This is a genomic window from Brevibacillus sp. HB2.2, assembly GCF_013284275.1.
Classification (GTDB): Bacteria; Bacillota; Bacilli; order Brevibacillales; family Brevibacillaceae; genus Brevibacillus; species Brevibacillus brevis_D.
Window position 1 is genome coordinate 57,672 of the sequence record NZ_JABSUV010000013.1, and the last position, 95,762, is coordinate 153,433.

Here is a 95,762-nt window from a genome sequence, read left to right on the forward strand (position 1 = left end):
AGCTTCTCGCGTCTTTCTTGTCAGTGATCCGGGGGTGGCAAACGCAGGATGGGTCGAGCGGATCATCTCTTACTTGCAGCAGCAAAAGCTCGATTACCATCTATGGACCAACGTGACAGCCAATCCGAAAGATTACGAGATTCATGCCGGTATTGCTGAATATCGAGCCAAGGAGTGCAATGCCATTCTCGGTGTTGGCGGTGGCAGTGCCATCGATGCAGCCAAGGCAATTGCACTGTTGGCTACCAACGAGGGCAGTATCGTCCAATACGAAGGCGTCGATAATATCCAGCATCCTCTTCCTCCCATGGTGATGGTACCGACGACAGCCGGCTCCGGTTCAGAGGTTTCGCAATTTTCCATTATTGTGGATAGTACACGCAAGGTGAAAATGACGATTATCTCCAAATCGCTCATACCCGATATCGCTATCATCGACCCGCAAACCTTGATGACCAAGGACAAGCTGCTCACTGCCAATACAGGCATAGATGTGCTGACACATGCCATTGAATCGTATATTTCGCTCGCCGCAACACCGCTGACCGAGGTGCATTCGCTGCAAGCCATGCGTCTCATCGCCAAGCATTTGCGCCCATCTGTTGCCAGTCAATACAATACAGAGGCTAAGCAAGCGATGGCCATGGCGAGCCTTCAAGCCGGAATCGCTTTTTCCAACGCCATACTCGGTGCTGTGCACGCCATGTCCCATCAGTTAGGGGGATTCCTCGACGCTCCGCATGGCGAGGTGAATGCCATCCTGCTCCCCCATGTACTCGAGTACAACTACATCGCCGCACCGGAAAAGTACAGGCAAATCGCTGAATGCCTCGGTGAAAACACGGCGGGCTTAAGCACACATGCCGCCTCTCGTCTCACACTCAAAGCAGTCAAGGAGCTGGTAAGCGATCTGGATGTGCCCCAATCGTTGTCGGCCATCGGGTTGCATCCAGAGCAAATCGACCTGCTCAGTTCTCTCGCCGTACTCGACGTGTGCATGACGACCAATCCTCGCGACATGAACGTCCACGATGTCGCGACGCTGTTTCGCCAAGCCTTGTAGGAGGTTCGCGCCATGCATACCAAACAAGAGATTCTGGAAAAATTGACCGGGATTCAATCCTCGCGAAAAAGCTATTACAGCGAGCTCGTCTATCTGATCGAGGAGATGAAAAAGAAAAACAAGCAGCTCGCCGTCATTAACCAGCTGACACAAATCCAGATCAACGCCACTTGGCAACAAACAACCAGTTATATCGCCGCACAGCTCTCGCAAATTCTCATATTCGAGCATTTTGCTCTGACCATCGTGAAAGGAGGCATGCTCTCCTCCTATCTCGCCACGTGGAATGACGGAGATTGGCAATGCCATACGCTGACACAGAACATTGCAGTAGAAGCCCATGTGCTCACCGAGCAGGTTCATCTTACCATTGCCGAAGTGCTGCCTGAGCATTACGCCACCTCTGTTCCACTGCGCAGCCAGTTGAATCAGACCTTTGGATTTCTGACGCTTTTACGCCAATCAAAGCAGCCAGTCGATCGGGACGAAGCCGAATTGATCCAGCTTGTCGCCAGCCATATCGGTGTCGTCGTAGAAAACAGCCTGCTTTTTCAAGACGTGAATGAAAAGATCAAAATCGAAGCCCAACTGATTCAATCCGCAAAAATGGCTGCGATTGGCGAGATGGCTGCGGGCATTGCCCATGAGCTAAACAGTCCGCTCACGGCCATCCTCGGAAACTCTCAATTGCTCATGCGCGAGATGACAGATGCAGATGCACCAGAGGCTCCTCTGATGAAAGACATCTATCAATGCGGGGTTCGCTGCAAAAAGATCATTCAAAACCTGCTCACCTTCTCACGGCAGGAAGAGTACTTATTTTCCACTACCTCTATTGACGAGGTCGTAGAGGACGTACTGGGGCTAATTGGCTACCAGCTATCTGTTTCCGGCTTGACCATAACCCGGGAAATGCACGAGCCTCCTCTGCTGATTCATGGAAGTCGTCATCAGATTGAGCAAATTGTGATCAATCTCCTGTTAAATGCACGGGACGCTGTGGCAGGCAAGGAAGCTCCACACATCGTCATCCGTTCCTTCCTCGTACAAGAGGAGAATAGCTCTTACGTAGGCTTATCCGTGTACGATAACGGCACAGGCATTTGTGAAGAGCAGCTTTCGCAGATTTTTCAGCCCTTCTTCTCGACGAAGGAACGGACAAAAGGGACTGGTCTTGGACTTTCCGTCAGTCTTGGAATTGCAGAAGCTCACGGCGGGAAGCTGTTTGCCGAAAGCGTGGAGGGAGAGTACAGCAAGTTTACGATGCTTTTGCCACTGTTAGCTGACGAGGAGGACAACGATGGAGAAAAAACGGATTTTGATCGTAGATGATGAAACAGAAGTGACTACCTTTTTCACCTATTTTCTCAAGAAAAAAGACTGCGATATCGTCGTTGCCAACTCTGGTAAGGACGTGGAACGGCTGCTTCACTCGGATTCTGCCGGCTTTCACGCTGCACTCGTGGACCTGAAGCTGCCAGATGCCGACGGGTTGACGCTGCTCAAACAGATCAAAGCCGTATTCCCCGCCTGTGAAGTCTTGATCATGACGGGCTTCAGTACGATTAAATCGGCTGTGACAGCGATGCAATGGGGTGCTCGCGATTACTTGGAAAAGCCTTTCGACGATCTGGACAGTCTGGAGCAGGTCATCGACACGGTGCTCTCCCCTTCCAGCAAACACAGCGATCACCTATCCCAAGAAGCCGCCCAATATGGTATCGTGTATTCATCTGACAGTCCGATGGCTAATGTGACCGCAATTGCCAAAAAATTAGCAAAAAAGGCGATCCACGTCCTTATTGAGGGCGAAACGGGTACCGGCAAGGAGCTGATGGCCCGTTTTCTCCACGGAGCAAGCAATCGCGCACAGCAGCCTTTTGTCGCTTTTAACTGCGGGGCCGTGCCGGAATCCTTGCTGGAAAGTGAGCTGTTCGGCTATGAAAAGGGCGCTTTTACCGGAGCGCTCAAATCACGCAAAGGCTTGTTCGAGCTGGCACATAACGGAACACTGTTTCTCGATGAGATCGGGGAGGCTCCCCCTTCCATCCAAGTGAAGCTCTTGCGTACGCTGGAGACGGGAGAATTCATGAGGGTCGGTGGTGAGCAGATCGGTCAGAGCAATATTCGCTTTATTTCTGCTACGAACCGTGATTTGGAGCATGAAGTCGAAATGAATCGTTTCCGCAGTGATCTGTTGTATCGTCTGGAAGGGATCAAGCTGTCGATTCCACCTCTTCGCGAACGGATTCAGGATATCCCCACAATCGCGCGCTACTACTTGCAAAAGCGCAGTGGAGAGCCATGTGAAATCGAGCAAGATGCCATTGAGCTCTTGCAGCGCTACGATTGGCCAGGCAATGTCCGCCAACTGATCAACGTACTCAATCAAACCATCGCGTTGCACGAATGCGAACGACTGCGTGCCGAGCATTTGCCAGCGAATTTGCGGAGCCGCACGATACAGGTGCAGCCGCCCACTGTCCCCAAACGGATCGAGCAGATCATCGATCACGAATGCGAGCGCTTTGTCGATACGATCAGTCGCCTTGTCACCTCTGTAGACGGGATCGACTTCGATTATTTGATCAAGCGGATTAAACAGCTCGAAGGCGAGATCGGGCGAACGATTATCGAAAAGGGCTTGACCGAAACGAATGGAAACAGACAGCTTTTAAGCAAAAAATTAAACATCACCAAACGGACGATTCGCTACATTTTGAACGAAAAAGCATAACGTCTGCATTGGCGCATCTAGGAGGCATTCACGTCGTGGTTCCCGAAAAACCTTTCTCGACCCTAAAAAAAATCCCTGCTGACTTCTCTCTATCTGCCGTTATTGTAGGACTCATCGCCACGATGGTCTCCTATGCAGGACCATTGCTGATCGTCTTTCAAGCTGCCAAGGGTGCAGGACTCAGCGATGCTGTCCTCGCCTCTTGGATTTGGGCCATCTCGATTGGGAGCGGCTTGACGTGTATTGTGCTCAGCATCTGGTTTCGTACCCCGATCATTACGGCTTGGTCGACTCCGGGGGCCGTTCTGTTAGTCACCAGCTTGACGGTATACTCCTTTCCCGACGCGATTGGCGCGTATATTTTTTCGGCCGTGGTCATTACGCTCGTCGGTGTTTCCGGTTTATTTTCCGTCTTGATGAAATACGTCCCGCAGTCGATTACGACCGCCATGCTCGCGGGGATTCTCCTGTCTTTTGGCGTAGAAGTCTTTGTTTCCATGCAGCACCTGCCTGCATTGGCTCTGCCGATGATCTTTTGCTATTTGTTCGCCAAACGCTGGTCGCCACGATATGCTGTCGTGCTTACGCTTTTCGTCGGCTTGGGTGTCGCTTTTCTTTTGGGGCGCTTGCAAATGGACAATGTCCAGATGTCCCTCGTCCAGCCCGTCTTTACGATGCCGACGTTTTCTCTCGATGCGATCATCGGCTTGGGGATTCCATTGTGCATCGTCGCGCTTGCCTCGCAGAACGCTCCAGGAATTAGCGTTTTAAAAGCAGACGGGTACGATACACCTGCTGGACCGCTCGTAACGACAACTGGCATCGCGTCGCTCTTGCTCGCTCCTTTTGGTTCACCAGGAATCAATCTCGCAGCAATTACAGCGGCTATTTGCACGGGAAAAGAAGCTCATCCGGATCATACCAAGCGCTACATTGCCGGGATTGCCTGCGGGGGCTTTTACTTACTCTTCGGGATGTTTGGCGCTACGATGGCTTCGGTGTTCGCTGCTTTGCCCAAAGAATTGATTGCTGTCATTGCTGGTTTGGCTCTGTTTGCCTCGCTCAGTTCCAGCCTCGCACAGGCGATGAGCGAAGCGAAGGAACGGGAATGCGCCTTGGTTACGTTTCTCGTCACGATTTCCGGCATCTCCATTGGCGGAATCGGCGCTGCTTTCTGGGGCTTGATTGCGGGGGTGATCACCCATCTGATTTTGAATGGCAATGTGAAAAGCTGGTTTGGGAAAAAGAAGAATACGCAGCCGTTGGCATAGGTGCCTGAACGTGAGGAGAGAGTCCCGTGAAAAAATGGTTGGGTGTCATCACTCTTTCAGCTTTCCTTCTAGCGATCAGCGCTGCTTGCACGACGAAGGAGCCCACACACTCCTCAAGTGGTTTTGCGCTATCGAAAACTATTTCATCCACAGAAGAAATCACCTAATGGGTATGAAGTAGCCGTGGACAACATGTTTCAAAACCTCACCGATCACCAGATTAAGGCACCGAGTATAAGAACGTGTTTGTATCAGACGAGATTCCCTCTATTACGGAAGAGAAGGTACTGAATGCAATCTAAGAAACGGCTCCTCGAATGCATCTGAGGAGCCGTCTTATATGTTCCCTGAAAACTAGCGGTAAAACCCTTGTTCCTCTGCGTAATTTCCCCAATGCGGGCGGCTACCATCTCGATCCGTAAAAAAATACTCGTCCGACAAGCCCCATGTACTGAGCGTTTTCCCTGTTTTTTCTGCGACTGCCGGGTCCGAAGCCAGCGCAACCACTGCTCGACCGATGTACGTCGGTGTTTCCGACATGAGGAAGTGCTTGTCTTGCTTCGCTGCCTCTCTCCACGTCTCTTCTGTCACGCCAAATTGATCGAGCATCGCTTCTGAGCGCAGGAAGCCCGGTGTTAAAGCCAACGCGGTAACCCCGTGCGGGCGCAGGTCCTCTGCCATCGACACTGCTAGATGAATCGTCGAGATTTTTGCCAAGCTGTAGTACAGATTGCCGCGGTACCGATAGTCGATTCCGTCCGTGATCTCGATAATCAGCCCTTTTTTCTGTGCGACCATGAGTGGAACCGCATAGTGACTGGTAATCATATGCGTACGAATGGCGCGTTCTTGCATCAATAGCCCGTCTGCCAATGGCTGCTCCCAGAACGGCGTCCCCCAGTGAGTCAACGGATCTCCACCCCAGATGTCATTGACCAAAAGATCGAGTTGTCCATTTTGCTCCACCTTTACTCGCTCAAAGAATGCTTTTACCTCTTGTTCCTGCGTATGATCGACTCGCACAGCGATCCCGTTTCCGCCGCTTGCCGTCACGAGCTCTGCTGTCTCTTCAATTGTCTCCTGTCGTGCCATATCAGAGTGCTGACCACGCACCGTGCGTCCCGTCACATATACCGTCGCCCCTGCCTCTCCCAGACTGACCGCAATCCCCCGTCCTGCTCCTCTTGTACCGCCTGCTACCACCGCAACTTTGCCTTGTAATGGCTTCATTCGTCATGCCTCCTTATCGATTCATACATGAAGCATAACGAAGTAAATATGACAACTGCTGTCATATTCGTTACGATACAATCAAAGTAATGTTGTTTTTACTTCTAGGAGGGCTTTTTATGCGGGCAGATCGACTTCTTGCGATTTTGTTACTCTTGCAAAACCACGGTCGTATGACTTCCAAGCAATTAGCTGAAAGGCTGGAGGTGTCCGAGCGAACCGTTCATCGTGATATGGAGGCTTTGAGTGCGTCGGGCGTTCCCGTCTATGCGCTGCGCGGTGCAGATGGGGGCTGGGCATTGGCAGAAGGGTATCGCAGTAATTTGACCGGAATGAAAATAAATGAGCTGCAATCACTGCTCGTAGCGTCCCCTGCCGCCTTGTTGAATGATCTCGGGCTGCATGAAAACTATGAAGCTGCTTTTCTCAAGCTGCTATCCGCGCTGCCAAAAACGGTTCAGCAGGATGCCATCCACGTACGTCAGCTCCTTCATATCGATGGGGCTGGCTGGCATGAATCGACGGAGACGTTTTCTTTCTTATCGGTGGTTCAAGATGCCGTATGGCTCTCCCGCAAGCTGTTCATTCGTTACATGCGCGAAGAGGTGGCTGTAGAGCGCATTGTCTGCCCGCTCGGACTCGTCGCCAAGCGAAGCATTTGGTATTTGGTTGCAAAAGTGGACGAGGATATGCGGACGTACCGGATTTCACGACTATTGGATGCACAACTCCTGGATGATGGCTTCGTCCGCCCCAGTGATTTCGACCTCGCTTCTTATTGGGAACAATCCACAATGGACTTCAAATCCAGCCTCCCACGTTATCCTGCGCGGTTACTCGTTAAAAAAGGAACGTTACCTGCTGTAAAACAGGAGCGTTATATAAAAATAGCTTCCACCCAAGCCGCAACAGACGACTGGATGGAAGCAGAGGTTGAATTTCATACACTTGCATCAGCATGCTCGCTAGTGCTCAGCTTCGGCCCGCACATTCAAGTGCTGGAGCCACAAGAACTGAAACGTGAGGTCCTAGAGCAGGTGCGTGCTATACTTGGCCTGTACGAGGTCCCGAATTAGCAAGGACTTTTGTTTCTCGTCCGTATATGAGCAGGACGATTGCTCCCACGATCAGCACCGCGGTAAACATACTAAAAATGAACGTGTAGCTGTAATGATGCGACGAGTAGTAACCGACGAGATACGGCGCGATAATACTGCCGATTCTTCCGACACCGGATGCCATACCGGAACCGGTAGCGCGCAGCGGTGTCGGATAATTTTCCGGCGTGTACGCGTACAAAGCACCCCAAGCACCCAGATTGAAGAAAGACAAGAAGGCTCCCGTCACCAACAGTTCCATGGTGCCACTGCTTTGTCCAAAAGCGAACGCCATCACACCAGTCATAAACAAGAAGGTCGCCAGCGTCCATTTCCGTCCCCATTTTTCCACGAGATAGGCTGCCGCGAAATAACCTGGCAGTTGGGCCAACGTCATGACCAGTACGTACTGGAAGCTTTTGATCATTGTAAAGCCTTTGTCGACCAATACAGATGGCATCCATAGAAACATGCCGTAGTACGAGAACGCAATTGCAAACCAGACGACCCACAGCGTAATCGTCTCAGTGCGATGAGACGTCAACAGCTTTCCAACCGGAATCTTTTCGGCCTGCTTTTGAAACTGCGGAGATTCAGGAATACTCCTCCGAGCGAACCAGGCGTACACAATGGGCAACGCCCCGATCATGACAGCCACGCGCCAGCCATAGTCCGGAATGATGAAATACGATATGACGGCTGCCGCGATCCAACCGACCGCCCAAAAGCTCTCCAACAGCACAACCGTACTTCCTCGCTTCTCCGGTGGCGCAAACTCGTTTACCAGCGTTGAGGCTACTGGCAGCTCGGCACCCAGACCGAGTCCCATCAGGAAGCGGAACAGCAGCATGGTCGCAAAGCCTGTTGCGAAAGCGCTCGCAAAACTCGCCAAACCAAACAAGATCAGGGTTAACAAAAACACTGGCTTGCGGCCAATTCGGTCAGCCAAATAGCCACCTGCAATCGCTCCAATCGCCATCCCGACGAGATTGCCCGTCCCGAGCAACCCGGCCTCTTCCCCCGTCAAACCCCATTCCTGTCGTAATGCCACCATAATAAAAGATAAAAGTGCAACATCCATGGCATCGAACATCCAGCCAAAACCGGCTGCCCAAAAAACTTTTTTGTAAGGCTTTGACATTCTCTTTCCCTGCTTTCCTTTCTTTTGCGCATGATCTTCACGCCTAGTTATCATTTCACTTTTTCGTCCAATATCCTGCTCGTGGAAAGAAGTTCGACTATTGTGATAGTAGGTGCAGTCCCATGATTCGTACGACCGCCATTTTAAAATAAGGGATTCTTGTTCTCTTATTTAAGGAAGCCCCTGAATGAATCTATTCATGAGCAAAGAAAGAGAAATCAAGATGGGAGGGTCGTCCGGATGAGGCACATGAAGAGTAACCTGCTGATGAGGGACGATCGCAGTTGGTGTGACAATGATTGGTTTCTTGGAACGTGTGCGCAAGGTCTCGTACGGCAAGAGAAAATCCATCGCCTGCATGCCCCAGGCAACAGATGTCGCCATCAAGTAATACGTGCCCGGCTTGACATTGGTAAAACAAAAATCTCCTAACGAGGGCAGCAATGTTCCGTATAAAGGAAGACCTTCTGGAATCGGCTTGGCAAACAATCCAATCAAAATGACGCCTTGAAAAGGCTCTGTGGACTCGATTGTCCCTGCAATGGTCATCGGTCGCTCAGGGGCCGGATGTAACCGCCTCCACTCTGTCAACTGCTGCAAGGAACGAAGTCGGTCTTCCGCTAGCTGAGCCGTTTCTCGAAATTCGCTAGGCGATACCCCGACACGCTCCGTAAAACGGGTAGAGAACGTACCCAGACTCTGCTGACCAATTTCCAGACCAATGTCCCGAACACTCATGTTTGTGCGTAGCAGTAAATCCTTTGCTCTTTGGAGTCGCATAGTCGATACATAATAAAGAGGTGGGAGACCGATTCTTTCTTTAAAAATTCGCGCAAAATGATACTGACTATACGCAACATGATTCGCCAATCGAGAAAGTGGCAAAGGCTCGTCTAAATGCCGATGTATATAAGCAATCACTTCGTCAATTTCGGTATACCTGTCCATCAATCGAGCTACTCCCTCCCTCTTCTGCACAGCGAAATACAGAACGTTTGTTCTGAAATAAAATTTACCATATTTTTCTGAACAATGGAAGGAGTAAATTGCAGCAGTTACGCTTTCGCTTTTTGCAAACGGATTTCGTCCAGAAACGCTTGCATCGTGTTCGTTACAAATGAATCTTTTCTACGAATAAAAACGGTTGTCACCTCATGATAAGGCTCCGGGATGCGATGAATATGAACCGTTCCGCTCTCGACCAAGTGATGTACGGCCGACTTCGGCAAAATGGTAATACCGATCCCCGCTGCTACGCCCCCGATAATGGTCTCAAACGTTCCGAACTCCATCACTTTTTTCGGAATCAAGCCCTCTACCTTCATCCAGGTCTCTAACCGTTCTCGATACCCGCAGCCCTTTTTGTAGAGCAAAAGAGCTTTCCCTGTGATATCACTGGCGGTGAAGGAACTGTTTTTCGTTACCAACACCAGCTCCTCTTGAAATACTTGCTCCTGCTCGATCAAAGGATGGTTGATTGGTCCACTCACGAACGCTCCATCCAGCGCGAGATCCAATACTTTTTGTAGCAAATGCTCTGTCACGCCCGCCTTCAGTGAAAGATCCACATGCGGATACTGGCTGCAATACGAGGATAGCAACCTCGGAAGGGCATTGATCGTCTCGACCATCCCAACCTCCAGCACCCCGGACGGCTCGGAAGCCCGATGAAAGTACTTTTGCATTTCTTCGAATTTGGCGATGATCTCTCGTGAATATTCGAGCAGGCGCTTCCCTTCCGTATTCAAGGTCATGCCTCGCTTGTTGCGATAAAACAAAGGTGTCCCCAGCTCTTTTTCCAGCAGCTTAATCCGCGCCGTCACATTCGACTGAACGTAGCTCAGCTCGGCTGCGGTCTTGCTCACACTGCCCAATGTGGCGACCATCTGGAATATTTTCAAATCATTGATCTCCACGTTTCTCCCCCTCTTTTCATCCATCACTGAAAATGATAGATAAAGTTATTATCAATCATTATACTAACATATTTCTATCCAGTATGATGTGGTAAGTCAACATCTAAGCATCTAAGAGAAAGTTCAAAAAGACGTCTTTTTGAACACATAGGAAAAGGGAGAAATCGCATAATGAACAAGCAACTACTTTTGGGGTCTATTTTCTGCATGGTCGCCAGTATGTCATGGGGGGCGATGTTTCCAGTTGCGCACATCGCACTGCAAGAGATCGATCCATTTTACTTCTCATTTCTTCGCTATTTTTTCGTAACGGTCATTTTGTGCGGTTTGCTCTGGGCAAAAGAAGGCTTGTCTGCTTTTCGTTTTGAGGGGCGCGGGAAGTCTCTGCTGTTTTTTGGAACAATGGCGTTTACCGTCTACAATATGGGAGTATTTCTCGGGCAGGATTTGATGGGAGAGCCAGGCACGATTGCCGCGTCCATTATGGAAGTGCTCATGCCGATGATCTCGATTGTACTTTTGTCCATTACCACTAGAAAGCTGCCGCCGTCCTATACGTTGGCGACGATTCTCGTAGCCTTGGTCGGCGCTGTCCTTGTGATTACCAATGGCAATCTTACCTTCTTTACTACTGCAAGTGAGCATTTGATCCCGTTGGTCTTCATTTTCATCGGTGTCGTGGGTTGGGTTGTCTACTCGATCGGCGGCGGGCGTTTTAACACGTGGTCCACGCTTCGCTACTCCACGTTGACGTGTCTCTTGGGAACAGGAGTGAATTTCGTGATTGTCACGACTTCCTCACTCTTTCAATGGCTTCCGGTTCCTACAGTCGAAACGGTGATGTCCATCAAATACGAAATGGCGTTCATGGTTCTTTTACCCGGCTTTGTCGCTCTTTTGAGCTGGAATGCAGGCATTAAGCTGCTCTCTCCGCTCAACGGCATTTTGTTTATCAACCTGGTTCCGATCACGACCTTTGCCATGATGGCGTTTCAAGGATATGAGATCAGTCGTTACGAATTGTGCGGCACCTTGCTCGTGATCCTGGCCCTGATCGGGAACAACCACTTCCAGAGAAAACAGCTGCAATACCGTTCAGTCAAAAAGCAACAACCGAGTGGAAGAAAAGTTCCGTCCATGTAAGTAAGAACTACAAAGGTGAAGATTAACTACTGTCTTGCGTCCCACAAAATTTATGGATAGAAATTCAGCTAACCCTGGATCTCTATCCATTTTTTATTTAGTAGGAAAATTGGTTAAATTCGCCATGTTTCGACATAAACGAATTCAGGGTATCTATTAACTATCTAATATATTAACGCAGAGATGCAGACAATGGAGGAATTTTATGGCATGGCGTAACACTATCTCATTCAAAATGATTTTATCGCTGACATGCGTCATCCTCATTACCTTTTCTTTGTTGGGCTACTGGATTTATTCAGAAACACGCGCGTTAATTGTGAGCAATGTTGAAAAAAGTCTCCAGAAGAACAGCGAAAGTATTGTCGCAGATGTAGATGCTCTGTTAGAGGAGAAAGCGGTTCTGGTACGGCAAATGGCGACCAATCAACAGTTTCTCAAGCTGCTTGGTTCCGACCTAGACAGGGATACCGTTCAGACGGATACGCGTTATCAAGATGTGATGGCTTCTCTTGATGCGATAGCTGGCACAGACCCGCTGCTGTCGTTGGTATGGATTGCCCATGAACGAGGGAACTTTTTGTTGGGGAACGGGAAGACACTTTCCAAACCGGATTGGGATATCCAAACACGCCCATGGCATGAAAAGGCTGGAGCAAAGGACGACGTATGGTTTTCCGATCCTTATGTGGATGCGATGACTGGCAAGCTGGTTATCAGTGCCATTCTGCCTGTCAAAGACGGAGGAAAAGTCCTTGGATTTGTTGCAATTGACCTCCTGCTGGACAAGCTGCCGGAAATCATGAACGTCTATAAGCTGGGAGAATCGGGACACAACTTCCTGCTGTCCACAGACAGTACGGTCCTGTATCATCCGCAGACTGAATTGGTGATGAAAGCCAAGTTTACAGAGCAGGAAGGGGATCGTGCCCGTATCGCCACCAAAATGATTAAGGGCGAAAGCGGGATTGAGGAAGCCGACATCGATGGTGTAAAAAAATATGTTGCCTACTCTCCCATCCCTATAACCGGGTGGTCCGTTGGGGCAACCATTACCGTAAAAGAAGCGCTGGCAGAACTGGAGCAATACAACACGATCCTACTGGTGGGGATGGTTTTATCAGGCAGCGGACTTGTGCTTGTGGTCTATATCTTGACTCGCCGTCTTCTCAAGCGTTTGTTAGGCTTGACTACAGTCCTTCAGGTATTGTCCACGGGCGATTTGACTGTGAATTGGCGTGATTCTTCCCGGGACGAGCTGGGGGTCGCTGCGGATAGTCTGAATACGATGATCGATTCGTTCCGCACTACGATTCAGCAGGCGCATGACACAGTTGCGATTCTTGCAGGCTCTTCACAGCAATTGACGGCAGTCTCGACAGAAGCCGCACAGATGGGCAACCGAATCGATGCGGCGATGAGCAGTATCTTGCGAGGGACAGAATCTCAGCATGAAGGGGCGCAGCAGACGGCGCTCGCGATGAACGAAATGGCGGAAGGGGTCCAACGAGTAGCTACATCTGCAACTGAGGTCTCCGCCTTAACCCAGGACTCACAGGTAATCGCAGAACAAGGGAATCTTTTGTTGCAGCAGGTTGTCACCCATATGCACGGTATTCGCAAAACAGTAGGTCAATCCTCAGAAGACATGGACAAGCTGGAACAAATGACCAAACAAATCGGAACCATTGTGGCAGTCATCAATGAGATAGCCATGCAAACGCAATTGCTTTCATTAAACGCCTCGATTGAAGCGGCTCGCGCGGGCGAAAACGGCAGAGGTTTCTCTGTCGTGGCGAGCGAGGTGAAAAAGTTGGCGGAACAAACAACGAACTCCCTTGGGGATATCACCAGCATGATACATGATATTCAGTCCATGACCGACAAAGCTGCTGCAACTCTTTTATCAGGCGTAGAAGAAGTGGAGCAAGGCGTGCATCTGATCGAGCAAGCAGGAGAAATGGTTGGGGGCATCTACCGAAATATCGTTGAGATTACTGGACAGACCGAAGAGGTTTCTGCATCTACGGAAGAAATCTCGGCGGGAACGGAGGAAGTGGCTGCTTCCATGAACGAGATCGTTGCGATCAGTCGCTCCGCTTCCGAACATACGCGGGAAGTAAAACAATCAGTAACATCACAGCTGACAGCGATGAAAGAGATTGCGCAAGCAGCTGAGTCTCTCAGTAATACCGCTGAGCAGCTTCAAGAAAGTCTGTTCCACTTTTCGGTAGAAAATGAGGGCAAGGACCAGAATTCGCAAAAATAATACGAGATAAAACGGAAAAAGCTTCCTGCAAATACAGGAAGCTTTCCATCCATTTAGCACAGGTGATCTGCATATTGCCGTGCCAGCACCTTCGTCGTTTCAATCCAGAGCTTGCGGTGCAAAATCGTCGGCCCCAATCTTCTTTCCATAAACCGCAGCATGGGCTCGTTATCATGCTCGATAAAGCAAATGCCAAAAGGAAACGCTGGCTGCGCCTGTGCAATGGTTTTCATCAAAAGCGTAATTCCTCTTGCCTGCTTCTGATACTTTTCCTGGACAAACATCGTTTTGTATAAAAGCAGATTCCCAGCCATTCGCTGTACGATCACCCAGCCAATGACTTTCCCCTGATAACGCAAGCCTGTACTGTAATCGGGATCGAATTTTCCTTCTTCAAAAAATGGCGACAAAAGCGACGTGTACCATTGCCCTTCACCTTGCTCAATTTCTAGACGCTCTGCTGGGGTCAGGTCTTTCCACGGAAAGAGGGTAAAACCTTCAGGAAGAGACAGCCTCTCTACCCACTGGCACTCTCCCAGCCGCATCGAGCCGAGTGTGTACATAAAGGTTTTTACCTTTGGCAACTGCCAGCCTTCCCTGATCGCAATTTTGGAGAGCCACGGAAAATCCTGCGCTTTGATGAAGCCTGCAAACTGTCCGTCGCTGATGCCTTGTTCTCTCATTTTTTGCTCGGCGTGCCACAACAGCTTCATGCCCATTCCCCGCCGTTGATGCCCCTCTGCTACCACAAGCTCGATGATCTTGGCCTGTCCTTCGCTTACAGTAGATCGCCCCAAAACGATGCCCGCAGGCTGATTGTTGTTAGAAGCCCCGAATCCCCAAACAGATGAACTGTTGATCTGGTCCAGCCACTCCAGGTGCTTGGGGTGCACCAACGATTTATACGCCCGTGCAGTGCTAGCAGTCAGTTCTTCTAGTTGCAATGTTCGTACCTCCTCGATGGACTTTGGCTTACTCATTGCTTGGGTTTTACAGATGCTGTTGCTGTACCTTGTATGAGGTTCCCAGCCTTATCTCTTATGAAGCCTGGCTCAAAGGAAACCTTGCTCTGTTCTGTGATGAGAGACCCGAACATGTTGTAGAACGTATCCTGAAACGTTACGCGAATGGTGTTTCCTGATACCTGGAATCTGGCATACCCCGTCACTTCGCTCTTGTCGTCAAAATTCCCGGAAGGTGAGAATAACAACCGCAAATTTGGATTTGGATCATTACGTAGTGGCTCTGACGCCGACAATGTATAAGTTGTTCCCTCTTCGGTAACGTCTGGGGACAATTGTGGGTTTGTAGCATCAAACCCGACACCGATCTCCTCTGTATCCAGCAAATCTTGGCCGCGATACAGCTTGAACACTGCATAAGAGTTGTCATCTTCTGTAACCGCTGGTTTGGCCTTAAACGTCACTCCATATTCTCCATGGGTCATTTCCAGTAAAGACTCGTCGACCTCGACGGTGATGTACTCCTTTTCATTGATGACAAAACGATCCAACTGCTTGTCATAGTTGTACGAGAGAGGCTGGTTTTTTACAGATACCTCAAGATATTCGCTCAATGCCCTTTTGTCCATTGCTGGCTCCCATTTGTCGCCAATCGTAACTTGACGGTTCTGAGTCGGAGCAATTGGCAGCTCGATCTTTGCATCCGGCCAACGATCTACGCGTGGATTATTGAACAACATTTGTGCTTTTTCTACATAGGACATCCAGTGTGTTTTTTCTGGACCTTCACGCAGAAGCTCGACCTTGGAATAGGCTGCGTCGATCATTTCCTGAGTAACCTTGGGCCTTAGTTCGATCATATCATTCGTTGTAAAAAGTCCCTCAACTGCTCGCTTCACTTCCTCCGGGAGATTATTCCCTTGATCCAATAGCTCCTGTGCTTTTTGGATGTCTGCCAACAGCAATACCTTTGCCTCCGAACCATCCTTTAGCTTATCTACCTTTTCCTTCGCTGCATGGATCGTGCTTTGTATCACTTCCGGTTTTAGTGCTGACTGATTTGAATCGGTGAACAGGTCACGCACGGCTTTTTTAGCTTCAACGAGCAGCAAGTCGTCATACTGGTCCTGTGCCTTCTCGATATCGGCTAGCAGACCAGGCTTTTCCTGCACGCTATTATCCAGACCTTCGACCAGCTTCTTGGCATCATCGATCTGTTTCTGGGTCGTCCCTTCCCGCAGCTCCTCTTTCTTCCCATCCGTAAACAACTCTTCAACAGCTCTCTTCGCCTTTATCAGAGCCGGGATCGGTGGAGGATCGATTGGGGACGGAATCACAATGACGGGGTCTCTGAAACGGATGGAAAAACTGTCACTTTTGACATCTTTCTGTGCTCGTTTGATGTTTCGCTTGTCGATCGTGAAGCTGACCTCTTTTACAGTGTCCGCGACGGTATGCTTTTTGGCCTGTCCCGTGAACAAAATGATGAGCTCGTCGTCGCTCTCTTGGTTGACCTCAATACCCAGCCCATCAGGCAGATTATGTACTTCGATATCATCGGCTGATAGTTCACCAAGGAACTTGCCATTTGATAGCTTGAGCGTTTGTTTGGCTGTGATGCTACCATCATTTGCCCCTGCTTCTTCTATCACTGTCTCGCTGACAGAAAGCGCTGGCAAATCAGGCAGCTCGGCTCCATCTACGGCTATCTCAAAGACGGCTTCTGCATCGTCCATTTTTGCTGTAATTTCAACGAGTCCTTCGTTCTTGGCTGTTACCTTGCCCTCGATGTTGACGGACGCAATTCGTTTATTGCTAGAGCTCCAGAGCAACTCCCGTTTCATAACGATACGGTTATTTTCATCGAATGCAACGGCGACCAGCGGCAACGATTTATCCGTACGATCCTTGGTAGATAGCTGGGCATCCTCTGCGACCGCTACCAGCTCGATCCGCTCTGCTTTTGTCCCTTTTTCCGCGATCACGTATGGTTCAAATTCTTCTTCTTCACCGTCATACTGCAAGCGCAGGGAAACGGTCTGTTCTTTTTTCGTGGCACGAATCGGTGAAAAACTGAGCAATACAAGTTGCTCTTTCTCCAGCCAAATAAAATTTATGATTTTGATCCGTGTAGGATTTCGATCATCTATGGCGGCCGTCAAACGGAAATTCTTAGCAGCAGGTGCCTTGTCTGGAGCATTCTCCAATCGATAGGCAATAAATCCATTCGTCGCTGTGTGCCCCTCTGACTCTAGCAAGGACTCCCATGACTGGTTCTTTTCTACTACTACTTCCTCTGATGCCTCTCGTACTTCCCTATCCGTTTGCTCTTCTGCTACGGAAGCGCTGGCTGTCCCAATTGTCTGGATCTCTTTAATCGGATAGGAAACGGCTGCATAGGCATTGCCGACAAAAGAAAGCAAAAAACCCGTAGATACAACCGCTGTTAGGATTGTTTTGGCTTTTGGCTGCTGTTTGCCCATATGTAAATACCCCCTCTTTTTCTTTTGTATGACAAAATCATGCAAACTAATGCTATCAGAGGGGAAAGTGAAAAAAACCTAACAAAAGTTAGGTTTTTGACGTTCTTTTTTTAGACGAGTAACAGATCGATAAAAGATGCTTGATCCAGATTCCCGAAAAACTCCTGCAGATTGATGTCGGCGAGTCTCTCACTGATTGAGGAGCGATCGTACGGCGTATCTCGCAGCACGGCTTCCAGCTCCGCTATATCACGTACACCGAAGAAATCTCCGTATATCTTCGCTTCTTTCATTTTGCCCTTTTCAATATCAAGCTGGATCTCCACGGTACCGATATCGAAACGTTTGGATTGACGATAATTGCTTTTCGGTGACTTGCCGTAGTTCCACTCCCAAGTCTGGTAACGGGAACGGGAAAGCTCGTGAATGTTCTCCCAGTCCTTTTCAGTCAGCTTGTATTCTTCGATCTCTCCTTCTCCAAAAATCGAACGGAGAACCGCCAGACGGAACTCTTCAATGGTCATCTTCGTCTCCAAAAACTCTGAGATGTTGGCGACACGGCTGCGAATCGATTTGATCCCTTTGGACTGGATCTTCTCTGCGTTTACCTTGAGAGCAGACACGACGTTTTCCATCTCCGAATCAAAAAGCAGCGTGCCGTGGCTGAACATGCGTCCTTTGGTCGAATACTGTGCGTTGCCAGAAATTTTCCGTTCCCCGACCTGTATGTCATTTCGTCCTGTCAGCTCTGCTTCTACCCCTAATGTTTTCAAGGCTTGTACCACTGGAGCCGTGAATTTGCGGAAATTGTGGAAGGACTCGCCATCATCATTCGTTATAAAACTGAAGTTGAGATTGCCCAGATCGTGATAAACAGCACCACCGCCAGACAGTCTGCGAACGACGTGAATATGGTTTTCTTCTACATAAGTTGCATTAATCTCCTCAATAGTGTTTTGGTTTTTTCCGATAATAATAGAAGGTTCATTGATATAAAACAGCAAATAGTCTTCACTGTTGGGCAAATGCTTGAGGGCGTACTCTTCAATCGCCAAATTAATGCGCGGATCTGTAATCCCTTGATTATCGATAAATTTCATGAGAGAGCCTCCATCCGTAAGCGTTCTATCTTCCTAATCATACCACTTCCTGCCGGTCTGTACTGCTTTCGAATCTACTCATGTATGAAGCATTATTTCCTAATCTAATTTTTTTGTTGATTTTTTAAAAATCCTCTATAAAAACGTTTTCAGATTGTCGATAATTGACGTAAGTCTAGGGGCAATCATCTTGGTGTTTTCTTTTCTAGATAAAATACTATGGATCAACGAGGTGTTCTTTATGAAAACAGCCAAGTTCTCCCGTTCAAGCTCTCTGCGAACTAAGCTCGTCCTGTTATGTCTCCTGTTATTGGCACTTCCTTGCCTTAACATCGGAATTCAGGGCTATTATTCTGCGAGCTACAGCTTGGACGACTTGGGCAGCCGTATCTTAAAAAATAACGTGAACTTGACGATTGAAATGATTGATGTTCTCCAGAAACAGGTCGAAGCTGGAAAAATCAGCAAAGAAGATGCACAAGAGCAAGTAAAACTTCATATCCTCGGCCCCAAACAGTCGGATGGAACCCGCTCGATTAACAAAAATGTCGATTCCGGTGCCAGTGGATACATGTTCGTTCTGGATGAGAAAGGTGTCATGCTCGCCTCTCCTTCCATTGAGGGGAAAAATCAATGGGATACAAAAGATCCTGACGGTATCTTTTTTACCCAAGAAATGATTAAGCGCGGTCAGGAAGGCGGCGGCTTTACATACTATCAGTGGTCGAAGCCAACGGAGCCCGATGTTCTCTATCCGAAAATCGCCTATTCCAAGCTAGACCCTCACTGGGGATGGATCGTAAGTGCAAGCAGCTATATGGAAGACTTCAATGCCCCTGCTGAAAGTGTACTGTCTGATTTGCTGATCGTGCTGGGAATCTCCTTGATCGTCGGATTCGTCGTCTCGTGGTATGCCTCCGGGTTCATTTCCAGACCTATTGCCCTGGTTGCCGAGCGCGTGAAAGAAATTGCTGGTGGTGATCTGTCCGGGAAAGACATCGTGGTAAAAAACCGTGATGAAATCGGACAATTGGTCCATGACGTGACCCATATGACAGAGAATTTGCGCGAGCTCATCTCTCGCGTCCGCATCAGCTCTCTGCATGTCGCTTCTACCTCTGAGGAGCTGACGGCAAGTGCAGAACAGACGAGCAAGGCAACGGAACAAATTGCCGTCACGATGCAAGAGATCGCTGTTGGAGCAGAAGATCAGTCCAAAACGATCGATGGAACGGTCAAGACAATCAACGACATGTCCTCGAGTCTGCAACAAATTGCATCCAGCTCCGAACAAGTCTCTCTGACAGTCGATACAACGAACATGCTGGTCTCAAACGGCAATGAAGCAATTGTCGGTGCCATCGCTCAAATGAATTCTATCAACACAACTGTCCAAGAGCTGGCAGAATCAATCAAAATGCTTGGTCACCGCTCTTCGGAGATCAGCAATATTGTCGAGGTCATCACCTCGATTGCCGAACAAACGAACCTGTTGGCGCTAAATGCTGCGATTGAAGCGGCCCGTGCTGGAGAGCATGGACGTGGATTTGCTGTCGTCGCCAATGAAGTACGTATCTTGGCTGAACAATCAGCAAAATCTACCCAGCAAATTAAAGACCTCATTAGCGCGATTCAGGTCGATACGAACAAAGCCGTATACGTGATGGAAACAACGACATCTGAGGTTTCGGCTGGAATCGAAGTCGTACATGAAGCTAGCAAGGCTTTCCAGGAAATTTTGTCTGGAACGACAGAAGTAGCACGTCAGATTCAGCAAGTTACCACATCCACTCACCACATGACAACCGGAGCAGAGCAAGCCGTCCATTCCATTGAAGCGATTGCCACCACTGCGGAGACAACGGCTTTCGGAACACAAAACATTTCCGCCGCCGCTGAACAACAATTAGCCTCTATGGAGGAAATCTCGTCCTCTGCTGCTTCCTTGTCAAAAATGGCGGACGAGCTGCATGAATCGATTCAACAATTTAAGGTGTAAGAATCATCTACATCTCTGAAACGAAAAAGGCTGCCTTTGCTGGTCACCCCTGACCTCGCAAACGCAGCCTTTTCCTCTCCCTATCAGCCTATTTAAATCCGAGGCGATTGCTCCGCTTCCCACGTAATCGAAATCGTCGTCCCCTTCCCGACAGCTGTTTTCACCTCGAGTGAACCACCAAATGCTTCCACTAATGCTTTTGTAATAACCATCCCTAGGCCAGAGCCTTCCGTGCGGGACTCGGTGTCTGTGCCACGATAATATCTCTCAAATAGTCGATCTGCTGTTTCTTCGTCCATCCCACTACCATTGTCGCTAAAAATGAGCAAAGCTGTGGATGGCTCCACTGCTTGTACGCTGATGGACACAATCGTACCGCTCTCGTTGTGAATCAAGGCATTGGCAACCAAATTATCCACGATACGCTGAAACCAAGGCTTGTAGACGAGCATGTAAACAGGTTCGGGAGAGGGGGTAAACCGGATGCAGCCTTCCGGGTACAACGGATGTTTTCCTGCTTCCGTAATGGCTTCAGCTGTACAACCATTCAAGTCAACGAGCTCGACCGTAGGAGCACCTTGTCCGTTCCTTAATCGATACGTCAACGCCAAATCGTTGATCAAGTCTTCCATATACGCTGACTTGTCCAAAATAATTTTGGCGAAAGTATGTACCTCTTCTGCCGTCCACGTATACTCGGCATTTCCTAATAGATGCGCGTACCCTTTGACAGAGGACAGCGGCGTTTTCAGATCATGGGAAACGCCAGCGATCCACTCATTTCTCAATTGCTCCGTTTCATGACGAAGCTTTTCGTTGCGGTTAAGCGTTTGCGACAAGGAGTCCATCGACTCGATTACATCTTGGTAGATACGGTATTTGCGCTTTCTCTTCCCTCGCTTGTCTTGGCTGAGCGGAACACCATCCGCATTGGCAGGCTCCTCGTACTGCCCCCCACGCAGAAAGGTCAACCACCGTAATACGTGAACAATCGGTGCGCCAAATCGCTGTCCGAACAAGTAGGACACAATCCCGAAGACGAGCATCGCCGACAAGAGCAACATGCCCATCCCGATATATAGGGCCTTACTTTCCGGTGTCAAAAGCGGTTCTTCCCCGGGAGTCGTTCCTGGCAACGGATAACTGAGTACCCAGGTTTGGCCGCTTTTTTGATCATAATGCGATACGATTGTTGCTCCGTAGCGATCCGGGTATATCGAGCGTAGCGCCAGTTCTTCCACGGTGAAATCCTTGATTGCTTTTGCAGGCTTATTAAAGGAAGCCAGCTCTCCCCCTTTCGGATCTAGGAGCTGCACCCAGCCCGCTTTCCTCTTCAATTGATTTTGGATGCTTGGAGGAAGCAGGATCTCGTTATTTTTATGATCAGCCTCCTCGATCACCTGTTGCAAGAAGTCGTCATCGCGGTTCGTCATCCCATACAGCAAGGTGTGAACCACGCCGTCTTTTTCCTGTATCCATAACGATAGCTGATAGGGGAACGGGCTTTTTCGGAGCCAATAAGCCGTTAATTGGCCAGGACCGTAGTAGCTGGGTACGTCAGGCGGGGTAAAGAAAGAGTCCGTGACATACCCCTTTTCATCAATCCGCTGAAGCCACCCTCCGCTATCTCGGACCTTCTCCAACAGCTCGGGGTCAAAGCGGACATCCTCTCCCTCTACTTCTATGGTCTGAATCAGCCGCTGCAAGCCGACGCTCTCAAATTGACGTGAGGACTGTACTTTTGACATTTCTTCAAGCGTCCAATATAACGTAAACCCTGCTAGCACAAAGAGAATGAGGCCAACCAGCACCAACCACATGACCAGATGGAGCGCAATTCTGCTCTTAATATTCATAAGGAAGGCCCTTTTTCACCATTTTGTACCCGAGTCCCCTGACGTTCACCAAAAACTCTGGCTGCGCTGGATCGGGCTCGATGCGCTCCCGAATCCGATGGATATGTACCATGATGGTGTTATCGTCACGTAAGCTATTCACGCCCCATACTCGTTCGTACAGCTCGCTTTTCGAAAATATCCGATTCGGATTTTTGCACAAAAATAGCAACAGTTGAAAAACAAGGGACGGACAAGGAATGACTTTCCCCTCCACACAGAGCTCCCCTGCTGCTTCATGGACTTGAAACCGCCCAAAATCATAGACCCCTTGAACGGGTGCTGTCGGTACAGCCGCGTTCGTTTTGCGTGTACGGCGAAGCAATGCCTTGATGCGTGCAACAATTTCCATCGGGTTAAACGGCTTCGTCACGTAATCATCCCCGCCAACGGCAAATCCGGTCAGCTTGTCAAAATCGGTGTCTCTTGCACTCAAGAACAGAATCGGCGCATCCGTCAGACGGCGGATGAATGGGCAAGCTTCTATGCCGCTCATATTCGGAAGCGTTACGTCCAGAACGATCAGGTCATAGCTTTTTCGTTCGCATGCACAGAGCGCCTCCTCGGATGTTTTCACCTTGTCGATCAAGTGGAATCCTTCTTTGTGCAGTACGGTCTCAAGCAATTGGAGAATCGCTTGCTCATCGTCCACGAGAAGGATAGCTGCATCTTTCACGATCACTTCGCTCCTTTTGCGCTTTTGCGTTATCCTCCATTTTATCATGCGTACTGTCGGCGCGCGTCCGCAACAACCTTAACGGAATCATAATTTTGCCGCGACAGATTTAAGCATCCTGTAAGCCAGCGTTTCATGTCCGATAAGAGTGGCTTTCTATAATGAAACGAGCGCTTAGAACAAGATAGGAGTGGCGACATGAAAAAAGTTTGGATTTCACTTGTAGGAGCAATTCTTTTGACAGGATGTGCTGCGCAATCAGAGGCAACCGCAATCCCCTCTACTACTGAATCCCTCACAAAGAAAAAAGAAGGTGCAAAGACGATGACGGATCAAGCGGAGTCGATTGTGCAAACTCTCCTTAACGGAAAAATAGAGGAGGTATATGAGCAAACAAGCCCGTCATTCAAACAGCAGGTTTCAAAAACACAGTTTGTAGAAGGGTATACTGCTTTTAGCTCGGGGGTGAAGTCGTGGAATCAATATTCCCACACGTCCGTAAACGGCAGCTATTATGGTACCTGGGTGGATCAGGACGCCAAACGGGGCCTTGTCCTTACGACGGATGAAAAAGGAATCATTACGGGTGTTTTATTAAAGCCGCTGCAAAGCTACCCTGACACCGACAATGCTTTGACAAAGCAGGCGTATAGCGCACCGTTTACAGGTGAGTGGTATGTGTTTTGGGGAGGTCAGAATGTCCTTTCAAACTATCACTACGAGGTGGAGAGCCAACGCTATGCATACGATCTTATTCAGGTTAAAGACGGATTAACCTACAAGGGGGACCCTGCGAAAAACGAGAGCTATTTCGCATTCGGGCAAGAAATACACGCACCGCAGGCAGGAACTGTCATACATGTCGTCCAGGATCTCAAGGATAATGTCCCTGTCGGAACGATGAACGCACAAGAGCCCGCTGGCAACGTCGTCATCCTCGATCATGGCAATGGGGAATTCAGCTACTTCGCCCATTTGAAAGAAGGCTCCGCAAAGGTAAAGGTTGGCGATCGTGTGGAGAAAGGGGATTTGCTTGGACTATGTGGCAACTCTGGCAATTCCAGCGAGCCTCATCTGCATTATCAGGTCTCTGACGGCAAAGATTTGTTCCAGAGCAAATCCATTCGCGTGCAGTGGGAGAACGGATTGAATCCGCGTCAAGGTGAAAGCATTACCGCAAAGTAAATGGTGTAGCTATCAAACAGCGGCAATCCATCCTTTTGTTTTGTATCCAAAGGGATGGACTGCCAATTTCTTTAGAGGACAATATCATACTCCATTATCTTAGCAGTCTGTTCTGCTACTTCCGCACCTACTAATCGTTTGATAATGTGAAAGGACATATTGATACCCGCTGAGATCCCAGCAGATGTCACGATATTTCCTTCATCCACGAATTTTACTCCTCTTTGCACAACGACTTCTGGAAATTCCTTTTCCATTCGATCGAGACTTGCCCAATGGGTCGTTGCCTTTTTGCCCGATAATAAGCCTGCCTTTGCAAGTAAAAAGGCTCCTGTGCAGACGGAGGCCATCAGCTCCACCTTTTGCATTTGCTCACGAATCCATTGGATCACCCGCTCATTATGTACTTCTCGCTCCCTCGCACCTATTCCACCAGGAATGATGAGAATATCAAAAGCAGGCATATTCGCAAAGCTGTAATCTGGTTGAACCTTCAGACCATTCAGCGCTTGAATCATGTTCCCCTTTTCCGATACCGTTTCTACACGAAAAGGTGTATGGCTGTCATTTTCCATAGATGTCACCGAGAATACTTCAAACGGACCTGCAAAATCCAACACCTCCACATCGTCAAACAAAAAAATTCCTACTCGCCATTGCTTAGTCTCCATGTGGCTCTCCCCCAATCATGTTTGGATTTATATTACAATAGCTTCTCGCGAACATCTCTAGTTTTTTTAGCTGCAAGATTCTGCTAGAGTCATTGATAGAAGATAAAAAATGATGGAGGAGGTCCGCTGTCTGATGAGTACCAGTCCGAATATTATAGAGGTCGCGTCCCTCATAGGAGAACCATCCCGCGTCTCCATCCTGATCAGCCTAATGAACGGCAAGGCACTCCCCGCCAGTGAACTCGCACGAAACGCAAAAGTTACCCCCCAAACGGCAAGCACGCATTTGGCAAAGCTGGTAGAAGGCGGTCTTTTGGTCAGCGAGTCACACGGTCGACATCGCTACTATCGCCTAGCCAGCCCTGATGTCGCCCATGCCCTAGAATCGTTAATGACGATCGCAGCACCTAAGCCGGTTCGTTCCTTGCGCGAGTCTGACCAATTGCGAGCCATCCGCTATGCGCGTACCTGCTACGACCATCTCGCTGGTGAAGTAGGCGTTGCCCTGACGCAGAAAATGCTGGAGATGCAGTTGATCGAGGCATCCGATCAAGACTATGTGCTCAGTGAAGCGGGAAAAAACAAGCTGCAATCACTCGGCGTAGACCTTGTGGCCAAGCCAAAGAGCAGACGTCGCTTTGCCCGTCCGTGTTTGGATTGGAGCGAGCGTCGCCATCACTTGGCAGGTAGCCTCGGAGCCTCACTCACCAACCGATTTTTTGAGCTTGGCTGGATCGAGCGAGTGCCAGGAGGGAGGGCAGTCCGTGTCACGCCGTTAGGCAGCTCAGGTTTTATGACCGAGTTCGGACTGCAAGTAGATGAATGCAAAAAGCACAGCTAGCTACTCTGCCAGCTGTGCTTTTTGACTGACTTGCCTGCGTGGGGCAAACGTCCAGTTCACCAGGAAAATCCCTGCGAAAATCAACACCCCCCCCACATACACATGCCATTGCACGACCTCATCCAGCAACACCCACCCCGACAAAACACCAAAGAACGGAGCAAGGAACAAAAAAGCACTCGTCCTGCCCGGGTCTCCGTGATTCAGCAAGTAAAACCACGTCGCAAACTGCACAATGGAAGCCATGATCGCAAGCCAGAGGACGACGAACACAGCGGTCGGCGTCACAATCAGCTTCGGCGTTTCGAGCGTGACCCCCATCACGAGGAGCAGAATTCCTCCGAACAGCATCTGATAAGCTGTCAGCACCCACACATTGAAGCGGACTCCCCACCTTTTAACGAGAATCGTAGCCATTGACCACGCAAGAGCTGACCCGATCCCAAACAGCGTTCCCGTCTCCCATTGCAGATGGAAGCCAAGCGTGATGAACACCCCTACCAGTCCAACCAGAACCCCCATCCATTGCGTCAGTCGATAGGATATTCCGAGAAATAACGTGCCCCATATGACCACAAGCAGTGGGTTCATGAACGTCAGGATCGAGGATTCACCCGCTGTGATCGTACGCAGACTCAAAAAGATACATCCCATGACGGCAGCTGTCTGCAAAAATCCGATCAGACACAGCTTCCCCCAGTCACCTGCCGACTTCGGGAGCGGCTTTTTCCATACCCACGCTCCCATGATCAGTCCTGCCAACGTAAAACGCAGTCCTACCAGCAGCAATGGTGAAAAATAGGCCAATCCAATCTTTCCTACCGCAAAAGACGAACCCATCAATGATGTCGTCACGACGACAAGTATCCCGAACAAAATTCGATTCATGGCGTTGTTCCCCCGTTTCAGGCAAGCTACTTGCTTCTTCTTACATGCAGTGTACCTGACGGTTAGTTCGATGAGGGTCGAAGTGTGCTAAAGATTTACAGTCTGTACTTCTCCACCATCTTGATCCCGATTTGATTCAGCAAGACAGCGAGCACCTTCCAGACCGCTCGACGATAAAACGGCAAATGTTTGACATATATCGCTGTATATTCCGGTTCTCCCTCGGCTCCTCTGTCCGCTTTGAATGCACCTACACCCGCACTTTGATGGAGCAGGATGCCCTTGCTCTGTGCTTCTTGTACCAAGAGGCACGACAGCATCCGATACAGCCCAGTCTCTTTGGTGAGAGTCGTATCATAGCCAAATAGCGGTGTCGTCATCACACCATTTCGTTCAAAATAGCCAAGAATGCCGTCCAGCTGTCTGTCTTTTTCCAAGCCGATGAGGGTCAATGTCCTCTTTTGCATCGCCAATCGGACGAACTCCACCGAAAACTGTGGATTATGCCGGGAGTATTTATCCAGATACAACGCGTTATATAAAGCAACGATTCGCTCGACATGCTGTTCTCCCAGCTCCTCATGACGCAGGATACGATAGCCCGATTTGGCTAGCATTTTTCGATCGCGGTTGAGCGTATTGCGGACCCGCCACTTGCCCTGTGCGGGCCAGTCGGGATGAAAAAGGTAGACATAGCGGCTGGGGACCATGAGATAGCCCTTCTCTACGAGCCCCTTGTGAAAATCCGGGTAGAGCCTGCGACAAACAGATCGAAACGCGATGATGTGACTAGGGAACTTTTGGATGCAGCTTTCCGTGATGTCCTTCACTTCATCTGCACGCACATCATGATACAGATTGGTCGATAACAGCCAGTTGTTGACGATGACCATTTTGTTGCATTGGCTTTTTTTCATCCAGCGTCCAAGCCCTGTAAGTACAGTCGACAGTGCTTGCCTCAGCACCGCTGAATCGAGCATGCCTAGCTCTTCCTTTGCATACGTCACGTAATGGGTAAACACCGAACTGACATACGAATTGTCGTACTCGTTATCGTTCACCGTTATGGGCATGATCCGATCACCTACACGGAGTGCAACCATCCGCGTCTGTACATTTTGCACATAGCGGGATGGTTGTTCCGTCATCATGGGCAACAAGTAGCTTTTGACGTAGTCGGCATCCTGCGCCTGTTCCCAAGGGATTTGCTCCGCCGAAGTCCCTTCATACCATTCAATCAATGGCCTGCTCACCTAGAACAAACATCCTCTCTACCCGCCGCAATTTTTTCGTACCGAGATTCAGCTCGTACGGTGCAAACACAATCGCAGGCAATTGTCCTTGCTGATCGGCAATGACTCGCTCAAGACTTTGGCGTACTCGTTCCTGCTCACGCATGGACGGTCCTTCCCCATCCTTCATGAGTAGTGCTATCTCAACTTGCTCGTAGCTTAGCTGCCGTACCGTATACTCTTCAATCGCATCAGACGAGGTAATGACGGCACGCCGGATGAAATCAGGAAAGACCGATATCCAACTCGCTTCGTTTTCATGGCGAAAAACAAATAGATCATCTGCCCTGCCCTCAATCGATTCCAGCGCCATAAACACCGAGCCGCATGGACATGGTGTGCGCTTTTCCGTCAAAATGTCGTTCAATCGATAACGGATAATCGGCTGTGTCATCCGGGAAAAGTCTGTGATGATCGGAAAGAATCGCTCCTTCTTCTCATCGAGATATTCCTTTTCCACCACCACGAGGTCTTCATTGACATGCAACGTCCCGTGTGAGCAGCTCACCGCAATCAGACCTTCTGTGCATTGATAAATTTGATGTACGATTTGCCCGAACACTTCTGCGATGTATATTTGATCCAACGGGTCAAGCACTTCTGCCACCGAGATTACTTTGATCGGAGATATCCGCAATTTCCCCTGACGCTGGGCAGTCGCGAGCATTCTCAACATCGAGGCTGGCGCAACCAACACCGTTGGCTGATACTGGTTCAGGTGATCCAGGTGCTGATCGAGCGGTATTTGCAAATCGAAGAACGAGAATTGAATGCGACGCCTGTTGACCGCTGTATACAGGTTGCTATTCGCTCGCAAGAAAAAAGCAATCCGATGCGTCGACCATAGCTGACCAGGCAATGCTTTCGCCAAAATCACCCCTGCCCATTTCGCCTGCTCCTGCGGTCCCACGAGAAAAAGCCCGCGATTGCCAGATGTCCCAGAAGACAAGCCTACGGTCACGCCGTTTAATTGGGGAGTGAAATCGCGTGTCGTTTCTGCTTTCAGTGCAATCGCAAATGCTTTTTCCTTCTTGATCCCGTACGTGTTCAGCTCGTCAAAATGGTCCATCATGCTCTTTTTATCGATTGGCTCCATCTGTCTCCAGCGTTCTGGCGTTCCCAATCTCTTTCGGTAAAAAGGAGAGGCTGGGAAAATGCGCGTCAACATTGCTCTGACCTGCGCTTCTTGCCATTTCACCAGCTGCTCACGCGAGGAAAACCGACGGGCAAGCCACTTCGTTTTTACATACTGCTTCAAGATCGTCATGATCTCCATGTGAACGCTCCTCTGCTGGCCTGCCAGACTTCCCCGCAGTGTGTCGGCATGATTTTCATGTCGGGACGTTGGCGGGATAGCACATGCAGCCTGTGCAAATGCTCGCGATACGCCTGTCGATCCGCCATGATCAACATAGCCAGCGGGTGAGGCAACAGGTTGCCGCGATAGGCCTCACTCGACCAAGCAGCATCCGCGCACAAAAATACATCCCCATGATCCCGATCACGCAGGAACACACCAAATTGCCCGATTGCATGTCCGTTCAGATCGACGATGTACAGACTCTGGTCCGCAAACAAATCGTAGCCTTCCGTGTATGGCGCGTAAGCTTCAGGCAATGCCACAAGCTCTCCTCGATCAATGAAAGTCACCCGCTCTTCGAAATCGTCAGGCATCAAATCAGGCAAGTACGCCTCCCGCAGCGCCGCCCACCCCGTCTTTCCCTTCACGTGATTGTAGGCACTCTCGAAGCAGTATAGTCGCGCATGCGGAAAATCACGCAAACCGCCGATATGATCCGCATGAAAATGGGAAATGAGAATACCCGCTATGTCTGTCGTTCGGATTCCGCGTGCTGCGAGCTGCTCAGCAATACTCTCATGTGCCTTTGAGAATACGGGTGTTATTTTGCCGTACAGCGAATAAGGAAGCTTGCTCGTGGCTTCAAAAAAGCGCTGCGCATAGCCCGTATCAAAGAGCAGCAAGCCGTGGACGGGATGCTCGATAAGCCCTGCGATGGCGTGAAACGGAATGTTTTTCATCCGGCCGCCCTTTCGTGAAAACATTTCGAGCTGCTGGCAGTAGCCCGTGTCCATCAGCGTCAGTTTAACGTCCATCCTGCGTCCTCCACCATTCTGTAAAGGTCTCGATACCTTGGGCAATGCTCACCCGTGGTTCATAGCCCAGATCGCGCTTCGCCTTTGAGATATCCAAGGTTTGTGATTTGGCGAGCACACCGACCGAGTAACGTGTCAAAACCGGCTCGCGATAGCCCAAAACGGTCTTGGAGAGTGTCTCCAGCACCCAAGCCGCGGCATACGCCTTCCAATATGGCAGCTCGCGCGTTTTCAACGGAACCCCCAAGCGCCGAAACACATCTGACAATACCTCGATCATCGTCACAGGCTCCCCATTTGTAATGTTGTAAGCCTCTCCCAATGTGTGCGCTGGAGAATCCATGCACAAGATCAGCGCGTCCACGACATTTTCCACATACGTCAAATCAATGATCGCCTTGCCTCCGTCGATCAGCGGGACGAATTTCTTTTCATTGGCGCGGATCAATCTGGGAAGGATTGCATTGTCTCCTGGGCCAAACAAGGCCCGCGGACGAATCGTGATCGTCGGTAGTCCTGCAAGAAACGCCTTGTCGACTTCCAGCTCCGCCTGGTATTTCGTTTGTGCGTATGTATTGGCAAACCGAACGGGCATCGGTTCATCTTCGCGGATTCCCAGCTTGTCGTCAAAAGCAAAATAAATACTTGGCGTCGATACATGGACAAGACGCTGGATGCCGTGCAGCTTGCAGCCCTCGATGACATGAATGGTTCCTGTCACATTCGTCTCGTACATGTCACGGTACGTTCCCCACGGGGAGGAAAAAGCAGCAGCGTGATGCACGATATCCTGATCGCGGCAAGCATTCACCATGGCTTCTCTGTCTCTTAGGTCTGCCCGAAGGAATCGAATGCCTCGCTCCTGCAATAGCTGGCCGATTCGCTCGTCTCGTCCTTGCGCTGTTACGTCATAGCCCATTACATGTAGTCGTATAGCCAGCTTCTGTCCGAGAAACCCAGTCGCCCCTGTTACTAGAATTCGCTTGTTCATTTCTTCCTCACTTCCTTACGCCTCTTCTCCGTTCCATTCGATATCGCTCGTACTGCAAGCAATCATGCTTTTTCCCGTTCGAAAGCTCTGCCAAGCCAAATCTGCCAGCATGGAGAACTGATCAAAAAAAGGTCGTGGATCATCCCACCTAAACAGAACATCCCTTGCAGAAAGCAGGTCGCTCACCCAACGTTTTGCCTTCTGTCGATTTGTCATGCCAGCAAGGCCGTATGTCAGCATCGCCATCCCTAGCATGCAAGCTTGTTTTCCAACAGGAAAAACGGTTTTTCCCCGATCAGAAAAATAGGCAGTAGCCGCGTCGTGCTGTCCTGTAAACAAATGCGCACCGCTTGTCAGGCGTGGATTGCACTCAATCACATACAGCTCTCCCTGCTCATTCTCAATGAAATCAAATGCGATTTGTCCACGAAACGTATGCCGTTGCACAAAGCGGCTAACAAAATCTCTTACCTGTGGATGGTCTGAATAGGCGAAGTAAATCGAGGCACCCTGCCCTGCTGTATGTGTTGTTTCGTAATCGGCGTACAAAGTGAGCTGTCCATCCAGAGCAACCGCGTAGCTGCACACCTGTTTCCCTTTTATAAACTGTTGAACTAGCCATGGTTGCCCAACTGTCGGTTGGGGCAGTGAGGACTGCCCTACCGCAGATAACGGGTCAGCCACGATTTGTACATGAGCTGCGAAGCGAGAATAGACGGGCTTCAGCACCACAGGTCCTCCTGCTCGCAGCATGGCCTCCCGCAATTGAGCCGAAGATTGTACCCGAACCGTATGTGGGACCAGTGCTCCCACTTCGCGCGCCATTTCGGCAAAAAGCCATTTGTCGTGCAACGAACGCAATACCTCGATTCCTTCCACTAGCACTTCACCATAGTCAAGCAATTGATCCCGCCCCTGCGATACGTAAAAGATCTCCTCGCAAGTCGGGATCAACAGATCGATACCCTCACGCTGCATGATTTCACACAGCTTTTCGATATAAGCATCGGGCTGCTGTCGGGGTGGAGGCACTTGGTAGGAGCGCTCTACATAACGAGAGTGCTGGCAAAGATGTCGCCGCGCACTCTCCGCTACAATCACTCGATGTCCCGCAGAACCCAGCAAGCGCGCCAGCTCTAACGTAGCTGGAGCTCGTCCTCCTGTCAGCAAGACTGATTGTTTAGTATTCAAGCACAATTCCTCCGAGAGACAAGCCAGCAGATGTGCCCAACAGCATCAGGTGATCTCCTCGCTGTACCCGATTTTGCCCAATAGCTTCATGCAGCGCCATCGGAATCGAAGCTGCAATGACATTTCCATGATCCGCCAGAATGTTCACCATTTGCTGGTCGCTAAATCCGAGCTTGCCTGCCATGATCCGCATCGCCATCCCACTGGCCTGATGAGGAATGACAGTACGGATTTGCTCCATGGTTACGGAGGCTGACGACAGCAAACGATCCACGAATCCGGTAATTAACTGCGAGGTCAGGCGAAAAATTTTCCGTCCGTCCATATCAAATGCAAAGTCTGCTTCTCTTCCTTGGGCAAATTGTCTCGGGTGGATCAGCGTGCCGCCACCCCTTATTTCGGAATAGTGCGCGCCTTCACTGTATGTTTTCATGCTTGAACCCAAGATGCGGGAGCTCTCTGTTTCTGGCGTCCTGCCAATGACAACAGCCGCCGCCCCATCTCCGAACAGCACACAGCTCTCTTTTTGCTCCCAATTCAAACCTGCAGAGGATATCTCTGATGAAATGATCAAGACTCGCTCGTAAATACCAACCGCCATCTGGCACGACATCACATCCAGCGCAGTGACGAAGCTGAGGCATGTCGCATTTATATCAAAGCAGGGAATGCCTGATTTGCTTAGTTGAAGCTCTTCTTGAATTAAAGCAGCCGTGCATGGGATTTCCTGCTGCGCCGTTCCGCTTGCACACACGATACAATCGATATCATGAAGGGAAAGTCCCGCCGCTTCCAAAGCACGCTTAGCAGCGATGGCTCCCATCTGTGCTGCCGTTTCATTCGTCACAAAATGTCTGACGCTTACCCCGGACTTTTTCTCTACCCATCCAGCCGCAAGTCCCAGCTTTTCTTCCAGTTCTGCTGCTGTCACTCGCCGAGTCGGCAAGTATTTCCCTGTTCCGAGGATTTTGATTTTTCTCTCCATATTCTGTGTCTCCCTTAGCTCGCATTCCTACACACTATTCGACATCTGCCATTTATTTTACCTAAGTTTGTCGATTTATGGGAAACAGAATAAACACTTGGTACGAAATACCCAAGTGTTTATGTATGCTGCATTTCTTCTCCCACTATAGTAAAAAGCGATAACCGACACCCCACACCGTCTCGATGTATTGCGGCTTAGCCGGATCACTTTCTATTTTTTCCCGCAGCTTGCTAATATGCACGGTCACCGTCGCGATATCCCCGTACGAATCGAGACCCCAAATTTTTTCAAACAGCTCCGTTTTGCTAAACACCCAGTTGGGGTGGGTTACCAAAAAGAGCAGGAGGTCGTATTCCTTGGAAGTGAAAGCTACTTCATTTCCATTGATATAAACTCTCCTCGCCAGCTTGTCGATGCGAATCCCACGAAGCCTGATCTCCTCTTTTGCCGTATGCGGTTTGGAATCGGAAACGAGACGGTCGTAACGGGCCAAATGGGCTTTGACCCTCGCTACCAGTTCTCCCAAACTAAAAGGCTTGCTGATATGATCATCGGCGCCCAGACCCAGTCCACGGATCTTGTCGATGTCTTCCTTTTTCGCGGAGACGAGCAGGATCGGAATATTTTTGGCTTTCCGTACTTGCTTGCAGATTTCGAAGCCATCCACGATGGGGAGCATCAGGTCTAGAATCAGGAGGTCATACTCCTCTTGCAATGCCTTTTGCAAACCCCTATCGCCGGAAGTAGCAACATCGACCGAGTAGCCGTTTGCCTCCAAGTAATCCTTTTGCACCTCTGCAATCACCGCGTCATCTTCAATGATTAAAATGTGCTTCATTCCGTGTTACCCCCGACTCTCTTGATATCTGGCAAGGTAAAACAAATACGGGTCCCCCGTCCGCTCTCACTCTCCACCCATACCCGACCACCGTGCCCCTCCACAATTTGTTTGACGATGGCGAGTCCAAGACCGCTGCCTCCCATGGCCGAATTACGTGCAGGGTCCGCCCGATAAAAGCGGTCAAAAATATGGGGCATTGCTTCTTTTTCAATCCCTGTTCCATTGTCGGAGATCGCCACTAGCACATCACCGCTGGCTTTCTCCACTTCCAATCGAATCAGCTTCTCGTCCTTGTTCAAGTACTTCAAGCTATTGTCCACGATATTCATGAGCACGCGATGGAGTTTTTCCCAATCAGCCATGACTGGAATTGGACTTTCATGATGCTCGTCATAGCGAATAGATACGCCGTGCATTCGCGGGTCTAGTCGCAGCTCTTCGGCAAACTGTGCCATATAGGCTCGCATATCGACTTCTTCAAAGTGAAAGGGAAGCTTGTTCATATCCAGTCTCGAGAATAAAAACAGCTCATCAATCAGACGGTCCATCTGCTCTGATTTGATGGCAATCATCTTCATATATTTTTCTCGCTTCGCTTCCGTATCCGCAATCCCTTCCTGCACCGCTTCCACACATGCCTTGATTCCTGTGATGGGTGTTTTCAGATCATGGGAGATACTCGAAATCAATTGTTTACGATTTTCTTCATACTGAAGCTGCAAATGGATAGAATCATACAATCTGCTGCGCATCTCTTCAAATGCTTCTCCCAGCTCTCCCAGCTCATCTTTGCGATGGAGTTGAACAGGACGCTCCAGATTGCCTTCTTTGATTTCGTACGCTGCTTGCTTTAAGGCGTACAAGGGTCGAATGATACTGCGTGAAACAAGAAACGTTAATACACCGTTCGTCAGCGCCACAATCGTTAGAAGACTGAGAATCAATGCGCTAAAAAAATAAATGCCTGTCTGCATAAAGGGGAAAGAATTCGCAAGGAAGTAGAGCTTTCCTTTCCTCTGATCAGCAAAAGTAAACTCGTACGTATCAAACGTGTAGCCGTCCTGTTTAAACGGCTTCCAGCTATGCATGCGCCCCTGATCCGGCTGATCCTGCAAATAATCAGGCACGTCAGCGCTATCAATCGACGGGGAAACAAATAGCACATGCTCGTCCTTGGTCAGAATCAATGCTCCGCCAACTGCTTGTAGCTCCTCATCCGTCTCTGTTAGCAGCTTCTGGTTCATCAATTGATTGGGAGCATATTTAGCCATGAATGTGACACCAGCAAACAATTCGTCTCGTTTGTTGAGCGTATCACGAAGAAGCGGTTTGCCTGCTTCTTGTTCCCCCCAAAAGTAATTCGCCAATCCCGATGCCACCAATCCAAACAAAACAAGGGGGATGATAATCATGGCAATATAGGAGAGCAAAAGTCTTGTTTTAATTGACATGTTTCATTCCCCCTTGCAGTCATGGTTTACTCGGAATCGGAATGCTTCGTCCAGTCTTTTCTCCATTTGTTCTTCATGTCCTCGCGGGAAACCTTCTCGACTTGCTTGCCCGTAAGATCGATGCGATCCGGTGTGGTCGTACCCAAATCGGACAGGCGGATATCCAAAGAAAGCTGGAGCTTGTGCTCTTTCCCAGACGTATCTGTTCCCGAAAGTTGTACCACAGCAGATTGCTGCTCGATTTGATTTTCCCCATCGATCTTGGCATTCAGCAATACTTGGTCCACTTGGAAATCCTCTTGCAACCGGGGAAGCTTCACAGATAGCCCGTTCTCAGAGGAAGACGCTTCTTGACTATGTTCGACGAGCTTATCGTAAAGAATAGGTCCGGCTGCCTGGATAAATGCCGGAATTTGCTCTTCGGAGAGCTGAAGCGACGTACGCTTGCCTCCATCCGGTAGATTTTCAACGGTCGCGTTTTTTCCGAGATCGCCGAATACCGTAGTAAGCAGCTTATGCATCATTGCTCCGCGTTTGTTATCGGCGTCATTTTCTGACTGGGGTCTTCTATCCATTTTTTCCATGACCCTATAAATGTTACTATCCCCTTTTTTAACCACAACTTGATCCTTTTCCAGAAAGGCTTGCACGCTTTTCTCGCCCAGCGTGTCTGTAATAGTCGCATCGACATTCCCGATGTGCTGGTTATGATCGATCTTTGCAACTCCCTCGAGTGTGAGCAGCTTCGTTCCGTTGTCTGTGAGTGCTAGCTGCGCGTGGGCCGTCATGCTCTTCGCTTCCTTCGTTTGTTGCAGGGCTGATTTATACACGCTCATCGTCGTGCTATCCGCACTCGCTGAAGCCCCGTATCCCCAAATCAATGCTCCTGTGATCCCAACAGACAAGCCGATACCCAACCATTTTTTCCGCATGCTGATCCCTCCTAGTCTCATCGAAAGCAACTGTCATCGCTTCCTATACCAGTGATGATAAATAGTGGGTCTAAACATGCTCTAAATCAATTCTAAAAAAAGTGTAAAAACAATTCCATATGCTATATTGAAAGGAAGAGAGATCAGTATGAACCTGAAGTGGAGGCATTATCGATGAGTATGCAAGAAGGCTATATTGAAGTTCCTGGCGGCAGAGTATGGTACAGTCGTGTCGGCGAAGGGGAGAAAACACCTCTGATCGTCCTTCATGGCGGACCTGGCAATACGCATGATCCGCTCAAATCAACGCTTCATGTCTTAGGCGACGACAGACCCGTCATTTTCTACGATCAGCTGGGATCAGGCAATTCCGATCGCCCGACAGATCTGACTCTTTGGAAAACCGAACGCTTTGTGGAGGAGCTCGCTTGCATCAGACAAGCCCTTGACTTAAAAGAGGTACACATCCTGGGACATTCGTGGGGTACGATGCTGGCAGCAGCTTATTTGGTGGACGCCAAGCCGGAGGGGGTACAGAGCATCATCTTCTCCAGTCCATGCCTGAGCGCAGAGCGTTGGAAACAGGACGCAGATCGTTTAATCGAGCAATTGCCAGTAGATGTGCAACAAACCATCGCCACACACGAGGAGCAGGGTACAACTGATTCACAAGAATATCAAGATGCCATGAAGGAATACTACAAGCGCCATGTGTGCCGCCTTGATCCAATGCCAACCGTTATGACAGAAAGCCGTCCAAAAGCGAATAAAGAAGTGTACATGACGATGTGGGGACCGTCTGAGTTTTGCCCAACAGGGAATCTGAAAACATTCGACTACACACCCCAGCTGCATCAAATCAACATCCCGTCCCTGTTCGTTTGCGGCCGCTATGATGAAGCGACGCCTGAATCGACTGGTTATTATCAGTCTCTGGTGCCAAACGCCGAGCTCCATGTCTTTGAAAACAGCTCGCATGTCGGCTATCTGGAAGAGACAGACGAATACGTGCAAGTCATCCGCCGCTTTTTGCAAAAAGCAGATTCGAAATAAAAAAACGGAAAAACTTCGTATCACCGCCGATGCGAGTTTTTCCGAACCTCTCATTCTTTTTTTAAGTAAAGAAGGAAATTAAGGATGTTTAACCCTACAATGATGAAAAACATATAGGTAGACATAGCGTCTCCACCTAGGTTCAATTCATCAGCTATATAACCCATCATCATAAGATTCGTTCCAGAAACGGTTACTGAAATTGCTGAAATCATGCTCAGTGTGAATCCATTGACAAGATTACCTTGTTTCTTTTGAAGCAATAAAGCAACGGAAATAACGACTAAACTTATGATAAAAGTAATCATAACGAATCTTAATAAATCGTTTATCTCCACTCCTGCCATAATCATCCCCCTAATCTGTCAAATGGCTAAACGAAGCTGTCCGAAGTAGATCCTCGGCAGAATCACTTCGAACAGCTTACTATTTCAATCCGATATGCTTGTCATACACTTCGTACACGGAACGTGAAATGATCGCGGCCGATCTTCCCCCATAACCACCCTCAGGAACGATTACGGCTACTGCCAGGACCGGATCGTCGACAGGCCCATACGAAATGCTGACACCATTCGTAATGCGGGCGTGCATTTTCCACTTTGTCTTTTTCTGTCCTGTTTTCTCGTCTGTCACCGTCACTGGTACATAAATGTCTTGTTCAGATGTACCTGTTTTTGCTGCTACCTGAAACGGCATTCCCGCATACGCGCGGACTGCTGTTCCCCCCGGTTTCGTCACCATCACCATGCCTTGCTCCAAGACATCCCAATACTTATCTGGGTGAGGAAAGGTGCTCATGGTTTTTGACGTGTACGCTTTCACCAGGTTTCCTTTTGCGTCTGTGATCTTATCTACCATCTGCGGCTGCAAACGTACACCTTTATTCGCAAGTGTAGCCGCATACTGTGCCAATTGCATCGTCGTCGCCCGAACTTGCTGTCCGAAGGAAGCCTGCACCATCGATGCTAGTGGACCGTAGTTTTCATTCATCACTAAATAATCTTCTTTCCCCTTGTTTTCATTCGGTAAATCTACACCCGTCTGAACGCCTAATCCGAACGCATGATAGTACGATTGCAGGACGGACGCTGACTCTTTTCCTTTTCGACGGGACAGCTCCTCTCCGATTCTCGCCATATATGTATTCGATGACTTTTGCAGGGAAATCGCTGGGGTAATCATGCCATGCGCTTTGGAACTGTCGTTTTTAATCCGATCCGTACCACGTCCATAGTGATACACACCTCCATCATTCCAACGATCGGAGGGAGTAATAATGCCTTCCTGCAAACCGAGCAATACCGTGATCGGCTTGATGACAGACCCAGATGGCACAATTGAACCCGGGTGCTTGTAGCCCTCCTGGATGGCCGCCTCGCCCTTTAATGGCGCTGTATTGTATGGGGCTTCCCGAATGGTTCCATTCGTCACCGCCAGCTTAATCTGGTCATACATTTTTTGATCCGGTCCCTCAATCCATACGTTTGGATCGTATTCAGGATAGCTGACCATCGCGACGACCTTGCCTGTCTTAACCTCGACTGCCACGACATATGCTCCCTTTGCCCCCCTCGCCTCAGGGATGGTTGCACGCAGCTTCGGAAGAAACTCTCGGATCGAATCCCGGATACCTAGCTGTACCCGCTGATCAATGGTGAGATACACATGATTGCCCGGGACGGATGGAACTTCCTCCACTTGCTTCACAACTGTCTGATTTGCTGCGACCTCATACATCCGGTAACCGTTGCTCCCGCGAAGCTCGTTTTCGTAAGACAGCTCAATCCCATCGAGCCCGACTAACTGGTTCGGCAAATACCGCGTACTCTCATCCTTGTAGGAGGCGAGCTTCACATTTTCAGCAATATGAAAGGGCCGGACATATCCAACCGCCTGTACAGAGATTTGCTTCGGATCGTATTTTCGGATCGGTTTTGTCACTACCTCAATCCCCGGCAGATCGCCACGATGCTCACCCAGTACCGCGATTTCTTTAGCCGTCAAATCCACCTTCAGCTCTTTCTCCAAATAGCGCGGCAATTGTCGTGCCGCTTCCACGTACTTGCCATTCTCGTAGGCATAGCCGACATCCATCTTTTTTAACAGTGTGGCCTTGTCGAGACTCAGTATTTTCCCCAGCTTTTCCACCAGGTCAAAGTACGCTTTCTTCTCCATGATCTCTTGTTCACGAAAGACGGCGAGATGAGAAGGCCGACTTTCGGCAATGACATATCCGTTGCGGTCATAAATGTTTCCTCGCATAGCGGGAATGTAATCTTTTTTGTACGATCTGTCTGCCAGCTCATTTGCATAAATGCTCCCTTGCTGGATTTGAATTTGCGCCAATCTCAAAATGATACCCACAAACATCAGAAATACGACGATATATACGATTTGCAGTCGTTTCACACGATCGTTTTTTGCTTCTTTCATACTTGCTCTCCCTAATTTTTCAGTACCTTCGTGAAGATCCGTTTGATACGTGCATCGAGTACATGACTGCCACCCCTACCACGGACATCCTCTATCATCATGGTAACCAGCAAACGCGGATCATCTACATTAAAAACGGCGTACCATCCGTTTTCCAACCCAAGCTCGCCTTTTTTCTGTTTCATCTCAGCAGTTCCAGTCTTACCCGCCATGCGAATACCAGGGACGCGTGCTCCTCGACCGGTACCGCGCGGGTCTTCCATAACCTGTATCAAATGCTGCTTCACCGTGCTCGCCACATCGGCAGGTATGACATTCGTCTTCCAATACCCATCTTTTTTGTCTCCCTGCAACAGAGATGGATTCACGATATTCCCGTCATTTGCAAAAGCGCTGTACACCAACGCGAGGTGAAGCGGCGTCATCGTTACCTCGCCCTGACCGTAACCGGAGTCTGCCAATTGAATCTCGTTTTTGAAACCGTCGTTATACAGCTTCGACTTTTCTAGTGGATATGGAATCGGAAGTGCTTCATGGAATCCAAACAACTCGCTCTTTTTCACGAATGGCTCCTCCCCAATGGAGAGCGCCGCTTTCGCAAAATAAATATTGTCGGAGTACACCAATGCTTTTTCCAAATTGACTGGTCCCCCATAATCGCTGACTCGCGTTACCTCGTATCCACCCCAGGACACATCCTTTTGCCAATGCAGTCCGCGGACGTGGATACTATCCGCAGGGGTAATGGCTCCTGTCCCAAGGCCAATCGCTGCCGTAATCGGCTTGAAGGTGGAGCCCGGCGCAAACCCGCGCGCGAATCGATTGAGAAGCGGCTTTTGCGGGTTTGCGTTCAGTTGCTTCCATTCTGTAGCCGACATCCCAAGCACAAACGCATTCGGATCAAAGGACGGAGAATTGACGAGGGCCAGTATTTCTCCTGTCTTTGGTGAGATGGCCGCAGCCGTCCCTGCTTCGTTTTTCAGCTCCTGGTAAATGGTCTGTTGTACTTCTGCATCTATGGTTAATGCCAGTGGCTGTCCATGCTTGGCGAGGCGTTCCACCACGGTCTTTTTTTCCGTTCCATCTGCATCCGTGATGACGATACGCCCACCTGCACTCCCTCTTAGCTTCTCCTCAAAAATCTGTTCCAGTCCTGATTTTCCAATCACATCGGACGTTTTATAGCCCTGATCCATTCGCTTCTCGTACTCTTCCTGATTGATCGCTCCTACATAGCCAACCAGATGGGCCGTCGCGTCCTGATAGGGATAGTAGCGGACTTTCTTTTTTTGCAATTGGAGCCCTTCAGTTTTTTCTAATTGTTTGATGCGTGCATCGTTCTGCGGCAGCGTAGCGATCCGGATAAACTTGGTAGACTTGCTTGTCGTAGCTTGGACCTTCGAGGTGAGGTCATCCAACGGAATTTGTAAGAGCTTGCTGACCGCCATTTTCCCGGTTTGTGACGTCTGGTTCCATTCTCCCGGATTTATCCCGATATCTATCACGACACGCTCTGTTGCCAATGGACGCCCTGCCCGATCCGTGATTTCGCCTCGTCGGGGATACACCGTATTGGCTCTTACTTTGTCCCCTTCTTTCATTTCGGGAAAAATAAAAGTAGGGTTCCAATGAATGTACCAGTCCTCCAAGTCGTTCTGCGTTTCTTTGACAAGTGTTGCTTTCCCTGTAAAAGAAATCGGTTCGACGAAGGTTTCCATCGTCAGCCGATAATGAAAGTTGATCTGTCCATCCTCACCTGGCATGACGTCACCATTGTACATCGGCTCGACCACAATCGCTTTGGCCTCGACTCCTCCGTAAATGTTTTGGTAACGCGAAACGAATTCTTCTTTACTGATAGTCTTTTTTGTATGTAAAGAAAGCTGCTCGTACATGTCAGAGAACTTCTGTTCTTTCCATTTTGTCGTATACGCTGTGAATGCGGCCTTTGCCCTCTCACCATCCGACTGCGTGGTATCCTTCCAAAAGTCCCAGAAAAGATAGAAAAACCCTGAAAGAACAACGACAAAAATCGTCCAAAATACTATCCATGTCTTTTTCACTAGTCATTCACCTTCCCTACCACACGATATTACAGTCACATACCATAATATATGGAAAAAAGATGATGGCAGGATGAGACTATTCTCATAGTACGATGATAAGTGTCAGATAGTTACATCAAATGCAAAAAAACACAGGAAATGCATCCTGTGTCTGTCGTACCACCTACTATTCTTCCCACATGTAACCAAAGCGCGGGATCGTGGTGACATTCTCGCCATATCTACCCAACCGCTTACGCAAGCGATAAACGAGCGCGTTGATCTCGGCTCGTCCAACATCGGGAACGCTGCTTACCGTATTCAGCAACCTCTCTGGCCATACGAGTACCATGATTTCCTCATAGCTGACCGCCTGATTCGCACGTTGGTACAAAAGCATGAGCAAGTCCATATCTTTTCCGGTCAAATGGATTCTTGCGCCATCGAGACGGATTTCCCTGCGTTCCAGATTGATGACCAAGCCGGAAGTGGAGGTGGTTTCTTTTGGATTCATCAAAGGGAATGAGAACTCCCGCGTCACATCCATCTCGCTACCCTCTGCGAAAAATATCATTTCGACCACGCCTTTGGCCAGCGTAATATGATCACCATGATAAAGAAAATGGGGTGCTTGCTGTATCGGCATTCCGTTTACTTCTGTTCCATGCTTGCTTTGCAAATCAGAAATCGAATATTGATTATTGATTTTCCTTATCACTGCATGCCTTCTGGATATATACGGACTGGAAAAAGCAATGTCTGGTTGTAATTGATTGCCCCGTCTCCCAATCGTACACTCTTCCTTATGTAGAAACTGACGCTTTTGAAGCTGTTCTGGGTCTCCCTTTTTAATCAATACATATATGCCGTCGTCCAACATTCATCACCTCGAAAAGAGTTGGAGCTATCATCTGTATTTATTACAGTACAAATTACGTATAAGTCAACACTTTTCTGAACATATATTAATAGCAAAAAAGCCGCCAATTGTCCAGCCAACGAAAGTGACCGGTCGATTGACAGCTCTATATCATCGCTACCCACAAACGAATAGCGCTCGATTTTCTATGTTGATCGTCTTAGGAGCAGCGCTTGAGAGCAGCAAATTTTTTCGGTTCAATCGCCAGTAGATGACAATCGCCATTCGGGATAAACAGCTTGTAGGACACTCCCTTTGGCACAACGATAAACTCTCCGGCTTCCACCCATATATTACGCTCGTGGTACATCAGCAGCAGTCTGCCTTTGACGACAAACAGCAGTTCATCTTTTTGATCATTTTGTTGCCAAGGATACTCACCTTGCAGCTTCTCTAGCTTAATAGACGTATCATTCATCTCTCCGACAACCAGAGAGCTCCAGGAATCTTGCAAGCGTGATAAATGTTGTGCGACGTTCACCTTTTCCATGATGATCCTCTCCCCTTTGCACTCTACGATAATATAATTTGCAGGAGAGAGACATAGTAACGAAATGATAAATTATCTCATAAGGAGATGATAAGATACTGAAATTTCTGATATAGTAAACAAAAGTAGGCAGTTACCCTGAAGGCCTGCCCGTTAACTAGACTGTTCATCTTTATCGTCTCACTACTCTGTCGTGCCAAACCGTTTGGCGTTTCTTGCGCGAGCTCGCTCGATTTCGACTTCTCGATTGCGTGGGTCTGCATTCGTCACGAGCGAATCCAGGAGATTTTTTGCAACAACGGAGACCTCTTGGACCGCACGATGAAAAGCCTCTTCATTGGCCTTCGAAGGCGTGTTGAAGCCCGAGAGCTTTCTCACGAATTGCAGGGCTGCTGCTTGAATCTCATCTTCTGTCGCAGGTGGGTCGAAGTTGAATAAGGTTTTGATGTTTCGGCACATCGCTTACACCTTCTGTTCCCTTTTTTGTATCATTCTACTATACGTAAGCAATGAATCCTAGGTTGGGCTGATTGTGCTTCAAAAATCTCACTGACGAGGCGTCGTAATGTCAATCGTTTGGGGGTAATTGGTAATCCCTGATAGAATAAATATGAAGATGATCGAGTAATAAATTTGTACACATAAGGAGATAAAACTAATGGCAAATAACAAATTACTAAGAATGGACAATGTTGGTATCGTTGTAGAATCCCTTGATGACGCAATCTCTTTCTTCGAGGAGATTGGCTTGAAGCTCGAAGGGAGGGCTACCGTCGAAGGTGAATGGGCTGGTCGCGTAACCGGGCTGGGTTCACAATGTGTAGAGATTGCTATGATGGTTACCCCAGATGGCCACAGCCGACTTGAACTTTCGAGATTTCTCACCCCACCTACTATATCCGATCACCGAACTGCTCCTGTAAATTCCCTCGGTTATCTGCGCGTCATGTTCACCGTTGAAGACATTGACGAAATGGTATCCAGACTCACTAAGTATGGCGCTCAGCTCGTCGGCGAAGTGGTTCAGTACCAAGACTCGTATCGGCTCTGCTACATTCGTGGAATTGAAGGACTTCTAATCGGTTTGGCGGAACAGCTTGGTAATAAATAAGTGACGTTTAAAAGAAGACTTAACTGAAATATACATTACTAAACACCGCGTTCACACTCAGGGATGCATGAACTTTTTAACGGAAATCAATGCAAAATCAAATGAAAGGGATTTAACTAACAGGGGCAATTGTTTAATAAATATCTAAAGCGCGGCTGCCGGTATAGATCGGCAGCCGATCTGCGCTAACGGGCAAATTAGTAGGATGGAAGGCGTTAGCAGTATAAATCACCTCTTTTTTTAGATTTCAACAACAAATCAAATATGAACTGTCAGAAAAAGAGGTTCGCCGAAGTCTATAATATGAAAACGATTATTTTTAGAAAGAGGGAAAAATACATGTTATCTTACATTGGAAATGGTACGTATGCTACGCAAACTCTCATCCATACGTTTGGAGACGATTGGGAAATCCAAGCATGTTGCTGTAATGGAAATTCTTGATGGAGATGTTTTCGTATGGATTGGAAAGTAAGCTATTCGGGGAAGTGGTTACAAATTGAACGTAAGATTTGCCGTGGTTGAGGATATGAAACAACTTGAGTCATTTTTTTCAAAACATATCACTCGCGAGAATAAGGCAGTGTACAATGAGGAGTTTCTTTGCCCATTAGGACTTCGAGCGGCCGTAAAAAGACGATCTGTTGTTGTTATGAATAGAGAAGACATCATTATCGCAGCAGCAAGAATCTACCTAAAGAAAAACGGCACAATCTCTCTTTATCAGTTTGCCGTAGAGGAACAGTACCGTCATAAGAATCTCATGAAATATCTACTATCACAAATTGGTTACCCGATATTCTCCGCATGCCCGTCAAATCTTGCGTTCAATAATTATTATATGGACTCGAAATGGTCGTTTGTTGAGACGAAGAAGGGAATGAATATTTGGAAGCTTGAACCAGACTTACTTTCTGAGTCAACCTTTCCAAATTGATCGTTGAAGTAACGGGGCCAATAGTACGGTGAACCGTATCACAAGTAACGGTAAAGTTGTTTAACTAAGGAGGTCAACCAGTAAAAACTGGCTAACCTCCTAATACGAAAGGGTAGTACAAGAAGGTTCGCCATAGAGAACCTATTTAAAAATACGATCAATTTCGTTGATTTCTTCTTCTGTCAGGTGGACGTCTACTGTTTTTAAATTATCCAGCATTTGCTCTGCTCTTTGTGCTCCGGGAATGACAACATCAATTGAATCATGTGTGAAATACCAAGCAAGGACTATATGGGCAACTTCGGCATTCTTTTTATTTGCCATTTTACGGAGCTGCTCTACCTTTTCTAGATTTTTTTTGAATTTGTCGCCCTGGAAGTGCGGCATATCTTTGCGTAGATCATTGAATGTCATATCCTTCTTGTATTTACCGGCAAGCAAGCCTGATGCTAGTGGAAAGTATGGAATAAACGAGATGCTATTCTCTGTCGCATATGGAAAGAATTCTTGTTCTGCTTCACGCTGCAGCAAATTGTAGTTTCCCTGCAATACATCGACATACCCATCCTTATTTGCTTCTTTCAATTGTTCCAGTGAGAAGTTAGAAACGCCAATTGCTCTAATTTTACCTTCGTCCTTTAGCTGTTTTAAGACTCCAACCGCCTCATCTTTTGGTGTATCCTGATCTGGCGCATGAATATAAAATAAATCTATGTAATCTGTTTGTAGCCTTTTCAAACTATCTTCAACGGCTTGTTTTAAATAAGCAGGCGAATTATCCATGGTAACATCATTGCCGACAAGTGTAAGGCCACCTTTTGTTGCAAGGATGAGTTCATGACGCTTTCCTGCTTCTTTTATCACTTCACCTATTAACTCCTCTGAACGTCCTGTCCCATAAAAAAACGCTGTATCTAAAAAATTTACTCCATGGTTGATCGCAGCCCGCACCAAATCTTTTCCTACTTCTTCATTTAAATTCGGATAAATATTGTGGCCACCTACAGCGCTTGTTCCAAGTCCGATTGGATTGACAACTAAATCTGTTTTACCAATTCGTGTTTGTTTCGTCATTCTCTTCAACTCCCTCCCACTTTTAAGCTTAGCGTACGTTTTCGCTCGAGGCTTTTACCGGTATCTACATCATAATTCATTACGTTACGTAAGCTTCAAGTGCAAAATGTTTTTTTGCATATACGTATCTCTGCAACTACAAAAGCTGCCCCTCACAACAACGGGCAGCTTCCTTTACCACGATTCTATTTATACTCATAAAAACAAGGATAAGAATAGGCGAGAAATTCAAAGCCTTTTTTCTCCAAAATCGGTCGACTCATCGGACTCGCATCCACCATCAACAGCGGATACCCGCGTTTCTCTGCTGCTTGTACCCGGACTGCTACGAGGGCCGTATAATAGCCTTTGTTTCGGAAGTCGGGCAAAGTAGAGCCTCCCCACAGACTGCCAAAGGACGTATCCTCATGCAAGTACATCCAAGCAGCACTCACTGCCTGATCGCCACTGTACGCAGCGTAAACGAGCAGGTGCTCAGGATTTTCGGCCAAATCCCGTTTTAATCTCGCAGCAAGCTCCTCATTAGCACTGCCCCATACCTGCTCCTTCAAGTGCATGATATCATCAATGCCCGCCGCGTCGGTGATTTGCCGTATCTCTGGCGGAATGACAAGGCTTCGTAACTCCTCTGCCTGCGCCACCTCCAACACAAGCGTCGCTTCCTCCTCATCAACTGTAAAACCATGACCTTTCAGCCTTTCAAGCAAATTAGCCGGTTGGTCATAGTCAAACAGCTTCCACTCAAAGGATTGCTGAAGACTCGAGAAATATTCGAGTTCCTGCTTGATAACTTCCTCTGCATTTTCTTCAGACAACCTGGAAAACAAGACGACTCCGGAATCATCCGGGGTGGGTGAGACGTGACGAACGAGGTGTTCTGTCTCCTCCCGGCGGAGGGGCGGATAGGTGATTTCCACCCTCATCTCTTTGTCAAAAAGCCGCAATACTTCTGTCTTGTTCATGTTTTCATCCTCCCTTGTCTACATCAGGACTAGTGCAAAATGTTTAGCAAAAACGTTAATGTTCCTATACTGATCACCGTTGTAACCAACACGCTGCTGGAGACGAATTGCGGTCGCATGTTGAATTGGATCGCATAGATCGCTGTAGTGGCGGCTGAAGGCATGGCTGCCAGAACGACCAACACCTTTTGCAGAAGCGGATCAATCGGGAATAACAGACAAATGAGGTAAGCCAAAAGTGGTGACGCCACTAGCCGAATGACGCTCGCAGCACTGAGTCCCTGCCACTCTAGCGCTTTGGTAGAAACATTGGCGAGCTGCATGCCCAAGATGAGCATCACAACTGGAATCGCCGCCTGTGCAACGAGATCAATCGCCTGGTAGTAGCTTTGTGGGATGACGATTTGCAGCTGTTGTAGCAAAATCGCGAGAACCACAGCGTAATTGGACGGCTGCTTGAAGATCGACTTGATGGCCGTCCCCATGCCATTCCCGCCTCGAGAGGCAAAATACACGCCGAATACGCCCATCATGATCGAGTGGAAAACCATGATTTGCACCGCATACGTAAAGCCGGCCTCCCCGAAGGCAAACAAGATAATCGGCGTTCCGTAATTGCCGCTGTTCATGAATGCGGTCGCGAGCATCAGTGCGCTTTCCTGTTGCTTGTCGTATTTGAACATGCGTGCCGTCAGCTGCGTGATCACAACGAGAGCAGCCAGCAAAAGCAGCGAAATCACCACGATATAAAATAATTGCAAGTCGAGCTCTGTTTTGTAAAACGTACGAAAGACGAGTGCCGTCGACAAGATGTAAATCGCTAAGGAAGAGATCGGTTTCAAATCCATTTTGAAAATGCGTTGCAAAATATAGCCGCTTAGAAAAATGAGTAGGACGGGCAGGATGACTTCCACAAAAATCATGATTCTTCCCTCCTACCGTGTTGCTTCCATGAAGCTTTTTACCTCGGACAGCGTAGGCATGGCGGGAATGGCACCTGATCTCGTTGTCGTGAGTGCACCTGCGGCATTCGCAAAGCGCACCATGTCCTCTAACGTGGCTTGTAGGATATCCAGCATACTTTCCCCCACCTCAAGAAGCTGATAGAGCAGCGCGCCCACAAACGCGTCTCCCGCGCCAGTCGTATCGATCGCGGTTACTTGAAAGCCACCGACTGTGCCGAAATGATTTCGTGTGCGGTAAAAACACCCCTTTTCCCCCAACGTGACAAAAACAGCTTGCAGATCATATTGCCCAAGCATCCACGCTGTCGCCTCCACGACATCCTCGCTCCCCACGAGAAAAGCCAGCTCTTCCTCAGACAGCTTGACGATATCTGCCTGCGCCATTCCTTTGAGGGCCAACGCCTTCGCTTCCTCCAGATCCTCCCATAAGGACGCTCGAATATTCGGGTCAAATGAAAGGAGCCGCTGATGCTGTTTGGCGTACTCGACTGCTTTCCAGGTTGCTGATCGGGCTGGCTCATGCGTCAAGGACAGCGTACCGAAATGAAAAATCGCTGCCTGAGCAATCAGCGACTCGTTCACGTCTTGCTCCCGCAGCAATATGTCTGCACCCGGATTGCGGTAAAAGTGAAAAGAACGATCGCCTGTCTCATCGAGATGGACAAAAGCCAACGTCGTAGGCGCTTCCTCCGTGAGTACGAGCCCTTCTGTGCCAATATTCAGTCGGATTAAGGTCTGTTGCAAAAAACGCCCAAACACATCGTTTCCTACCGCACCGATAAAGGAAGTCCGTTTCCCAAAGCGTGACAGAGCGGCAAGTACATTGGCAGGCGCCCCTCCGGGGTTTTGCTCAAATGCAATGCTGCCCGGCTTTTCCTTCTGCTGTACAGGTGTAAAATCAATCAATAGCTCCCCACATGCAACCACATCTACCATGTTGATTTCCTCCGATGACCGTGATAGCTCCAGTATGTCACAGGTTCTTTTTTTTGCCAATGAAAGCCAGCGACTGTAAAAAGAAATGGCTAAAGATCCAGACATGATCTGTGATCTCTAGCCATTTCTTTTTAATAGATCGTCAAATCCCACTCACTTGCCATATGCTTGAGCAGTGCTACCCCTGCTACGCTGTTTCCGTACGGGTCAATTGCAGGGCCATACACACCAATTCCGCAGCCGCCAGCAAAAGGCAGCTCCACGGAACGCCCACGCGGTGGTATGGCAGCCATAATGCCTCCTGACACGCCACTTTTCGCTGGTACCCCCACAAAAGCGGCAAAATTGCCGGAAGCATTGTACATGCCGCATGTAACCATCAGTGCTTTGGTTACACGAGCCAGTTCTTTGCCGAAAAGCTGTTCCTTGCCTATCGGATCATAGCCATCATAGGCCAGGATCAAGCCGATTTTTGCAATGTCCTCCGCCGTTACCTCTAGAGAGCATTGCCGAATGTACACATCCAAAGCATCCTCTACCGGACAACCCAAAAAGCCAGTAGCTGCAAGATAGTAGGCGAGGGAACGATTGCGGTTGGCCGTTTGCCACTCGGAGTGATACACTTCCTCGTTGATCGGATGCTTGCGTCCTGTCATGCGCTCGACCATGTTTTGGAAGGAACGAAATTTCTCCTGGACTCCGTTCCCCTGCAACAAGGAAGAAACCGTAATGGCTCCAGCATTGATCATCGGATTAAACGGCCTGCCCGGCTTGTGCATTTCCAGCCGAACCATCGAATCAAATGCGTCTCCCGTGGGCTCTACATCCACCTGCTCCAATACATTCGCAATCCCGTGGTGCGTGCATGCTGCGAGAAAGCTAATGACTTTGGATATGCTTTGCAGGGTGAAAGGAGCATCGTAGTTGCCTGCCCTGCTGATTTGTCCATCTGGCCCCATCACACAGATCCCTAGCTGTGTTGGGTCAGCCTCTTTCAAAGCAGGGATATAAGCAGCACATTTTCCTTTGCTGGACTCCCCACGATATTGCTCGATCCATTGTTCCAAGCAGTCTGTTTCGCTTGTTCTTGTTTGCTGCGCCACTTGACTAACCAACTTCCTTTTCACCATCGATTTACGCTTTTTGAGGCGGTTGAACATCGTCGGGAATGAGCGAGAAATATTCTTCCCCTTCCAAACGTTCCTGCAATTCGGCTTTTGCCTGTTCGATCAGCGCCGGGTTTTCCATCGCCTCGATCGCTGTAGCAGCGATAACTTTACCTGCTTGCAGCATCCCTTTGTGTGCGATTGGCATGGCCCCTTGCGAGACGACCTGCCACGTATGGAAAGGCGTTCCCAGTGCCCAGCACGTCGTCATGCACTGCATCGTCGGAACCTGCCAACTAACATCTCCTACATCCGTAGACCCGGCAAGCGTAAACTCGTACGTTGACAGTGGCCCGATCACATCCGCAATTGCTTTGTCCTTCAGTTGCTTCGCCGTTTCCCGATCTAACCCGAACAACGAAGCTCTCATATCCTCAGCTGTTAACGTTGCCTGAATTTGCTTGGCATATTGTTGGTCTGCTTCATCGTACGTAGGTACGCCGACTTCAACCAGATGTTTGTGCATGAGCTTTGCTAATACCGTATTCGGCACGAGATCAGAAGCTGTCCCCTCAAACACCGCTTCCATAGTGGTTCCCGTCATCAAGGCAGCTCCCCGTGCGATGTCGTAGACTCTTTCATACAGTTCCTTCACTTGCTGCTTTTTTGGAGCGCGAATCAAGTAGACGACCTCCGCAAACGGCTGGACGACGTTTGGCGAAATTCCACCTGTATTTGTAATCGCGTAGTGAACCCGTGCTTCCGGAATCATATGCTCTCGCATGTAGTTCACGCCTACGTTCATCAGTTCCACGGCATCCAAGGCACTGCGTCCCAAATGCGGAGCGGCGGCTGCATGCGCGCTTTTTCCGTGAAACTGAAAACGAACGGAGTAATTCGCAAGCGAGCTAATGTTCATGATGCTTGGCGTTGTCGCAGGGTGCCAGGAGAGCGCAAAATCTACGTCAGTAAATACGCCGGCTCTCGCCAAATACGCTTTTCCAGAACCCGCTTCTTCTGCTGGGCACCCATAGTAGCGAACTGTACCCTGTAAGCCGGTTTGCTCCATGTAATCCTTAATACCAACCGCTGCTGCCAACGCTCCAGCCCCTAGGAGATTATGTCCGCAACCATGTCCATGACCGTCAGTGACAATCGGATCATGATTAATGGCGCCTTTTTTCTGGCTCAAGCCTGCGAGCGCATCATACTCGCCCAGAATGGCTACGACGGGCTTGCCGCTACCGAAGCTGGCAACAAAGCCAGTATTCAGTCCAGCGATTCCTTTCTCCACTTCAAAGCCCTCTGCTGCCAGCGCTTGACACAAGTACTCGGCAGAACGATGCTCCTCGAAGTAAATCTCTGGTGTTTCCCAAATTTTATCGCTAACGCGAATATACGCTTCTCTTTTATGTTCAATTAACGCTGAAATGATCTCGGTTCTGTTCATTTCATACGCTCCTTTCTCTCGATGTTCAGGCGGATGCACTGTCGGCGTTTTGCTTCAACAGCTCGCCTTTTTCATAGTTCAACGATAATAGTGCGCCAATGCAGATGACGGCGAAGCCGATCAGCATCCAGAACGCTGCATCAAATGAACCGTTAAACGCTTCTACGATAAAACCAATCGCCATCGGCGTGATAAACCCAGCTAGCTGTCCTCCTGTATTCACGATGCCCATCCCTGTTCCCGCTACGGCAGCCGGAAGATTTTTCAGGACAACAGATGGCAACAGAATGATCACAAAGGAAAGGAACAGCGACACAATTGCTTGATACGTAATAAACATCGTCACGCTCGATGCAGTAAACATGGAGTACAAGAGGACCGCCACTACCACACAGGAGAAACTACCAATAATTTTTTCGCGACCTTTAGGCAGCTTGTCCAGTACATAGCCACTCACATAAATACCCACCAAAGTAGCGAAGCCTGGGATCGTTTGCAGCCAGCCGAGTGAAATCATATCCAGTCCACGTACCTTGCTCAAGTAAGTTGGCATCCAGGTTACGAGGCCCCAGTTTACTGCATATATGCTAAAGTAAGCGATTAACAGACTCCAAAGCAGTGGTGTTTTAAACAGCATAGCCACTGAGGTTTTTGGTTGATCGGAGCCAGTTGTATTCGTTGCGGATTCTGCTTGTGGAAGTTTAATATAGCGCCAAAACAGGAAAGCAATGATGGCGCCAATAGCTCCAATGGCGAGGAACATAGTTCGCCAGCCCATGGTTTGAATCATCCAAACGGATAAAATCGGAGAGAAAAGTCCAACAATGGCACTAGAGGAGAGCATCACGGACATCGCTCGCGAGCGTTCCTTGACAGGAAAGATAGTAGCGATAATCTTCGAGCTGGCTGGTTGGAAACCACCTTCGCCAATCCCGAAGAGAAAGCGGATGAGAATCATCGAAGCCATAGACCAAGCCGCTCCGGTTAGCCCCGTAAAAATAGACCACATGACAACAGAAGCGATGAGTACTTTTCTGGCACCAAATCGGTCTGCCAGCCAACCTCCAGGCATTTGCATGAGTGCATAACCCGCAAAAAAACTACTGAGCAATAATCCCGTAGATGAAGCACTCAACTGCAAGTCTTCTGTGATCGACAAAATGGCATAGTTCATGACGTATCGATCCAGGTTCCCTAATGCCCAGCCTAAAAAGAGTAACGCTAAAATCCAGTTTCTCGTGCGTGCTGATACCATGTGTGTGGATACCTCCTTCTAGATGCATGACTAAGCTAGTCTTTCATTTTGGCGAAAGCGTATTCATCTCGTTCGATAACTGACGATTCGCGCAAATATGGTCCAGCTCTTTTATTTACCGCATATATTACGACATGTCGTAATATACACTCTACGAAATGTTGAGACTATTGGCAACGTTTTTTTTACCATTCCGTTCTTGGCAATGAAAAAAGCACCCGTAACAGGTGCTTACAAAAGTCGGTATCGTTTGACGGGTCTTCCTCGCGTTGATTGTGATTCCTCCCCTGAGCTTTCCGCCAGCTCAACGGCGCACAAATCCGCGACGATTCGCTGTGCATTTCGCTCGCTCATTTGTAAATATTTTGCTAGGTCCTTTGTCGTGAAATCGGTCCAACCCATTTTTTGCAGCAAGGCATCGAGCTTTTTATAGCTTTTGACGCTGATGTTCCCCTTTTTCAGCTTTTCCAAAACCTCATCATCGTCAGCACGATACGAGTAGACGAGCTCCTCTTCCTGACCGACCCACTCTACAATCGTTCCGTCATCCTGAATCATGACAATATCACGCGCTGCTTTTTCCTTCGATTGGCGCAATGCACGGTGGGCATTCATCTCTGCTGCAAAAGCCGTCTCTCCAAAACCGATTCCGACAGCGACCGTCGTATCTGCTTCCTTCGCCAAAAACTCCACTGTGTTTTGCAAGGTAGGAATCTCTCTGTGAATTGTTCCGCGCGTACTGTAGATAACGTATCGGCCATTCCCCTGCTCCAGAAGTGATCCATCCACCTGCTCGCACAGCTTGATCAAGGCTTGCTTAATACGCAGCTCCAAATATTGCAAATGATACGGGGTCTTTGCACTTTCCTTGATTCTGTCAAATTGCTCGACCTCAATCATCTCGATCCCGATTTGTGTATCCTTGAAATACGATGTCCGCACTTTCTCCACAAACACGCGTACCGTTTGCTGGATCTCCATATGGCTGGGCGAGATCCAATAAGCTGGGATACCAGCTTCTACGAGCGCTTGATAGACGGTCGGATAACAGGTCATGGCAGCGTCTGTCTTTTTCTCATTCCATAGCGCAAGATGAAAATCGAGCAGCTCCTGCGGATTGATCGTAGCTTCGAACGTCTTCATATACATATCGCTCACAGAGATGTTGATACTGTGGAGAGAATCTTCCATGAATTTTGTGGATAAAAGCATATCGATACTGACGCGATCGATTAATTTCCGATGGGTGTAGACCATTTCCAAAAAGCCTTTATAGATGCTAGACTCCGTCGGGTAAATATGTTCCATCCGCTTGTCGTCATCTAATGCTTGCTTGGCAATCAAGTACGGAATCGGTCCGGAAAAAAGCCAATGATCCACGTACTGGTCATTTTCCAAGACGATTTTTTCTGTCTCTTTTGTCTCTGTATACGGATACGGAACAAAATTCATTCCTTCCTCGAATTCCTTTGCAACCGCAAGAATCCTTTCTACCGATTGCTTGGGACCAACCACGCCGATTTTAAACATCCATCTATCAACCTCTGCGTTTCTATTTAGACGAGCCTTTGCTTACGACCATTCTATACAGATTCACACAAACAAATCCACCCTTCTCCAAACAATTGGGAAGGGATGACGTTGGTGAAAAGCGAATAACTCCGGATTCCCTACTGAAAGGAGTCGTAGCATGAATTTTAATCTGGATGAAGCGATTGAGGTTCTAGCGCGTACGCCACAAGCGTTGGAATCCTTGTTATCGGGTTTATCGGATGGGTGGTTGCTGCACAACGAAGGCGACGACACCTGGCATGCCACCGACGTGATCGAACACCTTATTGAAGCTGAGAAGACGAATTGGATCCCACGTCTGGAAATCATTCTGCAAGAGGGAGAGAGTAAACCGTTTCCTCCCTTTGATCGGTACGCTCACTTACAGGACAACTCGGTGAGACCGTTCGAACAAAAGCTGCTGGACTTCAAAACGCTTCGAGCCCAAAACATAGCCAAGCTGCGAGCGCTCGTGGAACCGGAGAAGCATCTGGAATTAACCGGACTCCATCCTGCTTTTGGCGTCGTAAAAGTACGGGAGTTGCTCTCTACGTGGGTCGTTCACGATTTAACGCATACGGCGCAAATCGTACGGGTCATGGCAAAAAGGTACACGGCTGATGTAGGGCCATGGAGCGAATATTTAGGTATTCTGAACAAATAATTGAACAGGCAAGGGTAGCTCTGAACCGAAGTGTACGTCATCGCTACCCCTGCCTGTCTTTTTACGGCAAAAACAACTGTGGAACCGTATAGAGTGCAGGGGAACCACCCGTATGCAGGAACAATACATGATCACTCTTGTTAAAATGCCCTTCGCGGATCAAGCCAATCAACCCTGCCATCGCCTTTCCGGTATAGACAGGATCCAGCAAAACTCCCTCTGTCCGAGCAACCAGCTGAACGGCCTCGATCATGCCATCCGTCGGAATTGCATAGCCTGGCCCGACAAACCTGTCGTCGCAAAGCACAGCTTCTGCTCCTATGTCCCCTTTCAAACCGATCAGTGCAGCTGTACTGTGCAGTAACCCCATCACCTTGGCTTCTTGTGCAGCCCGATCGCGGCTGACATTGATCCCGATTACTTTTGTGTTAGACTGACGCGCCATAAATCCTGCAAGTAAGCCTGCTTGGGTACCGCCGCTTCCCGTTGCCGTCACGACATAATCGTACGGAGTCATCGTTTCCCAAGCCTGCTGCTCGATTTCTTCCGCACACGCCATGTACCCCAAGGACCCGACTTCGTTGGAGCCCCCTACAGGGATCAGATATGGTTTTCTGCCTTGTTTTCGCAGACTTTCAGCGAGCTCTTCCATAGCTGCAAGCAAATCTGCCTCTGCGGGAATGACCTCGATTTTTTCTGCTCCGAGCAAGTGAAACAACAGATGATTGCCACTCGCTTGCGGTTGGTAGTCCCCCGTCTCAGGCGCGGACAGCACGAGCTGGCAGTGCAGACCTTCGCGAACTGCCGCCGCAAGTGTCAACCGGCAGTGATTGGATTGGACAGCTCCGCATGTAATCAACGTATCTGCCCCTTGCTCGATTGCCTCCGCCACCAAATACTCCAGCTTTCGCGTCTTGTTTCCACCTGCTGTCAAGCCAAGCATGTCGTCTCGCTTGATAGAAATACTCGGTCCGCCTAACTCTTTGGATAATCGCTCCAGCCTTTCGATTGGTGTATGACCCTGCGTGTATTTTCTGCGATCGCAACGGATTTTGTTCATGCTTTTCTTCCCTTCTTCTATCGTATCTTGGAATTAGCCCTGCCAACTTCCTTTGCAAAAATCGTAGTTTTCACAATTGACCTTCCGCCTTTCATTCTATACCATTATTTGGTACACACAACATTACGAACAGAGAGGTAAGAAAACACGAATGAATGTCCAAGTAGAAGAAACTGTAAAGAAGCCAAACGGATTGGGCGGCTGGTTAATCTGGCCGACCATTATGGTCGTTCTCAGCCCATTTTCCGTGCTTGCATCCATTATCGGCATTTTTCAAGATCATGCTGAAGCAATGGAAGGACTCCAACCGTTTATGGAGCAGAGTCTGTTGTTCACTTTGTATTACTATGGCAACATTTTGTTAGAGATAGGCTTGCTCGCATTTTCACTGACCCTTCTCGTTTTTTATTTCCAGAAAAAGAAACGTGCTCCCCATTTATTTGTTGGCCTGATTCTTTTTTATCTCATCTTGAACATGATCGATTTGTTGGCTTGGGCGAGCTTTGATAGTCTTTTCGGAGACACAAGTCAGCTTGTCAAGCAATCGGGACTAAGATTGCTCCAGACTGGCATTACCGCAATGATCTGGATTCCCTATTTCCGCTTGTCCCTACGAGTAAAGAATACATTTGTGAATGAATGAGAGTCCAGCGCTTCCCTCAATCGGTCCCGATGCACCCATAACGGCTTACGCAGTCCCGCCTTCTTCACGATGCCTTCTACAGTTAGCTCATGGATCGTCTCTGTTACGGTTTCACGAATACACCCCATCATTGTCGCCAGCTCCTGATGCGTCAGGTTCACTGCCAGCTCGATCCATTCTGGTGCGTCAGCCTGGCGCTCTCCTCCGTATTTCTCGCACAGCCTGCCGAGCAAATATACGAGACGCTGTCGCACACTTCCATACGCCATGAGCTCCATCATTTCTTCTACCTCTTGCAAGCGATTCGAGACAATCTCGATAAAATGCAAGGCAAGCCTCGGCTTCTCTAGCATGAGCTCTTCAAATTGTGCTTTATCAATCGAACAAATCACCGAATCTTCCCACGCTTCGGCGTACATATTGGTTGAACTAATCGTAAACGTGCCGATCTCGCCAAACACATGGCCCGTGCCGAGCAAATCAATCGTTAGCTCTTTGCCGTCAGCCGAAAGCTTGTATAGGCGAACCTTCCCAGCCTTGATCAAAAACAGCCTTTTTAGCTCCAGATGAGGGGAGGAAATTATCGTTCCTTTTTTGACCACTTCCATAGGAGTCGCCGGTTCCAATTGGGCTAGCTCTGCTTCACTTAACGACTGAAACAAATTGATGCGGGATAAAAATTTCTCCTTTTCGATCACCCTGTACTTCCTCCTGCTCACTGTAGGCTGGACTACATATTCTATGGATCACTCCCATTATACTCCTCGTTAAGCAATGGATTTCGAATGAACAAAGGAGTGTAAATCGTTGAACACATTCATCATGATTCTTTCACTGATTTTGGCTTTGATGTTTTCCATCTCTGTGTTAATGAAATTTTTACGCACAAACTCTATGCTTCAGCACTGGAAGGAATATGGGTACCCCCTTTGGTTTATGGACGTGATTGCCTCACTTGAGCTGGTCGGAGTTATCGGCGTAATTAGCTCCTTTTGGATTCCTGGAGTCTTAACATTCGCTTGTATCCTGTTCGCCATCCTCATGCTCGGTGCTATCCATGCCCATCTTTTTCGGGCAAAGCATAAACCCGTCATGGCGATAAATGCGGTATTTATGTTTATTTGTTCGTTGCTTCTCCTTTGGCTTTAATCGTTTCCGAGCGCTTTCCAGTACGTCTTTTGTCCGTTACTGATCAAGCTTGCCTGTTTCGGAACTTGCTTCATCACCAGGAAAAGATTCAGCATATCGACCGATGAGGCGATTGCGTTTATCAAAATCATAAATTTTAATACAGTAGTGAACAGCCCCAAAAAACCTAGAAGAAAAGGCAACATAACCGAAATGAGAATGAATGGAGCGACGGTAATCAGGATGTATCTTGCTTTTGGAATCTTTTCTTCTGTTGCTACAAACCCGCCAAACAACGTTAGCCCCATCCATGTTTTTTCTGATCTCAAGAAATTCGGGATAAAAATCAAATGCAAGCATTCATGAATAATGACCAAAGCGAGTAGAGAGAATATCACGCTGAAGTCAATGGATATGGATAGCGAGTTAGATGTCAGCCCCAAGTCCTGCAAGGTTATTGGCGAAAAAATATGGATGATCCCAAAGGCGATGAGGGCATTGATTAGCATGAAAGGAATCGATAAAAGCGTTGCCATACCCAAGCTCTGTGGTTCTTTTAGTGGAACCCATTCATTTCTCAACAACTCAACATGTACATTTTCATGATACTGTGGCAATTTGGTTGTGATTCTCATAAAAAACCTCCCCTTTCTAGTAAGACGTTCACCCTATGTAATCAGTTTCTTTAATGGGGAGATAAATAAAAAAAGCTATCTCCTGAGCTTGCCTGGAGACTAGCCTTTTTTCATAATCATTTATACTTGGTTAAGCAAAAACTGTTTGCCATATTCCCCGTGATCCAGAATCGTCGGGTGCTCGATTTGAATCGTCGAATGGTCAATTCCGTACTTCGTTTGCAAAATGTGATTAATGGCCAAAATGACACAATACGGCTGGATGCCTTCACGAACGAACACATGCGCTGTCAGGGAGTAATGTTCCGTGGATACCGCCCACAGATGCAGCTCATGAACATCCTCCACACCCTCTACTTCACTAAGGTCCTGACGGATTTGATCGAGATCAAATTGCTCTGGAACAGATTCCATCAACACGAGCAGCGACTCGCGAATGATTTTGGCACCACCTGTAAAAATAATGCCCCCAATCACCAAGCTAATCAACGGGTCAAACAAGTAGTAGCCGGTGGTGTAAATGAGAATCGCCGACGTAATCACACCGACAGAGCTGAGCAAATCCCCAATAAAGTGCCATAACGCGCTTTTTACATTGAGGTTGTCTTCTTCCTTCATACTGCGGGAAAGTACGATGGTCAACACGATGTTTACAACCAAACCGATGGATGCAATGGTCAGCATCAACTGCAAATCAACGTCTTGCGGATTGATCATCCGCTTGATCCCTTCAATCACGATCCCAATCGAAATTACGGCAAGAGCCAAGCCATTCAAGAACGAAGCAATAATTTCAAAACGGAGAAATCCGAACGTGTACTTCTTCGTCGGCTTACGTGTCGCCATATAAATAGCGGTCATACTCAACCCTAATGCAACGACGTCAGAAATCATATGGGCGGAGTCAGACAGGAGCGCGAGTGAATTGGACATCAAGCCCCCCACAACCTCCACGATCGTAAAAAACAACGTCAATAGGAGCGTAATCCACAGTGTTTTCTTCGATGTTTGCTGTTCTTTCACATGATCAAGATGGTGAAAATCACCCTTTTTCATACCTATCACCTCTGTCCATTTCATTTATAAAAATTACAATATAAGAATGAATGTAATCATATCCTCTTTTCCGCTAATATTCAAATGAACATTTTATGGATCATACAAGTGATTTTCATTACCAGTCATGTGGTACCAAGACAAAAAAAGCCTCATCCAAAAGGATTAGGCTGATCATTCCTGATTGTGATTCCCTTCCAAAACTCGTCGGATATTGCCCTTGTACTGGGTGAGCAAGCGGCTTGCGTCCTCTGCTTGCAGCCCTGTTTTTTGCATGACGATTGCCAGTTTTGCGTCACCATCTGCCTTGTGCAATAACACGTCAGCCTCATCAGTGGAGACGTTGGTTGCTTCTGCGACGATTTGTTTTGCCCGTTCCTTCAGTTTCTCATTGGTTACCTGCACATTGACCATCAAATTTTTGTACACTTTCCCCAACCGTACCATGCATCCGGTCGTAATCATATTGAGAACCATCTTCTGGGCCGTCGCTGCTTTTAAGCGAGTCGATCCGGTCACTACCTCTGGTCCTACTACCACATTAATCGCCACATCCACACCTTGGCTGATCTGCGCCACCTGGTTGCAGGACACCGAGATGATTTTTGCCTGCTGCCTTCTTGCTTCCGCCAATGCTCCGATGACATAGGGTGTCCGGCCACTCGCTGCAATTCCCACCACGGCATCCCCTGCCTTAACGCCATAGGCAATTACATCTTCCCTGCCATTCTGCTCCACGTCTTCGGCTCCTTCGACTGCCTTGACGATCGCTTTTTCTCCGCCAGCTATGACTCCCTGCACCAATGAGGGGTCCGTCCCAAAGGTCGGGGGGCATTCAGCAGCATCGAGCAAGCCCAATCTCCCACTCGTTCCCGCTCCAAAATAAAAGAGTCTTCCGCCGTTTTCCAGACATTCTGCGATCAAATCAACGGCCGCTGCAATCGAAGCCAGCTCCTTTTCAACGGCAAACGCAACTGTTTTATCCTCTTCATTCATAATCTGGACAATTTCCATCGTAGAGAATTTATCCAGCTCTTCCGTATTCCGATTCCTTGTTTCTGTCGTTAAATCACGCAGGTGAAACTTCATCCAGTTACCTCCCACCCATCTACACTCATCTTCTCTTTCTACCCCACCCCATGCTGCTTTTTCTCCGATGGAAACAGGCTGACCGGAAGATGTCCAGCGGCCTTTTGTTCGCCGAACAAAATGTCTGCCACAAGCTCTATGGCTTGGTACGTATGGTCGTAAACGGCGAGATACGCATCCACCTCTGGCATTACCAAGAGATCATACGGGTTTCGCAGGGCGACAGCCACGACCTTTTTCCCCTGTTGAATGAGCCGATTCACCAGCAGCGATTGGCCTTTAAAGATATGGGCATTGTACGTAAAAACGACGATTTGCTCCGGGGCTGACATCACATGCGCCGCCATCTCCACTTCATCCTCTGTCGGGTTGAGCGTCGACATCATATAGTATTCAACTTCACGGTATTTTCTCAATGGTTCGACCAGATCGCCAGAAGCTGCTTGCCCATCCTCTGCCAAAGTAAGGTTGGCAAGCCCCGGAAAAATGACACCGAGTGGTTGCGTGCTTCTCTGTAAAGGAAGTAGCTGATGTTGATTTTTTACCAAGGTTATGGCTTGGGCGAGTGCACTTTTCGCCATGTCTGCATGCTGGACACGGTCAAAGGAAGGGCCTTTTGCTCGCAAGCACTGTTCCCAGGAAAGAAATCGTTTCTTTAATTGAAGAACGCGATTTACAGCTTCGTTGACCCGCTCCTCCGACAGCTCCCCCGAATGAATGGCTGCAACAAGTCGATCGTACGTCTTTTCCTGAACTTCATGCGTGTGGGAAACCAGCACCAGATCGATCCCAGCCTGCACACAACGCACCGCCGCTTCTGCAACCCCGATGGTACCCGCAATGGCAGCCATCTCCATGCAATCCGTAATCGCGACCCCATCAAAGCCGAGTGACTCACGCAATATTCCCGTTACGATCTCCTTGGAATACGTAGCAGGAACGCCCGACTCATCCATACTGGGCAAACTGATATGTCCAACCATCACCATGGGGACTCCTGCCGCAATGCAGCGCTGGAATGGAACCAACTCGACCTGATCCAATCGCGTCCGATCATGCCCAAGCACAGGAACGGCTTCATGAGAATCGATGCTCGTATCACCATGACCAGGGAAGTGCTTGATAGCGGGAATGACACCACTCGCAAGCAAGCCTTGAATGGCGGCCTCCCCAAACCGCGCTACCTGCTCTGGTGCTTCTCCAAAAGACCGCACCCCAATGACAGGATTGTCCGGATTGTTGTTCACATCGACTGTCGGGGCGAAATTGACTGAAATCCCTGCTGCACGTAGCTCCTCACCTGTTGCCTCGTAGATGCGCTTGGCTTGATCGAGATTGCCTGTGGCCCCCAAAGCCATCGCTCCAGGGAAGCGCGTCGCCCCTTTTTGCAGACGGGAAACCACGCCATTTTCCTGATCAGTCCCGACCAACAGCGGATAGGGATGCCAAGACTCATACGCCCAGCTCTGGAGCTTCTGTACGCGTTGATAAGTCTCCTCCGGTGTCCCGATGTTGCGGCTAAAAAGAATCACGCTGCCAATCTGTTTTTGTTTGATCCACACTTCCATTTCTTTGGGAATATCCAGCGTAGGGTAACCGATCATCAGCAGTTGCCCAACCTTCTGTTCCACCGTCATATGTTCGGCTTGCATGGAATCCTCCTCCCTACTGACCCACTCTTGTTAAGAGAATGTTTTACCGTACTTCGCATACTGCTTCCAGCTGCGATACCCGAGCCTCGCATAGAAGTCGACCAGCGTCGTCCAATCGATGACAATGTTTGAGATACCGCGATTTCGCAAAGCCACAATGCCTGCCTCCACAATCGCCAGTCCCAGGCCCCGTCCTCTGTACTCCGCATCCACGCCCAACGGACCGATGCCGCCCAGCCCATCTGCAAACAAAGGAGCCCAGTATACGTTTTGGGCAATAAAAGGGGAATTGGCATCATTGATCCGGCAAAAACCGACGATCTCACCGTGCAGCTCCACCACGACAAATTCGCGTCCGGTTCCTCCCCGCTGAAAATAGTGAATGGCTTCATATTCCCAGCGTCCGGGAAAGCATCGATGCAAGAAGGCCAAAAAGGCATCTTCGTCCTCCCTTGTCAACAGTCGAAAGCGGCCATCTGGTACCTCTGGCAACTCCAGCTCTGCTGATTCGGGATATCGGCCTAACAGATCGTTCTCCAACCGATCCTCCGAATGATACCCTTGTCGCTCAAACCACGCTTTTACGTCCGCAGATTCATCGGGTATACCCGGGAAGTAATGATACGGATCGCGCCCCAGCAAGACCTTTTCCACCCCTTGCTCTCGCAACGCATTTTCTGCTCTTGCCAGCAATTCACGTCCGACCCCTTGCCCGCGATGTGCTGTAGACACGAGCAAGACCTGTACCCAGCCAATGCCTTTCCCCAACTGAATGTCGAGCCTTTCCTGCCAGCATTTGGCCACGACAAAACCAACGGGACGCTGCGTCACAGCATCTACCGCAATCCACGACCCGGCTTTGACTACATTCTGATCCTCGAAGCTATTTTGCCGCATGAGCTCCGTCCGCATGGGAAAGCGATCACCCAACTCCTGATTCCACAGCTCGCACAGAGCGTCCGCATATTGATCGTCCCAAGGTACGTATTGCATCGGATGCTTGCCTCCCTTACTACGCCCTATTTCAATCCAGAAGTTTTGGAGCCTTCCACAAAATATTTCTCCGCAAACAAAAACACGATCAAAATCGGGATCAAGCTGATCAAGGCCCCTGCTACCAGCAGTTGATCCTCTGTCTTGTACTGACCGCTCAAAGACAAAATCCCGATCGGCAGCGTAAAGTTCTCGTCCGAAATGAGATAAATGACTGGCGCCAAAATCTCATTCCACTTCCCCATAAACGTAAAGACTGCCAGTGTTGCCAAGGAAGGCTTGCACATCGGCAAAAACACCCGCCAGTAAATCTGGAACGGATTGCAGCCATCCAGCTTTGCCGCTTCCTCGTAATCCTTCGGGATATTTAAAAATGCTTGCCTCATTAAAAAAATGGCAAACGGCTGTCCGAGCCACTCCAAAATCCAAAGCGGGGCCAACGTGTCGAGCAGTCCCAAATTTTTAAAGATAATAAACTGCGGGACTATCGTGACGATCCCCGGGATCATCATTGTTCCCAGCACAATCATGAACAGCGTGTCGCGGAAAGGAAAACGCAGCCTGGCAAAAGCAAAGGCAATCATCGAGCTGGACAATAAAGCCCCGATAACAGAAAGAATCGCAACAATCAGACTGTTGATCGTATAGCTGCTAAAATTCGCCTGTTCCCACACGGTTGTATAATTGCTCCACTGTGTTGGATTGGGCAGCCATTCTGGCGGAAATTGCATGTACTGCTTGTAGGTTTTCAGCGAGTTAAACACAGTCGTCAAAAACGGTACCAGCATAATCAACGCACTCGCTATGACAAACAGGTATCCGGCGATTTTATTGAGTGGAAAACGCTTTTGCATGGCTACCTCCTTGCCTCTTAATCATAATGAACCCATTTCTTTTGCAGCTTGAATTGGATGAGCGTAATGGCAAGCAGGATAAGGAACAACACCCACGCTATAGCAGAGGCGTAGCCCATTTTGAAAAAGCTGAATGCTTGACGGAACATGAATAGCATCAGGACGAGGCTGGCGTTATTCGCACCACCTGTCGAGCCTGCCTCTGTAGAGCCACCCGTCATAACAAAAATCTGCTCGAAGTTTTGGAAGGAGTAAATCGTATTCAAGATGACCACCAGAAACGTCGTGCCGGAAATCATCGGGACTGTCACCCGCCAAAACTTTTGCCAAGCGTTCGCTCCATCAATCGAGGCTGCCTCGTACATGTCAGAAGAAATTCCTTGCAGCCCAGCCAGAAAAATAATCATCATGTAACCGACCGATTTCCAGATGGCGATGAGAACCAAGACCGGGATGACCCAGAATTCATCAATCAGCCAGTTTTGCGGGGCGATGCCCAGTTTGGTTAGAAAAGCATTGGCAAAACCGATCCGCTGGTTAAATACCGCATCCGCTACATACGCGATCACTGTCCATGAGGAGATCACCGGCAAAAAGTGAACCATCCTGAAAAATTTCAGGCCCTTCAGCTTTTGATTCAGGGCTACCGCTAACAGCAACGCCAAAAACGTTTTGGCCGGAACGTACAGGATCGTAAAATAGACCGTATTCCATAACGAGCGATAAAACAGCGGGTCTTCAAACAGCTTTGCGTAGTTGTCCAAGCCCGTCCATTTGGGCGGATTTAAAATATCGTAATCCGAAAAGCTAAAGTACAATGACGCGACCGATGTTCCCACGACGAATACGAGAAAGTGGATGAGATAAGGGGAGACCAGGAGTAGTCCCCATCTCCCCTCGCTATCCAACCATTTTCTCTTTTTCACAGCAGGATTCGCCTGTTGCTTGGTTTGCAGCTCTAGCATGGTTGGCACACATCCTCACTGATAGATGACTACTGCTTCTTGAAGAAATCATCCAGAACTTTTTGAATGCCTTGGTCTGTTTTCGTAATGAAGTCGTCCGTTCCGTATTTATCCATGAACAGCTCCGCCAGATTATCCGTGAACACCTTCACCCACTCGGTAAAGACAGCGTTGGTATCAATCGTGCCTGCGAACTCCAAGGTATCGAGGAACACTTTTTTGTTTTCCGGCTTCGTGGCTGGGTTTAGGAACATTTCGGAATTCGCCACTGATTTTTTCACTGGAATAGCTTCGCCTACTTCTGTCCACTCTTTTTGCGCTTCATCAGATGTCGTCCAGTAGGTAATCCATTCTTTAGCGGCCTTGACCTTCTCTTCCTCTGCTTTTTTGTTGATGACCCATGAGTTGGCGATGACGGGTGCGAAGCGTTTGCCGTCCGGCCCTTTTGGCATAGGAGCGACATCGTAATTCAACCCTGCACCATTCATCGAGGTTGTTGCTGCGTAAATATCGATTTGCATCGCTACAGCCCCGCTCAAAAACGCTTTGAAGTTGCTTTGGAACGCCTTTAGATCAGCCGGATTCGGGAATAGCTTGCGCTGCATGCCGTCGACCATCCACTCGACCGCTTTTTTGTTCTCCGGGCTGTTGATAATCGATTTTTTCAACGTCGGGTCCAATACCCCGCCACCATACGCTTTCAAGATGTTAAACGCCCCGCGTGAGCTACCGAAAAACGCGAAGCCGTACTGCTTCACTGATTTTTTGTCAAAAGCAGGATCATCTGCATTTTTCCCGTTGGCATCGAGGGTCAGCTTGACGGAAGCCGCCTTTAAATCATCCCAGGTCCAGTCAGCCGTAGGGTATGGTACGCCCGCTTTGTCGAACAAATCCTTGTTGTAGAAAAGCGCTCCGACTTGAATGCCCTGTGGTACTCCCCAATACTTCCCGTCAGAGTCTTTGTTGAACTCCAGACCGTTGAGCTCCTCTTTGCTGATTTCTTTCGTGACGTAGTCGGTGATGTCGAGAATCGCGCCACGTTGGGCGTAGCCAAATACTTTTGTCCCGTCGCTCTGCCAAAGATCAGGTGCATTCCCAGCCGCGATCTGAGTCGTCAGCTTTTGATAGAAGTCATCATAAGGTGCTGTCATTGTTTTGATTTTGATGTTCGGATGTGACTGTTCGAATTTTGCGATAATTTCTTCCATCTTTTTCTTCGTGGGCGGATCAGAGTTGTAGCCCATATACAATTCGACTTTGTCCCCCTGCTGTGTGGAGGACTGGCTGCTACATCCGGAAATAAGCAATGCCGCGGTTAAGCCAATCAAACCGAGTACTGAGAGAAACCTTCTCTTTTTCATGGAAAACCTCCCCAATTGCAATAAATGAAAACTTGCATAGCTAACGATATTTCCAAACGCCTCACGTACTTCTAGCTACATGTGGATACTTTGAAGGTAATGGACTCTTTACTAACTGATAGGATAAAAGGATAAAGGCAGGAGTTTGTGTAGTCTAAGGAGGAAGTGGGAATCAGAATGGCGCGGAACAGCTCCTTCGTTTTGTTCAGAACGCTTGATATTGTGCAACGATTCGCGGATGCGCAGCAACCCGCCATTCAACACGATATCACCCCTTTAGTTCACAGGATTATTAAGCGCTTACATTATGGTGAGACGTGGTAATGGATTACATATTTTGTATTATAGACGCTTGAAATAAAATATCAAGATGAATTGTCAGATTTGAAATAAAATTTCAAAACTATTTTTCGACACTTTCTCTCTTATGTTCGATCCATTATAATTTTTCACAATTTTTACAGTTACTTATGGAGATGTCTTTCCGTATTAATCCATGTACACCTAATTTACAAATAATGGAGCTGATTGAGAATGTCCAAGCGTAAGGCACTAGCATTCACACTGATGACTGCTTTGCTTTTGTCGAACTCTGCCGTTTTGACAACCGAAGCTGCCGCAAAAGCATCCTCCACCGAAGAAGAGGTCATTAGCAAAAAATTGACAGCAGAAAACCTGGATGACAATGCAAAAGCAACACTAGAACTGGTCAAAGAAGTCATGCCTGATATGGAGAAGTATGACATTATCCACGTGAGAGTCTATGAAAATTTAAAAACCAGAAACGGTGATAGAATCGACCAGTTAGAAGTGGAACTGATGGGTACCCCTGAAGGTGAGAAGCCTCATCACGCACTTGTCAGAATGAACGCAAAAACAGGAGAACTCATTGGCGCCGAAATAGCCAACGGTTTGCTTAAATCGGAAGCGAAATTGAACAAGGAAGAAGCCACCAAGAAGGGTTTCGAGTACCTGAAACATTTTTTTGGGGAGAAAGCAGACAAGTATGGGGTATCTGATGTTCGCAACTATGTTTTCGGAGATGGAGCAAAACAAATTCTCGTGATTTACACCGCACCAGACCATGACATTTACGTGACAATGGATAGCGAAGGTGAGCTTAAGGCTGCCAAAAAAGATATGCTTATCGAAGAATAAAAGGGGTTGCTTCGAATGTTCAAACACCAAGTACTACCCTTTGCCCTGATAGCGGCACTCCTTTTGCCAAACACACCTATTCTGACCAACGAAGCCGCAGCAGCCTCTTCCCACAAAGAGAAAGCAACTGTAACTGCGACCAAGTTAGAAGAGCTTTCCATAAACGATCTGAATCAAAAAGCAAAAGCGACTCTGAATCACGTCAAAGAAGCCATCCCTGACCTGAAGAACTATCACATCACCTCCATCGTAAAAGAGAAAGTTGCCGCCACTTCTGGTCCGATCGAACGTCTGGAAGTGATCTTGTCGAGCAAACCAGACGGTACTACCCCAGACTTCGGAGTTGTCCATGTAAACGCAAGTACAGGAGAGCTGATCAGCGTAGACATTCAAAACGGACTCCCCTCTTCGAAAGAGGCTTTAGGTGATGAGGAAGCGATCAAAAAAGGCAAGGAGCACCTCAAGCTTTTGTTTGGAAAGCAAGCAGAAAAATACAAGTTCTCACAGATCAGCTCCTCTACTGTCCAGGATAACAAGACACAGGTTCTTGTCATTTACACTTCCCCGGATCATACCATCAACGTGACCATGGATCGTGCCGGAAAATTAAAGGCTGTCAAAAAAGACATTTATCCCAAAGCAGCGGGCAAAAACAAAAAACAAAAAACTTTTGCCCAATGAAAAAGAGACGGTTCTGCCGTCTCTTTTTTGATGCTACCGAACCAACCTTACAACCCTGTAATATTTCGTAAGGTAAATCAATTTCCCATTTCTCTCTTATCGATTAAAATTCTCCTGTTACATGTAAAGGGGGATCTCCAAAATGAATGGCATGGAAATCAACATTCACTATTTCCGCTTGATTAATGACTTGGGGAAAGAGTATCCGGCTCTCAATCCCGTGTCTTTTTACGTAGCGGAATATACGGTGTTTATTCTGGCGTTAAGCGCTTTGGTGTATTGGTTTACGAGAAAACATGAGAATCGCCTCATGGTCGTTTGTGCGACATTTACGTTTGTCATCGCTGAGCTATTCGGGAAAGTAGCTGGAAGCCTTCATGCGAATAATCAGCCATTCGCAGAGCTTGCGAATGTCAATCAATTGGTACAAAAAGCTGTCGACAATTCATTTCCCAGCGACCATACGATCTTGTTTTTTTCCTTTTGCATGACCTACTGGCTTTTTAGAAAGACGACGGGGCCACTCTGGATGCTGCTTGCTGTTTGTGTCGGGCTTTCTCGCATTTTGGTAGGCGTTCATTATCCGGCAGATGTCATTGTGGGTGCCTTGATCAGCATTGGGTCTGCCTTAGCGGTCTATATAATCGTGCCGAGATTGAGTTTTGTCCATACTCTACTGGCTTTCTATGAAAAGGGAGAGCAAGCGATCTTGCCTACCAAATCGAAGACGAGAGACTTTTAATTCACCGCTACGTCCCTGTAATCGTTCCACCATTGACATGCAATACCTGGCCCGTGACATATCCCGAATCATCCGAGGCCAGGTAGACATAGGTCGGAGCCAGCTCAAACGGCTGTCCTGCGCGACGCATCGGCGTGTCGACACCCAAAGTCGTGATGTATTCTGCCGAATAGCTGGATACTTGCAGCGGAGTCCAGATTGGTCCAGGAGCAACTGCATTCACCCTGATGCCTTGCTTGACCAATTGAAGGGACAAGGAGCGGGTAAAGGAGACGATGGCCCCTTTGGTTGCTGAATAATCAACCAATTGCGGATGACCCGCATAGGCAGTAACCGAAGCCGTACTAATGATGGAACTGCCTGGCTGCAAATGCGGCAACGCCTCTTGTGTGATGTAAAATAAGGGGAAAAGGTTGGTGCGAAACGTGTCTTCCAGTTGCTCGCGACTTATCTGGAGGATGCTTTCTTGTGGAAACTGTACGCCTTGATTCAAAACAAGCACATCCACTTTGCCAAAACAGGCAACCGTTTGGCGTACGACCTCCCGACACCAAGTCTCGTCGCGCAAGTCTCCCGGCAGCAGCAAACATTGCCCTCCGTAATACTCAACGACTTGCTTAGTCTCCTCGGCGTCGATGTGCTCATCCAAATAAGGAATCGCTACAGCTGCCCCCTCCTTCGCAAAAGCAACCGCTACGGCCCGGCCGATCCCGCTATCTCCACCCGTTATAATGGCTACCTTTCCCCGAAGCTTGCCACTTCCGATATAGTCAGGATTATCGAAAATCGGTCGCGGGACCATCAAGTATTCCATCCCCGGTTGTCGATCCTGATGCTGAGGCGGAAACGTAAGGGGAGTCTCTTCGCAAGTAGTTTTGTAACTGTAGTATGGGTATCTCGGATACATGGAAAATACCTCCTGTACGGTTTCAGTCGATATCGCCATGATATTCGCCTACCCTCCTTGATGTGCGCCGTGTACGCCATCAAGGGCACAACATGGAAGGAAAATGGCATGTATGTATGACATGACCTTTTCCCGAGATGGAAGCTACCATTTATGAGACAATCATCTTAATGAACTGAAGAATAAGAGGAACACCTTGTACAGGAATGTCACTCAGAATCAAAACTCCCGGCTGGACAACATACAAATTGGAAGGTTGTAGCATTCCATTGATGAATAGATTCACAACCGAAACTTCATTCGGATCCAGAATCCCGGAAGTACTGAATGGCATGACAGCATCACTGTTGGTATACACATTTTTGACTCCATCTGATATTGCTGTATACTGATAGGTTTCTGTTCGTATGATACCAGGCGTACATGGACATGGGGGACAGGGAGGACACGTGGGGGAGGGCTTTACTGGAAAAATCCCGGGACAACCTAATGGCTGGACGATTTGCAGACACTGTCTCCTCACGGTGTATGACTGTGTGACATAGCGCCTCATGAAATCACTCGTCCTTTCTCGAAGTGCTTCGACCGTTCACTCCGATTTACACATAGAGTGAACCCCAGGCACATTCCATCCACCTGGGGCCACCAATCTATTCACCTTAGTTAACGACAAATTCTACAACTACAGGTGTACCACCGTTTTCGGCATTTCCATCTGGAATCGTGATCGCTGTCGTTGTGATTGTGGAAGTATTACCTGCCTGAAGCACACCGTTGACGTAGAGATTATAAAAAGCAAACGTACTAGGAAATGCTGTCGCAGCAGCGCCAGCGTCAGTGGTAAATGCAGTTGCCGCAATGGCAAACGCTGCACCAGTACCAGTTCCAGCACCCATGGTGGACGTAAATCTCAATGAGGTTAGATACGGTTTAACAATCGGCACATTGAACACCTCCTCCTCTAATTAATCCCTACTAGTAAATGATTAGTTTCATCTGATTGAAACCGACAAATGACAGTAGAAACACGCACATTTCCCCTTAAAAGAATATAATTGGAAAACGAAATCACCCTCCCACTTTTACCAGTAGGAGGGCTACATGATTTCTAAGCTTGAAACAGTACTCGCAACTGCTCTTTTTCTGCGTCACTCAATACGTATTCTGCCATCGGGAAGAGCACACTCTCTTCTTTAAAGAAATGTTCCATGAGGATTTCTATTGACTTCAGCAAATGAGTGTGGACCGCTTCTATTTCAACTGGTTCAGACTTTTCCTTTTCTACGATTCGCATGAACGACATCAGGCTTTCATGAATAAGATCATGCTCTTCCTCCATGACAGCAATCGGTCCCATCTCCCGTTCGATATAGTTAGCCATCAGGGGATACAGGTCTTCCTCCTCGCGTCTGGAGTGTTTCTCCAGTTCTGCCCGAAACGAGGACGCCAGCTCATGGAGCTCTGTTAAGCCTTTTTTTCGTTTCGTAGGTTCGGCAGTAGCTTTCAGGTTATTTGCCAGATGAACGAGCTCATTCATCTGCTCAGCTAATGCTAGGTGCTCGTCTTTCAGTTTTTCCAGGGCTGGACAGAGCTTCCTTCTCCCTTCAAACTCCTGCATCATCCCCATACATCCTATAGGCGGTGGTCCCATTACAATCCCTCCATCTACTAGTGGGAGTTAGTTACCAAAAGAAATGCGATACGCTAGCTGTCCCCGATTGTCCCTAGCAACCATTCGAATACAGTCATCCTCTTGCGAAAAAACAACCGGTCCATTCTGGAGGGGAATCGCAACAAACTGGCAAGGATTAAAATAGAGTCGCAGATGCTCCTCATCCTCCGTGATCTCCCATTTTGCCAGCTGCCTTTCTAAGAGAGCCGGACTGTGTGGTTCAGCATTATCCGCCAAATCTTGAATGAGTATCCCCATTTTTTTATCCACCAAGGCAGGCAGCTCCTGGTGAAGCTCGGCAATCGTTTGCTTACTCGGATTCATGACAACTGATCACACTCCCTTTCCCAGATTATTTTCTTTGTTCTCTTCGATTTCGCTGGTCTTTTCTCAATACCATCCATGCCAGTGGGAACAACACTACCGTTGCACCGCTGAGCAAGAGTACCTCCATATAGCGCTGTGCAAAATACATGTTGACTGTGTACTGCGTGCAAACAATGCTGGCGAATAAGATCAATGCTAATAGGATGACACCTCTATAGCTGCTCTTCATATTTCTTCACCCCTACAGCGTATACGGCTCCATCTTTCTCTTTCAGCAAAATTTCCGGAAGTGGTCTTCTTGGGGGACCAGCGAGCGGATTACCTGTGGCAATATCAAATTTCCCATGATGGCAAGGACATAGCAGCTCTTTCTCATCCCGGTCCCAAAATACCGGACAACGCAGGTGGGTACATGCATTTTGATACGCCTTGTATTCCTTTTCCTTCACATAAACGAACAACGCGCTGTCATGCTCTCCTGGATAAGCAAACTCAATCGCATCTCCGGGCTTTATATCGCTGAGATTCGCGATTTTTTGTGTGGGATACGACTTGCTGGATGAACTCATCAGCTCCTTGGCAGCTAATGCTCCCCATGGCAGAGTAGATGCCGCGAAAAGACCGGCCGCTCCTACCATTGTTTTCATAAAACTCCGTCGATCCAGACTACGCTCATTGGAACGATTGATGTTATGCGTGTAATTGTCATCCTTCAACGGAATGGGGCGGGTTTTCTCGTTCTCCATAAGGTATATCTCCCCTCTAGAATAGCTTCTGTTTGCCCTGCAGAATGCCAGGCAGGCTAATTTTCACATTGGTTTCGCCTTCCAGCACATCCGGGTCGTGGCTGGCAGTCCATTTGCCATTGGCCAAAGGAATCTGTGCCCGTTTTTCTTCCAGCTCTGCTTCCTCAATCCACTGCAAGGTGTTTGTCGGGCAAACCGAAGCGCACATCGGCGGGATTCCCTCTTTCGTACGGTCGTAGCATAGATCGCACTTATACATGAGATTCTGTTCTTCATCAAATTTGGGAATCCCATAGGGGCAGGCAATCGTACAATTTTGGCAACCGATGCATTTCTCTACCAAGGCTGACAATACGGCCCCATTATCTGCGATTTGAATCGCCTGAGCAGGACAGCTGCGGGCGCAAGCAGGATTGACACAATGAAAGCACATGAGGGGAATCGTTTGTCTGCTGATAAACGGGTCGACATCCAGTACGTAGTTTCGGTTTCGGTTGTCGTGACCTCCACACTGTGTACACGCCGCCAAGCAGCTTCGACAACCAATGCAATTATCCATTTCGATGTATAAGACTTGTTTACCCATGGCGAACTCCTCCATGTTTGTGCTTGATGATTTTCGCGGCGCACGCTTTAAACTCTGGCATTTTGCTATATGGGTCCAATGCCGGGTTGGTCAGCAGATTGATAGACTGCGCTTTTCCCCAATGGTACGGAACAAACACCGTATCCTCTCGAATCGCCTCGATCACTTTCACGCGGTACTGCGCCTCGCCTCTTCTCGTTTTCAGAGTGACCAGCTCATCGTGTTCAATACCGTAACGTGTCGCTGTTTTTGGGTGAACCTCAAGCAGCGGATCAGGATACATGTCCTTCAAAAACGGGATTCGTCTTGTCTGGTTCCCGGACAAATAGTGGAACACAACTCGTCCCGTCGTTAACCGCAAAGGATATTCTTCATCCGGCTCCTCCGCTGGCGGACGGTAAGGCAGCGCACATATTTTGGCTTTGCCATCCGGGTGATAAAATTTTTTATCCAGGAATAAATGGGGCTGTCCCTCGTCGCCTTCCTCGCGGCACGGCCAGAAAACACCGTTGTTTTGATCAATTTTCTCGTAGGTGACGCCGTAGTAGTCAGCTACTCCGCCTTTGGAGACCTGACGTATTTCATTGAAAATATCCTGAGGAGACTTCAAGTGAGTAAAGAATTGTCCGCGCCCCATTCTTTTGGCGATTTCGATCTGAATCCACCAGTCAGGCTTGGATTCGGCAAACCATTCCTGTGCCTGACGGTGACGAATGATGCGCCCTTCGAGATTGGTTGTCGTACCATCGTCCTCTGCCCAAGTCGTAACGGGAAGAACGACATCGGCGTATTCAGCTGATTCGGACAAGTAAAAGTCGCAGCAAACCATAAAATCCAGACTTTTCAGGGACTCCCGAACATGATTTAGATTTGGCGCACTTACAACCGGATTGGAGCAGAGTAAGTATAAGCTGCGAATCGTTTTATCCTTCATGAGCTGGAACATCTCATAGGCAGAGACACCTTTCTGCGGCATCTCTTCCGCGGGAATGCCCCAGGCACACGCTATTTCACGCACATGTTCAGGATTGTCCAGCTTGCGGTAGCCGGGCAATTGATCGGCTTTTTGTCCGTGTTCCCGCCCCCCTTGACCGTTTCCTTGACCAGTAAGGGTTGCAACCCCTGATTTTGGGCGGCCAATCTTGCCTGTGACGAGCGACATGTTCGTGTAGGCCGATACGTTGTCTGTCCCTTTCGCTTGCTGTTCCACTCCACGGCAAAACATCACAATCGCATCGGGTGCCCTCCCGAAAATGTCGGCAGCCCGCACAATCTTCTCCACCGAAACTCCTGTTATTTCGCTGACATACTCCGGTGTGAAGGTAGCAACCACTTCTTTTGTTTCCTCAAAACCATTCGTATGATTTCGAATAAAGTCTTCATCTATATGTCCATTCTCGATCAGGAGATGAACGATTCCGTTTGCCAGCGCCAAATCCGTACCGGGCCGCAGATCCAAGTGGATATCAGCGCGACGTGCCAAAGGTGTTTCCCTTGGATCGGCTACGATCAGATAGCCGCCTCGATTTTGCACTTCCCAAATACGGAACATGCTGGTTGGGTGACACTCGGCCGCGTTTGATCCGGCCAAAAACAAGCAGTCTGTTTGGTGAATGTCCGTCCAGGGAATGGTAGAACCGCGGTCAATCCCCAAGCTTCGATTCAATCCTGCCGCGGCGGATGACATGCAGAAGCGGCCATTGTAGTCGATATAGCGAGTTTGCAAGGCAACCCGCGCAAACTTACCCGTTAGGTAGCATTTTTCGTTCGTCATGGAAACGCCAGAGTAAACAGACAAGGTGTCTTTGCCATAGTTGTGTTGCAACTCCTTGAACTTGGAAACGATCAAGTCAAGCGCTTCTTCCCATGACGCTTCCCGAAAACCTTCCGCCGTGCCTTTTAATGAAGCATCTGTTCGAATCAACGGCCGCTGTATCCGATCCGGATGGTTCACCTGCTGATAAGCCGTCACCCCTTTTGGGCACATCTTCCCCAGATTGACAGGAAAATCGTATCGTGGCTCCACTCCAATAATCTTGTTCGTCGTTGTATCTACACGCAGGTTCATCCCGCATTGCATACCGCAGTAGCTGCAGTGCGTGCTGACCAATTTCTCATTCGGATGTATCTTGTTTTCAATTACTTTAAAAAATTTATCCTTTGGCATGTTGATTTGCCTCCCTGGCATTGATCTCGTGCGTAGGAACTCCTGTGAAGCGGAACATCCGGTATTTTCTGCGGCACGGCAAGCAAAGTTCAGCCAAGTGGAATCCTTCTTCCATTTGAAAAGCCATTTCGTTTTTACCCAGCACGTTGATTACATCTGCGGACTGTTCCGCAGAAACAAACTCGCTGCTGCACACTTTGCACTTTTTCATTTCCTGCTCGCCATAGTGCTCGCGATAATTACGTGCAAACACACTCATGGGACGGAATGGTATGTGAGCCAGTTTTCCGAATGGCAGATAAATCAATGTTACAATCACTGCAAATTGATGAGTGACTGATATGACCGGGTGCCCAAAGCCCCCTAAGAACATGTTGCTTGCGGTTAACATCAAGCCTGTCACGCTAATAAACAGCAGCAGGTATAAAGGCAAAAAGTCGTAGACAAAGGATTGTTCAGCCCGTGCCTGCATGTTCTTTAATCTGCGATACAAGGCCATGACTGCTCCACCGATGACCATAAAAGCAGTAATGTTCAACGCGTTGTAAAAGAGAAACGCAATCCAGCCATCCGCTTGTACGGTCAGAACATCCACACCCATGAACACGACCTGATAGTAGCCATTGTCCGTCATCGTGAAATACATCCAGCCAAACACTAACGGAAAGGTGACAAACGCGGCCAGGATGCATCCCCATCCCAGCAAAATGTGCTGTGTCCAGCGGTACCATCCCCGATTCCAAATAAAGCGATAGATGGCCAGATGATCCACTGCTGTATTCGCCGTGCTTTTACGAAAGAGAAGGCGTAGCCCCTTTTTCAAAATGACATTCGTTGGCGGGCGATCTGCCCACGCAGAAAATCGATAAAGGAAACCTCCGATAAAGACAAGGGTCCCCACCATATAGCCGTAAAGCGCCAAATCAATATGCGTGAAAAAACGTGTTCCCACGTAACTTAAGACGAACAAGCAAGCAATGATGATAAAAGCACGCTTCGCCACTTTGGAAGCAAATAGATAGTTCATACAACACCCTCCCTGCTGCTGCTCATTTTTTCCTTTCGCTCGAGACCATTGTAGCAATGGCTCGAAACCCAGGTTGTGATTTACCTCACATCCCTGCCACAATCAGGACGATTTCCTCTTCCCAAACTATCAATTTATGATGATATAATGAGTTACCTATGTATCCTTGTTGTAAGGGGGACCCACATGACCGGAAATGGTACAACGTTTGTCGAGCAGATTTCTTCCGATTTTGTGAATAGCCTTGGAACGTTTTCTGTTCGGAAAAATTTCGTTCCCGGGGCCGTTCTTTTTTTGGATGGTGAAAGAGCCGATCAGCTATTCTTAATTTCGTCGGGCCAAATCAAGCTCACAAAAAACACGAACGATGGAAAAGAATTAACACTGCAAGTATTTGGTGCAGGAGAGTTAGTTGGCGTTTCCGGGCTATTCGAACAGGAATTGACGTACACCTCCACAGGAACCATGTTGATGGAGGGTGAGGTATGGATCATCCCGCGACAAGGGTTGGAAAAAATGCTCATCAAAAACGGCCAATTTTGCGTAGACTTCCTGCGTTGGATGGGATTGATGAACAGGCGGATGCAGTCCAAATTTCGCGATTTGCTACTCAATGGCAAAATCGGCGCCTTGTATTCCACGCTAATCCGCATGAGTAACACGTACGGCAAGCCACACCCCGACGGAATCCTCATCGACCTTTCCCTTACCAATCGTGATTTGGCACAATTCATTGGTCTGACACGAGAGAGTGTCAACCGGATGCTTTCCGATCTAAAAAAACAGGATTCCATCGATCTGCTTCCCCACGGGCATATCTTGATTAAGGACCTTGCCTATTTAAAAGAAGCGATTTTTTGTGATGATTGCCCACCTGATATTTGTCAAATGTGAGCAAAGTCTACATACTTTCCTGCACAAAAAAAGTCCTGGACTTGTCCGTCCAAGACTTTTTTTCATCAGTGATTTAAACTTCTTTATCCATGTCTTTGCTCCGCGAGCTCGCTGAACATGCCAGTATAGTACTCGACGTCACCTGCATCGTCCAGAATCGCGCTAATCGTTAACCATTGGAGATACTGATCCCCATTCTTCCGGCGGTTCCAGATCTCTCCTTGCCAATAGCCATTCTCCTTGATCGAGCCCCACATTTTTTGATAGAAATCGGCATTCTGCCTGCCTGATTTTAAAATATTGGGGGACTTGCCAATCACTTCATTCATCTCATAACCAGTCACTTTCGTAAAAGCGTGGTTCGCACTTTTAATGACTCCTCGCGTATCGGTAATCAGTATCGCCTCTCCCGTCTTTTCCATAATGGTGGCGGCGAGCTGCAGCTTCTCTTGGTAAAACATCCACATCACCAAGACCAAGCTTACTAGTGCAAACTGCGATAACGCCATGAAACCGATCGCGTAATGCCCGGTCAGATTAAACAACAGCGTTAGGATCAACGGCGGGAAAAATCCTCCTAATCCCCCCATAGCCGATACGATCCCGTTTACAATCCCCGCTTGTCGCGAGAAATACATCGGCACTAATTTGAACACAGCACCGTTACCGATTCCGGCACATGCCGCTACCAACAAGCACCCTACTGTATACATCAAAATCGATGGCGAAAACGATAAAACGATACCAGACAAGGCGAGCCCGGCAAACACAATCATCAATGCCTTGAAGGGGTTCCACTTATCTCCAAGCCAGCCTCCCAATGGTCTTGCAAGTGTCGCCAAAAGAATGAACCCTGCTGTTCTCATACCTGCATCTACTTTATCCAGTTGGAAATGGCTCACTAAAAAGTTCGGGAGATACACGGTGAAAGCAACGAAGCAACCAAACGTAATAAAGTAGAACAAACTGATCAACCACAGCTTTTCGTTTTTGTAGACACTCTTTATCTGCTGACCAAGAGGAGTCACTACCTTAGGTTCATTTTTATCCCCCATCAAGAAGGTAAGCACTGCGAATCCCACAAGCAATAGCATAAACATCTGTACAGTGGTTGCCCATCCAAACGATTTAGCCAGAACTGGCGCTGAAAACGTCGTGATCGCTGTACCAATATTCCCCATACCGTAGATTCCGTTTACAGAACCATGCTTCTCTTTCGGATAGTATTTAGGTAGAGACGTGACACCAACGGAAAACACCGCTCCGCCTATCCCTATAAATAACCCGCCGATTAACAAATCGGTATACGTGGTCGCCTGGCTAATATAGAAAACAGGAGCCAGCAGCAAGAGAAAGCTGATGCTAAATAATAGCCTCGCGCCAAATCGGTTACTCCAATATCCAACTGGGATTCTCAGCAGCGATCCAAGAAGAACAGGAATCGCTGTCACCCACGCCACTTCGCTTGCACTCATGGGTACGGTTTCTTTGATAAAAGGCATGAGCGATGACAGAATGACCCATACCATGAAACCGACCGTAAGACTCAACGTCTGTAACGGCAACTGCCATTTTCGTACCATAAACAACACCCCTCACTTGGGAAATCTTCTTCATCCACTATGATAAGAGGCAAAGTTTGGTTTCGTTGTGATTTTAATCACAGCTCCTTCCGGGGCAATCCGCTTATAATCAAAGCGAAATCTTGAATCGAAGGAGTGGATTATACATGTTTTGTTATCAATGTGAACAGACTCCAACAGGTGGTTGTAAGGTCATCGGCGTTTGCGGAAAGAATGAAGATCTTGCGAGTATTCAGGATACCATTATTTTTGCTTTAAAAGGGATTGCAGCTTATGCGACACATGCTCGACAACTGGGATATATCGATCCTGAAGTGGACGGAATTACACAGGAAGCCCTTTATTTTACATTGACGAATGTGAATTTCAACTTGGACGAACATTTGCAAATGGCCATGAAAGTAGGGAAGGCCGCGATAAAAGTCATGGAGCTTTTGGATCGAGCTCATACGGATCATTTCGGAGTGCCGCAGCCAATCACCGTCTCGCAAAACAAAATAGAAGGAAAATGCATCGTTGTTACGGGGCACAATCTGTTTGCTCTCGAAGAGCTGTTAAAACAGACAGAAGGCAAAGGGATCAATGTATATACGCATTCCGAAATGCTGCCTGCACATGGCTATCCCGCACTGAAGAAATATCCTCATTTGAAAGGGAACATCGGGAAAGCATGGTACGATCAACGCCAGTTGTTTGAGAAATTTCCCGGCGCTATCCTGGCTACAACAAACTGTGTGATGCCTATTCGAGGCAGCTACGCCGATCGTTTCTTTTCATATGATATAACCGGTTTGGAAAATGTGACGAAAATCGAAGAAAACGATTTTGCGCCACTCATTGAAAAAGCATTGTCTCTTCCTGAGGTTTCCATCGAATCGGAACTGACATTGACGACTGGCTATCATCATAAAACGGTCTTGGGCATCGCCCCTGAAATTATTCAGGCAGTCAAGGAAGGAAAGATCAAACGCTTCTTCGTCATCGCTGGTTGTGACGCTCCTGGTAAGGGAGGCGAGTATTACCGTGAATTGGCTACGTCCTTACCGCCAGAAGCAGTCATTCTTACGACCTCCTGCGGGAAATTCCGTTTTAACGATGTAGATTTCGGCACCGTACCAGGTACCGACATCCCAAGATATATCGATTTGGGACAGTGCAATAACTCGGTTTCTACCATAACGATTGCGGCTGCATTAGCAGATGCCTTTGAGTGTGAAGTGAACGAGCTGCCAGTAAGTATCGTTCTTTCCTGGTTTGAACAAAAAGCGGTTGCCATCCTGCTCGGTCTGTTTAGCCTCGGGATACAAGATATACGGATCGGCCCAAAATTGCCTGAGTTCATTCAACCCGGTGTTCTGGAAGTATTACAAGACTTGTTCCATATTCAGTTGATTGGTGATGCTCAAGAAGATATGAAGCAAATGCTCGGAATCACTCAATAAACTGTAACCACACATCACAAAAGGAGGCACCTTCTTCTAACAGGAAGGTGCCTCCTTTTTCCTTACAGCGGTAAATGCGTAACGGCCGTCCATGTTCCCACTTCTCCTGCCCGCACAGATGGCGGCTTCATTCGAACCGATCCTCGTAATACATAATGTCGCAACCCAATTGTTGGCTCTTCTTTGTAAGCCAAGGTGCCAACAAAATTGGCATAAGGTGATTCAATCGTGATTTGCCTGGACCTCTCATCCCAACTTCCTTGTATGGGAGTCGGAGTACCACGGAAATTAACGGTACCGCTGACCCTGCCATTCGAGACATTGGAAATCACCAATGTGCCCAACGTGGTTGGTCTTCCACCGAAGCTCGCTTGAATTTCCCATGTAGAGGGGTACGGCAAGCTGACCCGAGTCATCTGTCCAATTGCCACGGTCGACCTCTCCTTTCAATTGACTTGAGCGTGTAGTCAAAATAGTACGTTACAGTATACGTAACCATCATGAATCTTCCCGTAGGCGGACGCACAACTTTATTTTTGACGCAAAAAGAGACGGTTTCCCGCCTCTTCTTCCAATCCATTCCCAATAGACTATTTCCATTCCGTTTCCGTCTTGTGTTCAATTACGTGTACGACTTTTGGTTCAACATCTTTCATCATTTGTTTCAGTAAATCATCGCTGATCGTTACTTTATTTTTTCCATCTTGAAGCTGTCTTTCAGCCTGTGTTCTTGCAATCACATCAATCACTTGTTGTTTCGAGATATTTTTCGATGCTGCAACCTCCACAACAGATTTCCCTTTTGCTAGTTCTTCTTTTAACTCTGTCGGGCTCATTTTTAATAGAGCAAACAGTTTTTCATCGTTTATAAAATTATCAGCATAGTAATCTGGCTTACCGTCTCTAGAGAAATAACCTTCTACTTCAGCGTTAGATGGTTCAAAATCTACCGGAGCAAGACTAATGCTATTCCCCTGAACAAATACTTGGTAACCCTCTCCCACTGATCCCTTCTTGGTGTAATTCAAGATAAATGCTTTTTGATCTGGATTGTCCATTTGCTCCATGGCAACCTCGTAATCTTTGATGTTGCCGTACAATTTATCAATGAGCTGATCTACCTTCCCCTTGATTTCCTGATCGGGTAACGTAATGAGTGGTTTCTCCTTAGGCTCCCAATTCTCTTGCGTCAGGTCTTGAATCTCATCCGTAATACCGTTTGTATGGAGGGTAATCTTTTTGCCAGTCCCCCCTTTTTCTTGCAAGACGATGCTTAATTGGACCTTTTTGGTTGAATCATTGGGGTCTCCAAGGTAGCTTGCATTGATAATCTCAAATGATTGTGTTTCAGGAATGGCATGATACAGCTTCTCAAGTGTTGCTTTTCCAGCCTCATCCAGCTTGACTTGTTCAGAAGTCATTGGTGCTCGAGTAAGCATGTCTATCACAACAGGGGCCGCAAATGCTGCGGTTGGAATCAAAATCGCAGCAGCAACAATTCCACCAATTAATCGTTTTTTCATCGTTATTTCGCTCCTTTTTCGTTGTAAATAGTGAGAATAGGATTGTTCGATTCGTTTGGAAATGGCCGGCGGGCACTCCATCGTTTGTGCCTCTTCGTGCAGATGTTCACGGATTTTGCGTTCAATAGTCATTGATTTTTTCCATCCTTTCCACTGGGAGATTCCCTATGTTTTTTCGAAGCGCCTGGAGGCCAGCATGATATCTGGACTTGACTGTACCCAGCGGAATATCGAGCAAAGTCGCAATTTCCTCAAGCGTATAGTCATGATAAAAGCGGAAGATAATCACTGTCCGCTGTTTGTCGGTCAGTTTTCGTATGGACTGGGATATCATTTGGTTTGTGCCATCCATCAACGCAGTATGTTCATCCAAATAAGACTCTTCGTGAGAGAAGGAACGAATGCGTTCAACAATGCGGAATCTCCTCCAGCTCTTGACCCGAAATCTCTGCACTTGACGGATTACCAGGCCATGCAGCCAGAACTGGAAAGGACGGTTCGTATCGTAATTAGCAAGTGAGGTCCACATTTGCATATAGATTTCATTCATGACATCTTCCCGATCCTGCTTATGATCAACCAGAAAGGAGACGGTCCGGTATACGTCCTGAAAGGTGGCATCATACATCGTATGAAACGCTTGTTGATCCCCCTCTTTCATTTTTATAAGTAATTGGTACATCTCTTCATTTTCCATTCAGAGGGCCCTCCTGAGTAGCAGCTTACACCCTATATTGTCTCTCGATCGAAAAAAGGTTCGGTTTTCTTCGTATTTTTTTTCAAAAATGTAACGAGCCCTATGGCCAAGCACGAAAAAGAGGCGGTAGTTTCCGCCTCTTTTCTTTCCATTAATCATTTAATCCCTTTCCCTCGAGAATTTGCTGCATACATTTTTCAACCCTTGACTCTCGCGTTTTGGCTTGTTTCGGCGCTGAAAAATGAAGCAGGTAGGCTCTTTGCCGTCCCGGTGTCAATGCTTCAAAGGCAGTTTTCAAGGCAGGGATTTCATCTAATTTATTTTGAAATTCTTCAGGAATGGCATATTCTTCATGCTTTTTAAAGTCCACTTCCAAACCGGCTTTTTCAACTTCAATGGCTTCCTGAATATAGGCCTTCAAAATAGATTCCATTTCCATGATTTCTTCCACACTGGTGAACCGGATCTGACGAGCAGCCTGTACATTCTCCGTTTGTTGAATGAGAATCCCATTTGGATCTTTTAACAAAGCACCTTTTTGAAACAGTAGCGCACAATATTCTTTAAATCCATGTATTAAAACGATGTTTTTTTTCTCAAACGTGTAACAGGGATGCATCCACTTGAAGTCTTCGGTCAACTCACAGTCCAGAACAATCCTTCTCAGCTTCTCGTATTCAGCCTTCCACTTTTTCGCCTTGCTTAAAAATTCATCAACCTTAGGATTCGTCTTACTTGTCGTCATCAAGGAACACCCCTCATCTCGTTGGTGTCATGCCAATTTTTAGTTTTGACATTATGGTATTTGTATTATTCGATCATCAGCTATTCAGGTTCCTTCTTTTAATGGCCTTCATCATTTGACTAATTTTCAGGTGGTAGAGGGAAAACTAACGAGAAATGTCAGATAAGGGGACTACATATGATCTCAGAATTCAAGCGATTTTTACTCGGTAGACCTATGAAATCAAGTGAGCTTGCCGAAGAAAAGTTAAATAAAGTAAAGGCTTTGGCGGTACTTTCATCTGATGCTCTGTCTTCTGTCGCTTACGGAACAGAACAGATTCTTCTCGTATTAATTTCTTTGGGAGCAGTAGCGATGTGGTACTCTCTCCCCATCTCCATTGCGGTTGTCTGTCTTTTAACCATCCTCATTTTGTCTTATCGCCAGACCATCTTTGCTTATACAACAGGCGGTGGAGCATACATTGTCGCCAAGGACAATTTAGGAACGACTACGGGACTGGTTGCAGGCGGCTCTTTGCTCGTGGACTACATTTTAACGGTCGCTGTTAGTACGTCTGCTTCTACAGACGCTATTACTTCGGCATTTCCAGTCCTACATGAACATCGCGTTCTGATTGCACTGTTCATGATTGCCATCGTGACGGTATTAAATTTACGGGGAATCACAGAATCGGCAACGATTTTAATGTATCCTGTTTATTTGTTTGTTTTCGCCATGCTCGTCCTAATTATTGGCGGCGGATATCAATGGCTGGTGGGGAATGTTCAAACTCATCCCCCAGCATATGGGGCAGTTGTTCCAGGTATAACCTTATTTCTTCTATTGAGAGCATTTAGTTCAGGGTGTTCCGCATTAACAGGTGTAGAAGCCGTATCCAATGCCATTCCCAACTTCAGGGACCCCGCACCCAAAAATGCAGCATTAACTCTTATCATGATGGGACTTATCCTCGGAGTTATGTTCATGGGCATTAGCCTGTTGGCCTATTTGTATGGTATTTCACCGAATCCTAAGGAAACGGTGGTATCTCAAATCGCTTCTACTGTTTTTGGACGAGGAATCATGTATTACTCGATACAAGCTGTTACAGCGCTTATTTTATTCCTGGCAGCTAATACTGCTTTTGCAGCCTTTCCTTTACTCGCCTTTATGTTTGCCAAGGACAGATTTATGCCAAACATGTTCATGGTTCGAGGCGATCGTCTTGGGTTTTCAAACGGGATTATTTTCTTGGCTGTTCTTTCCGCCCTATTAGTGATTGCGTTTAAAGGAGAAACGGAAAACTTAATTCCTTTGTATGCGCTCGGTGTTTTTATACCGTTTACCTTGTCACAAGCAGGAATGATGAAACGCTGGATTTCCAAAAAGCCCCGAGGGTGGTTCACACCTTTCATTATTAATACGTTAGGAATGCTAACGACCCTTACCATTTGCCTGATCTTTTTCATTACAAAAATCACGCAGGTATGGCCGATTTTTGTGTTCCTTCCTATCGTCATTTTCATCTTTAGGAAAATAAATCAGCATTATAGAGATTTGGCAAATGAACTACGACTCGATATGGAAACAGAAAAGCCCGAACCCAAAGGGAGTGTCATCGTTATTCCTGTGGCAGGGATTTCACAGGTGGTGAAAAACACCATTAGTTATGCGCAATCCTTGTCAGACGACATTGTCGCGGTCTACGTCGGGTTCAGTGATGAAGACATGAAAAAAATGGAGGAAAAATGGGAGCTCTGGAATCCGGGAATACGCTTGATTGTCCTGCGTTCCCATTATCGCAGTATTATAAGACCTTTGTTTAAGTTTATTGATACGGTTGAATGGAAAAAGGCAGAAACAGACCATGTTACTGTCATGATTCCACAGTTTATTACCAAGCGCTGGTGGCATAACTTACTTCATAACCAAACGAGTTTATTGATCCGCGCGTATTTATTCGCCCGCCAAGATGTAAAAATTGCTACGGTTCCATACCGGTTAAAGAAATGAAGCAGGATCCATTAAAGCATAAACAACGAAGAAAACCCGTCCCTTTGTAAGGAGACGGGTTCCATCATTTTTGATTACCTTGATCATCACGACTATGATTCAAATCCAGTATGAGCCTAAAATTAGATTGGAGGACAACCCAATCATACACTTTTTTTACGCGAATGATTTCTGGCTGAATACTGTTGGGGACTCCAAAGGTAACGGTAACCACAAAGCTGCAAGAGGCAGTATTTCCTGACTGATCCCTAGCTGTGCAGGTGAGCATCGTCATTCCTACAGGAAAGTCCATGGTAAAAGTTGCAACTGCAATGGGGGCAGGAGGGGAAAAGGAACGTGACATCCCATGACAGGTAATTGAGGTTACCCCACAAGTATCAGTAGCAGTGACTTCATAGGTAACCGTAGCGGAAGTTCGCCCTGGTAAAACATTGACTGTGATGTCTTCAGGGCAAGTAATGGTTGGAGGCTCGTCAATAACCGTGATGGTAAAGGAACATACTTCCGTATTCCCAAATATATCTTGTGCCGTACAGGTGACAACAGTATCTCCCACTGGAAAAAGCGATCCGGAAGGCGGAGAACAGGTAACTGTGACTCCAGGGCAGGTGGCAACAGGTGTTGGATAGTTTACAATAGGGCAAGGTACTACCATGTCAGGTGGGCAGGTTGGTGGCTGCACGCAGCCATTGAGCAAAACAGAAACATTGTCCGAATCCTCGTTTGCCGTAGCGATGTCAACTCTTCCGTCTCCATTAAAATCAGCTACTGTAATGCTGAAAGGACCTGCTCCTGTAGGGAACTGAAAGGGAGTCGAGAACCCCCCTGACCCGTTGTTTATGAGAATAGAAACGTTATCAGACCCTGCATTTGGGGTAACCAAATCAATGACTCCATCACAATTAAAGTCAGCCGCTGTTATATCAAAAGGAAAGGCATCAGTGCCCAAGGAAAAGGGACTTCCTGCTGCTTCTGTAAAAGAACCGAACCCATTGTTTAGAAAGACGGTTACATTACTCGTAGCAATATTAGCGACAGCAATATCGATAGACCCATTACCATTTAAGTCAGCTGCTACAAGGCTAAGGGGGGATGCTCCCCCTGGAAGTACAGAGAAACTCACTCCAGGAGTTTGGAACGTACCGTCCCCATTCCCGTTAAATATCGTTATATCATTGGTGTCCCGATTGGCAGTGGCCAGATCAAGCTTGCCATCTCCATTAAAGTCGGCCGCTACAATATCAAAAGGGGCCAAACCAGGGGTAGTGGCAAAAGGACTTCCTGGCGCCATGGTAAATACACCTGATCCATTATTCAACAAGACAGTAATGAAACTAGTTCCTGTAATTTGGCCTACATTTGCTATAGCTAAGTCCACACCGTTTACACCATCAAAGTCCCCTGTAGCAATAGCAAAAGATTGCGAAACAGCAGGAAACACACCTGTACTATAAGCTACAGGTGCAGCAAAGGTGCCATCCCCGTTATTCAAAAGGATAAAAACGCGGTCATTGGGAGTTTGATCCGTTACAGCCAAATCAATGTGCCCATCTCCATTAAAATCTGCTGCTGCAATTTGCCCTAATAAAGACCCAGGGAACAAAGTATTGAAGGGTATCGTTTGGAATACGGAAAACACGCCGGAACCATTGTTAAGAAGAATGGAAACATCATTGGACCCAATATCCACTACAGCCAAATCTATGCGACCGTCTCTGTTAAAATCGGCAGATGTAATGCTGGAAGGAGATGTTCCTCCCGTATTATATTCAACTGAGGGCTGAAAAAATGGGCAGGCCAAATTGGATTCACCCTTTCTTACAGGATTACAGGCAGCCATTCTCTAATTGAAATGCTTCACTCCAAACATAAATACAGGTTAAAAAATGCATGTGGTGTATACGCTGCAAATGTCTTTGATTATGATATGGCTGTTTAGGTGTGTATGTGAATCTGCTCTTCTTGTATGGTCAATCCCAAGCAAACCCGTCTCCTTAAAACAGGGACGGGTTTGCTATTTCTTTGAACATATATTGAACTTTTTAACTGATTATTCCTTTGATTTGAATTTATTCCTTTTACTGTTTTGCTCAATTTAACAAACTGTAATATATTTCTATGTGGAATTATCCATATTTAACAGTTCAAGGAGGTTTTTATGAATTTTGTAAAGAGAAGATGGAAAGGTACTCGAAATGTTTTAGCACTGGTATTATTGTTAGGCATTATTTTTTCTGGTCATAGTTTCGTACAAGCAGCAGATAATGAGTATACAGATAACGTGATTCCAGTTATGACTGGGGAAACTACACCTTCAGGTCATGCTTTTTCTTCCTCCAAACTTTGGGATGCTTTTTATCCATGGAAAGCCTTTGACCATAATCCCGGTACAGCCTGGTATGCCACTGTACTTCCTGGTGCACTAGAATATGAGTTTCCAACTCCCAAAAAAATCGAGAAATATTCCATTACCTATTGGAATGAGAATACTGCACCAGCAAATTGGACTTTTGATGGCTGGGATGGTACAGAATGGGTTCAACTCGATAAGCGAACAAACATAAAAAATTGGTACACTATCCCCTCTAAAAAGCAAGAATACTCATTTAGTAACGCTAACTCCTATATTAAGTACCGTCTCAATATTACGGCATCTGTATTTGCCCAAGGTAACGCAAGCATTATTGCTGAACTGGAGATGTTTGAAAAGAACAATTCTGGCGCTGATCCAGGCACCGATCCAGGCACCGATCCAGGTACTAATCCAGGCACCAATCCAGGCACCGATCCAGGCACCGATCCAGGTACTAATCCAGGCACCAATCCAGGCACCAATCCAGGCACTGATCCGGGTACCGATCCGGGTACTGATCCAGATCCAGAATTAACTGGGGACAACGCACTTCTTGTTATTAAAATGATCAGTGGACTTGAGAAAGAATTTGATTTAACTGCATCCGAAGTACAAGACTTCATCAACTGGTATAATGGCCGTGCAGACGGACGTGGCAAAGAAACATACATGTTCGATAAGGACTTTAACAAGGGGCCATTTACTTCACGCAAAGACTATGTGGCATTCAGCAAGATTCAATCCTTTGAAGTCATGGAATATACCAAATAACACGATGAGGCGCTTCCCTAAAAATAAGGAGGGTGCCTCTCCACTATTTATCCAATCAATACACTTGTGTAACAAACCCCCTCTCCTCCGAACTGATAATTAATTCCTTTTACTATTTTGCTCAAATCATCAAAATGCAATCTATTCCCATGTGATATTATCCATTTTTAACAGCCCAAGGGGGATTTTATGAATTTTGTAAAGACGTGTAGTAAGCTTTTTGTAAGTATGGGTCTAATCACTGCCATTTTATTTTCTGGTCAAAGCATAGGCCATGCAGAAGATCAATATACCAATGATTTAGTTCCTAAGATGACAAGTAATAATTCACCAAGCGGTGTAGTACGTTCAAGTAGTATATGGAGCGTAATCAACCACCAACCTTTTAATGTTTTTAATGATTCAGATGAAGATTATGGTTGGTCTAGTGCTCAAAGTACGCTTTATGGATGGGTTTCATATGAGTTCTCTGCTCCAACTAAGATTCAAAAGTATACGATAAAACCTCGAGTTAAAAATATTGATAGCCTATTGGAACTCCCTAAAGATTGGACTTTCGAGGGGTGGAATGGCACAGATTGGATAATTTTAGATACACGTTCAAACATTAAAAATTGGGTAATGGGCCAAAAAAACGAATTCACTTTTGATAACAACACTGAGTATCTTGCTTATCGTATAAACGTAACAAAGAACAACGGTTCCTCCAAATTTGTCACAATCGGAGAAATCGAAATGATGGCGAAAATTAGTGAATCACCAGAACCAGAGCCTAATCCTGAGCCTAACCCTGAACCAACCGGCGACAAAGCTCTACTAGTTATTAAAATGATCAGTGGACTCGAGAAAGAGTTTGAGCTATCTGCATCTGAAGTACAAGACTTCGTTGACTGGTATAATGGCCGTGCAGACGGACGTGGTAAAGAAGCATTTATGTTCGATAAGGACTTTAACAAGGGACCATTTACCTCTCGAGAAGATTATGTAGCATTCAGTAAGATTCAATCCTTTGAAGTGATGGAATATACCAAATAACACGATGAGGCACCTTCTATATAACTGGATGGTGCCTCAAAATTTTGAAGCCGCTGAAACCTGCTAGTGTGTAGGGGGAACGCCCAGCTCTATCATGCCAGCTGGTCGATCGCACCACCTATCCGAAGTCTCTTTTACGTCAACGTACCATATGAAACATAGCTGTAGTTAATTGTACGCTTATCCACATAGTAACAACCGAAAAAAGCCCCCGAATCGTTCGGAGGCAACAATTTAGCTAATGGCTAATTATACTTCTCTAAAACTTCTTTCTTCAATTTATTAAACTGCTCAACATTTTCACCAAAATATTCACTTTCCTCTAAACTACGGTACGTATCAGTTGGTTGTGCTTTTTTAGCCTTTGTATTCTGCATTCCTGCACTGATATCATATTTACCCTGATACATTCCAATAATTGCATATCCATCTTTATCACCTGTATCTCTCAAGAATAATACGTAGGTACCTTCTTCATTCATGAGATTATAGCCTTCCACTGTATCAAAAACATCACCCTCGAAATAAGCAGGCTCATATACAGAGATTGTATCTCCTTCTTTAAGACTTCCCTTGTGAACCTTCTGTATTTTTACTTCGGACTCTGAAGCAGTTTTTACATCACCTTCGCCAAGATTCCATTTTTTTAATGATCTCTTTCCAGTAAATTCAGCTTGTACAATATAGCCGGAGTACTTTTCAACCTCTCCGATATTTTCAAACAAAATAAAATCGGCCTGATTCGTAACAACTCGATAATCTTTTTCAGTAGTGTTTAATTCTTTATAAGAAAATGCTCCTCCTACTAACAAAGCAATTGTAGCAACAGAAACAGCGATCAATTTTTTCATAACTCCACCTGCTTTCTCCTAGTACTTCCAGGATAAATTATTTCCGTCTAATGTTGTAGGATCAGTAAGGCTCAACTTTCCTTGCTGCAAATGCCTTCCCTTCATAGTCTTCTATAGCTTCAGTAACAGCACCTAGTAGATTCTCATCAGAGACTGAAGCAGTGATATAGGTATCAATGTCCTTGACATAACTTGCTGTTGGAATAGTAAAACCGGGTATTCTCTTACCTCCTCTTAGATTCCATAATTACATAATAATTCCCTTTTTCTTCCTATCAAACAAAAAATACTATTCATTTTTAGATACGTGCTGTGATCTCACTGTAAAAACAAAAACAACGCACAATGACACCAAGCCTAGTGGGGTGTCTACTACTATGATCCTCAGTAACAGCTATGCACGTCCGTTCTCCTTTTTGATTTACGAGAACACAGTACAAAAAACCATCCTCGATTTTTGGGAATGAATTTTTTCCATCAAGCTGACCAAACTGACTCTGGTATTGGCCCGTCTCCTTAAACTGGGACGTGTTAGATATTTCTTGAACACCTTATGAACATTTCCCTGAGCATTCCTTTGATTTGAATTTATACCTTTAACTGTTTTGCTCAAATCATTGAAATGTAATATATTTCTATGTGATATTATCCATTTTTAACAGTTCAAGGGGGATTTTATGTTTTTTGTAAATACGTGTAGTAAGGTTCTTGTTAGTTTGGGACTTATCATTTCTATTTTATATTTTGGTCAAAGCGTCGGTTTTGCTGAAGATGAGTACAGTGGAGATTTAATTCCTGCGATGACAAGTAATGATGCGCCAAGTGGGCTAGCAAGTGCAAGCACTGAATGGAGTGGGAATCATAGAGCATACCGGGCATTTGATGACAAAGATGATACTTATGGATGGGCTACAGCTGGCGGTACAATTAAAGGCTGGTTACAATATGAATTCTCAGAGCCAAAGAAAATTTCTAAGTATACAGTAAAATCAAGGGATGTTTATAAAGGTGAAAGCCCCAAGGATTGGACGTTTGAGGCATTCGATGGTCAAGAATGGATCGTATTAGATACACAAACTAACCAGACAGGCTGGACAACAAATTTCAAAAGAGATTACACATTTAACAACAAGAACTTCTATACACAATATCGTATTAATATAACATCAAACAACGGCTTTTCTTCATTTACAGTTATTGAAGAATTAGAAATGATGGAGAAAATAGGAACCACAAATCCCGACCCTAACCCAGAACCAAATCCCGATCCAAAACCAGAGCCGACTGGTGATAACGCACTTCTTGTTATTAAAATGATCAGTGGTCTTGAGAAAGAATTTGAGCTATCTGCATCTGAAGTACAAGATTTCATTGACTGGTATAATGGCCGTGCAGATGGACGTGGCAAAGAAACATATATGTTCGATAAGGACTTTAACAAGGGACCATTTACTTCTAGAAAAGATTACGTAGCATTCGGTAAGATTCAATTGTTTGAAGTTATGGCATATACCAAATAACACGGCGAGGCACCTCCTGTGAAACAGGTAGGTGCCTCGCACTTTTATGAAGCTAGTATATGCTAAAAGAATCAAGTCGACGAACAGAATCCTGATCCTCACAGATTTCTTTAAAGGAGAGTCTGTATCATTAAATAGTGAGTTTTTATACCTTATTTAAGAATCAACTGTACAGGGGAAGTCTTATAGGTTGTATTTCCAATGCCTAATTCTCCATGACTGTTGAAGCCCCAGCTCCACACAGTTCCATCAGATTTTACCCCAAGAGATACATTCGTCCCAGCCGACAGGGATTCAAAATTAAATAAATTCTCAATTTCGATTGGAACTGCTGTTGAAGTCTTCGCTCCATTACCCAACTGACCTACTCCATTTGCTCCCCAACGCCATACGGTTGCATCGCTTTTTTTAGCAAAGCTGTGCGTCTGTCCAGCTTCGATAAAAGTGACATTCTCCAAGCCTTCGAGTTGAACAGGTGTATACGTATTGCCTGCTACAGACGCACCAAACAAATCCGAATTCTTACCCCAGCCCCATACCGTTCCGTCCTCTTTTAGGGCGAGCGAAAACTCATGTCCAGCAGATACAGCAACTACATTTGAAATTCCTTCAACCTGCACAGGTACTCCTGTCATTTGTAAATCTTTACTCACACCAATTTGTCCAGTACTATTCTTTCCCCATGCCCACACCGTTCCATCACTTTTCAAAGCCATTGCATGATACTTTCCTGATGAAATAGCAGAAATGCTTGATAGTGTCTCTACGTGAATGGGTGAATATGACTTTGAGCCTTAACTGTTTTCATTTGGAACCTGGGTTGGTGACAGCACGGCTTTAATCTCTCTAGCACTCCCTATTTGTCCGCTTGCGTTGCTTCCCCATCCCCAAACGGTTCAGTCATTCTTAACAGCCAACGAGTGAATAGAGTTACCTGCTGCTACAAATTTTACATCATCAAGAATTTGAGCAGGTGTTGTCTGCTTTTTAGTATCTGCAGTACCATCTCCAAGATGTCCCCACAGTGTGTTATAACCGGTTGCCCAAAGTGTCCCATCAGGCTTCACAAAAAATGAATTGTTTAGATTGGTGCTTACTTGATACTTTCCATTGGGCTCTTCACACGCATTTGCACCAGCCGATAAAAAATTAGCTGTGAGCAACAAGGTGATTGCACTTAAAACAGAAAATTTTTTCATAAATTTCTTCATGAAATACTTCCAAATAACAATATTTTTCATAAGATGAATATCGGCTTAAACTATATTTACGGTTAAACTTTTCTAAAAAATTCAACAAGATTAAACCAAGTGGATATAGGAAAGCCGCTTCATGCAAAACATCCTCTATTTTACTGATTATTTCTTTGCTCGCTGAAAACATCGGAAGTGTAAACTTGTGTCACTAAGTGTAAGCTCATGAAAACAAAAAAGAGGCGGATAATCGCCGCCTCCTTTCTCTGATCAATCCCAAGCAAATCTCTGCTCTTTCCATGGATCACCGTACATTTATTAATGTAACCATAATACGATACACTGAAAAACTCGACTTCTTAACGAGAACAGGTTGTTATTTCTTGAGTGCATCCAGTCTTCTCATATCGTAATCTGGGATAAATTCTCTGTCTCATTACAGTAGTGTTGTCCAGCCTAATAGCTGAGCAACAGGGGCTTGACCAATATTTTAACTTAAAGGAATGTCTAGACTACCAGAATTCCCGTTTAGTCCCACCCATGAATTCACGGTTTTTTTCAAATTATTCAGGATGATATATTCAACTTTCCAGTCTGATTTATGACCACTATCATCTTGAATTAAAGTAACTGATCTAATTGCTCCAACATCTTTTCCTGAAATATAAAATGTTTCAAGATCACCTCGCTCAAAGCTACCATTAATCTCTTTTGTGAAAGAATCTTTTGATCCTCTTATCGTGACTTTAATATTAGCGTCAGTGCCTGAATCTTGATCATCAGATGTCTTAATTTCCAAAGTATAATTTTTCAGAGCTTGTGAGCTAGCATTTTGGGGAGCAGCAAATGAAGAAATAGGAGCTACAGATACAAGAATAGCGATAGTAGCAAATAAGGAAGCTATTTTTTTCATTAGTAAAACCTCCACCATTTGGTATTTTGATACAATATATAAAATACCACACATATATTTAATTGTAAATATTTCCATTTATGATATATTTTATGTTAATTCATAATTCTTTAATGAAACCTCCTGACTCCTCTTCCTGGGTCATCCATTTCCTCAATAAAGCAAAACTGTCGGAGAAAAGATAAAATTTGATTTTACCGAGACAAAGTTAAATATTCGATCATATTCAATAGCTTGAAAATAACTATGATGAGGCTTTGTTTGTTATAAAGATATTTAGTGTACAAGTACAGGACTTCTCAGATTGGTATAATGGCAAAGAAATATATATGTTGTTCAATAAGGACTTTACAAGGGGCCATTTTCCTCTCGAAAAGACTATGTAGCTTTCAGCAAGATCCAATCCTTTGAAGTGATGGAATATACCAAATAAAAGTAAGAGGCACCTTCTGGAAAACAGGAAAGTGCCTCTTACTTTTTATGACTACTATGTTCTGGTTATTGATCCCATACGGAGAAAATAAAGTCGATGAATACTCGTGATCTTCTCCATTAATGATTGTTCTTGTCACGCCAAAAAACGCCTGTTTGTTTGCAGGGGAAACGCCCTGTTCCATCATGCCAGCTGGTCGACTGCGCCACCCATCCGAAGTCTCCCGTACGCCAGCTTTCGATATGAACGTCACCATAGCTGTTGTTGGTGATCATTATGAAATTCCATAGCTTCTCACTTTTCCTCCGCACAAACAATGGATAGTTTTAAGGTCATTATTCAAGATCATATCAATCAAAGTTTTGTGTTAGGTTTCAAAGACAACAATGGAAAATATATAACTGGCACGATATTAAGGATATGGTTGAGGAAGAGGTATTGCTGTGCCTGAAATCCACTTATCATCTGAAATTACAGACATGGCTTTGATTAGAACAATTGTTTGTTTCGCTTTTGTTTATCTTTGCTGGAGAGCCAAATAGTTGGGTCAGTTTATTTATGCTTTAACTATTTGGTATTTCGCAATAGAAAATATTGTAAAATTTTATATATTTATGTAACGTTTAATTGAATCCAAAAACTAGGAGATGATAGATTTGAAAAAGTTTGCTCAAGCAGCTTTGCTCGCATTACTCACTGCATCTTTTGTTATTCCAACAGGAGCAGAAGCCGCAAGTTCTCAACAAACTTCTAATACGGTTGCACCTGCTTCAACCAAACAAGTAGCAGATTACTCAAACCTTGGATCAAATGATCCGACTAAGAAGTCTTCAACCTTCAATGTAACTACATCTGGCTATGTTACAGTTAATGTGACACAGAACCATGGTACGGAAACAGCTTACATGTACTATGCAATTGTTACAGACCTCCCGGATGGTACTACAACCTCCTATGGCTCTTCAAACATCGAAGGAAATGGCTCTTTTAGCTTCACAAGTAGTAAACCACTACCTGCTGGCGAGTATTACATCCGTTATAAC

At 47.1% G+C, this 95,762-nt stretch carries 91 protein-coding genes and 1 pseudogene (1 of these 92 only partly in view); 27 read left to right on the forward strand and 65 right to left on the reverse strand.

Annotated elements, in window-relative coordinates; translation table 11 throughout:
• The 5 genes in view from HP401_RS11690 to HP401_RS11710 are tightly spaced (at most 35 nt apart) and all read left to right on the forward strand, a layout consistent with a single transcriptional unit that may run on beyond the window.
• Window positions 1-1,063 carry the 3' portion of an iron-containing alcohol dehydrogenase gene (locus HP401_RS11690; RefSeq protein ID WP_173605100.1) on the forward strand. The gene continues 86 nt to the left of window position 1, outside the view, so 1,063 of the gene's 1,149 nt are visible here — the last part of the coding sequence; its start codon lies off the left edge, out of view; it ends in the stop codon at window positions 1,061-1,063.
• Window positions 1,064-1,075: 12 nt separating this feature from the next.
• Window positions 1,076-2,395, forward strand: a complete 1,320-nt coding sequence (locus HP401_RS11695) for an ATP-binding protein (RefSeq protein ID WP_173605101.1) — start codon at window positions 1,076-1,078, stop codon at window positions 2,393-2,395.
• A complete protein-coding gene (locus HP401_RS11700) occupies window positions 2,364-3,800 on the forward strand; it encodes a sigma-54-dependent transcriptional regulator (protein ID WP_173605102.1) in 1,437 nt (478 codons plus the stop codon). The genes HP401_RS11695 and HP401_RS11700 overlap by 32 nt, the downstream gene beginning before the upstream one ends.
• Window positions 3,801-3,835: 35 nt before the next feature.
• Window positions 3,836-5,071 (forward strand): benzoate/H(+) symporter BenE family transporter, encoded by a 1,236-nt coding sequence (locus tag HP401_RS11705; RefSeq protein WP_173605103.1) that lies wholly within the window; start codon window positions 3,836-3,838, stop codon window positions 5,069-5,071.
• Between the two features lie 26 nt (window positions 5,072-5,097).
• Window positions 5,098-5,238, forward strand: a complete 141-nt coding sequence (locus HP401_RS11710) for a hypothetical protein (protein ID WP_173605104.1) — start codon at window positions 5,098-5,100, stop codon at window positions 5,236-5,238.
• Between the two features lie 187 nt (window positions 5,239-5,425).
• Here the strand turns inward: HP401_RS11710 and HP401_RS11715 are convergent, their stop codons facing one another.
• Window positions 5,426-6,301 carry an SDR family oxidoreductase gene (locus tag HP401_RS11715; protein ID WP_173605105.1) on the reverse strand — a complete coding sequence of 292 codons (876 nt, stop codon included), beginning with the start codon at window positions 6,299-6,301 and terminating at the stop codon, window positions 5,426-5,428.
• A gap of 119 nt (window positions 6,302-6,420) precedes the next feature.
• Between HP401_RS11715 and HP401_RS11720 the strand changes: the two genes are divergently transcribed.
• Window positions 6,421-7,377, forward strand: a complete 957-nt coding sequence (locus HP401_RS11720) for a helix-turn-helix transcriptional regulator (protein WP_173605106.1) — start codon at window positions 6,421-6,423, stop codon at window positions 7,375-7,377.
• On the opposite strand, the gene HP401_RS11725 is transcribed toward HP401_RS11720, so the two are convergent.
• The 3 genes from HP401_RS11725 to HP401_RS11735 all read right to left on the reverse strand — a co-directional run bounded on the left by HP401_RS11725 (window position 7,346) and on the right by HP401_RS11735 (window position 10,455).
• Complete coding sequence (locus HP401_RS11725) at window positions 7,346-8,539, reverse strand: MFS transporter (protein WP_173605107.1); 1,194 nt, start codon at window positions 8,537-8,539, stop codon at window positions 7,346-7,348. The genes HP401_RS11720 and HP401_RS11725 overlap by 32 nt on opposite strands.
• Before the next feature lie 171 nt (window positions 8,540-8,710).
• The gene (locus HP401_RS11730; RefSeq protein ID WP_173605108.1) at window positions 8,711-9,487 is read right to left on the reverse strand and encodes a helix-turn-helix domain-containing protein; all 777 of its coding nucleotides are present in this window, start codon (window positions 9,485-9,487) and stop codon (window positions 8,711-8,713) included.
• Window positions 9,488-9,594: 107 nt separating this feature from the next.
• Complete coding sequence (locus HP401_RS11735; RefSeq protein ID WP_015892898.1) at window positions 9,595-10,455, reverse strand: LysR family transcriptional regulator; 861 nt, start codon at window positions 10,453-10,455, stop codon at window positions 9,595-9,597.
• A gap of 171 nt (window positions 10,456-10,626) precedes the next feature.
• Between HP401_RS11735 and HP401_RS11740 the strand changes: the two genes are divergently transcribed.
• Together HP401_RS11740 and HP401_RS11745 are read left to right on the forward strand one after the other, a co-directional pair.
• A complete protein-coding gene (locus HP401_RS11740) occupies window positions 10,627-11,598 on the forward strand; it encodes a DMT family transporter (protein ID WP_173605109.1) in 972 nt (323 codons plus the stop codon).
• 205 nt (window positions 11,599-11,803) lie between these two features.
• Window positions 11,804-13,867, forward strand: coding sequence for a methyl-accepting chemotaxis protein (locus HP401_RS11745; RefSeq protein ID WP_173605110.1), 2,064 nt, complete (start codon window positions 11,804-11,806; stop codon window positions 13,865-13,867).
• Between the two features lie 53 nt (window positions 13,868-13,920).
• Here the strand turns inward: HP401_RS11745 and HP401_RS11750 are convergent, their stop codons facing one another.
• The 3 genes from HP401_RS11750 to lplA all read right to left on the reverse strand — a co-directional run bounded on the left by HP401_RS11750 (window position 13,921) and on the right by lplA (window position 18,412).
• Entirely contained in the window at window positions 13,921-14,811 is an 891-nt protein-coding gene (locus HP401_RS11750; protein WP_173605111.1) for a GNAT family N-acetyltransferase, read from the reverse strand.
• 32 nt (window positions 14,812-14,843) lie between these two features.
• Window positions 14,844-17,312 (reverse strand): toxin Cry1Ac domain D-VI-related protein, encoded by a 2,469-nt coding sequence (locus HP401_RS11755; protein WP_173605112.1) that lies wholly within the window; start codon window positions 17,310-17,312, stop codon window positions 14,844-14,846.
• Window positions 17,313-17,422: 110 nt separating this feature from the next.
• Window positions 17,423-18,412, reverse strand: coding sequence for a lipoate--protein ligase (lplA, locus tag HP401_RS11760; protein WP_173605113.1), 990 nt, complete (start codon window positions 18,410-18,412; stop codon window positions 17,423-17,425).
• A gap of 241 nt (window positions 18,413-18,653) precedes the next feature.
• Here lplA and HP401_RS11765 point away from each other — a divergent pair, with 241 nt between their 5' ends.
• A complete protein-coding gene (locus HP401_RS11765; protein WP_173605114.1) occupies window positions 18,654-20,411 on the forward strand; it encodes a methyl-accepting chemotaxis protein in 1,758 nt (585 codons plus the stop codon).
• Window positions 20,412-20,503: 92 nt separating this feature from the next.
• On the opposite strand, the gene HP401_RS11770 is transcribed toward HP401_RS11765, so the two are convergent.
• Both HP401_RS11770 and HP401_RS11775 read right to left on the reverse strand, forming a co-directional pair.
• On the reverse strand, window positions 20,504-22,267 hold the full coding sequence (locus HP401_RS11770; protein WP_173605115.1) for a sensor histidine kinase: 1,764 nt from the start codon (window positions 22,265-22,267) through the stop codon (window positions 20,504-20,506).
• Window positions 22,257-22,982 (reverse strand): response regulator transcription factor, encoded by a 726-nt coding sequence (locus HP401_RS11775; RefSeq protein WP_173605116.1) that lies wholly within the window; start codon window positions 22,980-22,982, stop codon window positions 22,257-22,259. Before HP401_RS11775 ends, HP401_RS11770 begins: the two co-directional genes overlap by 11 nt.
• Before the next feature lie 198 nt (window positions 22,983-23,180).
• Between HP401_RS11775 and HP401_RS11780 the strand changes: the two genes are divergently transcribed.
• Window positions 23,181-24,167 (forward strand): M23 family metallopeptidase, encoded by a 987-nt coding sequence (locus tag HP401_RS11780; RefSeq protein ID WP_173605117.1) that lies wholly within the window; start codon window positions 23,181-23,183, stop codon window positions 24,165-24,167.
• A gap of 71 nt (window positions 24,168-24,238) precedes the next feature.
• Here HP401_RS11780 and HP401_RS11785 read toward each other — a convergent pair whose 3' ends face one another.
• Window positions 24,239-24,838, reverse strand: coding sequence for a DJ-1/PfpI family protein (locus tag HP401_RS11785; protein WP_173605118.1), 600 nt, complete (start codon window positions 24,836-24,838; stop codon window positions 24,239-24,241).
• Between the two features lie 133 nt (window positions 24,839-24,971).
• Between HP401_RS11785 and HP401_RS11790 the strand changes: the two genes are divergently transcribed.
• Window positions 24,972-25,679 (forward strand): ArsR/SmtB family transcription factor, encoded by a 708-nt coding sequence (locus HP401_RS11790; protein WP_173605119.1) that lies wholly within the window; start codon window positions 24,972-24,974, stop codon window positions 25,677-25,679.
• Here HP401_RS11790 and HP401_RS11795 read toward each other — a convergent pair whose 3' ends face one another.
• The 10 genes from HP401_RS11795 to HP401_RS11840 all read right to left on the reverse strand — a co-directional run bounded on the left by HP401_RS11795 (window position 25,680) and on the right by HP401_RS11840 (window position 36,368).
• Window positions 25,680-26,567 (reverse strand): DMT family transporter, encoded by an 888-nt coding sequence (locus HP401_RS11795; RefSeq protein ID WP_173605120.1) that lies wholly within the window; start codon window positions 26,565-26,567, stop codon window positions 25,680-25,682.
• A gap of 95 nt (window positions 26,568-26,662) precedes the next feature.
• On the reverse strand, window positions 26,663-27,808 hold the full coding sequence (locus HP401_RS11800) for a GNAT family N-acetyltransferase (RefSeq protein WP_173605179.1): 1,146 nt from the start codon (window positions 27,806-27,808) through the stop codon (window positions 26,663-26,665).
• Window positions 27,801-29,135: a F390 synthetase-related protein gene (locus HP401_RS11805; protein WP_173605121.1), complete on the reverse strand. Its 1,335-nt coding sequence runs from the start codon at window positions 29,133-29,135 to the stop codon at window positions 27,801-27,803. The genes HP401_RS11800 and HP401_RS11805 overlap by 8 nt, the downstream gene beginning before the upstream one ends.
• On the reverse strand, window positions 29,123-29,974 hold the full coding sequence (locus HP401_RS11810; protein ID WP_173605122.1) for an MBL fold metallo-hydrolase: 852 nt from the start codon (window positions 29,972-29,974) through the stop codon (window positions 29,123-29,125). The genes HP401_RS11805 and HP401_RS11810 overlap by 13 nt, the downstream gene beginning before the upstream one ends.
• Complete coding sequence (locus tag HP401_RS11815; RefSeq protein WP_173605123.1) at window positions 29,964-30,965, reverse strand: NAD-dependent epimerase/dehydratase family protein; 1,002 nt, start codon at window positions 30,963-30,965, stop codon at window positions 29,964-29,966. The genes HP401_RS11810 and HP401_RS11815 overlap by 11 nt, the downstream gene beginning before the upstream one ends.
• A gap of 15 nt (window positions 30,966-30,980) precedes the next feature.
• Window positions 30,981-32,156 (reverse strand): ATP-grasp domain-containing protein, encoded by a 1,176-nt coding sequence (locus HP401_RS11820; protein ID WP_173605124.1) that lies wholly within the window; start codon window positions 32,154-32,156, stop codon window positions 30,981-30,983.
• Complete coding sequence (locus HP401_RS11825; protein ID WP_173605125.1) at window positions 32,146-33,141, reverse strand: beta-ketoacyl-ACP synthase III; 996 nt, start codon at window positions 33,139-33,141, stop codon at window positions 32,146-32,148. The genes HP401_RS11820 and HP401_RS11825 overlap by 11 nt, the downstream gene beginning before the upstream one ends.
• 145 nt (window positions 33,142-33,286) lie before the next feature.
• Complete coding sequence (locus HP401_RS11830) at window positions 33,287-33,982, reverse strand: response regulator transcription factor (protein ID WP_173605126.1); 696 nt, start codon at window positions 33,980-33,982, stop codon at window positions 33,287-33,289.
• Window positions 33,979-35,436, reverse strand: a complete 1,458-nt coding sequence (locus tag HP401_RS11835; RefSeq protein ID WP_173605127.1) for a sensor histidine kinase — start codon at window positions 35,434-35,436, stop codon at window positions 33,979-33,981. The genes HP401_RS11830 and HP401_RS11835 overlap by 4 nt, the downstream gene beginning before the upstream one ends.
• A gap of 26 nt (window positions 35,437-35,462) precedes the next feature.
• Window positions 35,463-36,368, reverse strand: coding sequence for a hypothetical protein (locus HP401_RS11840; RefSeq protein WP_173605128.1), 906 nt, complete (start codon window positions 36,366-36,368; stop codon window positions 35,463-35,465).
• A 174-nt stretch (window positions 36,369-36,542) separates the two neighbouring features.
• Between HP401_RS11840 and HP401_RS11845 the strand changes: the two genes are divergently transcribed.
• Complete coding sequence (locus HP401_RS11845) at window positions 36,543-37,421, forward strand: proline iminopeptidase-family hydrolase (RefSeq protein ID WP_173605129.1); 879 nt, start codon at window positions 36,543-36,545, stop codon at window positions 37,419-37,421.
• 50 nt (window positions 37,422-37,471) lie between these two features.
• On the opposite strand, the gene HP401_RS11850 is transcribed toward HP401_RS11845, so the two are convergent.
• From HP401_RS11850 to HP401_RS11875, 6 genes are all read right to left on the reverse strand, one after another.
• Window positions 37,472-37,768, reverse strand: coding sequence for a hypothetical protein (locus HP401_RS11850; RefSeq protein ID WP_142497164.1), 297 nt, complete (start codon window positions 37,766-37,768; stop codon window positions 37,472-37,474).
• 79 nt (window positions 37,769-37,847) lie between these two features.
• Entirely contained in the window at window positions 37,848-39,857 is a 2,010-nt protein-coding gene (locus tag HP401_RS11855; RefSeq protein WP_173605130.1) for a peptidoglycan D,D-transpeptidase FtsI family protein, read from the reverse strand.
• An 11-nt stretch (window positions 39,858-39,868) separates the two neighbouring features.
• Window positions 39,869-41,920, reverse strand: a complete 2,052-nt coding sequence (locus tag HP401_RS11860; RefSeq protein WP_173605131.1) for a penicillin-binding transpeptidase domain-containing protein — start codon at window positions 41,918-41,920, stop codon at window positions 39,869-39,871.
• A 169-nt stretch (window positions 41,921-42,089) separates the two neighbouring features.
• Window positions 42,090-42,782 (reverse strand): FHA domain-containing protein, encoded by a 693-nt coding sequence (locus HP401_RS11865; protein WP_087343143.1) that lies wholly within the window; start codon window positions 42,780-42,782, stop codon window positions 42,090-42,092.
• Between the two features lie 199 nt (window positions 42,783-42,981).
• The gene (locus tag HP401_RS11870; protein ID WP_064201449.1) at window positions 42,982-43,311 is read right to left on the reverse strand and encodes a cupin domain-containing protein; all 330 of its coding nucleotides are present in this window, start codon (window positions 43,309-43,311) and stop codon (window positions 42,982-42,984) included.
• 183 nt (window positions 43,312-43,494) lie between these two features.
• On the reverse strand, window positions 43,495-43,770 hold the full coding sequence (locus HP401_RS11875) for a DUF2277 domain-containing protein (RefSeq protein WP_015892925.1): 276 nt from the start codon (window positions 43,768-43,770) through the stop codon (window positions 43,495-43,497).
• Window positions 43,771-43,969: 199 nt separating this feature from the next.
• On the opposite strand from HP401_RS11875, the gene HP401_RS11880 reads away from it, so the two are divergent.
• Both HP401_RS11880 and HP401_RS11885 read left to right on the forward strand, forming a co-directional pair.
• Window positions 43,970-44,422 carry a VOC family protein gene (locus tag HP401_RS11880; RefSeq protein WP_173605132.1) on the forward strand — a complete coding sequence of 151 codons (453 nt, stop codon included), beginning with the start codon at window positions 43,970-43,972 and terminating at the stop codon, window positions 44,420-44,422.
• A 499-nt stretch (window positions 44,423-44,921) separates the two neighbouring features.
• Window positions 44,922-45,359: an N-acetyltransferase gene (locus tag HP401_RS11885; protein WP_173605133.1), complete on the forward strand. Its 438-nt coding sequence runs from the start codon at window positions 44,922-44,924 to the stop codon at window positions 45,357-45,359.
• A 141-nt stretch (window positions 45,360-45,500) separates the two neighbouring features.
• Here the strand turns inward: HP401_RS11885 and HP401_RS11890 are convergent, their stop codons facing one another.
• The 8 genes from HP401_RS11890 to HP401_RS11925 all read right to left on the reverse strand — a co-directional run bounded on the left by HP401_RS11890 (window position 45,501) and on the right by HP401_RS11925 (window position 54,637).
• The gene (locus HP401_RS11890; protein ID WP_173605134.1) at window positions 45,501-46,433 is read right to left on the reverse strand and encodes an aldo/keto reductase; all 933 of its coding nucleotides are present in this window, start codon (window positions 46,431-46,433) and stop codon (window positions 45,501-45,503) included.
• A 185-nt stretch (window positions 46,434-46,618) separates the two neighbouring features.
• Window positions 46,619-47,395, reverse strand: coding sequence for a GNAT family N-acetyltransferase (locus HP401_RS11895; protein ID WP_173605135.1), 777 nt, complete (start codon window positions 47,393-47,395; stop codon window positions 46,619-46,621).
• A 29-nt stretch (window positions 47,396-47,424) separates the two neighbouring features.
• The gene (locus HP401_RS11900) at window positions 47,425-48,318 is read right to left on the reverse strand and encodes an AEC family transporter (RefSeq protein ID WP_173605136.1); all 894 of its coding nucleotides are present in this window, start codon (window positions 48,316-48,318) and stop codon (window positions 47,425-47,427) included.
• 12 nt (window positions 48,319-48,330) lie between these two features.
• Window positions 48,331-49,296, reverse strand: coding sequence for a carbohydrate kinase family protein (locus HP401_RS11905; RefSeq protein WP_173605137.1), 966 nt, complete (start codon window positions 49,294-49,296; stop codon window positions 48,331-48,333).
• A gap of 131 nt (window positions 49,297-49,427) precedes the next feature.
• On the reverse strand, window positions 49,428-50,411 hold the full coding sequence (locus HP401_RS11910) for a glutaminase (protein ID WP_375140433.1): 984 nt from the start codon (window positions 50,409-50,411) through the stop codon (window positions 49,428-49,430).
• A 19-nt stretch (window positions 50,412-50,430) separates the two neighbouring features.
• Window positions 50,431-51,852: a M20 family metallopeptidase gene (locus tag HP401_RS11915; RefSeq protein ID WP_173605139.1), complete on the reverse strand. Its 1,422-nt coding sequence runs from the start codon at window positions 51,850-51,852 to the stop codon at window positions 50,431-50,433.
• 25 nt (window positions 51,853-51,877) lie between these two features.
• On the reverse strand, window positions 51,878-53,107 hold the full coding sequence (locus HP401_RS11920) for an MFS transporter (protein WP_173605140.1): 1,230 nt from the start codon (window positions 53,105-53,107) through the stop codon (window positions 51,878-51,880).
• Between the two features lie 231 nt (window positions 53,108-53,338).
• Complete coding sequence (locus HP401_RS11925; protein ID WP_173605141.1) at window positions 53,339-54,637, reverse strand: hypothetical protein; 1,299 nt, start codon at window positions 54,635-54,637, stop codon at window positions 53,339-53,341.
• Between the two features lie 160 nt (window positions 54,638-54,797).
• Here HP401_RS11925 and HP401_RS11930 point away from each other — a divergent pair, with 160 nt between their 5' ends.
• Window positions 54,798-55,322 (forward strand): DinB family protein, encoded by a 525-nt coding sequence (locus HP401_RS11930; RefSeq protein ID WP_173605142.1) that lies wholly within the window; start codon window positions 54,798-54,800, stop codon window positions 55,320-55,322.
• Window positions 55,323-55,383: 61 nt separating this feature from the next.
• On the opposite strand, the gene cuyA is transcribed toward HP401_RS11930, so the two are convergent.
• A complete protein-coding gene (gene cuyA, locus HP401_RS11935) occupies window positions 55,384-56,382 on the reverse strand; it encodes a D-cysteate sulfo-lyase (protein WP_173605143.1) in 999 nt (332 codons plus the stop codon).
• A 151-nt stretch (window positions 56,383-56,533) separates the two neighbouring features.
• Between cuyA and HP401_RS11940 the strand changes: the two genes are divergently transcribed.
• Window positions 56,534-57,025, forward strand: coding sequence for a DUF2569 domain-containing protein (locus tag HP401_RS11940; RefSeq protein ID WP_173605144.1), 492 nt, complete (start codon window positions 56,534-56,536; stop codon window positions 57,023-57,025).
• Here HP401_RS11940 and HP401_RS11945 read toward each other — a convergent pair.
• Window positions 56,977-57,723 carry a Crp/Fnr family transcriptional regulator gene (locus tag HP401_RS11945; protein ID WP_173605145.1) on the reverse strand — a complete coding sequence of 249 codons (747 nt, stop codon included), beginning with the start codon at window positions 57,721-57,723 and terminating at the stop codon, window positions 56,977-56,979. The genes HP401_RS11940 and HP401_RS11945 overlap by 49 nt on opposite strands.
• Window positions 57,724-57,832: 109 nt before the next feature.
• Between HP401_RS11945 and HP401_RS11950 the strand changes: the two genes are divergently transcribed.
• Window positions 57,833-58,174, forward strand: a complete 342-nt coding sequence (locus tag HP401_RS11950; protein WP_173605146.1) for a DoxX family protein — start codon at window positions 57,833-57,835, stop codon at window positions 58,172-58,174.
• Here the strand turns inward: HP401_RS11950 and HP401_RS11955 are convergent.
• The 8 genes from HP401_RS11955 to HP401_RS11990 form a co-directional block, all read right to left on the reverse strand.
• Window positions 58,171-58,788: a DUF3267 domain-containing protein gene (locus tag HP401_RS11955; RefSeq protein WP_173605147.1), complete on the reverse strand. Its 618-nt coding sequence runs from the start codon at window positions 58,786-58,788 to the stop codon at window positions 58,171-58,173. The genes HP401_RS11950 and HP401_RS11955 overlap by 4 nt on opposite strands.
• 120 nt (window positions 58,789-58,908) lie before the next feature.
• The gene (locus HP401_RS11960; RefSeq protein ID WP_087343181.1) at window positions 58,909-59,844 is read right to left on the reverse strand and encodes a cation diffusion facilitator family transporter; all 936 of its coding nucleotides are present in this window, start codon (window positions 59,842-59,844) and stop codon (window positions 58,909-58,911) included.
• A gap of 174 nt (window positions 59,845-60,018) precedes the next feature.
• A complete protein-coding gene (murQ, locus tag HP401_RS11965; RefSeq protein WP_173605148.1) occupies window positions 60,019-60,933 on the reverse strand; it encodes an N-acetylmuramic acid 6-phosphate etherase in 915 nt (304 codons plus the stop codon).
• A gap of 38 nt (window positions 60,934-60,971) precedes the next feature.
• Window positions 60,972-62,585, reverse strand: a complete 1,614-nt coding sequence (locus HP401_RS11970; RefSeq protein ID WP_173605149.1) for a glycoside hydrolase family 3 protein — start codon at window positions 62,583-62,585, stop codon at window positions 60,972-60,974.
• Between the two features lie 30 nt (window positions 62,586-62,615).
• Window positions 62,616-63,578, reverse strand: a complete 963-nt coding sequence (locus HP401_RS11975; protein WP_173605150.1) for a GNAT family N-acetyltransferase — start codon at window positions 63,576-63,578, stop codon at window positions 62,616-62,618.
• Window positions 63,579-63,604: 26 nt separating this feature from the next.
• The gene (locus HP401_RS11980; protein WP_173605151.1) at window positions 63,605-64,432 is read right to left on the reverse strand and encodes a carbohydrate ABC transporter permease; all 828 of its coding nucleotides are present in this window, start codon (window positions 64,430-64,432) and stop codon (window positions 63,605-63,607) included.
• 17 nt (window positions 64,433-64,449) lie between these two features.
• On the reverse strand, window positions 64,450-65,397 hold the full coding sequence (locus HP401_RS11985) for a carbohydrate ABC transporter permease (protein WP_173605152.1): 948 nt from the start codon (window positions 65,395-65,397) through the stop codon (window positions 64,450-64,452).
• Between the two features lie 29 nt (window positions 65,398-65,426).
• Complete coding sequence (locus tag HP401_RS11990) at window positions 65,427-66,758, reverse strand: ABC transporter substrate-binding protein (protein ID WP_015892947.1); 1,332 nt, start codon at window positions 66,756-66,758, stop codon at window positions 65,427-65,429.
• A gap of 534 nt (window positions 66,759-67,292) precedes the next feature.
• Between HP401_RS11990 and HP401_RS11995 the strand changes: the two genes are divergently transcribed.
• The 3 genes from HP401_RS11995 (at window position 67,293) to HP401_RS12005 (ending at window position 69,339) form a co-directional block, all read left to right on the forward strand.
• Window positions 67,293-67,916 (forward strand): hypothetical protein, encoded by a 624-nt coding sequence (locus HP401_RS11995; RefSeq protein ID WP_173605153.1) that lies wholly within the window; start codon window positions 67,293-67,295, stop codon window positions 67,914-67,916.
• 15 nt (window positions 67,917-67,931) lie between these two features.
• Window positions 67,932-68,597: a hypothetical protein gene (locus HP401_RS12000; protein WP_173605154.1), complete on the forward strand. Its 666-nt coding sequence runs from the start codon at window positions 67,932-67,934 to the stop codon at window positions 68,595-68,597.
• A gap of 142 nt (window positions 68,598-68,739) precedes the next feature.
• Complete coding sequence (locus HP401_RS12005) at window positions 68,740-69,339, forward strand: undecaprenyl-diphosphatase (RefSeq protein WP_173605155.1); 600 nt, start codon at window positions 68,740-68,742, stop codon at window positions 69,337-69,339.
• A gap of 7 nt (window positions 69,340-69,346) precedes the next feature.
• Here HP401_RS12005 and HP401_RS12010 read toward each other — a convergent pair whose 3' ends face one another.
• The 10 genes from HP401_RS12010 to HP401_RS12055 all read right to left on the reverse strand — a co-directional run bounded on the left by HP401_RS12010 (window position 69,347) and on the right by HP401_RS12055 (window position 76,771).
• Complete coding sequence (locus HP401_RS12010) at window positions 69,347-70,246, reverse strand: SDR family oxidoreductase (RefSeq protein WP_173605156.1); 900 nt, start codon at window positions 70,244-70,246, stop codon at window positions 69,347-69,349.
• A gap of 151 nt (window positions 70,247-70,397) precedes the next feature.
• Window positions 70,398-70,799, reverse strand: a complete 402-nt coding sequence (locus tag HP401_RS30165) for a DUF4183 domain-containing protein (RefSeq protein ID WP_064201427.1) — start codon at window positions 70,797-70,799, stop codon at window positions 70,398-70,400.
• 106 nt (window positions 70,800-70,905) lie between these two features.
• Window positions 70,906-71,190 carry a DUF4183 domain-containing protein gene (locus tag HP401_RS12020; protein WP_173605157.1) on the reverse strand — a complete coding sequence of 95 codons (285 nt, stop codon included), beginning with the start codon at window positions 71,188-71,190 and terminating at the stop codon, window positions 70,906-70,908.
• 164 nt (window positions 71,191-71,354) lie between these two features.
• Window positions 71,355-71,867, reverse strand: coding sequence for a hemerythrin domain-containing protein (locus tag HP401_RS12025; RefSeq protein WP_041749606.1), 513 nt, complete (start codon window positions 71,865-71,867; stop codon window positions 71,355-71,357).
• Window positions 71,868-71,924: 57 nt separating this feature from the next.
• Window positions 71,925-72,242, reverse strand: a complete 318-nt coding sequence (locus HP401_RS12030; RefSeq protein ID WP_173605158.1) for a hypothetical protein — start codon at window positions 72,240-72,242, stop codon at window positions 71,925-71,927.
• 28 nt (window positions 72,243-72,270) lie between these two features.
• Window positions 72,271-72,474, reverse strand: a complete 204-nt coding sequence (locus tag HP401_RS12035) for a hypothetical protein (protein WP_173605159.1) — start codon at window positions 72,472-72,474, stop codon at window positions 72,271-72,273.
• The gene (locus HP401_RS12040; RefSeq protein WP_173605160.1) at window positions 72,458-72,991 is read right to left on the reverse strand and encodes a Rieske (2Fe-2S) protein; all 534 of its coding nucleotides are present in this window, start codon (window positions 72,989-72,991) and stop codon (window positions 72,458-72,460) included. Before HP401_RS12040 ends, HP401_RS12035 begins: the two co-directional genes overlap by 17 nt.
• Window positions 72,992-73,007: 16 nt before the next feature.
• A complete protein-coding gene (locus HP401_RS12045; protein ID WP_088909171.1) occupies window positions 73,008-73,577 on the reverse strand; it encodes a 4Fe-4S dicluster domain-containing protein in 570 nt (189 codons plus the stop codon).
• Complete coding sequence (locus HP401_RS12050; protein WP_173605161.1) at window positions 73,570-75,744, reverse strand: molybdopterin oxidoreductase family protein; 2,175 nt, start codon at window positions 75,742-75,744, stop codon at window positions 73,570-73,572. The genes HP401_RS12045 and HP401_RS12050 overlap by 8 nt, the downstream gene beginning before the upstream one ends.
• A complete protein-coding gene (locus HP401_RS12055; RefSeq protein WP_173605162.1) occupies window positions 75,731-76,771 on the reverse strand; it encodes a hypothetical protein in 1,041 nt (346 codons plus the stop codon). Before HP401_RS12055 ends, HP401_RS12050 begins: the two co-directional genes overlap by 14 nt.
• 186 nt (window positions 76,772-76,957) lie before the next feature.
• Here HP401_RS12055 and HP401_RS12060 point away from each other — a divergent pair, with 186 nt between their 5' ends.
• Window positions 76,958-77,665, forward strand: coding sequence for a Crp/Fnr family transcriptional regulator (locus tag HP401_RS12060; protein ID WP_173605163.1), 708 nt, complete (start codon window positions 76,958-76,960; stop codon window positions 77,663-77,665).
• An 83-nt stretch (window positions 77,666-77,748) separates the two neighbouring features.
• On the opposite strand, the gene HP401_RS12065 is transcribed toward HP401_RS12060, so the two are convergent.
• On the reverse strand, window positions 77,749-79,248 hold the full coding sequence (locus HP401_RS12065; RefSeq protein ID WP_173605164.1) for a nitrate/nitrite transporter: 1,500 nt from the start codon (window positions 79,246-79,248) through the stop codon (window positions 77,749-77,751).
• Between the two features lie 146 nt (window positions 79,249-79,394).
• Between HP401_RS12065 and hcp the strand changes: the two genes are divergently transcribed.
• Window positions 79,395-80,690 (forward strand): hydroxylamine reductase, encoded by a 1,296-nt coding sequence (gene hcp, locus HP401_RS12070; protein ID WP_173605165.1) that lies wholly within the window; start codon window positions 79,395-79,397, stop codon window positions 80,688-80,690.
• A gap of 62 nt (window positions 80,691-80,752) precedes the next feature.
• Here hcp and HP401_RS12075 read toward each other — a convergent pair whose 3' ends face one another.
• The 4 genes from HP401_RS12075 to HP401_RS12090 all read right to left on the reverse strand — a co-directional run bounded on the left by HP401_RS12075 (window position 80,753) and on the right by HP401_RS12090 (window position 83,655).
• Window positions 80,753-81,121, reverse strand: a complete 369-nt coding sequence (locus HP401_RS12075) for a hypothetical protein (RefSeq protein WP_050763843.1) — start codon at window positions 81,119-81,121, stop codon at window positions 80,753-80,755.
• Window positions 81,122-81,280: 159 nt separating this feature from the next.
• On the reverse strand, window positions 81,281-82,345 hold the full coding sequence (locus tag HP401_RS12080) for a hypothetical protein (protein WP_173605166.1): 1,065 nt from the start codon (window positions 82,343-82,345) through the stop codon (window positions 81,281-81,283).
• Entirely contained in the window at window positions 82,335-82,910 is a 576-nt protein-coding gene (locus tag HP401_RS12085) for a sigma-70 family RNA polymerase sigma factor (RefSeq protein WP_087343233.1), read from the reverse strand. Before HP401_RS12085 ends, HP401_RS12080 begins: the two co-directional genes overlap by 11 nt.
• A 151-nt stretch (window positions 82,911-83,061) precedes the next feature.
• Window positions 83,062-83,655 (reverse strand): YdeI/OmpD-associated family protein, encoded by a 594-nt coding sequence (locus HP401_RS12090; protein ID WP_173605167.1) that lies wholly within the window; start codon window positions 83,653-83,655, stop codon window positions 83,062-83,064.
• Between the two features lie 177 nt (window positions 83,656-83,832).
• Between HP401_RS12090 and HP401_RS12095 the strand changes: the two genes are divergently transcribed.
• Window positions 83,833-85,650, forward strand: coding sequence for an APC family permease (locus HP401_RS12095; RefSeq protein ID WP_173605168.1), 1,818 nt, complete (start codon window positions 83,833-83,835; stop codon window positions 85,648-85,650).
• A 64-nt stretch (window positions 85,651-85,714) separates the two neighbouring features.
• Here HP401_RS12095 and HP401_RS12100 read toward each other — a convergent pair whose 3' ends face one another.
• Window positions 85,715-87,451: an FG-GAP-like repeat-containing protein gene (locus HP401_RS12100; RefSeq protein WP_254457054.1), complete on the reverse strand. Its 1,737-nt coding sequence runs from the start codon at window positions 87,449-87,451 to the stop codon at window positions 85,715-85,717.
• Window positions 87,452-87,808: 357 nt separating this feature from the next.
• Here HP401_RS12100 and HP401_RS29875 point away from each other — a divergent pair, with 357 nt between their 5' ends.
• On the forward strand, window positions 87,809-88,774 hold the full coding sequence (locus tag HP401_RS29875) for a hypothetical protein (protein WP_254457055.1): 966 nt from the start codon (window positions 87,809-87,811) through the stop codon (window positions 88,772-88,774).
• Between the two features lie 189 nt (window positions 88,775-88,963).
• Window positions 88,964-89,809 carry a discoidin domain-containing protein gene (locus HP401_RS12110; protein ID WP_173605170.1) on the forward strand — a complete coding sequence of 282 codons (846 nt, stop codon included), beginning with the start codon at window positions 88,964-88,966 and terminating at the stop codon, window positions 89,807-89,809.
• A gap of 245 nt (window positions 89,810-90,054) precedes the next feature.
• Here the strand turns inward: HP401_RS12110 and HP401_RS12115 are convergent, their stop codons facing one another.
• The gene (locus HP401_RS12115) at window positions 90,055-90,660 is read right to left on the reverse strand and encodes a hypothetical protein (RefSeq protein WP_173605171.1); all 606 of its coding nucleotides are present in this window, start codon (window positions 90,658-90,660) and stop codon (window positions 90,055-90,057) included.
• Window positions 90,661-91,337: 677 nt separating this feature from the next.
• Here HP401_RS12115 and HP401_RS12120 point away from each other — a divergent pair.
• The gene (locus HP401_RS12120) at window positions 91,338-92,180 is read left to right on the forward strand and encodes a discoidin domain-containing protein (protein ID WP_173605172.1); all 843 of its coding nucleotides are present in this window, start codon (window positions 91,338-91,340) and stop codon (window positions 92,178-92,180) included.
• A gap of 152 nt (window positions 92,181-92,332) precedes the next feature.
• On the opposite strand, the gene HP401_RS35605 is transcribed toward HP401_RS12120, so the two are convergent.
• From HP401_RS35605 to HP401_RS12140, 4 genes and pseudogenes are all read right to left on the reverse strand, one after another.
• Window positions 92,333-92,953, reverse strand: a complete 621-nt coding sequence (locus tag HP401_RS35605) for an RCC1 domain-containing protein (RefSeq protein ID WP_309145123.1) — start codon at window positions 92,951-92,953, stop codon at window positions 92,333-92,335.
• Window positions 92,954-92,974: 21 nt separating this feature from the next.
• Window positions 92,975-93,061 (reverse strand): annotated as a pseudogene (locus HP401_RS35705) (hypothetical protein); the annotation flags it as partial.
• A gap of 15 nt (window positions 93,062-93,076) precedes the next feature.
• Window positions 93,077-93,391 (reverse strand): hypothetical protein, encoded by a 315-nt coding sequence (locus HP401_RS12135; protein ID WP_173605174.1) that lies wholly within the window; start codon window positions 93,389-93,391, stop codon window positions 93,077-93,079.
• Between the two features lie 472 nt (window positions 93,392-93,863).
• Window positions 93,864-94,286 carry a PLAT/LH2 domain-containing protein gene (locus HP401_RS12140; RefSeq protein WP_173605175.1) on the reverse strand — a complete coding sequence of 141 codons (423 nt, stop codon included), beginning with the start codon at window positions 94,284-94,286 and terminating at the stop codon, window positions 93,864-93,866.
• Between the two features lie 1,080 nt (window positions 94,287-95,366).
• On the opposite strand from HP401_RS12140, the gene HP401_RS12145 reads away from it, so the two are divergent.
• The coding region (locus HP401_RS12145) for a hypothetical protein (protein ID WP_173605176.1) at window positions 95,367-95,762 on the forward strand (396 nt) is incomplete at its 3' end.

Excerpts from the sequence above, each read along its gene's own strand:
- HP401_RS11695 (WP_173605101.1), top strand. The coding sequence starts at position 1,076 with ATGCATACCAAACAAGAGATTCTGGAAAAATTGACCGGGATTCAATCC.
- HP401_RS11700 (WP_173605102.1), top strand. The coding sequence starts at position 2,364 with ATGGAGAAAAAACGGATTTTGATCGTAGATGATGAAACAGAAGTGACT.
- HP401_RS11715 (WP_173605105.1), bottom strand. The coding sequence starts at position 6,301 with ATGAAGCCATTACAAGGCAAAGTTGCGGTGGTAGCAGGCGGTACAAGA.
- HP401_RS11720 (WP_173605106.1), top strand. The coding sequence starts at position 6,421 with ATGCGGGCAGATCGACTTCTTGCGATTTTGTTACTCTTGCAAAACCAC.
- HP401_RS11725 (WP_173605107.1), bottom strand. The coding sequence starts at position 8,539 with ATGTCAAAGCCTTACAAAAAAGTTTTTTGGGCAGCCGGTTTTGGCTGG.
- HP401_RS11730 (WP_173605108.1), bottom strand. The coding sequence starts at position 9,487 with ATGGACAGGTATACCGAAATTGACGAAGTGATTGCTTATATACATCGG.
- HP401_RS11740 (WP_173605109.1), top strand. The coding sequence starts at position 10,627 with ATGAACAAGCAACTACTTTTGGGGTCTATTTTCTGCATGGTCGCCAGT.
- HP401_RS11745 (WP_173605110.1), top strand. The coding sequence starts at position 11,804 with ATGGCATGGCGTAACACTATCTCATTCAAAATGATTTTATCGCTGACA.
- HP401_RS11755 (WP_173605112.1), bottom strand. The coding sequence starts at position 17,312 with ATGGGCAAACAGCAGCCAAAAGCCAAAACAATCCTAACAGCGGTTGTA.
- lplA (WP_173605113.1), bottom strand. The coding sequence starts at position 18,412 with ATGAAATTTATCGATAATCAAGGGATTACAGATCCGCGCATTAATTTG.
- HP401_RS11765 (WP_173605114.1), top strand. The coding sequence starts at position 18,654 with ATGAAAACAGCCAAGTTCTCCCGTTCAAGCTCTCTGCGAACTAAGCTC.
- HP401_RS11770 (WP_173605115.1), bottom strand. The coding sequence starts at position 22,267 with ATGAATATTAAGAGCAGAATTGCGCTCCATCTGGTCATGTGGTTGGTG.
- HP401_RS11780 (WP_173605117.1), top strand. The coding sequence starts at position 23,181 with ATGAAAAAAGTTTGGATTTCACTTGTAGGAGCAATTCTTTTGACAGGA.
- HP401_RS11785 (WP_173605118.1), bottom strand. The coding sequence starts at position 24,838 with ATGGAGACTAAGCAATGGCGAGTAGGAATTTTTTTGTTTGACGATGTG.
- HP401_RS11790 (WP_173605119.1), top strand. The coding sequence starts at position 24,972 with ATGAGTACCAGTCCGAATATTATAGAGGTCGCGTCCCTCATAGGAGAA.
- HP401_RS11795 (WP_173605120.1), bottom strand. The coding sequence starts at position 26,567 with ATGAATCGAATTTTGTTCGGGATACTTGTCGTCGTGACGACATCATTG.
- HP401_RS11805 (WP_173605121.1), bottom strand. The coding sequence starts at position 29,135 with ATGGAGATCATGACGATCTTGAAGCAGTATGTAAAAACGAAGTGGCTT.
- HP401_RS11810 (WP_173605122.1), bottom strand. The coding sequence starts at position 29,974 with ATGGACGTTAAACTGACGCTGATGGACACGGGCTACTGCCAGCAGCTC.
- HP401_RS11815 (WP_173605123.1), bottom strand. The coding sequence starts at position 30,965 with ATGAACAAGCGAATTCTAGTAACAGGGGCGACTGGGTTTCTCGGACAG.
- HP401_RS11825 (WP_173605125.1), bottom strand. The coding sequence starts at position 33,141 with ATGGAGAGAAAAATCAAAATCCTCGGAACAGGGAAATACTTGCCGACT.
- HP401_RS11830 (WP_173605126.1), bottom strand. The coding sequence starts at position 33,982 with ATGAAGCACATTTTAATCATTGAAGATGACGCGGTGATTGCAGAGGTG.
- HP401_RS11835 (WP_173605127.1), bottom strand. The coding sequence starts at position 35,436 with ATGTCAATTAAAACAAGACTTTTGCTCTCCTATATTGCCATGATTATC.
- HP401_RS11840 (WP_173605128.1), bottom strand. The coding sequence starts at position 36,368 with ATGCGGAAAAAATGGTTGGGTATCGGCTTGTCTGTTGGGATCACAGGA.
- HP401_RS11845 (WP_173605129.1), top strand. The coding sequence starts at position 36,543 with ATGAGTATGCAAGAAGGCTATATTGAAGTTCCTGGCGGCAGAGTATGG.
- HP401_RS11850 (WP_142497164.1), bottom strand. The coding sequence starts at position 37,768 with ATGGCAGGAGTGGAGATAAACGATTTATTAAGATTCGTTATGATTACT.
- HP401_RS11855 (WP_173605130.1), bottom strand. The coding sequence starts at position 39,857 with ATGAAAGAAGCAAAAAACGATCGTGTGAAACGACTGCAAATCGTATAT.
- HP401_RS11865 (WP_087343143.1), bottom strand. The coding sequence starts at position 42,782 with ATGTTGGACGACGGCATATATGTATTGATTAAAAAGGGAGACCCAGAA.
- HP401_RS11870 (WP_064201449.1), bottom strand. The coding sequence starts at position 43,311 with ATGGAAAAGGTGAACGTCGCACAACATTTATCACGCTTGCAAGATTCC.
- HP401_RS11875 (WP_015892925.1), bottom strand. The coding sequence starts at position 43,770 with ATGTGCCGAAACATCAAAACCTTATTCAACTTCGACCCACCTGCGACA.
- HP401_RS11880 (WP_173605132.1), top strand. The coding sequence starts at position 43,970 with ATGGCAAATAACAAATTACTAAGAATGGACAATGTTGGTATCGTTGTA.
- HP401_RS11890 (WP_173605134.1), bottom strand. The coding sequence starts at position 46,433 with ATGACGAAACAAACACGAATTGGTAAAACAGATTTAGTTGTCAATCCA.
- HP401_RS11895 (WP_173605135.1), bottom strand. The coding sequence starts at position 47,395 with ATGAACAAGACAGAAGTATTGCGGCTTTTTGACAAAGAGATGAGGGTG.
- HP401_RS11900 (WP_173605136.1), bottom strand. The coding sequence starts at position 48,318 with ATGATTTTTGTGGAAGTCATCCTGCCCGTCCTACTCATTTTTCTAAGC.
- HP401_RS11905 (WP_173605137.1), bottom strand. The coding sequence starts at position 49,296 with ATGGTAGATGTGGTTGCATGTGGGGAGCTATTGATTGATTTTACACCT.
- HP401_RS11915 (WP_173605139.1), bottom strand. The coding sequence starts at position 51,852 with ATGAACAGAACCGAGATCATTTCAGCGTTAATTGAACATAAAAGAGAA.
- HP401_RS11920 (WP_173605140.1), bottom strand. The coding sequence starts at position 53,107 with ATGGTATCAGCACGCACGAGAAACTGGATTTTAGCGTTACTCTTTTTA.
- HP401_RS11925 (WP_173605141.1), bottom strand. The coding sequence starts at position 54,637 with ATGTTTAAAATCGGCGTGGTTGGTCCCAAGCAATCGGTAGAAAGGATT.
- HP401_RS11930 (WP_173605142.1), top strand. The coding sequence starts at position 54,798 with ATGAATTTTAATCTGGATGAAGCGATTGAGGTTCTAGCGCGTACGCCA.
- cuyA (WP_173605143.1), bottom strand. The coding sequence starts at position 56,382 with ATGAACAAAATCCGTTGCGATCGCAGAAAATACACGCAGGGTCATACA.
- HP401_RS11940 (WP_173605144.1), top strand. The coding sequence starts at position 56,534 with ATGAATGTCCAAGTAGAAGAAACTGTAAAGAAGCCAAACGGATTGGGC.
- HP401_RS11955 (WP_173605147.1), bottom strand. The coding sequence starts at position 58,788 with ATGAGAATCACAACCAAATTGCCACAGTATCATGAAAATGTACATGTT.
- HP401_RS11960 (WP_087343181.1), bottom strand. The coding sequence starts at position 59,844 with ATGAAAAAGGGTGATTTTCACCATCTTGATCATGTGAAAGAACAGCAA.
- murQ (WP_173605148.1), bottom strand. The coding sequence starts at position 60,933 with ATGAAGTTTCACCTGCGTGATTTAACGACAGAAACAAGGAATCGGAAT.
- HP401_RS11970 (WP_173605149.1), bottom strand. The coding sequence starts at position 62,585 with ATGCAAGCCGAACATATGACGGTGGAACAGAAGGTTGGGCAACTGCTG.
- HP401_RS11975 (WP_173605150.1), bottom strand. The coding sequence starts at position 63,578 with ATGCAATACGTACCTTGGGACGATCAATATGCGGACGCTCTGTGCGAG.
- HP401_RS11980 (WP_173605151.1), bottom strand. The coding sequence starts at position 64,432 with ATGCAAAAGCGTTTTCCACTCAATAAAATCGCCGGATACCTGTTTGTC.
- HP401_RS11985 (WP_173605152.1), bottom strand. The coding sequence starts at position 65,397 with ATGCTAGAGCTGCAAACCAAGCAACAGGCGAATCCTGCTGTGAAAAAG.
- HP401_RS11990 (WP_015892947.1), bottom strand. The coding sequence starts at position 66,758 with ATGAAAAAGAGAAGGTTTCTCTCAGTACTCGGTTTGATTGGCTTAACC.
- HP401_RS11995 (WP_173605153.1), top strand. The coding sequence starts at position 67,293 with ATGTCCAAGCGTAAGGCACTAGCATTCACACTGATGACTGCTTTGCTT.
- HP401_RS12000 (WP_173605154.1), top strand. The coding sequence starts at position 67,932 with ATGTTCAAACACCAAGTACTACCCTTTGCCCTGATAGCGGCACTCCTT.
- HP401_RS12005 (WP_173605155.1), top strand. The coding sequence starts at position 68,740 with ATGAATGGCATGGAAATCAACATTCACTATTTCCGCTTGATTAATGAC.
- HP401_RS12010 (WP_173605156.1), bottom strand. The coding sequence starts at position 70,246 with ATGTATCCGAGATACCCATACTACAGTTACAAAACTACTTGCGAAGAG.
- HP401_RS30165 (WP_064201427.1), bottom strand. The coding sequence starts at position 70,799 with ATGAGGCGCTATGTCACACAGTCATACACCGTGAGGAGACAGTGTCTG.
- HP401_RS12025 (WP_041749606.1), bottom strand. The coding sequence starts at position 71,867 with ATGATGCAGGAGTTTGAAGGGAGAAGGAAGCTCTGTCCAGCCCTGGAA.
- HP401_RS12030 (WP_173605158.1), bottom strand. The coding sequence starts at position 72,242 with ATGAATCCGAGTAAGCAAACGATTGCCGAGCTTCACCAGGAGCTGCCT.
- HP401_RS12035 (WP_173605159.1), bottom strand. The coding sequence starts at position 72,474 with ATGAAGAGCAGCTATAGAGGTGTCATCCTATTAGCATTGATCTTATTC.
- HP401_RS12040 (WP_173605160.1), bottom strand. The coding sequence starts at position 72,991 with ATGGAGAACGAGAAAACCCGCCCCATTCCGTTGAAGGATGACAATTAC.
- HP401_RS12045 (WP_088909171.1), bottom strand. The coding sequence starts at position 73,577 with ATGGGTAAACAAGTCTTATACATCGAAATGGATAATTGCATTGGTTGT.
- HP401_RS12050 (WP_173605161.1), bottom strand. The coding sequence starts at position 75,744 with ATGCCAAAGGATAAATTTTTTAAAGTAATTGAAAACAAGATACATCCG.
- HP401_RS12055 (WP_173605162.1), bottom strand. The coding sequence starts at position 76,771 with ATGAACTATCTATTTGCTTCCAAAGTGGCGAAGCGTGCTTTTATCATC.
- HP401_RS12060 (WP_173605163.1), top strand. The coding sequence starts at position 76,958 with ATGACCGGAAATGGTACAACGTTTGTCGAGCAGATTTCTTCCGATTTT.
- HP401_RS12065 (WP_173605164.1), bottom strand. The coding sequence starts at position 79,248 with ATGGTACGAAAATGGCAGTTGCCGTTACAGACGTTGAGTCTTACGGTC.
- hcp (WP_173605165.1), top strand. The coding sequence starts at position 79,395 with ATGTTTTGTTATCAATGTGAACAGACTCCAACAGGTGGTTGTAAGGTC.
- HP401_RS12080 (WP_173605166.1), bottom strand. The coding sequence starts at position 82,345 with ATGACTATTGAACGCAAAATCCGTGAACATCTGCACGAAGAGGCACAA.
- HP401_RS12085 (WP_087343233.1), bottom strand. The coding sequence starts at position 82,910 with ATGGAAAATGAAGAGATGTACCAATTACTTATAAAAATGAAAGAGGGG.
- HP401_RS12090 (WP_173605167.1), bottom strand. The coding sequence starts at position 83,655 with ATGACGACAAGTAAGACGAATCCTAAGGTTGATGAATTTTTAAGCAAG.
- HP401_RS12095 (WP_173605168.1), top strand. The coding sequence starts at position 83,833 with ATGATCTCAGAATTCAAGCGATTTTTACTCGGTAGACCTATGAAATCA.
- HP401_RS29875 (WP_254457055.1), top strand. The coding sequence starts at position 87,809 with ATGAATTTTGTAAAGAGAAGATGGAAAGGTACTCGAAATGTTTTAGCA.
- HP401_RS12110 (WP_173605170.1), top strand. The coding sequence starts at position 88,964 with ATGAATTTTGTAAAGACGTGTAGTAAGCTTTTTGTAAGTATGGGTCTA.
- HP401_RS12115 (WP_173605171.1), bottom strand. The coding sequence starts at position 90,660 with ATGAAAAAATTGATCGCTGTTTCTGTTGCTACAATTGCTTTGTTAGTA.
- HP401_RS12120 (WP_173605172.1), top strand. The coding sequence starts at position 91,338 with ATGTTTTTTGTAAATACGTGTAGTAAGGTTCTTGTTAGTTTGGGACTT.
- HP401_RS12135 (WP_173605174.1), bottom strand. The coding sequence starts at position 93,391 with ATGAAGAAATTTATGAAAAAATTTTCTGTTTTAAGTGCAATCACCTTG.
- HP401_RS12140 (WP_173605175.1), bottom strand. The coding sequence starts at position 94,286 with ATGAAAAAAATAGCTTCCTTATTTGCTACTATCGCTATTCTTGTATCT.